General features: G+C 54.2%; 92 protein-coding genes, 3 tRNA genes and 1 pseudogene (1 of these 96 running past the window's edge). 48 read left to right on the top strand and 48 right to left on the bottom strand.

The genetic code is table 11. The features are described from left to right. Positions 1 to 150, bottom strand: partial view of a helix-turn-helix domain-containing protein gene (locus tag ACPXSQ_RS16345; RefSeq protein WP_013024337.1) — the 5' portion only. It extends 132 nt beyond the left edge of the window; 150 of the gene's 282 nt are visible here — the first part of the coding sequence; the start codon lies at positions 148 to 150; the stop codon falls past the left edge of the window. 233 nt (positions 151 to 383) lie between these two features. Continuing rightward, positions 384 to 1355 (bottom strand): octaprenyl diphosphate synthase, encoded by a 972-nt coding sequence (ispB, locus tag ACPXSQ_RS16340; protein ID WP_013024338.1) that lies wholly within the window; start codon positions 1353 to 1355, stop codon positions 384 to 386. 255 nt (positions 1356 to 1610) lie between these two features. Here ispB and rplU point away from each other — a divergent pair, with 255 nt between their 5' ends. The 3 genes from rplU to cgtA all read left to right on the top strand — a co-directional run bounded on the left by rplU (position 1611) and on the right by cgtA (position 3609). Then, the gene (gene rplU / locus ACPXSQ_RS16335) at positions 1611 to 1922 is read left to right on the top strand and encodes a 50S ribosomal protein L21 (protein ID WP_013024339.1); all 312 of its coding nucleotides are present in this window, start codon (positions 1611 to 1613) and stop codon (positions 1920 to 1922) included. A 15-nt stretch (positions 1923 to 1937) separates the two neighbouring features. Then, the gene (gene rpmA, locus ACPXSQ_RS16330; protein ID WP_009092448.1) at positions 1938 to 2195 is read left to right on the top strand and encodes a 50S ribosomal protein L27; all 258 of its coding nucleotides are present in this window, start codon (positions 1938 to 1940) and stop codon (positions 2193 to 2195) included. A gap of 241 nt (positions 2196 to 2436) precedes the next feature. Continuing rightward, entirely contained in the window at positions 2437 to 3609 is a 1173-nt protein-coding gene (gene cgtA, locus ACPXSQ_RS16325; RefSeq protein ID WP_013024341.1) for an Obg family GTPase CgtA, read from the top strand. 47 nt (positions 3610 to 3656) lie between these two features. On the opposite strand, the gene ACPXSQ_RS16320 is transcribed toward cgtA, so the two are convergent. After that, positions 3657 to 4082 (bottom strand): hotdog fold thioesterase, encoded by a 426-nt coding sequence (locus ACPXSQ_RS16320; protein WP_426144159.1) that lies wholly within the window; start codon positions 4080 to 4082, stop codon positions 3657 to 3659. A 474-nt stretch (positions 4083 to 4556) separates the two neighbouring features. Beyond that, the gene (gene dacB / locus ACPXSQ_RS16315) at positions 4557 to 5990 is read right to left on the bottom strand and encodes a serine-type D-Ala-D-Ala carboxypeptidase (protein WP_014595158.1); all 1434 of its coding nucleotides are present in this window, start codon (positions 5988 to 5990) and stop codon (positions 4557 to 4559) included. Positions 5991 to 6236: 246 nt separating this feature from the next. Here dacB and greA point away from each other — a divergent pair, with 246 nt between their 5' ends. Continuing rightward, a complete protein-coding gene (gene greA, locus ACPXSQ_RS16310) occupies positions 6237 to 6713 on the top strand; it encodes a transcription elongation factor GreA (protein ID WP_006121754.1) in 477 nt (158 codons plus the stop codon). A 106-nt stretch (positions 6714 to 6819) separates the two neighbouring features. Here greA and yhbY read toward each other — a convergent pair whose 3' ends face one another. Further along, complete coding sequence (yhbY, locus tag ACPXSQ_RS16305) at positions 6820 to 7113, bottom strand: ribosome assembly RNA-binding protein YhbY (protein WP_013024345.1); 294 nt, start codon at positions 7111 to 7113, stop codon at positions 6820 to 6822. Between the two features lie 126 nt (positions 7114 to 7239). Here yhbY and rlmE point away from each other — a divergent pair, with 126 nt between their 5' ends. The 17 genes from rlmE (at position 7240) to ACPXSQ_RS16220 (ending at position 25210) form a co-directional block, all read left to right on the top strand. Beyond that, positions 7240 to 7869 (top strand): 23S rRNA (uridine(2552)-2'-O)-methyltransferase RlmE, encoded by a 630-nt coding sequence (gene rlmE, locus ACPXSQ_RS16300; RefSeq protein WP_014595159.1) that lies wholly within the window; start codon positions 7240 to 7242, stop codon positions 7867 to 7869. A 113-nt stretch (positions 7870 to 7982) separates the two neighbouring features. Continuing rightward, entirely contained in the window at positions 7983 to 9914 is a 1932-nt protein-coding gene (ftsH, locus tag ACPXSQ_RS16295) for an ATP-dependent zinc metalloprotease FtsH (RefSeq protein ID WP_015701098.1), read from the top strand. 80 nt (positions 9915 to 9994) lie between these two features. Continuing rightward, a complete protein-coding gene (folP, locus tag ACPXSQ_RS16290; RefSeq protein WP_105080435.1) occupies positions 9995 to 10828 on the top strand; it encodes a dihydropteroate synthase in 834 nt (277 codons plus the stop codon). A gap of 6 nt (positions 10829 to 10834) precedes the next feature. Further along, the gene (glmM, locus tag ACPXSQ_RS16285; RefSeq protein ID WP_014606750.1) at positions 10835 to 12169 is read left to right on the top strand and encodes a phosphoglucosamine mutase; all 1335 of its coding nucleotides are present in this window, start codon (positions 10835 to 10837) and stop codon (positions 12167 to 12169) included. A gap of 218 nt (positions 12170 to 12387) precedes the next feature. Continuing rightward, the gene (gene secG, locus ACPXSQ_RS16280; protein ID WP_014606749.1) at positions 12388 to 12723 is read left to right on the top strand and encodes a preprotein translocase subunit SecG; all 336 of its coding nucleotides are present in this window, start codon (positions 12388 to 12390) and stop codon (positions 12721 to 12723) included. 56 nt (positions 12724 to 12779) lie between these two features. Then, a tRNA-Leu gene (locus ACPXSQ_RS16275) sits at positions 12780 to 12866 on the top strand. A 59-nt stretch (positions 12867 to 12925) separates the two neighbouring features. Continuing rightward, positions 12926 to 13002: transfer RNA gene (locus ACPXSQ_RS16270), tRNA-Met, on the top strand. A gap of 211 nt (positions 13003 to 13213) precedes the next feature. Next, complete coding sequence (rimP, locus tag ACPXSQ_RS16265) at positions 13214 to 13666, top strand: ribosome maturation factor RimP (RefSeq protein WP_006121761.1); 453 nt, start codon at positions 13214 to 13216, stop codon at positions 13664 to 13666. A gap of 24 nt (positions 13667 to 13690) precedes the next feature. Next, positions 13691 to 15178: a transcription termination factor NusA gene (gene nusA, locus ACPXSQ_RS16260; protein WP_014595162.1), complete on the top strand. Its 1488-nt coding sequence runs from the start codon at positions 13691 to 13693 to the stop codon at positions 15176 to 15178. A 17-nt stretch (positions 15179 to 15195) separates the two neighbouring features. Next, the gene (infB, locus tag ACPXSQ_RS16255) at positions 15196 to 17880 is read left to right on the top strand and encodes a translation initiation factor IF-2 (RefSeq protein ID WP_013024353.1); all 2685 of its coding nucleotides are present in this window, start codon (positions 15196 to 15198) and stop codon (positions 17878 to 17880) included. Between the two features lie 65 nt (positions 17881 to 17945). Further along, entirely contained in the window at positions 17946 to 18353 is a 408-nt protein-coding gene (rbfA, locus tag ACPXSQ_RS16250) for a 30S ribosome-binding factor RbfA (protein ID WP_014606748.1), read from the top strand. Further along, positions 18353 to 19297, top strand: coding sequence for a tRNA pseudouridine(55) synthase TruB (gene truB, locus ACPXSQ_RS16245; protein WP_013024355.1), 945 nt, complete (start codon positions 18353 to 18355; stop codon positions 19295 to 19297). Before rbfA ends, truB begins: the two co-directional genes overlap by 1 nt. Positions 19298 to 19420: 123 nt before the next feature. After that, on the top strand, positions 19421 to 19690 hold the full coding sequence (gene rpsO / locus ACPXSQ_RS16240; RefSeq protein WP_006121766.1) for a 30S ribosomal protein S15: 270 nt from the start codon (positions 19421 to 19423) through the stop codon (positions 19688 to 19690). Positions 19691 to 19996: 306 nt separating this feature from the next. Then, positions 19997 to 22126: a polyribonucleotide nucleotidyltransferase gene (gene pnp, locus ACPXSQ_RS16235; protein WP_014606747.1), complete on the top strand. Its 2130-nt coding sequence runs from the start codon at positions 19997 to 19999 to the stop codon at positions 22124 to 22126. A 129-nt stretch (positions 22127 to 22255) separates the two neighbouring features. Beyond that, positions 22256 to 23140: a lipoprotein NlpI gene (gene nlpI, locus ACPXSQ_RS16230; RefSeq protein ID WP_013024357.1), complete on the top strand. Its 885-nt coding sequence runs from the start codon at positions 22256 to 22258 to the stop codon at positions 23138 to 23140. Positions 23141 to 23244: 104 nt separating this feature from the next. Then, complete coding sequence (gene yrbN, locus ACPXSQ_RS16225) at positions 23245 to 23325, top strand: protein YrbN (RefSeq protein WP_100208641.1); 81 nt, start codon at positions 23245 to 23247, stop codon at positions 23323 to 23325. Beyond that, positions 23318 to 25210, top strand: coding sequence for a DEAD/DEAH family ATP-dependent RNA helicase (locus tag ACPXSQ_RS16220; RefSeq protein ID WP_014595165.1), 1893 nt, complete (start codon positions 23318 to 23320; stop codon positions 25208 to 25210). Before yrbN ends, ACPXSQ_RS16220 begins: the two co-directional genes overlap by 8 nt. 91 nt (positions 25211 to 25301) lie before the next feature. On the opposite strand, the gene ACPXSQ_RS16215 is transcribed toward ACPXSQ_RS16220, so the two are convergent. The 3 genes from ACPXSQ_RS16215 to ubiU all read right to left on the bottom strand — a co-directional run bounded on the left by ACPXSQ_RS16215 (position 25302) and on the right by ubiU (position 28314). Next, positions 25302 to 26312, bottom strand: coding sequence for a luciferase-like monooxygenase (locus ACPXSQ_RS16215; RefSeq protein ID WP_426144158.1), 1011 nt, complete (start codon positions 26310 to 26312; stop codon positions 25302 to 25304). Positions 26313 to 26424: 112 nt separating this feature from the next. After that, on the bottom strand, positions 26425 to 27309 hold the full coding sequence (locus ACPXSQ_RS16210; protein WP_013024360.1) for a U32 family peptidase: 885 nt from the start codon (positions 27307 to 27309) through the stop codon (positions 26425 to 26427). Positions 27310 to 27318: 9 nt separating this feature from the next. Then, complete coding sequence (ubiU, locus tag ACPXSQ_RS16205) at positions 27319 to 28314, bottom strand: ubiquinone anaerobic biosynthesis protein UbiU (protein ID WP_014595166.1); 996 nt, start codon at positions 28312 to 28314, stop codon at positions 27319 to 27321. A gap of 205 nt (positions 28315 to 28519) precedes the next feature. On the opposite strand from ubiU, the gene ubiT reads away from it, so the two are divergent. After that, positions 28520 to 29044: a ubiquinone anaerobic biosynthesis accessory factor UbiT gene (gene ubiT, locus ACPXSQ_RS16200; protein WP_033770460.1), complete on the top strand. Its 525-nt coding sequence runs from the start codon at positions 28520 to 28522 to the stop codon at positions 29042 to 29044. Beyond that, positions 29038 to 29544, top strand: coding sequence for a GNAT family N-acetyltransferase (locus ACPXSQ_RS16195; protein WP_105082536.1), 507 nt, complete (start codon positions 29038 to 29040; stop codon positions 29542 to 29544). Before ubiT ends, ACPXSQ_RS16195 begins: the two co-directional genes overlap by 7 nt. On the opposite strand, the gene ACPXSQ_RS16190 is transcribed toward ACPXSQ_RS16195, so the two are convergent. Then, complete coding sequence (locus tag ACPXSQ_RS16190; RefSeq protein ID WP_014606742.1) at positions 29528 to 29815, bottom strand: GIY-YIG nuclease family protein; 288 nt, start codon at positions 29813 to 29815, stop codon at positions 29528 to 29530. The two genes, ACPXSQ_RS16195 and ACPXSQ_RS16190, sit on opposite strands and share 17 nt — an antisense overlap. Before the next feature lie 82 nt (positions 29816 to 29897). On the opposite strand from ACPXSQ_RS16190, the gene ACPXSQ_RS16185 reads away from it, so the two are divergent. After that, the gene (locus ACPXSQ_RS16185; protein ID WP_014606741.1) at positions 29898 to 30326 is read left to right on the top strand and encodes a YhbP family protein; all 429 of its coding nucleotides are present in this window, start codon (positions 29898 to 29900) and stop codon (positions 30324 to 30326) included. Between the two features lie 39 nt (positions 30327 to 30365). Here the strand turns inward: ACPXSQ_RS16185 and ACPXSQ_RS16180 are convergent, their stop codons facing one another. Further along, positions 30366 to 30887 (bottom strand): type 1 glutamine amidotransferase domain-containing protein, encoded by a 522-nt coding sequence (locus ACPXSQ_RS16180; RefSeq protein WP_426144157.1) that lies wholly within the window; start codon positions 30885 to 30887, stop codon positions 30366 to 30368. A 146-nt stretch (positions 30888 to 31033) separates the two neighbouring features. On the opposite strand from ACPXSQ_RS16180, the gene ACPXSQ_RS16175 reads away from it, so the two are divergent. Next, positions 31034 to 31669, top strand: coding sequence for an NAD(P)H-binding protein (locus ACPXSQ_RS16175; RefSeq protein WP_426144156.1), 636 nt, complete (start codon positions 31034 to 31036; stop codon positions 31667 to 31669). On the opposite strand, the gene nrdG is transcribed toward ACPXSQ_RS16175, so the two are convergent. After that, complete coding sequence (gene nrdG, locus ACPXSQ_RS16170) at positions 31661 to 32128, bottom strand: anaerobic ribonucleoside-triphosphate reductase-activating protein (RefSeq protein WP_014606739.1); 468 nt, start codon at positions 32126 to 32128, stop codon at positions 31661 to 31663. The genes ACPXSQ_RS16175 and nrdG overlap by 9 nt on opposite strands. Beyond that, positions 32125 to 34263 carry an anaerobic ribonucleoside-triphosphate reductase gene (gene nrdD / locus ACPXSQ_RS16165; RefSeq protein ID WP_426144155.1) on the bottom strand — a complete coding sequence of 713 codons (2139 nt, stop codon included), beginning with the start codon at positions 34261 to 34263 and terminating at the stop codon, positions 32125 to 32127. Before nrdD ends, nrdG begins: the two co-directional genes overlap by 4 nt. A 247-nt stretch (positions 34264 to 34510) precedes the next feature. Between nrdD and ACPXSQ_RS16160 the strand changes: the two genes are divergently transcribed. Next, the gene (locus ACPXSQ_RS16160) at positions 34511 to 36886 is read left to right on the top strand and encodes a beta-N-acetylhexosaminidase (protein ID WP_015701088.1); all 2376 of its coding nucleotides are present in this window, start codon (positions 34511 to 34513) and stop codon (positions 36884 to 36886) included. A gap of 818 nt (positions 36887 to 37704) precedes the next feature. Here ACPXSQ_RS16160 and galR read toward each other — a convergent pair. Then, on the bottom strand, positions 37705 to 38715 hold the full coding sequence (gene galR, locus ACPXSQ_RS16155; protein ID WP_013024371.1) for an HTH-type transcriptional regulator GalR: 1011 nt from the start codon (positions 38713 to 38715) through the stop codon (positions 37705 to 37707). A 187-nt stretch (positions 38716 to 38902) separates the two neighbouring features. On the opposite strand from galR, the gene ACPXSQ_RS16150 reads away from it, so the two are divergent. The 9 genes from ACPXSQ_RS16150 (at position 38903) to ACPXSQ_RS16110 (ending at position 57910) form a co-directional block, all read left to right on the top strand. Beyond that, a complete protein-coding gene (locus ACPXSQ_RS16150; protein ID WP_024472194.1) occupies positions 38903 to 41176 on the top strand; it encodes a molybdopterin guanine dinucleotide-containing S/N-oxide reductase in 2274 nt (757 codons plus the stop codon). A gap of 276 nt (positions 41177 to 41452) precedes the next feature. Next, entirely contained in the window at positions 41453 to 43192 is a 1740-nt protein-coding gene (locus ACPXSQ_RS16145; protein ID WP_014595174.1) for a penicillin-binding transpeptidase domain-containing protein, read from the top strand. Between the two features lie 405 nt (positions 43193 to 43597). Beyond that, positions 43598 to 44821 (top strand): MdtA/MuxA family multidrug efflux RND transporter periplasmic adaptor subunit, encoded by a 1224-nt coding sequence (locus ACPXSQ_RS16140; RefSeq protein ID WP_019106712.1) that lies wholly within the window; start codon positions 43598 to 43600, stop codon positions 44819 to 44821. Then, entirely contained in the window at positions 44818 to 48021 is a 3204-nt protein-coding gene (locus ACPXSQ_RS16135) for an efflux RND transporter permease subunit (RefSeq protein ID WP_013024375.1), read from the top strand. Before ACPXSQ_RS16140 ends, ACPXSQ_RS16135 begins: the two co-directional genes overlap by 4 nt. Continuing rightward, a complete protein-coding gene (locus tag ACPXSQ_RS16130; protein ID WP_110286545.1) occupies positions 48018 to 51119 on the top strand; it encodes an efflux RND transporter permease subunit in 3102 nt (1033 codons plus the stop codon). The genes ACPXSQ_RS16135 and ACPXSQ_RS16130 overlap by 4 nt, the downstream gene beginning before the upstream one ends. A gap of 3 nt (positions 51120 to 51122) precedes the next feature. Beyond that, entirely contained in the window at positions 51123 to 52508 is a 1386-nt protein-coding gene (locus ACPXSQ_RS16125) for an efflux transporter outer membrane subunit (RefSeq protein ID WP_014595177.1), read from the top strand. Positions 52509 to 52604: 96 nt separating this feature from the next. Continuing rightward, complete coding sequence (aas, locus tag ACPXSQ_RS16120) at positions 52605 to 54755, top strand: bifunctional acyl-ACP--phospholipid O-acyltransferase/long-chain-fatty-acid--ACP ligase (protein ID WP_426144154.1); 2151 nt, start codon at positions 52605 to 52607, stop codon at positions 54753 to 54755. Beyond that, positions 54752 to 55945, top strand: a complete 1194-nt coding sequence (gene lplT / locus ACPXSQ_RS16115; RefSeq protein WP_013024379.1) for a lysophospholipid transporter LplT — start codon at positions 54752 to 54754, stop codon at positions 55943 to 55945. The genes aas and lplT overlap by 4 nt, the downstream gene beginning before the upstream one ends. Positions 55946 to 56260: 315 nt before the next feature. Then, positions 56261 to 57910 carry a methyl-accepting chemotaxis protein gene (locus ACPXSQ_RS16110; protein ID WP_014595180.1) on the top strand — a complete coding sequence of 550 codons (1650 nt, stop codon included), beginning with the start codon at positions 56261 to 56263 and terminating at the stop codon, positions 57908 to 57910. A gap of 88 nt (positions 57911 to 57998) precedes the next feature. Here ACPXSQ_RS16110 and ridA read toward each other — a convergent pair whose 3' ends face one another. The 4 genes from ridA to argF form a co-directional block, all read right to left on the bottom strand. Further along, positions 57999 to 58385 carry a 2-iminobutanoate/2-iminopropanoate deaminase gene (gene ridA, locus ACPXSQ_RS16105; protein ID WP_014606727.1) on the bottom strand — a complete coding sequence of 129 codons (387 nt, stop codon included), beginning with the start codon at positions 58383 to 58385 and terminating at the stop codon, positions 57999 to 58001. 82 nt (positions 58386 to 58467) lie between these two features. Next, positions 58468 to 58932 carry an aspartate carbamoyltransferase regulatory subunit gene (gene pyrI / locus ACPXSQ_RS16100; RefSeq protein WP_013024382.1) on the bottom strand — a complete coding sequence of 155 codons (465 nt, stop codon included), beginning with the start codon at positions 58930 to 58932 and terminating at the stop codon, positions 58468 to 58470. 11 nt (positions 58933 to 58943) lie between these two features. Then, on the bottom strand, positions 58944 to 59879 hold the full coding sequence (gene pyrB / locus ACPXSQ_RS16095; RefSeq protein ID WP_013024383.1) for an aspartate carbamoyltransferase: 936 nt from the start codon (positions 59877 to 59879) through the stop codon (positions 58944 to 58946). Positions 59880 to 60124: 245 nt separating this feature from the next. Continuing rightward, on the bottom strand, positions 60125 to 61132 hold the full coding sequence (gene argF, locus ACPXSQ_RS16090) for an ornithine carbamoyltransferase (RefSeq protein ID WP_013024384.1): 1008 nt from the start codon (positions 61130 to 61132) through the stop codon (positions 60125 to 60127). A gap of 163 nt (positions 61133 to 61295) precedes the next feature. Here argF and rraB point away from each other — a divergent pair, with 163 nt between their 5' ends. Together rraB and miaE are read left to right on the top strand one after the other, a co-directional pair. Further along, a complete protein-coding gene (rraB, locus tag ACPXSQ_RS16085; protein WP_013024385.1) occupies positions 61296 to 61718 on the top strand; it encodes a ribonuclease E inhibitor RraB in 423 nt (140 codons plus the stop codon). Positions 61719 to 61774: 56 nt separating this feature from the next. Then, a complete protein-coding gene (gene miaE / locus ACPXSQ_RS16080; RefSeq protein WP_015701078.1) occupies positions 61775 to 62536 on the top strand; it encodes a tRNA isopentenyl-2-thiomethyl-A-37 hydroxylase MiaE in 762 nt (253 codons plus the stop codon). 5 nt (positions 62537 to 62541) lie between these two features. Here miaE and ACPXSQ_RS16075 read toward each other — a convergent pair whose 3' ends face one another. Beyond that, positions 62542 to 63078 carry a GNAT family N-acetyltransferase gene (locus tag ACPXSQ_RS16075; RefSeq protein WP_024472190.1) on the bottom strand — a complete coding sequence of 179 codons (537 nt, stop codon included), beginning with the start codon at positions 63076 to 63078 and terminating at the stop codon, positions 62542 to 62544. Between the two features lie 602 nt (positions 63079 to 63680). Here ACPXSQ_RS16075 and ACPXSQ_RS16070 point away from each other — a divergent pair. Continuing rightward, on the top strand, positions 63681 to 64349 hold the full coding sequence (locus ACPXSQ_RS16070; RefSeq protein WP_227022885.1) for a hypothetical protein: 669 nt from the start codon (positions 63681 to 63683) through the stop codon (positions 64347 to 64349). Between the two features lie 48 nt (positions 64350 to 64397). On the opposite strand, the gene ACPXSQ_RS16065 is transcribed toward ACPXSQ_RS16070, so the two are convergent. The 3 genes from ACPXSQ_RS16065 to pepA form a co-directional block, all read right to left on the bottom strand. Then, complete coding sequence (locus ACPXSQ_RS16065; protein WP_210531445.1) at positions 64398 to 67253, bottom strand: valine--tRNA ligase; 2856 nt, start codon at positions 67251 to 67253, stop codon at positions 64398 to 64400. A gap of 5 nt (positions 67254 to 67258) precedes the next feature. Then, the gene (locus ACPXSQ_RS16060) at positions 67259 to 67717 is read right to left on the bottom strand and encodes a DNA polymerase III subunit chi (protein ID WP_013024391.1); all 459 of its coding nucleotides are present in this window, start codon (positions 67715 to 67717) and stop codon (positions 67259 to 67261) included. 69 nt (positions 67718 to 67786) lie between these two features. Then, positions 67787 to 69298, bottom strand: a complete 1512-nt coding sequence (gene pepA / locus ACPXSQ_RS16055) for a leucyl aminopeptidase (protein WP_013024392.1) — start codon at positions 69296 to 69298, stop codon at positions 67787 to 67789. Between the two features lie 267 nt (positions 69299 to 69565). Between pepA and lptF the strand changes: the two genes are divergently transcribed. Then, positions 69566 to 70666, top strand: a complete 1101-nt coding sequence (lptF, locus tag ACPXSQ_RS16050) for an LPS export ABC transporter permease LptF (RefSeq protein ID WP_105091692.1) — start codon at positions 69566 to 69568, stop codon at positions 70664 to 70666. Then, the gene (lptG, locus tag ACPXSQ_RS16045; protein ID WP_014595186.1) at positions 70666 to 71742 is read left to right on the top strand and encodes an LPS export ABC transporter permease LptG; all 1077 of its coding nucleotides are present in this window, start codon (positions 70666 to 70668) and stop codon (positions 71740 to 71742) included. The genes lptF and lptG overlap by 1 nt, the downstream gene beginning before the upstream one ends. Before the next feature lie 129 nt (positions 71743 to 71871). On the opposite strand, the gene ACPXSQ_RS16040 is transcribed toward lptG, so the two are convergent. Further along, complete coding sequence (locus ACPXSQ_RS16040) at positions 71872 to 72501, bottom strand: NADPH-dependent F420 reductase (protein ID WP_116584801.1); 630 nt, start codon at positions 72499 to 72501, stop codon at positions 71872 to 71874. Between the two features lie 103 nt (positions 72502 to 72604). Between ACPXSQ_RS16040 and ACPXSQ_RS16035 the strand changes: the two genes are divergently transcribed. Next, on the top strand, positions 72605 to 73513 hold the full coding sequence (locus ACPXSQ_RS16035; protein ID WP_042677143.1) for a LysR family transcriptional regulator: 909 nt from the start codon (positions 72605 to 72607) through the stop codon (positions 73511 to 73513). A gap of 9 nt (positions 73514 to 73522) precedes the next feature. On the opposite strand, the gene ACPXSQ_RS16030 is transcribed toward ACPXSQ_RS16035, so the two are convergent. The 7 genes from ACPXSQ_RS16030 to ACPXSQ_RS16000 form a co-directional block, all read right to left on the bottom strand. Continuing rightward, the gene (locus ACPXSQ_RS16030; RefSeq protein ID WP_426144153.1) at positions 73523 to 74158 is read right to left on the bottom strand and encodes a Vat family streptogramin A O-acetyltransferase; all 636 of its coding nucleotides are present in this window, start codon (positions 74156 to 74158) and stop codon (positions 73523 to 73525) included. Between the two features lie 120 nt (positions 74159 to 74278). After that, positions 74279 to 75394 carry a M20 family metallopeptidase gene (locus ACPXSQ_RS16025; RefSeq protein ID WP_426144152.1) on the bottom strand — a complete coding sequence of 372 codons (1116 nt, stop codon included), beginning with the start codon at positions 75392 to 75394 and terminating at the stop codon, positions 74279 to 74281. Further along, complete coding sequence (locus tag ACPXSQ_RS16020) at positions 75394 to 76149, bottom strand: glutamine amidotransferase (RefSeq protein ID WP_013024399.1); 756 nt, start codon at positions 76147 to 76149, stop codon at positions 75394 to 75396. Before ACPXSQ_RS16020 ends, ACPXSQ_RS16025 begins: the two co-directional genes overlap by 1 nt. Positions 76150 to 76161: 12 nt before the next feature. Next, positions 76162 to 77241, bottom strand: coding sequence for a phosphotriesterase family protein (locus tag ACPXSQ_RS16015; RefSeq protein ID WP_072138521.1), 1080 nt, complete (start codon positions 77239 to 77241; stop codon positions 76162 to 76164). A gap of 3 nt (positions 77242 to 77244) precedes the next feature. Then, positions 77245 to 78246, bottom strand: a complete 1002-nt coding sequence (locus tag ACPXSQ_RS16010; RefSeq protein ID WP_026021094.1) for an ABC transporter permease — start codon at positions 78244 to 78246, stop codon at positions 77245 to 77247. A 22-nt stretch (positions 78247 to 78268) separates the two neighbouring features. Continuing rightward, a complete protein-coding gene (locus tag ACPXSQ_RS16005; protein WP_020693768.1) occupies positions 78269 to 79015 on the bottom strand; it encodes an ATP-binding cassette domain-containing protein in 747 nt (248 codons plus the stop codon). Between the two features lie 375 nt (positions 79016 to 79390). Beyond that, a complete protein-coding gene (locus tag ACPXSQ_RS16000) occupies positions 79391 to 80413 on the bottom strand; it encodes a LacI family DNA-binding transcriptional regulator (RefSeq protein WP_019106724.1) in 1023 nt (340 codons plus the stop codon). Positions 80414 to 80738: 325 nt separating this feature from the next. On the opposite strand from ACPXSQ_RS16000, the gene ACPXSQ_RS15995 reads away from it, so the two are divergent. Further along, the gene (locus ACPXSQ_RS15995; protein WP_072137772.1) at positions 80739 to 81689 is read left to right on the top strand and encodes an ABC transporter substrate-binding protein; all 951 of its coding nucleotides are present in this window, start codon (positions 80739 to 80741) and stop codon (positions 81687 to 81689) included. Here ACPXSQ_RS15995 and ACPXSQ_RS15990 read toward each other — a convergent pair. Continuing rightward, entirely contained in the window at positions 81682 to 82563 is an 882-nt protein-coding gene (locus tag ACPXSQ_RS15990; protein ID WP_072136361.1) for a ribokinase, read from the bottom strand. The two genes, ACPXSQ_RS15995 and ACPXSQ_RS15990, sit on opposite strands and share 8 nt — an antisense overlap. A 29-nt stretch (positions 82564 to 82592) precedes the next feature. Here ACPXSQ_RS15990 and ACPXSQ_RS15985 point away from each other — a divergent pair, with 29 nt between their 5' ends. Then, a complete protein-coding gene (locus tag ACPXSQ_RS15985; protein ID WP_426144151.1) occupies positions 82593 to 83438 on the top strand; it encodes a BtpA/SgcQ family protein in 846 nt (281 codons plus the stop codon). A gap of 345 nt (positions 83439 to 83783) precedes the next feature. Here ACPXSQ_RS15985 and ACPXSQ_RS15980 read toward each other — a convergent pair whose 3' ends face one another. The 3 genes from ACPXSQ_RS15980 to ACPXSQ_RS15970 form a co-directional block, all read right to left on the bottom strand. Further along, complete coding sequence (locus ACPXSQ_RS15980; RefSeq protein WP_426144150.1) at positions 83784 to 85073, bottom strand: DUF445 domain-containing protein; 1290 nt, start codon at positions 85071 to 85073, stop codon at positions 83784 to 83786. A gap of 368 nt (positions 85074 to 85441) precedes the next feature. Further along, the gene (locus ACPXSQ_RS15975) at positions 85442 to 86692 is read right to left on the bottom strand and encodes a type II toxin-antitoxin system HipA family toxin (RefSeq protein ID WP_072404375.1); all 1251 of its coding nucleotides are present in this window, start codon (positions 86690 to 86692) and stop codon (positions 85442 to 85444) included. Next, positions 86689 to 86994: a helix-turn-helix domain-containing protein gene (locus ACPXSQ_RS15970; protein WP_014606711.1), complete on the bottom strand. Its 306-nt coding sequence runs from the start codon at positions 86992 to 86994 to the stop codon at positions 86689 to 86691. The genes ACPXSQ_RS15975 and ACPXSQ_RS15970 overlap by 4 nt, the downstream gene beginning before the upstream one ends. Before the next feature lie 604 nt (positions 86995 to 87598). Between ACPXSQ_RS15970 and ACPXSQ_RS15965 the strand changes: the two genes are divergently transcribed. Beyond that, positions 87599 to 88093: a hypothetical protein gene (locus ACPXSQ_RS15965; RefSeq protein ID WP_014606710.1), complete on the top strand. Its 495-nt coding sequence runs from the start codon at positions 87599 to 87601 to the stop codon at positions 88091 to 88093. 32 nt (positions 88094 to 88125) lie between these two features. Here ACPXSQ_RS15965 and ACPXSQ_RS15960 read toward each other — a convergent pair whose 3' ends face one another. From ACPXSQ_RS15960 to ACPXSQ_RS15940, 5 genes are all read right to left on the bottom strand, one after another. Beyond that, positions 88126 to 89628: a helicase HerA-like C-terminal domain-containing protein gene (locus ACPXSQ_RS15960; protein WP_426144149.1), complete on the bottom strand. Its 1503-nt coding sequence runs from the start codon at positions 89626 to 89628 to the stop codon at positions 88126 to 88128. Positions 89629 to 89719: 91 nt separating this feature from the next. Next, positions 89720 to 91288, bottom strand: a complete 1569-nt coding sequence (locus tag ACPXSQ_RS15955) for an ABC transporter substrate-binding protein (protein WP_042677150.1) — start codon at positions 91286 to 91288, stop codon at positions 89720 to 89722. 158 nt (positions 91289 to 91446) lie between these two features. Then, a complete protein-coding gene (locus tag ACPXSQ_RS15950; RefSeq protein WP_013024411.1) occupies positions 91447 to 92115 on the bottom strand; it encodes a MarC family NAAT transporter in 669 nt (222 codons plus the stop codon). 12 nt (positions 92116 to 92127) lie between these two features. Beyond that, complete coding sequence (locus ACPXSQ_RS15945) at positions 92128 to 92763, bottom strand: hypothetical protein (protein WP_006121820.1); 636 nt, start codon at positions 92761 to 92763, stop codon at positions 92128 to 92130. A gap of 182 nt (positions 92764 to 92945) precedes the next feature. After that, the gene (locus ACPXSQ_RS15940; RefSeq protein ID WP_006121821.1) at positions 92946 to 93437 is read right to left on the bottom strand and encodes a DUF2501 domain-containing protein; all 492 of its coding nucleotides are present in this window, start codon (positions 93435 to 93437) and stop codon (positions 92946 to 92948) included. Between the two features lie 231 nt (positions 93438 to 93668). Here ACPXSQ_RS15940 and ACPXSQ_RS15935 point away from each other — a divergent pair. From ACPXSQ_RS15935 to ACPXSQ_RS15925, 3 genes are all read left to right on the top strand, one after another. Beyond that, positions 93669 to 93753: transfer RNA gene (locus ACPXSQ_RS15935), tRNA-Leu, on the top strand. Positions 93754 to 94071: 318 nt separating this feature from the next. Then, positions 94072 to 94503 carry a tyrosine-type recombinase/integrase gene (locus tag ACPXSQ_RS15930; protein WP_426144176.1) on the top strand — a complete coding sequence of 144 codons (432 nt, stop codon included), beginning with the start codon at positions 94072 to 94074 and terminating at the stop codon, positions 94501 to 94503. Positions 94504 to 94595: 92 nt separating this feature from the next. Beyond that, positions 94596 to 95213: a tyrosine-type recombinase/integrase gene (locus ACPXSQ_RS15925; RefSeq protein ID WP_426144148.1), complete on the top strand. Its 618-nt coding sequence runs from the start codon at positions 94596 to 94598 to the stop codon at positions 95211 to 95213. Between the two features lie 106 nt (positions 95214 to 95319). Here ACPXSQ_RS15925 and brxL read toward each other — a convergent pair whose 3' ends face one another. The 10 genes from brxL to ACPXSQ_RS15875 all read right to left on the bottom strand — a co-directional run bounded on the left by brxL (position 95320) and on the right by ACPXSQ_RS15875 (position 114673). Next, a complete protein-coding gene (gene brxL / locus ACPXSQ_RS15920; protein WP_426144175.1) occupies positions 95320 to 97380 on the bottom strand; it encodes a protease Lon-related BREX system protein BrxL in 2061 nt (686 codons plus the stop codon). A gap of 257 nt (positions 97381 to 97637) precedes the next feature. After that, positions 97638 to 100241, bottom strand: coding sequence for a BREX-1 system phosphatase PglZ type A (gene pglZ, locus ACPXSQ_RS15915; RefSeq protein ID WP_097563838.1), 2604 nt, complete (start codon positions 100239 to 100241; stop codon positions 97638 to 97640). A 217-nt stretch (positions 100242 to 100458) separates the two neighbouring features. Continuing rightward, the gene (pglX, locus tag ACPXSQ_RS15910; RefSeq protein ID WP_114263053.1) at positions 100459 to 102255 is read right to left on the bottom strand and encodes a BREX-1 system adenine-specific DNA-methyltransferase PglX; all 1797 of its coding nucleotides are present in this window, start codon (positions 102253 to 102255) and stop codon (positions 100459 to 100461) included. Beyond that, positions 102255 to 105257 carry a reverse transcriptase domain-containing protein gene (locus tag ACPXSQ_RS15905; RefSeq protein ID WP_426144147.1) on the bottom strand — a complete coding sequence of 1001 codons (3003 nt, stop codon included), beginning with the start codon at positions 105255 to 105257 and terminating at the stop codon, positions 102255 to 102257. Before ACPXSQ_RS15905 ends, pglX (ACPXSQ_RS15910) begins: the two co-directional genes overlap by 1 nt. A gap of 140 nt (positions 105258 to 105397) precedes the next feature. Next, on the bottom strand, positions 105398 to 105739 hold the full coding sequence (locus ACPXSQ_RS15900; RefSeq protein ID WP_127779720.1) for a hypothetical protein: 342 nt from the start codon (positions 105737 to 105739) through the stop codon (positions 105398 to 105400). Positions 105740 to 105761: 22 nt separating this feature from the next. Beyond that, positions 105762 to 107696 (bottom strand): BREX-1 system adenine-specific DNA-methyltransferase PglX, encoded by a 1935-nt coding sequence (pglX, locus tag ACPXSQ_RS15895; protein ID WP_426144146.1) that lies wholly within the window; start codon positions 107694 to 107696, stop codon positions 105762 to 105764. 86 nt (positions 107697 to 107782) lie between these two features. Then, positions 107783 to 109537, bottom strand: a complete 1755-nt coding sequence (locus tag ACPXSQ_RS15890; protein WP_079805578.1) for a DUF262 domain-containing protein — start codon at positions 109535 to 109537, stop codon at positions 107783 to 107785. A 101-nt stretch (positions 109538 to 109638) separates the two neighbouring features. Further along, positions 109639 to 113340 carry a BREX system P-loop protein BrxC gene (gene brxC, locus ACPXSQ_RS15885; protein WP_426144145.1) on the bottom strand — a complete coding sequence of 1234 codons (3702 nt, stop codon included), beginning with the start codon at positions 113338 to 113340 and terminating at the stop codon, positions 109639 to 109641. Positions 113341 to 113462: 122 nt separating this feature from the next. Further along, on the bottom strand, positions 113463 to 114077 hold the full coding sequence (locus tag ACPXSQ_RS15880) for a DUF1788 domain-containing protein (protein WP_001201808.1): 615 nt from the start codon (positions 114075 to 114077) through the stop codon (positions 113463 to 113465). Continuing rightward, complete coding sequence (locus tag ACPXSQ_RS15875; RefSeq protein WP_062933985.1) at positions 114074 to 114673, bottom strand: DUF1819 family protein; 600 nt, start codon at positions 114671 to 114673, stop codon at positions 114074 to 114076. Before ACPXSQ_RS15875 ends, ACPXSQ_RS15880 begins: the two co-directional genes overlap by 4 nt. Before the next feature lie 335 nt (positions 114674 to 115008). Here ACPXSQ_RS15875 and ACPXSQ_RS15870 point away from each other — a divergent pair. Then, positions 115009 to 115227: pseudogene (locus tag ACPXSQ_RS15870) on the top strand (hypothetical protein); the annotation flags it as partial. Positions 115228 to 115343 lie beyond the last annotated feature (116 nt).

Genomic DNA, 115343 nt, shown 5'->3' with positions numbered 1-115343 from the left:
TTCGCCTTTGGGCCAGGGGCGCGAGAGCGCGTTGGCCAGGGTTGATGAACTTAATCCCGACTGACGTGAAAGCGCCGCCAGCGTGGTGCCACGTTTACGTAGTGCGGCAATGATATCGGCGGGATGCCAGTCCTCTGTCCTGCTCTGCATAACCTTTTCTCCTTGTCCTTGTCAGTGCGTAACGCGCGAGTGATGCTGACTTGTCTACATCCTATCTGGAAAGTTGTCGAATTTTATATCAGAAAATTTCCATAAGATTCCAGTAATATTTAGGTAAGCAGACAGAACTGAGCGGCCTGACTCAAAAGGAGTGTAACGCGTGAAAGAAGGAGGAGGAGTGGGAGAAGGTCACGGAGCCGTGGTGGCTCCGTCAGGAACAAAAATCAGAAATCGCGTTGGACTGACATATGCGCCAGCGCTTCCAGGGCGGAGCGCCACGGGGTTTCTGGCAGAATCTGCAAGGCTGCAATGGCTTTATCGGCCTCTTGCTCCGCACGCTGACGCGTCCATTCCAGTGAGCCACACTGGTTCATCGCTTCCAGAACGGGCGCCAGTAAATGGCGACCGTTGCCCTGTTCGATGGCATCGCGGATCATCTTCGCCTGCTCAGGCGAACCATGGTTCATGGCATGAAGCAGTGGCAGGGTGGGTTTACCTTCGCTGAGGTCGTCACCGGTATTTTTACCCAGGGTTTCCCCATCGGCACTGTAGTCAAGTAAATCGTCAATTAACTGGAAAGCGGTTCCCAGATAGCGCCCATAATCCTGTAGGGCTTTTTCCTGCGCTGGCGTTGCCTCCGCTAAAATCGCCGAGGCCTGAGAGGCGGCTTCGAATAAGCGAGCTGTTTTGCTGTAGATCACCCGCATATAGCTCTCTTCTGTGATGTCAGGATCGTTGACGTTCATCAGCTGAAGCACTTCCCCTTCCGCGATAACGTTCACCGCTTCAGACATCAGCGCCAGGATACGTAGCGATCCCATGCTGGTCATCATCTGGAAGGCGCGAGTATAAATAAAATCACCGACCAGCACGCTGGCTGCATTACCAAATGCAGCGTTCGCGGTGGCCTTGCCACGGCGCATATCGGATTCATCCACGACATCGTCATGCAATAGCGTGGCGGTGTGGATAAATTCGATCAGCGCCGCGTTGGTGACGTGGAGATCGCCCTGATAACCCATGGCGCGCGCCGACAGCACGGCAATCATGGGGCGAATGCGTTTACCGCCGCCACTGATGATGTAATAACCCAGCTGGTTGATGAGCGAGACATCTGAATTCAGCTGGTCGAGTATGGTCTGGTTAACGGCAGCCATGTCCTGTGCGGTTAATTCGTTAATCTGTTCTAAGTTCATTCGTCTTTTCAGCTATGACTCGTTTCTTTGCCATGGTAAGCGGTTTTACCCAGCCAGCGTTCAGTAATCTGTTACTGATTGTACTTGAATTTTCAGGTTGAGAAACGTTTGCATTGAGCCTGTGTTTTTTTTCTGCAAGAGTGTGCAAAGTGCTCTTGTCTTCTGTTTGAGTTTTGCGTAGAATTCGCGCCCTATTGTGAATATTTAGCGCGCCGCCTGATGAACTGAAAGGCAAGCGCAGAAGCGGAGTTTTATATGTACGCGGTTTTCCAAAGTGGTGGTAAACAACACCGAGTAAGCGAAGGTCAGACCGTTCGCCTGGAAAAGCTGGACATCGCAACCGGTGAAACCATCGAGTTTGACCAGGTTCTGATGATTGCAAATGGCGAAGACGTGAAAATCGGCGCGCCACTGGTTTCAGGCGGTGTGATCAAGGCAGAAGTTGTTGCTCATGGTCGTGGCGAGAAAATTAAGATCGTTAAGTTTCGTCGTCGTAAGCACTACCGTAAGCAAGCTGGCCATCGCCAGTGGTTCACTGATGTGAAAATCACTGGTATCACGGCGTAAGAGGAGATCTGACAAATGGCACATAAAAAGGCTGGTGGTTCGACTCGAAATGGTCGTGACTCCAATGCAAAACGTCTGGGCGTAAAACGTTTCGGTGGCGAATCTGTTCTGGCAGGTAGCATCATCGTTCGTCAGCGTGGCACCAAATTCCACGCAGGTAGCAACGTTGGTTGTGGTCGTGACCACACCCTGTTTGCTACTGCAGACGGCAAAGTAAAATTCGAAGTTAAAGGTCCGAACAACCGTAAATACATCAGCATCGTTGCTGAGTAAGGTTGTCGTGACGCAGACGGTTAACGTCTGAACGCACGAATTGAAGGCCCCGCAACTGTTGCGGGGCTTTTTACATTCTGCGACCCCTTGCCCGACAGGCGACATCGCCTGAATGTTTGCTGTACACTTTATGTACACGCTGGCGTCAGCCAGTTTTGATTTATCCGCCGCTGGTCGCGCAGAAGACCCTGGCGGACCCGTCTGCAGCGTATTGCAGACGATTGTGTGACGGAGAAAGAAAATGAAGTTTGTAGATGAAGCGACAATTTTGGTCGTCGCAGGTGATGGCGGTAATGGTTGTGTCAGTTTCCGCCGTGAAAAATATATCCCGAAAGGCGGCCCGGACGGCGGTGATGGCGGTGACGGCGGCGACGTATTCTTAGTGGCTGACGAAAACCTTAACACCCTGATCGATTATCGTTTCGAAAAGTCGTTCCGCGCCGAGCGGGGACAGAATGGTCAGAGTCGCGACTGTACCGGTAAGCGTGGTAAAGATATCACCGTTAAAGTGCCGGTAGGAACCCGTGTTATCGACCAGGGAACAGGCGAAACGCTGGGCGATATGACGCGTCACCAGCAGACCCTGATGGTGGCAAAAGGCGGCTGGCACGGTCTGGGAAATACCCGCTTTAAATCGTCGGTAAACCGCAGTCCGCGTCAAAAAACCATGGGTACGCCCGGTGAGAAACGCGACCTGCAGCTGGAGCTGATGCTGTTGGCTGACGTAGGCATGCTGGGTTTACCTAACGCCGGGAAATCGACCTTTATCCGTGCGGTTTCTGCTGCTAAACCAAAAGTGGCGGACTATCCCTTTACTACGCTGGTGCCAAGCCTGGGCGTGGTGCGTATGGATAGCGAGCAGAGCTTTGTGGTGGCCGACATCCCCGGCCTGATTGAAGGCGCAGCCGAGGGCGCAGGTTTAGGTATTCGCTTCCTGAAGCACCTGGAACGCTGCCGCGTGCTGCTGCACCTGATCGACATTGCGCCCATTGACGAGAGCGATCCGGTTGAGAACGCCCGTATTATTTTGGGTGAGCTGGAGAAATACAGCGATAAGCTGTTTAACAAGCCGCGCTGGCTGGTATTCAACAAAGTCGATCTGATTGATGAAGAAGAAGCTCAGGCGCGTGCAAAAGCCATTGCCGAGGCGCTGGGTTGGGAAGATAAATACTATCTTATCTCTGCCGCCAGCCGTCAGGGCGTTACGGACCTGTGCTGGGACGTGATGAGCTTTATCAACGCCAATCCGAAAGAAGCTGACGTTGAAGAAAAACAGCCGGAGAAAGTGGAGTTCATGTGGGACGATTACCACAAAGAAGCCATTGAAACCGCGGCGGTTGAAGAAGATGAAGAGTGGGATGACGACTGGGATGAAGATGACGACGAAGGCGTCGAAATCATCTACCAGCGCTAGACCGCTTATGACTGCCCCCTTTCCACCGGAACGGGGGCAGATTTCTTTCAGGGCTGCGCCAGCACCGCAACGGTAAGCCGTGCGCTACAGCATAATTTATCCTGCTCGTGACGAATCTCAATCTGCCACGTCTGATTCCGCTTCCCCACATGCAGCGGACGACAGATACCGCGCACCTGACCACCTGAAACGGCCCGATGATGGCTGGCATTCACTTCGATGCCCACCACGCGGCTGCCATCCTCTGATGCCAGATAACCCGCCACAGAACCCAGCGTTTCGGCTAACACCACTGAGGCGCCGCCGTGCAGCAGGCCAAAGGGCTGCTGCGTGCGGCTGTCTACTGGCATGGTGGCTTCAAGATAGTCATCACCCACTGCGGTGAAAATGATGCCCACATGCGCCACCAGCGTATGAGTGCTCTGCGCATTGAGCGCATCCAGACAAACTACGCGTTTCCAGATCGTTGCCATTGTCAGGCTCCCAGGGTTGCGCCATCGTCTTCCGCTGCGATATCACGTGACGTAACGCAGAGGCGAAAGAATTAGCGTAGTGATAACCGCCTGCGGCTGTCCAGTTTTACATCAGCATTGCATCTCAAGGGTAAAAGAAGGGCGTTTACTGGGCCGGGCGACAGGGCGGTGCAGCCTCTGCCTGCGATCCCCGTTACCGTCCCTGAACCCGGGTGGATTCGGTTAAGAAAATTTATGCGATTACCCAGGGTGCCAGCGTGAGGCGGGGCGCAGATAACCCGCTAAACAGGTACCGATTCTGTAAGACCCGGGCATAAAAAAAGCCATGCGGCAGGGAGTGATGCGGCCTGGCGCGCAGGCGAAGGTATCCTGAACAGGTTGTTGCGCGCCTGAAGCCGAGGCGTTATCCCTGACTTTTTGGCAATGATAAAAAAAACGCAGCAGGTGGTCGCCCGCTGCGTTTCCTAACATAAATCAGTAATTCTTATTGATATCGCGATAGAGCCGGCTTTCAAAGCGCACCAGCGGAATACGGCGTGTGCGCTGATCCTGCGGCGGAACCGCATAGCCAGAAAGGAACTGCACAAACGCCACGCGTGCCCCGCTGGAGGTGGTGATAAAGCCTGCAAGGTTATATACGCCTTGCAGTGAGCCGGTTTTAGCCGAGACCTTGCCATCCAGACCGGCTTCGTGCAGTCCGCCACGGTACTGCAGCGTGCCATCGTGTCCGGCCAGCGGTAGCATCGAAATATAATCCAGTTTGCTGTCGTTCTGCGCAATATATTGCAGCACCTGCATCATGGTGGCGGGGGAGATCAGATCGTGACGTGACAGGCCCGAACCATCCACCTGGATGCTGTTACCCAAATCAATATTGGCTTTTTCACGCAGGATGCGACGAACCGCATCTGATCCTGCGCGGAAGGTGCCCGGTACGTTGAAGTAATGATGGCCAATGGTGCGGAACACCGTGTCGGCAATCATATTGTCGGACTTCTTCAGCATCATATGCAGCAGCGTATGCAGCGGCGCTGACTGCGTTGATGCCAGCACGGTGCCCGGCTCGGTCACCTGCGTCTGACGTAGCAGATGGCCGCTGTAATCAATACCGGCGGAACGCAGTTCTGCTTTCAGGATTTCGCCTGCCCAGGCCGCGCCATCCTGAACCGCAAAGGCTAAAGGAAGCGGATCGCTACGCTGACGCATACAGCCGGTTAAGGTGTAGCGGTTCAGCTCGCCAGGCACCACGTCCAGCTCGCAGTATTGTCCGTCACCGCTGTTGCGCCCAATCGTCCGCACCTGGCTTAACATGTGAGCCGGGTAGTAGGACGCAATGCGGATAAAGGCATTTTCGCCCGGTTTGTCGGCACTGTAGAGTGAAACCGAGAAGCAGTTTTTATCCACAATAGCCGCCGCCGGCGGTGCGCTAAAGCACTGGGTCATGTCATTCCACGGCCAGCCAGGCGCCGCATCATGGCTGGCAAACACCGAGGTATCGATGACCAGATTACCTTTGATGTGTGTGATGCCTTGTTTTTTTAACGCCGCGACCATATTCCGCAGATCCTGACGACCCAACGTGGGATCGCCAGCAAACCGGGCTACTAAATCACCATTAAGCGTGCCATCGACCAGCGCGCCTTTGGTTTCAAAGGTGGTTTGAAAACGGTAATCACCGCCCAGTTCCAGCAATGCCGCCAGGGCGGTGATCACTTTCATGGTACTGGCGGGAAGTGCCATCTGTTTCCCGTGGTAATCGATAATTGGCGTGGATGCGCCCACTTTTTGCACCAGCAAAGCCAGATTGGCACCATCTGGCAGATATTGCATGTATTCATCAACTGGCGCTGCTTGTGCCTGCAGCATAAAAGCACAGGTTAATCCGGTAACAAGTCGTGAAAATCGCATAATCTCGCGGCAACTGACAGGTGAAGGCGACAATACTACGTCCCTGGACGGTGGAAAGTAAACGATGACCCGCAGGGAACTCTGGGTTAAAATACGTATCAAATTGCAAAACCTTTTCTGGCCTGGAACACTTTCCGGGTCAGTCTTCTTTTATTTGCAAAACGAGGTCTTGCGCCGCAGAACGCTTTTTTCTGCAGTCACCGGTCAGGATGCACCGTGAAACAGGAATGATGACGAGGAGCTAAAATGAACCAGATTCCGATGACGTTAAGAGGCGCTGAAAGGCTGCGCGAAGAGCTGCATGAGCTGAAAACGGTGAAGCGCCCGCGCATTATTGCCTCCATCGCGGAGGCCCGCGAGCACGGCGATTTGAAAGAGAACGCCGAATACCACGCCGCGCGTGAAGAACAGGGGTTCTGTGAGGGACGCATTCAGGAGATTGAAGCCAAACTCTCTAATGCGCAGGTCATTGACGTCACACAGATGCCGAAAACCGGCCGCGTGATTTTTGGCGCAACGGTAACCGTGTTGAACGTGGACACGGATGAAGAGTTTACCTATCGCATCGTGGGTGATGATGAGGCAGACTTTAAGCAGAATTTGATTTCTGTTAACTCGCCGATGGCCCGTGGCCTGGTGGGGAAAGAAGCTGATGACGTGGCGATTATCAAAACGCCAGGCGGCGATGTCGAGTACGAAATCCTGAAGGTGGAGTACATCTGACAGAGTGCAATTGTCTGAAAAGCATTGCCGTACAGTGTAAAGAAAGGAAAAAGGCCGCGCTGCGGCCTTTTATCCCATGTAAGAGCATGGCACTTTCTTTGCCCACCTAGCGTGGCAGAGAAATTTTGCTCTCTTTAGCGGGGCGATACAGCACCAGCGTTTTGCCAATGACCTGAACGTTGCTGGCACGGGTTTCACGTACGATAGCTTCAACGATCAGCTGCCTGGTTTCACGTTCTTCAGAGGCAATTTTCACCTTGATCAATTCGTGATGTTCCAGCGCGTGTTCAATCTCAGCCAGTACACCTTCGGTCAGGCCATTGCCTCCGAGCATGACGACTGGCTTGAGCGGATGGGCGAGGCCTTTGAGGTGCTGTTTTTGTTTGGTACTTAGATTCATCGTATTATTTACTTACTCGGGGATTGAAAACGGTTCATTCTACCGCCATCTCGGGTATATCGCCAAATCGACGCAGCCTATCGCGTGCAGATTTATCGCTACGATGACGATTTAGTTGGAAATTTTATGACCGGTAAAAAGCGTTCAGCCAGCTCCAGCCGCTGGCTACAGGAACACTTTAGCGATAAATACGTGCTCCAGGCACAGAAAAAAGGGTTGCGTTCGCGCGCCTGGTTTAAACTTGATGAAATCCAACAGGGTGACAAGCTTTTCAAACCCGGGATGACCGTGGTAGATCTGGGTGCTGCACCCGGTGGCTGGTCGCAATATGTGGTACAGCAAATTGGGTCCAAAGGTCGCGTTATCGCTTGTGATATTCTGCCGATGGATCCTATTGTTGGTGTCGATTTCCTTCAAGGTGATTTTCGTGAAGAATCGGTGATCAAAGCGTTACTTGAACGTGTGGGCGAGCAGAAGGTCCAGGTCGTCATGTCGGATATGGCACCGAATATGAGTGGTACACCTGCCGTAGATATTCCCCGGTCGATGTATTTGGTTGAGCTGGCGTTGGATATGTGCCGTGATATTTTGGCTCCAGGCGGCAGTTTTGTTGTGAAAGTGTTCCAGGGAGATGGCTTTGATGAATACCTGCGGGAAATTCGCTCCCTGTTTACGAAAGTGAAAATACGTAAGCCTGACGCTTCACGTTCACGTTCACGTGAAGTTTATATTGTGGCGACTGGGCGCAAACTGTAACCGACGTGATGGATAACCCGGCATTCCTGCTGCGATTCCATGTACGAAGGATCTATAGTACCCTACGCTATCTGTTAACACCGTTGTAATATGAGGTTAATCCCTTGAGTGACATGGCGAAAAACCTGATTCTCTGGCTAGTCATCGCGGTCGTGCTGATGTCGGTCTTCCAGAGCTTTGGGCCCAGCGAGTCGAATGGCCGTAGGGTTGATTATTCAACCTTCCTGTCGGAAGTGAACCAGGATCAGGTCCGCGAGGCACGTATTAACGGGCGTGAAATTAACGTTATCAAAAAAGACAGCAATAAATACACCACTTACATTCCTGTCAATGACCCCAAGTTACTCGATAACCTGTTGACCAAGAACGTCAAAGTGGTTGGTGAACCACCTGAAGAGCCGAGCCTGCTGGCATCTATCTTCATTTCATGGTTCCCAATGTTACTGCTGATTGGTGTGTGGATTTTCTTCATGCGTCAAATGCAGGGCGGCGGTGGCAAAGGCGCGATGTCCTTTGGTAAAAGCAAAGCCCGTATGTTGACGGAAGATCAGATTAAAACCACTTTTGCTGACGTTGCAGGCTGCGACGAAGCGAAAGAGGAAGTCGGTGAGCTGGTTGAATACCTGCGTGAGCCGAGCCGCTTCCAGAAACTCGGAGGTAAAATTCCGAAAGGCGTGCTGATGGTTGGCCCGCCGGGTACCGGTAAAACCTTGCTGGCAAAAGCGATTGCCGGCGAAGCGAAAGTGCCTTTCTTTACCATTTCGGGCTCTGACTTTGTTGAAATGTTCGTCGGTGTCGGTGCATCTCGTGTGCGCGATATGTTTGAACAGGCCAAGAAGGCGGCACCGTGCATTATCTTTATCGATGAAATCGATGCGGTCGGTCGTCAGCGTGGTGCCGGTTTAGGTGGCGGTCACGATGAACGTGAACAAACCCTGAACCAGATGCTGGTTGAGATGGACGGTTTTGAAGGCAACGAAGGTATCATCGTGATTGCCGCAACCAACCGTCCAGACGTGCTTGACCCCGCGTTGCTGCGTCCGGGCCGCTTTGACCGTCAGGTTGTTGTTGGCTTGCCAGACGTGCGTGGCCGTGAGCAGATCCTGAAAGTGCACATGCGCCGCGTGCCATTAGCAACGGATATTGACGCGGCGATCATCGCGCGCGGTACGCCGGGCTTCTCAGGTGCCGATCTGGCTAACCTGGTAAACGAAGCCGCGCTGTTTGCTGCCCGCAGCAACAAGCGCGTTGTATCGATGGTGGAATTCGAAAAAGCCAAAGACAAGATCATGATGGGTGCAGAGCGCCGCTCCATGGTGATGACGGAAGCGCAGAAAGAGTCCACGGCTTATCACGAAGCCGGTCACGCCATTATTGGTCGCCTGGTGCCGGAACACGATCCGGTGCATAAAGTCACCATTATCCCGCGTGGTCGTGCATTAGGTGTGACCTTCTTCCTGCCTGAAGGCGATGCGATTAGCGCCAGCCGTCAGAAACTGGAAAGCCAGATTTCGACCCTGTACGGTGGTCGTCTGGCAGAAGAAATCATCTACGGTGTTGAGCATGTCTCAACCGGCGCATCAAACGACATCAAAGTGGCGACCAACCTGGCACGTAACATGGTGACCCAGTGGGGCTTCTCTGAAAAACTCGGTCCGTTACTGTACGCAGAAGAAGACGGTGAAGTGTTCCTCGGCCGTTCTGTGGCGAAAGCCAAGCATATGTCAGATGAAACCGCGCGTATTATCGATCAGGAAGTTAAACACCTGATTGATACGAACTACCAGCGTGCGCGTCAGATTCTGGGTGAAAACATGGACATCCTTCATGCGATGAAAGATGCGCTGATGAAGTATGAAACCATTGATGCACCGCAGATTGACGACCTGATGGCCCGCCGTGAAGTGCGTCCGCCTGCGGGCTGGGAAGATCCCGGCACCAGCAGCAATTCTGATAATAATGGCACGCCAAAGGCACCGCGTCCGGTCGATGAGCCGCGTACGCCAAATCCAGGCAACACCATGTCAGAACAGTTCGACAAATAAGACTTCACGTCTTTTAATAAAACCCCGGCTGGTCCGGGGTTTTTTACATCTATACATTGCGCTATAAGGAGTACATCACCATGAAATTGTTCGCCCGTGATTCCCATCTTGATTTGTCGTTTCCACATGTGATGGGCATTCTTAACGTCACGCCGGACTCTTTTTCGGATGGTGGTAAACACAATGCGTTGGTGGATGCACTCACGCATACCAATGAAATGGTGAATGCCGGCGCAACCATCATCGACGTGGGCGGCGAGTCTACGCGTCCCGGCGCGGATGAGGTCAGCGTTGAGGAAGAACTTGAGCGGGTCATCCCCGTGGTGGCAGCAATCGCTCAGCGCTTTGAAGTCTGGATCTCCGTGGATACCTCTAAGGCTGAGGTCATCAGGGAAGCGGCGAGCGTGGGGGCGCACATCATCAATGACGTGCGCTCTCTGTCTGAACCAGGAGCGCTGGCCGCCGCCGCCGCGACTGGCCTGCCGGTATGCCTGATGCATATGAAGGGCGAGCCGCGCACCATGCAGCAGGCACCGGCCTATCAAGATATCTTCAGCGAAGTGGATGCTTACTTCGTTGAGCAACTGACCCGCTGCGAGGCGGCCGGAATAAAAAAAGAGAATCTGCTGCTCGACCCGGGCTTCGGTTTCGGTAAGAATCTCAGCCACAATTATGAACTGTTGGCTCGACTCGGCGAATTTCACCATTTTGGTCTGCCCCTGCTGGTTGGCATGTCACGAAAATCAATGATTGGTCAGTTGCTGAATGTCGGGCCTGGCCAGCGTCTGACCGGCAGCCTGGCCTGCGCGGTGATCGCCGCCATGCAGGGAGCACACATTATTCGCGTTCATGATGTAAAAGAAACGGTCGAGGCGATGCGGGTGGTCGAGGCGACACAAAGAGCTAAAGGATGATAGAGCATGAGTAATCGTAAATATTTTGGTACAGATGGTATTCGCGGCAAAGTGGGAGAGTCTCCGATTACCCCGGATTTTGTTTTAAAACTCGGCTGGGCTGCGGGTAAAGTGCTGGCGCGCCACGGTTCAAAAAAAATCATTATCGGCAAAGACACTCGCATTTCGGGCTATATGCTGGAATCTGCACTGGAGGCAGGACTGGCCGCCGCAGGGCTGTCAGCGGCGTTTACCGGTCCAATGCCGACGCCTGCCATTGCCTATCTGACCCGCACGTTTCGCGCTGAGGCCGGTATTGTTATTTCCGCCTCTCATAACCCGTTTGACGACAACGGTATTAAGTTCTTCTCAGCCGAAGGCACCAAGCTACCTGATGATGTAGAAGAAGCGATTGAACTGGAAATGGAAAAGCCGCTGACCTGTGTGGAATCATCCCTGCTGGGTCGCGCCAGCCGAATTGTGGATGCCGCCGGACGTTATATTGAGTTTTGTAAGGGCACCTTTCCCAGTGAGCTGAGTCTGAGTGGCCTGAAAATTGTGGTGGACTGTGCTAATGGTGCCACCTACCACATCGCGCCGAATGTCCTGCGTGAGCTGGGCGCAACGGTGATTGCCGTTGGTGTACAGCCTGATGGCATGAACATCAACAAAGAGTGTGGTGCGACCGATCTGAAAATGCTGCAGCAGCGCGTTCTGGCCGAGAAGGCGGACATCGGGCTGGCCTATGATGGCGATGGCGATCGCATCATGATGGTGGACCACTTGGGCGAGAAGGTCGATGGCGATCAGATTCTGTATATCATTGCCCGAGAAGGCCTGCGTCAGGGGCAACTGCGCGGCGGCGTTGTCGGCACGCTGATGAGTAATATGGGGCTGGAGCTGGCGCTGAAGCAGTTAGGCATTCCTTTTGTGCGGGCCAAAGTGGGTGACCGCTATGTGCTCGAAAAATTACAGGAAAAAGGCTGGCGGCTCGGCGCTGAAAACTCAGGCCACGTGATTCTGCTGGATAAAATCGCTACCGGTGATGGGATCGTAGCAAGTTTGCAAGTGCTTACTGCGATGGTGCGCAATCACATGAGCCTGCATGACCTGTGCACTGGGATGAAGATGCTGCCTCAGGTGCTGGTCAACGTGCGCTTTACGGGTGAACACGATCCTCTGGAAAGCGAAACGGTGAAAACCGTGGCGCAGGACGTGGAGAAAACCCTGGCCGGCCGTGGGCGCGTGTTGCTGCGTAAATCCGGTACGGAGCCGTTAATCCGCGTGATGGTAGAAGGCGAGGATGCAGCCCAGGTGACGGCGCTGGCTAACCAGATTGCGGATGCGGTGAAAGCGGTCTGACGCAGGTGACAGGCCGGGACAGCGTTCTGTTCCTGCCTGTAAAATCATCGCACTGGCGCTTTTTTCTGCAATCAGCCTGCGACAGCTAAATTGCACTTGCAGAGGTATGCGCCATTGGTTAGTATTCACACCCGCTTCTGATGGGTGATGAACATACTCCCCGTCATATTGGTTGAAGCTTTAACTGTGCGGATTACGCGCAAGGAAACAGGTTGATTATGTACGAAGCTCTGTTAGTTGTTTTCCTTATTGTAGCGATTGGCCTTGTGGGTCTTATTATGCTGCAGCAAGGCAAAGGCGCTGATATGGGAGCATCATTTGGTGCAGGCGCGTCTGGCACGCTGTTTGGTTCGAACGGGTCGGGTAACTTTATGACTCGCATGACCGCAGTGTTGGCTACGCTGTTTTTCGTGATCAGCCTGATTCTGGGTAACCTGAACAGTAACAAGACCTCCAAAGGAAGCGAGTGGGAAAACCTCACTGCGCCAGCTCAGTCTCAACAGCAGACTCAGCCAGCTAAACCGGCTACGCCGGGCAATGATATCCCGCACTAATAGCAGCAATATAGCGTCAGGAAAAAGCGGCAGAACAGCGTCGCAGTCAGTGCAGTACCGAGGTGGTGAAATTGGTAGACACGCTACCTTGAGGTGGTAGTGCTCGAAAGGGCTTACGGGTTCAAGTCCCGTCCTCGGTACCAAATCTTAGTATTACTTGCATTTTATGCATGTTCGGCGTAATATTCGCCACGTTTTCGGACGCGGGGTGGAGCAGCCTGGTAGCTCGTCGGGCTCATAACCCGAAGGTCGTCGGTTCAAATCCGGCCCCCGCAACCACTTTCCCTTAGAGTTCTTTTTCAAATATACTGTGTGCATCGACGGGCGCATAAGCAGCGAATTTTGAAAAAAATTCTTTTGGATGGGCGTCCGGGCCGCAGTGCGGCATACAGGGTCCAGTGATAAAAAGCCCCGAATATTCGGGGTTTTTTGTTATTAGCGAATCGTAATACTGGGCTATAGGCCCTTTTTTTATGTCTTGGGGGTGGGCTTGTCCACATTAGAGCAAAAATTGACAGAGTTGGTATCTGCTCCGGTAGAAGCGCTCGGCTACGAACTGGTCGGAATTGAATTCGTTCGTGGTCGCACATCAACCCTGCGCATCTATATTGATAGTGAAGATGGCATCAATGTTGACGATTGCGCGGACGTCAGCCACCAGGTGAGTGCGGTGATGGATGTGGAAGATCCCATCACGGTACCTTACCACCTTGAAGTGTCCTCACCGGGGCTCGATCGTCCTCTGTTCACTGCAGAACATTATGCACGCTTTACCGGCGATGAGGTGAGCCTGGTGCTGCGTATGGCCGTTCAAAACCGCCGTAAATGGCAGGGAATCATCAAGTCTGTTGAGGGCGAGATGATAACGGTAAACGTTGAGGGTAACGACGAGGTGTTCGCGCTGAGTAATATTCAGAAAGCGAACCTGGTCCCCCACTTTTAAAAGTCCGGATTGAGGCTAACCAGGATGAACAAAGAGATCTTAGCTGTTGTAGAAGCCGTTTCTAACGAAAAAGCCCTGCCGCGTGAGAAAATCTTCGAAGCGCTGGAGAGCGCGCTGGCGACTGCGACCAAGAAAAAGTACGAGCAGGAAATTGACGTACGCGTCAGCATCGACCGCAAGAGCGGCGATTTCGACACGTTCCGTCGTTGGGAAATCGTAGAGCAGGTTACGCAGCCTACGCGCGAAATTACGCTGGATGCGGCGCGCTACGAAGACGAGTCTCTCAATCTGGGCGAATACGTAGAAGACCAGATTGAATCTGTTACGTTTGACCGTATCACGACGCAGACGGCAAAACAGGTTATCGTACAAAAAGTGCGCGAAGCCGAACGTGCGATGGTGGTGGATCAGTTCCGCGAGCAGGAAGGCGAAATCATCACCGGTGTGGTGAAAAAAGTTAACCGCGACAACATCTCGCTGGACCTGGGCAACAATGCTGAAGCCGTGATCCTGCGTGAAGACATGCTGCCACGTGAAAACTTCCGCCCGGGCGATCGTATCCGCGGCGTTTTGTATGCCGTGCGTCCTGAAGCACGCGGCGCGCAGCTGTTTGTGACGCGTTCTAAACCTGAAATGCTGATCGAACTGTTCCGCATTGAGGTGCCAGAAATTGGCGAAGAAGTCCTTGAAATTAAAGCCGCTGCCCGCGATCCGGGTTCGCGTGCCAAAATTGCAGTAAAAACCAATGACAAACGTATCGATCCCGTTGGTGCCTGTGTGGGTATGCGCGGTGCGCGTGTTCAGGCAGTGTCTAGTGAGCTGGGCGGCGAGCGAATCGATATCGTGCTGTGGGACGACAACCCGGCACAGTTTGTGATTAACGCCATGGCTCCGGCCGATGTGGCGTCAATCGTGGTTGATGAAGATAACCACACGATGGATATCGCTGTTGAGGCTGGCAATCTGGCCCAGGCGATCGGCCGTAATGGCCAAAACGTGCGTCTGGCTTCACAGCTGAGTGGCTGGGAGCTGAACGTGATGACCGTCGATGATCTGCAGGCCAAGCATCAGGCTGAAGCACATGCGGCGATCGATATGTTCACTAAACATCTCGACATCGACGAAGAGTTCGCCACCATTCTGGTGGAAGAGGGCTTCTCAACGTTGGAAGAAATGGCCTATGTGCCAATCAACGAGCTGTTGGAAATTGACGGCCTCGACGAAGAGACCATTGAAGCCCTGCGTGAACGAGCAAAAAATGCGTTAACCACCCTGGCACTGGCAAAAGAAGAGAGCCTGGGTAATCAGGAACCTGCAGAAGACCTCCTGAATCTCGAAGGTCTGGATCGTGCACTGGCTTTCCGTCTGGCATCGAAAGGCGTTTGCACGCTGGAAGATCTCGCCGAGCAAGGTGTTGACGACCTGACGGATATTGAAGGGCTGACTGATGAGCAAGCTGGCGCGCTAATTATGGCCGCACGCAATATCTGCTGGTTCGGCGATGACGCGTAATAACAGGAAGGAACAGCATGACAGATGTAACCGTAAAATCGCTGGCAGCAGAAATTCAGACTTCGGTCGATCGCCTGGTACAGCAGTTTGCTGATGCGGGGATCCCAAAGTCTGAAAATGATGCGGTGACCCAGCACGAGAAAGAAACCTTACTGTCTCACCTGAAGCATGGTCAGGCCGGTTCAGGCAAACTGACATTGCAGCGCAAAACGCGTAGCACCTTGAATATTCCTGGCACCGGGGGTAAAAGTAAGTCGGTGCAAATCGAAGTCCGCAAAAAGCGTACGTACGTGAAAGGTGATGCAGAGTCTGAGCAAGCTCAGGCAGAAGCGGAAGCTGAGGCACAGCGTGAAGCGGAAGAGCAGGCGCAACGCGAGGCCGCTGAACAAGCGCGTCGTGAAGCGGAACAGAAAGCGCAACGTGAAGCCGAAGAGAAAGCCAGGCGCGAAGCCGCTGAAAAGGCCAAGCGTGCAGCAGCGGAAAATGAGAAAGTGACTAATCAACCTACCGACGAAGTGACCAAGGCCGCGCAGTCCGATAAAGCACGTCGTGAAGCGGAAGCCGCCGAACTGAAGCGTAAAGCGGAAGAAGAAGCGCGCCGTAAGCTGGAAGAGGCTGCCCGCCTCGCTGCGGAAGAAGCCCGCCGTTTAGCCGTAGAAAAAGCGGCTGAATGGGAAAAGCCTGAAGAAGAGGATAAGGGCGACTATCACGTCACCACCTCTACGCATGCCCGCCAGGCCGAAGACGAGAACGATCGTCAGGTTGAAGCAGGCCGTGCCCGTACCCGCAGTGCGAAAGCTGCGCGTCCGGTGAAAAAAGGCAACAAGCATTCAGAAGCCAAAACTGACCGCGAAGAAGCGCGTGCGCAGGTTCGTGGCGGTAAAGGCGGTAAGCATCGCAAACCAAGCGCACTGCAGCAGGGCTTTAACAAGCCAGCGCAGGCGGTTAACCGTGATGTCATCATTGGCGAAACCATTACCGTTGCCGAACTGGCTAACAAAATGGCCGTCAAAGGTTCACTGGTCATTAAAGCGATGATGAAAATGGGCGCCATGGCGACCATCAATCAGGTCATCGACCAGGAAACCGCACAGCTGGTTGCCGAAGAAATGGGCCACAAAGTGACCCTTCGTCGTGAGAACGAGCTGGAAGAAGCGGTAATGGACGATCGTGATACCGATGCCGCACAGGAATCCCGTGCGCCGGTCGTGACCATCATGGGCCACGTTGACCACGGTAAAACCTCCCTGCTGGACTATATCCGCTCGACCAAAATCGCCTCTGGCGAAGCGGGCGGTATTACGCAGCACATCGGTGCGTATCACGTCGAAACTGAAAACGGCATGGTAACCTTCCTGGATACCCCGGGCCACGCCGCGTTTACCGCGATGCGTGCACGTGGTGCGCAGGCAACGGATATCGTTATCCTGGTCGTCGCGGCGGATGATGGCGTGATGCCACAGACCGTTGAAGCTATCCAGCACGCCAAAGCGGCGAAAGTGCCGGTAGTGGTTGCGGTGAACAAGTGCGATAAGCCAGAAGCCGATCCGGATCGTGTTAAAAACGAGCTGACGCAGTACGGGATCATCCCCGAAGAGTGGGGCGGCGAAAACATGTTCGTTAACGTCTCTGCGAAAGCGGGTACCGGTATCGATGACCTGTTAAATGCTATCCTGCTGCAGGCTGAAGTCCTTGAGCTGACCGCTATCCGTGAAGGTATGGCGAGCGGCGTGGTGATTGAATCGTTCCTCGACAAAGGTCGTGGTCCGGTTGCCACCGTGCTGGTACGCGAAGGTACGCTGAACAAGGGCGACATCGTCCTGTGCGGCTTCGAATACGGCCGTGTCCGTGCGATGCGTGACGAGCTGGGCCGCGAAGTGATGGAAGCGGGTCCTTCAATCCCGGTTGAGATCCTCGGCCTGTCCGGTGTACCGGCAGCGGGTGATGAAGCGACCGTGGTTCGTGACGAGAAGAAAGCGCGTGAAGTGGCACTGTATCGTCAGGGCAAATTCCGCGAAGTGAAACTGGCGCGTCAGCAGAAATCTAAGCTGGAAAACATGTTTGCGAACATGACCGAAGGCGAAGTGTCCGAACTGAACATCGTGCTCAAAGCCGACGTACAGGGTTCTGTGGAAGCGATCTCCGACTCCTTGCTGAAACTCTCCACCGACGAAGTGAAGGTGAAGATTGTCGGTTCAGGCGTAGGTGGGATCACCGAAACCGACGCCACGCTGGCAGCGGCATCCAACGCTATCCTGCTGGGCTTCAACGTTCGTGCTGACGCGTCCGCGCGCCGCGTGATCGATGCTGAAAGCCTGGATCTGCGTTACTACTCCGTCATCTATAACCTGATTGACGAAGTGAAAGCCGCGATGAGCGGTATGCTGGCTCCAGAGTACAAACAGCAGATTATCGGTCTGGCTGAAGTGCGTGACGTGTTCAAATCACCGAAATTTGGTGCAGTGGCAGGTTGTATGGTGACGGAAGGCAATATCAAACGTCACAACCCAATCCGCGTACTGCGCGATAACGTGGTGATCTACGAAGGCGAACTGGAATCACTGCGTCGCTTTAAAGATGACGTGAACGAAGTGCGTAACGGCATGGAGTGCGGTATCGGCGTGAAGAACTATAATGACGTTCGTGTCGGCGATATGATCGAAGTCTTCGAAGTGATTGAAGTTAAACGCACTATCGCTTAAGTCTTAGCGTTAATGATGCAATTTGGGAGGCCGCTGGCCTCCCGAATTATTTGGGAGAAATAAAAATGGCGAAAGAATTTGGCCGTCCGCAGCGTGTTTCGCAGGAGCTGCAAAAAGAGATAGCCATGATCCTGCAGCGTGAAATTAAAGATCCGCGCCTGGGCATGATGGTGACCGTTTCTGGCGTTGAGGTATCCCGTGACCTCGCTTACGCCAAAGTGTTTGTTACCTTCCTCAATGATAAAGATGAAGAAGCCGTACAAAATGGCCTGAAAGCGTTAAAAGAAGCCTCGGGTTATATTCGCACGCTGCTGGGTAAAGCCATGCGCCTGCGTATCGTGCCGGAACTGACCTTCTTCTACGACAACTCGTTGATCGAAGGGATGCGCATGTCTAACCTCGTCACCAACGTGGTGAAAAAAGACGTTGAGCGTCGTGGTCCTGAAGCCACGGACGATGACGAGGAGGCGTAATGAGTCGTCCTCGTCGTCGCGGTCGCGACGTCCATGGCGTCTTATTGCTGGATAAACCACAAGGGATGTCATCCAACGATGTCCTGCAAAAGGTCAAGCGTATTTTCAACGCTAACCGTGCAGGACATACCGGCGCGCTCGATCCTCTGGCCACCGGCATGTTGCCGATTTGCCTGGGTGAAGCCACCAAGTTTTCTCAGTATCTGCTGGACTCCGATAAGCGCTATCGTGTGATTGCCCGCCTGGGTGAACGCACCGATACCTCTGATGCGGACGGCAATCTGGTGCAGACCCGTCCTGTGACCTTCACTCAGTCAGAACTCGACACGGCGCTGGACAGTTTTCGTGGCGATATCATGCAGGTGCCTTCCATGTTTTCTGCACTGAAACATCAGGGCAGAAAACTGTATGAGTATGCACGTGAAGGCATCACCATCGAACGTGAACCCCGCCCGATTACCGTTTATGCGCTGCAGTTTATTCGCTGGCAGGGCAATGAGCTGGAGCTGGACGTCCACTGTTCCAAAGGCACCTACATTCGCACCATTATTGACGATCTGGGCGAGAAGCTTGGCTGCGGTGCGCACGTCATCATGCTGCGCCGGGTACAGGTTGCCCGTTATCCGTTTGAGAAGATGGTCACACTGGAGCAGCTCCAGGCACTGCAGCATCGCGCCAGTGAGGCAGGTGAAGATCTGGCGCAGCACCTTGATCCGCTGCTTCTGCCAATGGACAGCCCGGCGTCCGATTATCCGGCGGTTAACGTTTCATCCGATGTCGCCGCGTACTTTAAGCAGGGTCAGCCGGTTCACGCCAGTCAGGCGCCAGCCCAGGGCTTAGTACGCGTCACCGAAGGTGAAGAGGGCAAATTTATCGGCATGGCTGAAATTGCCGAGGATGGCCGAATTGCTCCCCGCCGTTTAGTGGTGGAGTATCAGAATTAAGTTGTGCGCTTTCCGCGTTGGGCATTTGCGTTGCCCTCTGGCGAAGAGTAGAATGGCGCGGCTTTAAAGCGGGATGCTGAATTAGAGATCGGCGCCCATACATTCATTTAACTGGAGTTTATTATGTCTCTAAGCGTAGAAGCTAAAGCAGAGATCGTTGCTAAATATGGTCGTGGTGCTAACGACAGCGGTTCAACCGAAGTTCAGGTTGCACTGTTGACCGCGCAGATCAGCCATCTGCAGGGCCACTTCTCTGAGCACAAGAAAGACCACCACAGCCGCCGCGGTCTGCTGCGCATGGTATCTCAGCGTCGTAAGCTGCTGGACTACCTGAAGCGTAAAGACGTTGCACGCTACAGCAGCCTGATCGAAAGTCTCGGTCTGCGTCGCTAAGTCTTAAAATCGGGTCGTCAGGGATGCCACTTAAGTGCGCTAAAACCCGACTGGCGATCTGATTTGTGCGAGTTTCATGAAAAGGGGGCCTTTATGGCCCCTTTTTTCGAGCAATGCGCAGCAATCCTGAGCAAACTCATGTATTGTTGTTGGGTGTGATCTTTGTTTGCAGAGGTTCGCGCGGCTAATGAGAGGCTTTTACCGCAGGGGCGGTTAAGGGTTGTCATTAGTCGCGAGGATGCAACGAGGATCGGTAATCAATGGCAGGCTCAATATAGCACTGCCCCGATGTTAAGGACTTTGATTTTGCTTAATCCGATCGTACGCAAATTCCAATATGGTCAACATACCGTCACGCTGGAAACCGGCATGATGGCTCGCCAGGCGACCGCCGCCGTGATGGTGAGCATGGACGATACCGCAGTATTTGTCACCGTTGTTGGTCAGAAAAAAACCAAGCCAGGTCAGGACTTTTTCCCACTGACCGTTAACTATCAGGAGCGTACTTACGCTGCTGGTCGTATCCCAGGTAGCTTCTTCCGTCGTGAAGGTCGCCCAAGCGAAGGCGAAACCCTGATTTCACGTCTGATTGACCGTCCGGTGCGTCCGCTGTTCCCGGAAGGTTTCGTCAACGAAGTGCAGGTTATTGCGACCGTTGTTTCAGTTAACCCACAGGTTCACCCGGACATCGTTGCCATGATCGGTGCTTCTGCAGCCCTGGCGCTGTCAGGTCTGCCTTTCAACGGCCCTATCGGTGCGGCACGCGTAGGTTATATCAATGACCAGTATGTACTGAACCCAACGGCTGATGAGCTGAAAACATCCCGTCTGGACCTGGTGGTTGCCGGTACACAGAACGCCGTTCTGATGGTGGAATCTGAAGCGGAAATCCTGTCTGAAGAGCAGATGCTGGGTGCGGTGGTGTTTGGCCACGATCAGCAGCAGATCGTGATTGAAAACATCAACTCACTGGTTGCCGAAGCGGGCAAACCGCGTTGGGACTGGCAGCCAGAGCAGGCAAATACTGCACTGATTTCACGCGTTGCGGCGCTGGCCGAAACCCGTATCAGCGATGCATACCGCATTACCGATAAGCAAGAGCGTTACACCCAGGTTGGCGTCATTAAAGACGAAACCATTGCTGCGCTTCTGGCAGAAGATGAATCACTCGATGCGGCCGAAATCGGCGATATCGTTCACAGCCTGGAAAAGAATGTGGTTCGTACCCGCATCCTGAACGGCGAGCCACGTATTGATGGCCGTGAAAAAGACATGATCCGTGGTCTGGACGTGCGCACGGGCGTTCTGCCACGTACACACGGTTCCGCACTGTTCACCCGTGGTGAAACACAGGCGCTGGTGACCGCGACGCTGGGCACCACCCGCGATGCGCAGAACCTGGATGAGCTGATGGGCGAACGCACCGACAGCTTCCTGTTCCACTATAACTTCCCTCCGTACTCCGTTGGTGAGACTGGTATGGTGGGCTCGCCTAAGCGTCGTGAAATCGGTCACGGTCGTCTGGCGAAGCGCGGCGTGCTGGCCGTTATGCCTAAAGCTGAAGATTTCCCGTATACCGTGCGTGTGGTTTCTGAAATCACCGAATCTAATGGTTCCTCTTCTATGGCCTCGGTCTGTGGTGCCTCTCTGGCACTGATGGATGCCGGTGTGCCAATCAAGGCCTCTGTTGCGGGTATCGCAATGGGCCTGGTGAAAGAAGACGACAAGTTTGTTGTCCTGTCCGACATCCTGGGTGATGAAGATCATCTGGGCGATATGGACTTTAAAGTCGCCGGTAGCCGTGAAGGTATCACTGCGCTGCAGATGGACATTAAAATCGAAGGCATCACCCGCGAGATCATGCAGGTTGCGCTGAACCAGGCCAAAGGTGCGCGTCTGCACATTCTGGGCGTAATGGAACAGGCTATCAGCACGCCGCGTCAGGAAATCTCTGAGTTCGCACCGCGCATTTACACCATCAAGATCAATTCAGACAAGATCAAAGATGTGATTGGTAAAGGCGGTTCTGTGATCCGTGCGCTGACCGAAGAAACCGGTACAACCATCGAAATCGAAGATGACGGTACCGTGAAAATCGCAGCAACCGATGGTCTGAAAGCGAAAGAAGCGATTCGTCGTATCGAAGAGATCACCGCAGAAATCGAAGTGGGCCGTATCTACAGCGGTAAAGTCACACGTATCGTAGACTTTGGTGCCTTCGTCGCTATCGGCGGTGGTAAAGAAGGTCTGGTGCATATTTCTCAAATCGCCGATAAGCGCGTTGAGAAAGTGACTGACTATCTGCAGATGGGTCAGGAAGTCCCGGTGAAGGTGATGGAAGTCGATCGCCAGGGCCGCGTACGTCTGAGCATCAAAGAAGCGACAGAAACCAAGCCTGAAGCTGTTGCAGCTGAGAGCGCACCTGACGCTGAATAAGTCTTTCCTGATTTGCCTCTCCTTGCCTGGCAGGGAGAGGCTTTTGTGTCATCGCGAGGGCGGGAATCCTTGTGCACAGCAGGCGGATAACAGGATGGTTGTCCCAATGTTTGTATTCGGGAGTGGGAAATGAAGCCTTTTTTGCGCTGGTGTTTTGTTGCGACAGCTTTGACGCTGGCAGGATGCAGCAACTCCAATTGGCGTAAGAACGAAGTTCTTGCAGTACCTTTACAGCCCACACTGCAACAGGAAGTGATTCTGGCTCGCATGGAACAAATTCTTGCCAGTCGAGCCCTTACCGATGATGAACGCGCACAGCTGTTATATGAGCGCGGAGTGTTGTATGATAGTTTGGGTCTGAGGGCATTAGCGCGGAACGATTTTTCGCAAGCGCTGTCTATAAGACCAGATATGCCAGAAGTGTTTAACTATCTTGGTATATACTTAACGCAGGCGGGCAACTTTGATGCCGCCTATGAAGCGTTTGATTCTGTACTTGAGCTTGATCCAACTTACAACTATGCGCATTTAAATCGTGGTATCGCCCTCTATTACGGCGGTCGATACAAGTTAGCGCAAGATGATCTGCTGGCGTTTTATCAAGACGATCCTAACGATCCTTTCCGCAGCTTGTGGCTCTACCTGGTTGAAAGCAGGATGGATGCCGACAAAGCAAAAGTGGCGCTTAAGCAGCGTTACGACAAAGCGGTCAAGGACCAATGGGGATGGAATATTGTCGAGTTCTACCTGGGCGACATCAGCGAAGCAACACTGATGGAACGTCTCAAGGCGGACGCAACGGATAACACCTCGCTCGCTGAACATCTCAGTGAAACCAACTTCTATTTAGGTAAGTATTACCTAAGTCTGGGGGAGAAGGACAACGCAGAAGCGTTGTTCAAACTGGCGGTTGCCAACAACGTGAATAACTTTGTTGAACACCGATACGCATTGTTGGAACTGGCGCAACTCGGCCAGGCACAAGACGATTTATCAGAATCTGACCAGCAATAGCTGACGAACTTTTTTGCCTGTAAAACCTGTCAAGTCATCATCTTCAGGGATGAGGGCTTTTCTGTTCGTCAAAACTTCTAATTTGAGCCGGTTCACACTTTTTGATGAAAATGACTGAAAGTTTTCACGACGAGTTATGTAGACTGGCCGCCGCAATCAACGAGGCACGTGTACTACATGACTGATATTCAAACCACTTTTGCAGAACTTGGCCTGAACGCCGAACTCCTTGAATCACTGAACGGCATGGGCTATGTCAAGCCATCCCCAATCCAGGCTGAGTGTATTCCTCACCTGCTGGCGGGCCGTGACGTATTAGGTATGGCGCAGACCGGGAGTGGTAAAACTGCAGCGTTCTCGCTGCCGCTGTTACACAACATCGATCCAACTGTTAAAGCACCGCAAATTTTGGTGCTGGCACCGACCCGCGAACTGGCGGTGCAGGTAGCTGAAGCTGTTACCGAATTCTCTAAACATATGCGCGGTCTGAACGTGGTTGCCCTTTACGGCGGCCAGCGTTATGACGTGCAGCTGCGCGCCCTGCGCCAGGGACCACAGGTTGTCGTAGGTACTCCAGGCCGTCTGCTGGATCACCTGAAACGTGGCACGTTAGATCTGTCTAACCTGCGTGGTCTGGTGCTGGACGAAGCCGATGAAATGTTACGCATGGGCTTCATCGAAGACGTTGAAACCATCATGGCGCAGATCCCAGAAGGTCATCAGACCGCACTGTTCTCTGCCACCATGCCAGAAGCGATTCGTCGTATTACCAAGCGTTTTATGAAAGATCCGCAGGAAGTGCGCATTCAGTCAAGCATGACTACGCGCCCAGACATCAGCCAGAGTTACTGGACGGCTTACGGCCGTAAAACTGACGCGCTGGTTCGCTTCCTTGAAGCAGAAGACTTCGATGCTGCGATCATTTTCGTGCGGACTAAAAACGCAACGCTGGAAGTGGCTGAAGCGCTGGAGCGCAGCGGTTACAACAGTGCGGCACTGAACGGCGATATGAACCAGGCACTGCGTGAGCAGACGCTGGAGCGCCTGAAAGATGGTCGTCTGGATATCCTGATTGCTACCGACGTTGCGGCCCGTGGCCTGGACGTTGAGCGTATCAGCCTGGTTGTTAACTACGATATTCCGATGGACGCAGAATCTTACGTTCACCGTATTGGCCGTACCGGTCGTGCTGGTCGTGCTGGTCGCGCACTGCTGTTCGTAGAGAACCGCGAGCGTCGTCTGCTGCGTAACATCGAACGCACCATGAAACTGACCATTCCAGAAGTTGAGCTGCCAAATGCAGAACTGCTGGGTCAGCGTCGTCTGGCTAAGTTCGCGGCAAAAGTTCAGCAGCAGCTGGAAAGCAGCGATCTGGAACAGTACCGTGCGCTGCTGGCGAAGATGCAGCCTGAAGAAGAGCTGGATATCGAAACGCTGGCTGCTGCGCTGCTGAAAATGGCACAGGGTGAGCGTCCGCTGATCGTTCCTGCTGATGCACCACGTCCAGCGCGTCGTGAATTCCGTGAGCGTGACGATCGTCGTGAGAGCCGTGATGCACGTGGTCCACGCGAAAGCCGTGATGGCGACCGTCCACGTCGCGAACGTCGTGACGTTGGCGATATGCAACTGTACCGCATTGAAGTGGGCCGTGACGACGGTGTTGAAGTGCGTCATATCGTGGGCGCAATTGCCAACGAAGGCGATATCAGCAGCCGTTACATCGGTAACATCAAACTGTTTGGTACGCACTCCACCATCGAGCTGCCGAAAGGCATGCCAGGTGATGTGCTGCAGCACTTTACCCGTACGCGTATTCTGAACAAGCCAATGAATATGCAGCTGCTGGGTGATGCTCAGCCGCACGAAGGTGGCCGTGGCGAGCGTCGTCCTGGCGCCGGTGCTGGTGAACGTCGTGGCGGCGGTGCACGTCCTGAAGGTCAGGGCCCGCGTCGTTTCTCTTCTGAGCGCCGTGAAGGTGGTCGTGAAGGCGGACGCAGCTTCAACCGCGAAGGCGGTCGTGGTCCACGTCGTGAAGACGGTGCGGCTGCACCACGTCGTCGTGACGCGTAAGCGAGCTAAATCGTCGTAATAAAAAGGGAAGCCTGCGGGCTTCCCTTTTTTTGTCCTGCTTCTGGCTTATCCCAGAAGGGCTGCTGCTGATTTACAGGCTGCGTGCAGCGTCCATCGCCAGCTTAAACGAGTGCAGACGGGCTTGCGTATCGTAAATCTGACCGTTAACCATTATCTCATCCGCCTGGGTTTCACGCAGCAGTGAAGCCAGTCCGTGACGCACTTTCTCGACATCCCCTACCAGCGACATGCTCAGCGCCTGCTGAACGCCATACTGTTCTGAAGGCGACCACAGGCTGTCCATGTTCTGGACCGGGGCAGGCAGCGGGCCCGGCTTGCCGCGGCGCAGATTAATAAACTGCTGCTGCATTGAAGTGAACAGGAAACGCGCGTCGCTTTCGCTGTCAGCGGCAACCACGTTAATGCACACCGTAGCGTATGGCTCGGCGAGACGGCCTGAAGGCGTAAAGTTCTCGCGATAGACATGCAGAGCCTGGAACAGCTGGTCCGGCGCAAAGTGCGAGGCGAAGGCAAACGGCAGTCCCATTTTGGCCGACAGCTGTGCGCTGTAAAGGCTGGAACCCAGCAACCACACCGGAATTTTCAGGCCTAAACCGGGCACCGGCTGAACAGGTGGCTGCGCGCCGGCTTCCGCATCAAACCAGTCGATCAACTCAGCGACATCGTCCGGGAAGGTATCGGCCTGAATGCCCGACAGGTTGCGGCGCAGGGCCAGCATGGTGCGCTGATCCGAGCCGGGGGCGCGGCCTAATCCCAGATCGATACGGTCGGGATAAAGCGAGGCCAGAGTGCCGAACTGTTCTGCAATCACCAGCGGCGCGTGATTCGGCAACATAATGCCGCCCGAACCCAGACGCAGCGTTGTGGTGTTCGCGGCCAGATAGCCAATCAGCACAGACGTGGCGGCACTGGCAATGCCGGTCATATTATGGTGTTCAGCCAGCCAGTAACGTTCGAATCCCAGGGCTTCAGCCTGACGCGCCAGCGCGAGTGAATGGTGAAACGCATCACGAGGCGTGGCACCCTGAGGAACAGGGGCAAGATCGAGTACGGAGAGGCGAACGCTTTTTTTCTCAGACATGAGTACTCCAGAGTGTATAGCGCAGGTGTCATACCCTGCGCCATCAAGTATTGCGTAACATCCGCCATATTAAAACTTTTTACACTCGCCGTATGTTGCCTGTATGTGCCTTTCAGTCGCCAGCCTGCAAAACCATGCCCGGCAGCTTGCGCCAGTAGCCATTACAGTCCCGATTTTTCGCCAGATCCAGGGGGGCCTGCCCCTCTTCATTTGCGCGGAAACGGTCAATAAGGCTTAAGGTTTCCTCATCCTGAGGTGACAACCGCACGATATCTACATAGTTGTGCATACCAACCAGATCGTTCCCCAGGTTATAGCAGTAACCGCTCAGAGTCTGGATACCGTTCAGGACGAAAACCTGTTGCGATTCCTGTGAGAGGACCCGGCGTCCATGGGGATAATGAATACAGCAGGTTTCGCAGGCATCTTTGGCGCGATTCTCCGAACGTGCTGTAAAGCAGCGGGCTGACAGGGCCAGCGGCAAATGACCATAACCCAGCACCTCCACCTCGAACTGCTGGCGGATGCCCCTTGTCTCACACTGCTGGAGCAGCTCCACTAGCCAGTCGCGCGGCATTTCAACGGGCAAGCACCAGCGCGTCATGCCCTCTTTGACTAAAAGCTGCAGCGTATCGGCGTTATAAACATTGAGCGTGGGCCCCGCAACGAAGGGCAGCTTGCGCTCTGCCGCCATATTCACGGTGCCCAGGTCGTTGGCCTCAATAATAAACTCGCCGTTCTCTACATAGCGCTGTAGCTCTTTGAGCTCAGAAGGGGATTGCAGCAAAGCCAGCGTGCTAATGACCACCTGCTTCCCACGGGCTGACAGCATTCGTGCTAAATCCATCCAGGCGGCAAAAGGCGTGGCGCGTCGCTTGCTGCAGACGGCTTCCCCAAGACAAACAATGTCAGCGCTGCTGTCAGCAGTGAGGTGATAAAAATGTTCCAGCGTGGCGGTGGGCCAGTACCAGAGCACGGGGCCGAGAGAGTATTTCATGGTTTTTCCTCACTGCCAGTCACGATGATAGGCGCCTAAGGTGGTCTGCGTGCCTTCTGACAGGGCCCCCAGCGTTTTCGTCCACTGTTGTGCCACTTCAAAGTTATCCGGCTGAGCTTGACAGCGATCGATAGCCTGACGCCAGACGCGGGCGACATCGGATACGTAGGCAGGGCTGCGCTGACGGCCTTCGATTTTTACGGAGGCAATGCCTGCCCGCATCAGCTCTGGCAACAGTTCAAGCGTATTCAGGCTGGTGGGCTCTTCCAGCACGTGATAGCGCTGGTCGTCAACCTGATAACGGCCTTTGCACAGCGTGGGATAGCCGGCGCTTTCCTCTGCGCGATAGCGATCGATCAGCACGTCATTAAGGCGCACTTCCATGCCGGCCGGTGTTTGTTGCCAGCGAACAAACTTCGCGGGGGAGCAGGCGCCTTTACTGTTTGGCGATTCACCGGTTAGCCAGGAAGAGAGGTAGCAGCGGCCCTCGGCCATGATGCACAGGCTGCCAAAGGCAAAGACCTCCAGCGGAACAGGTGTACTGCGCGCCAGCTGTTTTACCTGATGAATCGACAGTACGCGCGGCAGTACCACTCGGTGCAAATTGAAATGGCGATGATAAAAACGAATGGCCTCAAGGTTGGTGGCGGAAGCCTGCACTGACAGATGACGTTCGATGTGAGGATAGCGCGCGGTGGCATATTCCAGCGTTGCAATATCCGCCAGGATCAGCGCATCAGCACCGCTGTCTGCCGCCACATCGATAGCCCGCTGCCAGCGCTGCATGCCGTCAGGATGTGCAAAGGTATTGATCGCCACGTGCAGCTTACGGCGATGCTGATGAAGGTAGTACGCCGCTTCGTGCAGTTTCTTATCTGTAAAATTCAATCCTGCAAAGTGACGCGCGTTGGTGTCATCTTTCAGTCCGACATAAACCGCATCGGCACCATTTTCGACCGCACTTCGTATCGCAGGCAGGTTTCCGGCCGGACACAGCAGCTCCATACTCAATCCTCTCGTGATGCAGATGGGGCACGAGTCTAGTCATGGCGCTTTGGGCAAATGTTGATTTAGGGCAGTGAAACGGTCATTGATGAGATAGCCTGGCTTTTTTTTAACCCGCTTACGATAGGTTTTATTGATCTCAAAGGAGGCGGGAATGGCACTCTATGGCAATATAGCTAAAATTTTTGTGACAGGAGTGCAAAACGTGTTCCAGCGGTTATCTGCCAGTTTAGTCAAAAACGGCCCTAAAATCCTTAGCTTACCTGCAACACTTGCTCCCTTCATATTGAAGAAGCAGCTCTTGCAACAACTCTTAAACTGGCAATTTCGTCATGTTTTAGCCGAAGGTGAGTTAGACTTTCTTCAGGGACGCTTTTTGGGGATTGAGATTAGCGATATTAATCTCACGTGGATCACCACGCTGGAAGGCGGCCAACTGAGGGTGTTGCAGCATGCCGAAGCAGATGTCTGGTTCCGGGGCAACGCCAATGATTTGTTGCTGGTAGCAGCACGCAAAGCGGATCCTGATATGCTTTTCTTTCAGCGCCGACTGCTGATCGAAGGGGATACGGAACTGGGACTGGAGGTTAAGAACGTAATGGATGCAATTGAACTCAACACCATGCCCAAGGGGTTACGTACCGCCATTCAACAGATGGCCGCAATCGTGGAGACAACAATGCAACAGGACGCGAAAGCCGCACAGGCACGCGCGGGTGTCTCATGTTAATACGCACAGAAATTGGCGTGGATGCCGCCGGTATCGATGCATTACTGCGACGCTGTTTTCCCACCTCAGCCGAAGCCGAGCTGACTCAGGCCCTGCGTGAAGACGGGCTGCTAACGCTGGGCGTCGTCGCCACAGACGATGAAGGGCAGGTGCTGGGCTATGCCGCCTTCAGCCCGGTTACCCTACAGGGGGAAGATCGCAACTGGGTCGGACTGGCTCCGCTGGCCGTGGATGAAAGCCTGCGTGGTCAGGGCATAGCGAAACAGTTGGTCTACGAAGGTCTGGATACGCTGAATGAGTTTGGCTACAGCGCCGTTGTGGTAAGGGGCGATCCCGCATTGTATAGCCACCTGGGTTTCGAGCCCGCAGCACGGCATGGATTGCACTGCCGCTGGCCGGATAGCGAAGCCTCTTTCCTGGTGTACCCTCTGGCAGACAACGCGTTTGACGGGGCCGAAGGGCGCATTGAGTATTCCGCGCCTTTTAATCCACTGCCGTGAGCCAGGCGGCAAGGCTTACGGGTTGCTCGGCAACCAACTGTAGTTTTCGTTGACGGGTCAGTTGCTTAACCTGGTACTCCAGCGCGGAAGCCTGCGACCGGTCGCCCGCCGCGCAGGTATAGACCAGCGCCAACGGGCCCTTACCGCGCAGGGCACGGGCCCCGCGCCCACAGGCATGTTGTCCAAGGCGGCGCGCAACGTCGGTTGTGATGCCGGTATACAGCATGCCTGCGGCCGTTTGTATCAGGTAAAGTTGCCAGTGCTGACTCATAATGTGTTCCAGAAATGCCCGCCCGGCAGTGTAGCGCGCTTCTTTGCGCCGTGCTATCCGTCGCCCTTACCCGGAGTTGATTGTGTCTGACCTTGCCCATCTTGTTCGCTACCTGAAAAAGCAGCATGTGCTGTCCCTGTGCTGCTGTGCTGACGATGATCTGTGGTGTGCAAACTGCTACTACGTGTTTGATGAATTACGCATGGCTTTCTGGCTCATGACGGAGTCGGATACGCGTCATGGCCTGTTAGCAATGAAAAATAACCGCGTGGCGGGGACAATCAATGGACAGCCGAAGACGGTACTGCTGATAAAAGGCGTGCAGTATCGGGGTCATATCCGGCCGCTCAGCGAAGAAGACGCGTCTGAGGCGCGCACCGCATACCAACGTCGCTTCCCGGTTTCGCGCAAGGTTTCTGCACCCCTGTGGGAAATTACGCTTGATGAGCTGAAAATGACCGACAATGCGCTGGGTTTCGGCAAAAAAATTGTCTGGCAACGCGAGGCGTAAATAAAGCGCCCCCTTCCTGGCGGAAAAGGGCGTGGGCCGTTACAGTGCCTGCAGAATACGCAGGGACTCACGGTTAAAGGCAGGCAGATCCGCCGGCGTACGGCTGGTGACCAGCTTGTCACCGTCAACCACCACTTCCTCATCACGGAAGTCGGCACCCGCATTGATCAGGTCGATCGCAATGGCCTTCACGCTGGTCATTTTACGACCGCGAACGCCGTTGGCGCTGATCAGCAGTTGTGGACCGTGGCAGATAGCAAAGATGGGTTTGCCGCCGGCCACAAAGTCTTTGGTAAAAGCAACAAAGCGGTCGTCACCGCGCAGCGCATCCGGCGAGTGTCCACCCGGTAGCAGCAGTGCGTCAAATTCCGCCGGGCTAACGTCGTCGATGCTGCGATCGATGGTGACTTCAGCATAGCCCTGTTTGCCCTTCACGGTTTTACCTGCCTGCTCCTCAATGGTAACCACCTCATAGCCCGCACGTTTGTAGACTTCGGCTGGCGAGGTAAACTCAGAGTCTTCAAATTCATCGGTGATCAGAACCGCAATTCTGGTGCTCATCTATACTCTCCTTTAGGCATGTCAGGCGCATACTGCGCTATCCTGATGACCTGTTAAGCCTGGTTGTCGATTCTGAGAACGCAAGCCAGGCGGCTCACATTGGCCAGATTTTGCACGGCTGGCAGCGAAACAGGGAATATTCTGAGATGAATCGTGTATTACTGACGGGCGCAACCGGCTTAGTGGGATCCTGTCTGCTGCGTTTACTGATCGACGATCCGCGCGTGGATGAAATTATTGCGCCCAGCCGTCGTGCGCTTCCCGCAATGAACAAGGTCGTCAACCCTGTTGAAGCCGATCTCACGGATGTCCTGCGCCCGCTGGAGGCACCGCTGACGACGGTATTTTGCTGTCTTGGCACCACGCGTAAGCAGGCGGGCAGTAAAGCGGCCTTTATTCACGTGGATTACACGCTGGTGGTGGACACCGCCCTGAACGCGTTACGTCTGGGGGCCAGAAAGATGCTGGTGGTCAGTGCGCACGGTGCTAACCGTCACTCCCCCTTTTTATACAATCGCGTGAAAGGTGAGATGGAAAATACGCTGCGCCATCAGGCGTGGCCGAGCCTGACGGTTGTCCGGCCTTCGCTGTTGCTGGGTGAACGAAAAGATAAACGTCGGGGAGAAAGCCTGATGGCTCCGCTGTTCGCCTGGTTGCCAGGCAACTGGCGTGCCGTGTCGGCTCAGGACGTAGCTCGCTGCCTGCATCACCAGGCGTTTGCCGAAGAAAATACGGGGTTCACGCTGATCGAGTCCGGCGCGATCCCCCGTGTTTCAGCGTAGATACCAGATTTTCTGATTTCGGCTGCCGCGCCACAGGAGCGTGGCATCGCGTTCTGCCTCTTCAAACCGCCCGTCAATCACCACGTCTATCCAGGGCAGGATCGCGCGCTGTGCTGGGCTGAGTGCCTGCATGTCATAGCCGGTCCACAACCAGATATCTTTGCCTGCGCACGTCTGTTTTACCCGTTTCACTAACCGACGAACATGCGGCACGTTATGAGGATGCAGCGGATCGCCGCCGCTCAGCGATAAACCCTGACGCGGGATACGCGTATCCTGTAAATCCGCTAACAGCTGCTCCTCCATTTCCAGCGTAAACGGCACGCCGGAATCCAGCCGCCAGGTGCTCTGGTTGTAACAGCCGCGACACTGGTGCTCGCAGCCTGAGACAAACAGCGTACAGCGCGTGCCGGGCCCGTTCACGATATCCACATCGTAGTAACGATGGATGCGCATCATCCCAGCTGTCCGCTATCCAGGTGCTTCACCCGACGCTGCACTTCCTGCTGTTTACCGGCGTTAAACGGACGCGCATCCGGGCTGCCGAGATAGCCACATACGCGGCGCGTAACCGAAACCCGGGCAGGATCGTGATTGCCGCAGTTGGGGCAGGTAAAGCCGCGACTGGTGCAGGTGAATTCCCCGTTGAACCCGCATTCGTAGCACTCGTCAATCGGCGTGTTGGTGCCGTAGTAGGGCACGCGGTCATAGCTGTAATCCCACACGTCTTCCAGCGCCTTGAGGTTGTGCTGCACGTTGGGATATTCGCCGTAACAGATAAACCCGCCGTTAGCCAACGACGGATAGGGCGCTTCAAAATCGATCTTATCGTAGGGATTCACCTTCTTCTCAACGTCCAGATGGAAGCTGTTGGTGTAGTAGCCTTTATCGGTTACCCCCTTTACCACGCCAAACTGCGCGGCATCCAGACGACAGAAGCGGTCGCACAGGTTCTCACTGGGCGTGCTGTAGAGACTAAAGCCGTAGCCGGTTTCGTCTTTCCAGGCATCGGTAGCCGCACGCATATGGGCCACGATGGCAACGCCTTTAGCGCGCAGCGCCGCATCATCGAAAGGATGGTGTTGCGCGCCACTCAGGGCATTCAGGGTTTCATGCAGACCGATATAGCCCAGTGACAGCGAGGCGCGGCCATTGCGGAAAATGGGGCCAATCTCATCATCGGCATTAAGCCGCACGCCGCAGGCGCCTTCCATGTACAGGATAGGCGCAACGCGGGCTTTGGTTTTTTCGAGTCGGGCAACGCGCGTCATGAGCGCCCGCTTCGCCAGCGCCAGCCGCGCATCCAGCAAGGTCCAGAAACGGGTTTCGTCTCCGTCTGCTTCCAGCGCAATGCGCGGTAAATTAAGGCTGATGACGCCGATATTATTCCGGCCTTCATGAATCTGCTCACCGTTTTCCTCGTAAACGCCCAGAAAACTGCGGCAGCCCATGGGAGTTTTAAAGGAGCCAGTGACCTGGACCACCTGATCATAATTCAGAATGTCGGGATACATCCGCTTACTGGCACAGGTCAGCGCCAGTTGCTTAATGTCGTAGTTAACCTCTCCCGCACGGCGGTTCACGCCTTCCCGAATCGTAAAGACCAGCTTTGGGAACACGGCGGTTTTGTGATTTTTACCCAGCCCCGCCAGGCGGTTACGCAAAATGGAGGTCTGAACCAGCCGTGCCGCCCAACTCGTGCCCAGGCCAAAACCAAAGGTCACGAACGGGGTTTGCCCGTTTGCCGTGTGTAACGTATTTACCTCGTATTCCAGCGACTGGAAGGCGTCATAGCACTCTTTTTCGGTACGTTCGCGAGCATAGGCGTCCGCCTGAGGAATGTGCCAGTCCTGCGCCACGGCAAGGTGTTTTGCGAAGCTCTTTTCCACATAGGGTGCCAGCACTTCATCAATGCGGTTCAGCGTGGTTCCACCGTAAATATGGCTGGCGACCTGCGCAATGATCTGCGCCGTGACGGCCGTTGCGGTGGCGATGGATTTTGGCGGCTCGATCTCGGCATTACCCATCTTGAAGCCGTTGGTCAGCATCCCTTTCAGGTCGATCAGCATGCAGTTGAACATGGGGAAGAAGGGGGAATAATCGAGATCGTGATAGTGGATCTCGCCGCGTTCATGCGCCTGAACGACGTCCCGGGGGAGGATCTGCTGCTGCGCATAGTGCTTCGCGACGATCCCGGCCAGCAGATCGCGCTGGGTGGGGATCACTTTGCTGTCTTTATTGGCATTTTCATGCAGCAGGGCGGCGTTGGTCTGATCCACCAGACCACGAATGGCGTGATGCAGATGGCTGCGGCGCTCGCGCTCCACGTCGCTATCGTGACGATACTCAATATAGGTGCGTGCCAGCTGCGGGTAAGGCCCGGCCATGAGCGTTTCTTCCACCGCATACTGGATGTCACCGATATCCACTTCCTGACGATGGGCCAGTTGAGTGCTGACCCGATCGGCCACCGTGTCGCACCACCGTGCATCTTCCACGTTTGCCGCCCGTGCCGCAGCCTTCACTGCTGCGGCGATACGCTGTGAATCAAAGCCTACGCGGCATCCGTCGCGCTTCACCACCACCGTTGCCATTTTTTCTCCGTTAACTACATATGGGTGTGTTTTTGGATTTTAGACTCAACATGTAGTAATTGCAGTGAATTAATCGGCTTGTTTTTGACCTGAAGCAAAGAAGCCTTGAACAAGAAGATAAAATCGACACTGAAAAAAAACAGACCCGAGATCGCCTTTTCCGGCGGGCGAATTTGCTTAGCGGAGCAAAATGACTTAACTCTGTTTATCGTTCTTTTTAGCCATTGACCCGCAGGGAGCCGTGCCAATGCCGTTACGTCGAAATGTGCTGATCTGTTGTTGTGCGCTGACCTTTTCCGCCGCCGCCGATACGCTGCCGCTCATGCCGTGGCCACAGCAGGTTGAGCAACCTGCCCACGCAGGCTGGCTGACGCTCACCCCACAGCTGACGCTACAGATTGTCGGGGACACGCTGCCCGGCGCCGAAACACGCTGGCTGTCGCGCATCGCTCGCCAAACCGGCTGGCCGCTGTTACCCGCCGATCAGCCGGTTGAGCATCCCACAATTCGTATTGCCATCGCGCAGGCGGTCAACCCTGTCCCTCAGCCTGACAGCGATGAAAGTTACCAACTGGACGTCAACCGCGACGGCGTGCTGCTGAAAGCCAACAGCCGCTTTGGCGCGATGCGCGGCATGGAAACGTTACTGCAGCTGATAGAAAACAGTGCCGAAGGCACCCGCATTCCCTGGATAACGATTCACGATAAACCGCGCTTTGCCTGGCGCGGCATCCTTATCGACAGCGCCCGCCACTTTATGCCGGTCAGAACGCTGAAACGCCAGATCGATGGGATCGCGGCGGCGCGAATGAACGTGCTGCACTGGCATCTCACCGACGATCAGGGCTGGCGCTTTGCCTCCCTCCGCTATCCGCAACTGCAGCAGAAAGCCAGCGACGGGCTTTTCTATACTCAGGCGGAGATGCGTGAGGTGGTGCAGTATGCGGCTGAGCGTGGCGTGCGCGTGGTGCCGGAGCTGGATATACCCGGCCATGCCTCCGCGCTGGCGGTGGCGATGCCGGAACTGATCAGCGCGCCGGGGCCGTATCAGATGGAGCGCGGGTGGGGCGTTTTCAAACCCTTGCTGGATCCCAGCAACGAACAGGTTTATCAGGTTATTGACGCGCTGGTGGGGGAGATGGCAGCGATCTTCCCCGATCCCTACCTGCATATCGGTGGCGATGAGGTGGATCCCAGCCAGTGGCAGGCATCCGCCGCTGTTCAGCAGTTTATGCGCGATCGTGGATTAGCCGATCCCCATGCGCTGCAGGCCTGGTTCAATCAGCGCGTTGAGAAAATCCTCGAAAAACACCAGCGGCGCATGGTGGGCTGGGATGAAATTGCCCATCCCGATCTGCCGCACAGCATTCTGATTCAGTCCTGGCAGGGACAGGATGCACTGGGCACGGTAGCGAAAAACGGCTATCGCGGCATTCTGTCCACGGGTTTTTATCTCGATCAGCCTCAGCCGGCCAGCTATCACTATCGCAACGAAATCTATCCTCAGGGCCTTAACGGCCAGGATGTGGTGCAGTCGGGCGAACAGGCTCAGAGCTGGTCCTTTACCATGCCACGGTTAAAAGGCAGCCCGGTAACGGGGAGTTTCACCCTGATTAAAGGCCGCGACGGCTGGCGCGGTTTTATCGACTTTGCCGGAAAATCGCGTCGTCTGGTGAACGCCATCGACTGGCTTTCGGCGAACCGGCTGACGTTCACGGTGGATACCTGGATGGGACCGTTCAAACCGGTCGTCACCCTGGCGAACAATCAACTGAGCGGATACATGCTGGTGGGTAACGTCCGTTACGCGGCCGAAGGGCAGCGGCTCGACGCGGTGCCCAGGGGGATTCAGCCTGTGCTGCCGGATGCGCGCCAGATGCAGCAAAACCTGCTGGGCGGTGAGGCCGCGCTGTGGGCCGAAAACGTCAACAGCGCGATTATTGATACCAAACTCTGGCCGCGTGCGTTTGTGGTGGCGGAGCGGTTATGGTCAGCCCAGGATGTCACCGATCCCGACAGCATGTACCAGCGGCTGGCGGCAATGGACCGCTGGACGACCGTATCGGTGGGGCTGCAGCAGCATTATCAGGCAGACCGACAGATGACGCGGCTTGCAAACAGCACGGATATTCAGCCGCTGCGCGTGCTGGCTCAGGCGCTGGAACCGGCCCAGTATTACACTCGACAGCATCTCAAGTTTCAGGCCGGGCATTACAACTACTTTGAGCCGCTGAACCGGCTGGCCGATGTTTTACCGGCAGAAAGCGACGCCGTCAGAACACTGGATAAGCAGGTGGTCGCGCTGGTTGAAGACAGAAGCAACGTGGCGGCTGCCGCAGCTATTCGCTCTCAACTCCAACGCTGGCACGATAACGCTGCTCAGGTTGCGCCATTACTCAACGGCAGCGCGCCACTTAAGGCGCTGGAAAGCAGCGCGAAACAGGTGGATGAGCTGAGCGTCATGGGCATCAACATGGTGAATGCCTATGTCCGTAACCAGGCGTTTGGGGCCAGCGAAATGGCGCAGATGCATGCGAAGCTGGATGCGGCGGCACAGGTGCAGGACGAAACCGTCATCGCCCTTGTCAGGCCTCTTGAGGCCCTCCTCCGCGCCTTCAAATGAATAAGCGGGTGTCCTTCGCGCCGCAGGTGTCCTTGGCCGCGGCTCATCACCCCAGCCAATAAGCTGGCGTCCTTCGCGCCGCAGGTGCGTTGGCCGCGGCTCATCACCCCGGTCACTTACTGCAGTAAGCTCCCGGGGATGACTCACCTTGCCGCCTTCCTGCAACACGAATGCCACCGGCTTATTCCGCAGAAGATGAGTGATGGAAAAGACATACGGAACAATGGCTTGGGGATGATTTGGCGGATGGGTTTCCAGGGGGCGGTTATGCCGCGCTGAGCGTCGCGGCAAGGTAAAGATGAACTCAGGATGAGGTCGCTGGTCCGCCGACTGAATGACGGCGGACCAGCGTGGGACTGAACATATTGGTCACTTACTGCAGTAAGCTCCCGGGGATGACTCACCTTGCCGCCTTCCCGCAACACGAATGCCACCGGCTTATTCCCTTGAAGGTTAGGAATGGAAAAGACATTTTGAACAATGGTTTGGGGATGATTTGGCGGATGGGTTTCCAGGATGAGGTTATGCCGCGCTGAGCGTCGCGGCAAGGTAAAGATGAACTCAGGATGAGGTCGCCGGGCCGCCGACTGAATGACGGCGGACCAGCGTGGGACTGAACATAGTGGTCACTTACTGCAGTAAGCTCCCGGGGATGACTTACCTTGCCGCCTTCCTGCAACACGAATGCCACCGGCTTATTCCGCAGAAGATGAGGGATGGAAAAGAGATACGGAACAATGGCCTGAAGCTGATTCGGCGGATGGGTTTCCAGGAGGAGATTATGCCGCGCTGAGCGTCGCGGCAAGACAAGGATCAACTCAGGATGAGGTCGCCGGGCCGCCGACTGAATGACGGCGGACCAGCGTGGGACTGAACATATTGGTCACTTCCGGCAGCGGCTGTTGATGTGCCAGCGCCAGAGCCAGTTCAGCGGCCTGCTGCGCCATGGTGACAATCGGGTAACGCACCGTGGTTAAGCGAGGCCGAACGTAGCGGGAAACCAGCACGTCATCGAAGCCGATGAGTGACATCTCTTCCGGCACCTGCACGCCGTTGTCGCTCAGCACCGCCAGGGCACCGGCGGCCATGGAGTCGTTGTAGCAGGCCACGGCGCTGAAGTTTTTACCGCGCCCCAGCAACTCCGTCATCGCCTGCTCGCCGCCGACTTCGTCCGGCTCGCCCCAGGCGACCAGCCGATCGTTGCAGGGCAGGCCGTGCTCCTGCAGCGCGTCGTAATAACCCTGCAGGCGATCCTCCGCATCGGAAATCGTGTGAGTGGAGCAGATAAACGCAATATTCTGATGGCCCAGTTGAATCAGATGGCGCGTCGCCAGCCAGGCGCCGTAGCGGTCGTCCAGCGCGATGCAGCGCTTTTCAAAACCCTTCAGCAGACGGTTCAGTAAGACCATGCCCGGCATCTGCTTCATCAACACTTCCAGCTCGCTGTCGGGGATTTTCTTGGCGTGCACCACCAGCGCCGCGCAGCGATGGCGCATCAGCTGCTCAATAGCCTGCCGCTCTTTTTGCTCATTATGGTAACCGTTACCAATCAGCAGAAAGTTGCCTGTCTGGCCCGCTACTTCATCAACGGCTTTCACCATCGCGCCAAAAAACGGGTCGGAAACATCCCCGACCACCAGCCCCAGCGTTTCAGTGGACTGCTGCGCCAGCGCCCGTGCATTGGCGTTTGGATGATACTGCAGCGACTCCATCGCCTGGCTGACCGCCTGACGTGAACTGTCACTGGCTTTAGGCGAATTGTTGATGACGCGGGAAACCGTGGCGACGGAAACTCCCGCCAACCGGGCAACATCCTTAATGGTGGCCATGCGATTACCTGATTTTGGGGAAACGTTTACACATCGCACCAGTGTTACGGAAAAGCGGGCGCACATCAAGACAACAGAATGCCAGCGCTGTCGCAAACAGGGTAAAATCAGACGGTTGGTGATGCCTTCTGTTCAGGTTGCGGCCCATGCTATGCTGCTGATCCCAACACCTGCCATAGCGATGACCATGAAAACTAAAGTGCCACATCTGGCGCACTGGGGCGCCTTTACCGCGGTAAGCGAAAACGATCGTCTTATCGGCTGCGAACCTTTTTTTGCCGACGCCGATCCCTCGCCGATGCTCAACACCATCCCGGAACTGGTTTACTCAGACAAACGTATTCGCCAGCCCATGGTGCGCCGCTCATGGCTGAAATCGCGCGAAAACAGTGACCGCACGCTGCGCGGACGCGAAGATTTTGTTGCCGTTGACTGGGAGACGGCGCTGGATCTGGTGGCAGAGGAAAATCGCCGTATTCGCGAACGCTACGGTGCATCCGGCATTTTTAATGGCTCTTACGGCTGGTCATCGGCAGGGCGCGTCAATCATGCGCGTACCCTGGTGCGCCGCTTCTATTTCCAGGGCGGCGGGGGCGTCGATCAGCAAGGCAACTACAGCTGGGGCGCCGCGCAGTTTTTCCTGCCTTACGTGATGGGCACCTACATGCCGCTGACCGGGCGCGTCACCGACTGGCCGCAGGTGGTGGAACATGCGGAGGTGTTTGTCGCCTTCGGTGGGCTGGCGTTAAAAAATGCCCAGGTGGCATCCGGCGGCGCAGGCCAGCACAGCCTGAAACCGGCGCTGGAGCAGCTGGCGGCAAAAGGCACGCCGGTGATTAACATCAGCCCGATGCGCGATGACTGCCCAGAGTTTGTTAACGCGGAGTGGATCCCGATCCGGCCGAATACCGACGTGGCGCTGATGCTGGCACTCGGTTACGAAATTTGTCAGCGTGGTGCGACAGACGAGGCGTTTCTGGCCCGTCACTGCACCGGTTGGCCACAGCTACGTGCCTATCTGCTGGGTGAAAGCGACGGCATCGCCAAAACGCCCGGCTGGGCCAGCAAGATCACCGATATCCCGGCGGATCGCATTGTACATCTGGCCCGACAGCTGATCGGCAAACGCAGTTTTATCACCTGCTCCTATTCGGTTCAGCGCGCCCACCGTGGCGAACAGCCTTACTGGATGATGATCGCGCTCTCTTCCATGCTCGGGCAGCCGGGCTTGCCGGGCGCGGGCTTCTCGTTTGGACACGGCTCGATGAACAGCGTGGGCAATCCGCGTCAGGAAGGCCCCGCGCCGATGATGAGCACCGGACCGAACCCTTCAGGCCTGTCCATTCCGGTTGCCCGCATCAGTGACATGCTGCTCAATCCCGGCCAGCCTTATGGTTTCCAGGGCGAAACTCTGCACTATCCGGACATTCATATGGTGCACTGGGCGGGCGGCAATCCGTTTCACCATCATCAGCAGCTTAACCGGCTGGTGGAAGGCTGGCAGAAGCCGGATACCGTAGTGGTCCAGGATATCGTCTGGACACCTGCGGCGCAGATGGCCGATATCGTGCTGCCCGCCACCACCACGCTGGAGCGTAATGACATCGGCGGTTCATCACGTGACCGGTTTGTACTGGCAATGCACCAGGCGATTAAGCCGCAACATCAGGCACGGAACGATTTTGATATTTTTGCCGATCTCGCCGAGCGCTTAGGCTATCGCGATACCTTCACCGAAGGGCGCAACGAGATGCAGTGGATAGAACATCTCTACCAGCAATGTGCGGTGGCGCACGGCCGTCGTGGCATTCCTTTCCCTGAGTTCGGTGAGTTCTGGCAGCGTGGCTTTGTGGAGATCCCCGAAGGCGGTAAGCCTTATATCTTTATGGAAGACTTCCGCGCCGATCCCGAGGCCAACCCGATACAGACTGCCAGCGGTAAGATTGAGCTGTTCTGCCAGACCATCGCTGACTACCACCTGGAGGATATGGCCGGGCATCCGGAATGGCGTGAGCCTCAGGAATGGCTGGGCGCGGCAGCCAGCCGTGATTATCCGCTACACATGATCTCCATTCAGCCATCGGACCGGTTACACAGCCAGTTAGATGCGACGGCTACCGTTCAGAGTAACAAAACCGCCGGGCATGAAACCCTGTATATGCATCCGCAGGATGCGGCGGTGCGGGATATCGGAGACGGTGACGAAATAGAGGTCAGCAATGCGCGCGGCAGAATACTGGCCGGCGTGCGTCTGACTGAGGGGCTGAAGCAGGGCGTGGTGATCATTTCCACCGGCGCCTGGTTTGATCCCGGTTTTGGCAAAGCGTGGCAGCCGTTTGACCGGGCGGGCAACCCCAATGTGTTAACCCTGGATATCGGCACGTCATCCCTGACGCAGGGACCCAACGCCATGAGTTGCCTGGTTGACATTAAAAAACATGCCGTTTGCACAAAAGCCTAAGGTTCACACGGCTGGTTACATTTTGCAGGCATCTGTTGCGTTTCAGTCGTGGCGAAAAAGCCGTTTCGCTTGCTACATTCAGGATCCCAGAGGTATTGATGGGTGAACATCAACTGATTTTTTCTTGATTACACCGACCTGCGTAGATACGCAGGTTTTTTTTGCCCGAAATAAACTGAACGATAACGAACTGATACACAGTTTTCCTGTGTTTTTACCCGTGCTTTGATTATAACTGCGGGATTGACCTCTTTTTTTTAAGCGCAGCGGATTGCCATGCCCCGGATTAAAAAATTACTGGGTAAAGACCAGATAAAAGCCCCGTTTAACCCTTTCCGTTTTCGCCTGATCTGCCTGGGCGTATTTACCTGCATGGCTGTTCTGCTGGTGCGCGTCGCCGATTTGCAGTTTCTTAATCAGCCCATGCTGGAACACGAGGCCGATCAGCGCTCGCTGCGTACCGTTACGCTTCCGACCAGCCGTGGCACCTTACTGGATCGCAACGGCGAAGCTCTGGCGCTCAGCGTACCGTCGCGGGATGTCATCGCCGATCCGCAGCGCGTGCTGGAGAGCAACCCTGATTTTACCAGCGCCAAGTGGGCCTATCTGGCGGCGGCATTAAGTATGCGACCAGAAGAGGTCGCGGCGCAGATCACCGCTAACCCCAAACGTCGTTTTCTCTATCTCGGGCGCAAAGTCGAACTGGGGATCGCCAAAGATATTAAAGATCTGAAGCTTAAAGGCATCAGTGAAGTCTACGACGACAGTCGCTTTTATCCGATGAGCGAAGCCTCCGCGCCGCTGATTGGTATTGTGGGGGCCGATAACACCGGCCTCAACGGACTGGAAAAGGGCTTTGATAAAGTCCTGCAGGGCCAGCCGGGTAAAGAAGTCTACCGGCAGGATGCGGCGGGGAATATTATCGCGATGATTAGCTACCAGCCGCCCACTCAGCCGCCGACGGTGCAGCTCAGCATTGATAAATTCAGCCAGTACACGCTCTACAGTAAGCTGCGCGATGGCGTGCTGCTAAACAAGGCGGATTCGGGCGCGGCGGTGCTGGTTAAAATTGATACGGGCGAGATTCTGGCGATGGCCTCTTATCCCTCGTTCAACCCCAACAACTATCAGGGGGCAACCCCAGCGCAGATGCGCAATACCGCCATTAATGACAGCTACGAGCCGGGTTCAACGGTAAAACCCCTTGTGGTGATGGAAGGGCTGGAACGTCACCTCGTCCGGCCGGATTCCGTGCTGGATACCACGCCTTACCGGGTTAACGGCCACCTGATCCGCGACGTCGGTCACTGGCCGCGCCTGACCATGACCGGCATTTTGCAAAAATCGAGCGACATCGGCGTTTCTCATATCGCCCTGGCGATGCCGGCGGAAGCCCTGGTGAACACCTACTATGCATTTGGCCTGGGTAAACCCACCGGGCTGGGGCTGACCGGCGAAAGCGTAGGGTATTTCCCGCTGCACCGCACGCGCTGGGCCGATATCGAACGCGCGACCTTTTCCTTCGGCTACGGTTTGCGCGTCACGCCGCTGCAAATTGCCCGTGAATACGCCACGCTGGGTTCCTATGGCGTTTATCGTCCGCTGTCGATCACCAAAGTGACGCCGCCGGTGCTGGGCAAGCAGGTCGCTAATCCGGAAACGGTCAAGGAAGTGGTGCACATGCTGGAAAGTGACGTCCTGCCGGGCGGTACCGGACTGAAAGCGGCGGTACCGGGCTATCGACTGGCCACCAAAACCGGTACGGCTGAAAAGATGGGCAGCAGCGGGAAGTATGATGGCGGTTATGTGAACTACACCGCAGGTATTGCCCCGGCCAGCCATCCTGAGGTGGCGCTGGTGGTAATGATTAACCATCCTACCGCGGGCGATCACTTCGGTGGCTCCGTAGCCGCGCCGGTGTTCGGTAACATCATGGGGCCGGTGCTCAAGCACATGAATATTGCCCCGGATGCCATCTACAGCAAGCCTGTGGATAGCGGTTCAGATAAATCCTAACCAAATCAAACTGTAAGTGAGGTGTGGATGTTTTTACACCTCGTTTCATTTCGCCGAATTCATTTTCCTTTTTCACCTGTCACTGACTCCTGCAGGGTGAGAGTATGGACATCCCAGAGGTATTGATGGGTGTGAAAACGGGCACTGCTCCGGCAAGGCCAATCGTTATTACACCAACCCACGCAGATGCGTGGGTTTTTTTTGCCCACTATTCCGGCCGCCAGCCCCTGTTATTCGTGCGGGTCCACCCCGTGGGCAGGGGACTGGTAAGGTTTCTTAACGCAACCCTTACGGTTTGGCGATGGAAAGTCGTAACACAAGTAGCCGATAATCTTTGCAGATGCCGTTTCGACGATGCCTCCCATCCGGAGGATTTCTTTTATCCCTGTTTACCTGAAGAGTTCGATGACTACTCACGCTCCCCGTACCCGTGGTTCCCGCTGGCTGAAATGGCTGCTTCTGCTCATTGCGCTGTTAATCGTTGCCGCCGTGGCATGGCGACTGATGGGCCATAAAGGCGCAGGCGGCACCCTGCCCGCGCGCGGTCATGCCGGACGCCATGGCGGCCCTGGTATGCTGAAAGGCGGCACGACGCTGGTTCACAGCGGCACCGCCAGCACCGCCGATGTGCCGGTCTATCTCTACTCGCTGGGTACGGTGATCCCCAATGCCAGCGTAACGGTCACCAGCCGGGTAGACGGTCAACTGGAGAAGGTTTACTTCACCGAAGGGCAGAAGGTTGAAGCGGGCCAGCTGCTGGCGCAGATCGATCCCCGCAGCTACGAGGCCACGCTGAATCAGTATCAGGGGGAGCTCAGCGAAAATATGGCGTTGCTGAAAAGTGCCGAACTGACGCTGGCACGCTACCGTAAACTGGCGGCCCAGGACTCGCTGTCCCGCCAGGATTTAGATACGCAAATCGCGACCGTGGGACAGTATCGCGGCGCAGTGGCTGCCGATCAGGCCCAGATTGCCAGCGCCAGGCTGAATATTGGCTATGCGCGCATCACCGCACCCGTCAGTGGTCGGGTAGGGCTGCGTCAGGTCGATCCGGGCAATATGATTCAGAGTGCCTCCACGACCGGGCTGGTGACCATTACCCAGATGCAGCCTGCCGCCGTTACTTTTAGCGTGCCCCAAAGTCATATCCCGACGCTGGTAAAAGCCCTTCATCACGATCGGACACTGCCCGCCACCGCCTTCGATCAGGATAACCAGCATGCCCTGAGTCAGGGGCAGGTGAAATTTATCAGCAACGAGATCGACACGGCGACCGGCACCATTACGCTGAAAGCCATGTTCGCTAACGACGACGAGGCGCTGTACGCCAACCAGTTTGTGAACCTACGCCTGCAAACCAGCGTGCTGAAAGGCGCCACCATTATTCCGGCGCAGGCGTTACAGTTGAGCAGCGACGGCAGCTTTGTTTTTATCATCAATAAAGACAACACCGTGACGCGCCAGCCGGTTACGGCAGGTCCGGCTTACGGTGAGACGTGGCAGGCTATTCTGCAGGGCGTGAAGCCTGGCGACCGTCTGGTCACGGAAGGGATCGATCGCCTGACCAACGGCAGTAAAGTTTCGGTCGCGGACAGCACCCAACCGACCCCACCGGCTGAGGCACAATGAACCCGTCACGCCTCTTTATTCTGCGTCCGGTCGCCACCATCCTGCTGATGGCGGGCGTGCTGATCGCTGGCCTGTTTGCTTACCGGTTTCTTTCAACGTCGGCGCTGCCGCAGGTCGATTACCCAACTATTCAGGTGACAACGCTCTATCCCGGTGCCAGCCCGGACGTAATGGCATCGACGATCACTTCACCGCTGGAGCGCCAGCTGGGACAGATGTCAGGCCTGAGCCAGATGAGCTCGACCAGCTCAGGCGGATCGTCGATCATCACCCTGACGTTCAGCCTGGATCTGTCGCTGGATGTGGCCGAGCAGGAGGTGCAGGCCGCCATCAACGCCGCCAATAATTTGCTGCCGACCGATCTGCCCACGCCGCCCACCTATAAAAAGGTCAATCCGGCCGACAGTGCGGTCATCACCTTAGCTGCCAGCTCGGATACTCTGCCGCTGACGCAGGTTCAGGACCTGGTGAATACCCGCGTTGCGCTCAAGCTCTCGCAAATTTCCGGCGTGGGCATGGTAACGCTCGCGGGCGGTCACCAACCGGCAATTCGCGTGCAGATGAACCCTCAGGCGCTGGCGGCCCATGGCCTGACGCTGGAAGACGTGAATACGCTTATCGGCAACAGCAACGTCAAAGGCTCCAAGGGCGGATTTGACGGCCGCTATCACTCCGTCACCATTGACGCCAACGACCAGCTGCGCACCGCCGCCGAATACGGCAACCTGATTCTGACCTACCAGAACGGCGCCGCCCTGAGGCTGAAGGACATCGCCCATATTGAGCAGGGACCGGAGAACAGCTTTCAGTCTGCCTGGGCCAACAACCACCCGGCCATCGTGATCGGCGTGCAGCGCCAGCCGGGGGCGAATGTCATCCAGGTGGTGGACAGCATCAAGGCGCAGTTGCCCACGCTGCAGGCCGCGCTGCCCGACGGCGTGAAAATGACCATCCTGTCCGATCGTACCCAAACCATTCGCGCCTCCATCAGCGATGTCCAGTTTGAGCTGATGCTTTCCATTGCGCTGGTGGTGATGGTGACCTTTCTGTTCCTGCGTAACGTGGCGGCCACGCTGATCCCCAGCGTGGCGGTACCGCTTTCGCTGGTGGGAACCTTTGGCGTGATGTATCTCGCCGGCTTCAGCCTCAATAACCTGTCGTTGATGGCGCTGACGATTGCCACCGGTTTTGTGATCGACGACGCGATCGTGGTGGTCGAGAATATTTCCCGGCGGCTGGAAGCAGGGGAGCCACCGCTGGAGGCGGCGTTAAAGGGATCGCAGCAGATTGGCTTTACCATCATCTCTCTGACCTTTTCCCTGATTGCGGTGCTGATTCCGCTGTTGTTTATGGGCGATGTGGTGGGGCGCCTGTTTCGCGAGTTTGCCATCACGCTGGCGGTATCCATTCTGGTTTCAATGCTGGTCTCGCTGACCTTAACGCCGATGCTATGTGCTTACCTGCTGCACTTTGTTCCGCCCGAGAAGCAGTCCCGTTTCGCGCGCAAAGGCGGCGAGGTTTTTGATTGGCTGATTCGCGGATACGATCGCCTGCTGACCCGGGTGCTGGATCATCAGAAACTGACGCTGCTGGCGGCGCTGGCAACCTTTGCTCTCACCGCGCTGCTGTATATCCTTGTCCCCAAAGGCTTCTTCCCAACTCAGGATACCGGGTTGATTCAGGGCGTGACCGTGGCCACGCAGGACGTCTCTTTTACCGAGATGGCGAAGCGCCAGCAGGCGCTGTCTGCGGTGATCATGCAGAATCCGGCGGTTGAGAGCGTCTCTTCGACCATCGGTATTGACGGCAACAACACCAGCCTGAACAGCGGTCGGTTGCAGATCAACCTGAAGCCCTTTGGTCAACGCGACGACAAAGCCGGTGCAATCATCAAACAGCTGCAGCAGGCGGCAACGCGCGTGGTCGGCATTCAGCTCTATCTGCAACCGGCACAGGATCTGACGGTTAACGATCAGGTCACGCCGAGCCAGTATCAGTTCACCCTTGACGATGCCAACAGCGAAGACCTGGTGACCTGGTCGCCGAAACTGGTGGCGGCCTTGCAGAAACGGCCAGAGTTCAACGGCGTGGTAAGTAACCTACAGGATCAGGGCCAGGTGGCTTATGTCGAGCTGAACCGGGACAAAGCCGCGCGGTTGGGCGTGACCGCAGCGGACGTTGATACCGCGCTCTACAGCGCGTTTGGACAGCGGCTGGTCTCGACGATCTTTACCCAGTCGAATCAGTATCGCGTGGTGCTGGAAGTCGCTCCGCAATACCAGCAAAGCCCGGCCGCTTTCGACGATGTGTATCTGAAACCCTCTGCCAGCACGTCCAGCACCGCATCAGACAGCACCTCTGCCAGCAGCAGCCCGGATACCTCATCAGCCTCAACCGCCACCAGCACGGCCACAACCACCAGCAGCGGCATGGTCAGGCTGACCGCCATCGCCACGATCCACCAGCGGACCGGGTCGCTGATGCACATGCGGCTGAATCAGTTTCCGGCGGTGATGATCTCCTTCAATCTCAATGACGGCTATTCGCTGGAAGATGCGCAGAACGCCATTACCAAAGTGACTGCGCAGCTGCAGCTGCCCTCGGCGATTACGCTGCGCTATCAGGGAGAAACCTCGGCGTTTCAGAGCGCCACAGGTAACACGCTGTGGCTGATACTGGCGGCCCTGCTGACGATGTATGTGGTATTGGGCATTCTGTATGAAAGCTTTATCCATCCGGTGACGATCCTCTCGACACTGCCCTCCGCGGCGGTCGGGGCGCTGTTAACCCTGTTGCTGGCGAATACGGCGTTCAGCCTGATTGCGCTGATCGGGGTGATTCTGCTCATCGGCATCGTGAAGAAGAACGCCATCATGATGATCGATTTTGCGCTGGAGGCCGAAAACAAGCAGCATCTCTCCCCCCGGGAAGCCATTCATCAGGCCTGTCTGCTGCGTTTCCGCCCGATACTGATGACCACCATGGCGGCGCTGCTGGGCGCACTGCCGCTGATGCTCGCGTCCGGATCGGGTGCCGAGTTGCGGCAGCCGCTGGGGCTGGTGATTGTCGGCGGATTGATCGTCAGCCAGGTACTGACGCTGTTCTCCACGCCGGTGATCTATCTGTGGTTTGATGGGATTGCCCAGCGCGGCAATGCCTGGGTGAAACGCCGTCAGCAACAGGCGCGGAGCGGGCAATGAACCTGACCCGGCTGTTTATCTTCCGCCCGGTCGCCACGCTGCTGCTGACGATGGCGATTCTGCTGCTTGGCGTGCTGGGCTACCGCCTGTTGCCGGTGGCCCCGCTGCCGCAGGTGGATTTCCCGACTATTATGGTTAATGCCAGCCTGGCCGGTGCCAGCCCGGAAACCATGGCGGCAACGGTTGCCACGCCGCTGGAACGCTCGCTGGGGCAGATTGCCGGTATCACCGAGATGACCTCAAACAGCTCGCAGGGCTCCAGCACCATCATTTTACAATTCGAACTTAACCGGGATATCAACGGCGCGGCACGCGACGTGCAGGCGGCGATCAACGCGGCACGCAGCCTGCTGCCAAGCGCGATGGCATCGCTGCCGACCTACCACAAAGCCAACCCCTCGGATGCACCGATTGTCATGCTGGCGCTGACCTCCGCCACCCGCTCGCCGGGTGAGCTCTACGATCTGGCCGAAAGTAAAATCGAACAGGCGATGGGGCAGATCAAGGGCGTGGGCGACGTGTCATTAATGGGAAGCGCGCTGCCTGCGGTCCGCATCGATCTGCAGCCGCTTAAGCTCATCCATGCGGGTATTTCGCTGGATACGGTGCGCAGCGCGGTGGCCAACAGCACCACCACGCTGCCTAAAGGCTCGCTGCAGGGCAGCAGCCAGTCGTGGATGGTGGACGGCAATGGCCAACTGGACAAAGCCGCCAGCTATCGCAACCTGATTATCAGCAACAAAGACGGCAATGTCGTGCGCCTGGGCGACGTCGCCAGCGTGTACGATTCAGTGGAGGATCGCTATCAGGCCGGCTTCCTCAATGCCCAACCGGCGGTCATGGTGGGCATCAAGCGCCAGGCGGGCGCCAACATGCTGGACACGATCGATGCCATCAAAGCCCGCCTGCCTGCCCTGGAAAAAGATCTGCCTGCCGATACTCAGCTTAAGGTGGTGGTGGACCGTTCGCCCGGCGTGCGCGCCTCGCTATACGATACCGAAGAAACGCTGCTGATTGCGGTGCTGCTGGTGATTGCGGTGGTGTTTGTCTTTTTACGCAACCTGCAGGCGGTGATTATTCCGGCCCTGGCGCTACCGGTCTCGCTGATCGGAACCTGTGCGGTGATGTACCTGCTGGGTTACAGCCTGGATAACCTGTCGCTGATGGCGCTGATCATCGCCACGGGATTCGTGGTCGATGACGCCATCGTGGTGCTGGAAAATATCACCCGCCATATTGAAGCCGGCCAGCGCCCGCTGCGTGCGGCCATCCGCGGTGCGCGGGAGGTCAGCTTTACCGTGCTGTCGATGACGGTCTCACTGATTGCCGTGTTTATTCCCATCCTGCTGATGGGCAGCCTGCTGGGGCGGCTGTTTCGCGAGTTTGCGATCACGCTAACCGTTTCACTGGTGATTTCGATGTTTGTCTCGCTGAGCCTGACGCCGATGCTCTGCGCGCGGCTGCTGAAACCGAAACCCAACGTGAGCAAGCGCCCGCATCCGCTCTATCAGTGGATTGAAAATCAGTTAAACCACGCGCTTGCGGCCTACTCGCGCGGTCTCAACTGGGTCATGCGCCATCAGAAACTGACCCTGCTTAGCCTGCTGCTCACCGTGCTGCTTAACCTGTTTCTCTATACGGTGGTGCAGAAAGGCTTTTTCCCCGAACAGGATACGGGCCTGCTGATGGGTGCCTTACGGGCGGATCAGAATATTTCGTTTCAGGCGATGAAGCCGAAGATGCTGCAGTTCACCAACATCATTCGGTCCGATCCTGCCGTTGAAAGCGTGATGTCATCCATGGGCAGCGGGATGTTTGGCTCGCGCAATAACGCCGACTTTTTTGTCCGGCTTAAAGCTTTTGACAAGCGTGATGCCACGGCCAGCCAGGTGGCTAACCGCTTAAGCCAGAAAACCAGTAAGATCCCCGGCGCGCAGCTGTTTCTGATGGCGGCGCAGGATCTGCACATCGGCGGGCGCAGTGCCAATGCCACCTATCAGTACAGCCTGCAGGCGGACGATCTGGCCCTGCTGCGCGAGTGGACGCCTAAAGTCCAGGCGGCACTGGCGGCGATTCCGCAGCTCAACAGCGTTGATTCCGATGCGCAAACCGGCGGTCAGGAAGTGATGCTGACGATCGACCGCGACCAGGCCACCCGGCTGGGGGTGAATGTGAAGATGCTGGACACGATGCTGGATAACGCGTTCAGCCAGCGCCAGATTGCCACGCTGTACCATACGCTCAATCAGTATCACGTGGTGATGTCGCTGCAGGACAGCGATACCCGCGATCCGGCGATATTGCAGCAGCTGTACGTCATTAACGACAGCGGCGACCGCATTCCGCTGTCGGCCTTTGTCAGCTTCACGGGCGGCAATGCCCCGCTGACGGTGACGCATCAGGGGCAGTCAGCTACCAGCACCGTGGCCTTTAACCTGAATGACGGCGTCTCGCTGGAGCAGGCGGAGGCGCTGATCAAACAGGCGATGGCCCAGATTGGCTTGCCCTCAACCATTCAGGCGGGCTATGCCGGCACAGCGGCCGAATTTAATCAACTGACCGCCACGATGCCGTGGCTGATTGTGGCGGCGCTGGTGGCGGTCTATATCGTTCTTGGCGTGCTGTATGAGAGCTATATTCATCCGCTGACGATTCTGTCGACATTGCCCTCGGCGGGCGTGGGCGCGCTGCTGCTGCTGTTACTGACTAATACGCAGCTCACGGTGATCGCGCTGATCGGCATTATCCTGTTGATCGGTATCGTAAAAAAGAACGCGATTATGATGATCGACTTTGCCATTGATGCCGAGCGGCGGCTTGGCCTGTCACCGCAGCAGGCGATTACCCAGGCCTGCCTGATGCGTTTTCGCCCCATTATGATGACCACGCTGGCCGCGTTCTTCGGGGCGCTGCCGCTGGCGTTGGGCAGCGGCGGTGATGCCGACTTACGCAGCCCGCTCGGCATTGCCATCGCCGGGGGGTTAGCGCTGAGCCAGCTGCTGACGCTGTTTACCACACCGGTTATTTATCTGTGGCTCGATCGCCTGAGCCGTGCCACCCAACGTCAATGGCGTCGTCTGCGCCATGCGGGAACCTGAATCATGAAATCACGTCTTCCGGCCGTGCTGGTGCTGCTGTTGAGCGGCTGTACTGTTGGCCCCGATTACCAACGCCCTTTGATGGCGATGCCGGTTCACTACAAAGAGGCCAGAGGCTGGCAGCAGGCAGCGCCCCAGGACGATCGGCACAAGGGCGAATGGTGGTCGGTGTACCAGGATGCCACGCTAAACAGCCTGCTCAGTCAGGTCAGCCTCTCTAACCAGAATGTGGCTGAATACGCGGCGCAGTACCGCCAGGCGCAGGCGCTGGTGGCGCAGTCCCGGGCGGCGCTGTTTCCCACCCTGGATTATGACGCCAGTACGACGCGGAGCGGCAGCCACACTGACAGCACGCGCACCACCAGCAGCAGCCATCAGGCGGCGCTGAATGCCAGTTGGGAGCTGGATTTATGGGGCAAACTGCGTCGGACACGGGAAGAGGATCAGGCCAGCGCGCAGGCCAGCGCAGCGGAACTCGCCAATATCACCCTGAGCGCCCAGACCGAGCTGGCGGAAGACTACTTCCAGTTGCGCATCATGGACGAAAAAATTGGTTTGTATCAGCAGAGCATCGCCGCCTATCAGCGTTATCTGAGCGTGATACAGAACCAGTATCAGGCGGGAACGGAATCCCGCGCCACGGTGGCTCAGGCGCAGCAACAGCTGGAGAGCGCCAGCGCCTCGGCCCAGGATTATCAGTGGCAGCGTGCCCAGATGGAACATGCGATCGCCCTGCTGGTGGGCAAAGCGCCTGCGGATTTCAGCCTGCCTGCCGCAACCCTGACGGCAACCTTACCGGCGATCCCCGGCGGCTTACCGGCCGAACTGCTGCAGCGCCGTCCCGATATCGCCATGGCCGAGCGTAAAATGGCGGCAGCCAACGCGGCGATCGGGGTTGCCACCGCCGGGTACTATCCCGATCTCACCCTCAGCGCCAGCGGCGGCGTGAGCGCCTCTGCGCTGCATAACCTGTTCGCGTTACCTAACCGCGTCTGGTCGCTGGGACCCGAGCTGAGCGGCTCGCTGCTGGACTTTGGCGCCACCTCGGCCAGTGTGGATCAGGCCCGCGCTGCCTACGATGCCAGCGTGGCGAACTATCGACAGACGGTGCTGACGGCGATGCAGGATGTCGAAGACCGCCTGGTGGAACTGAACACGCTGCAGGGCGAAATCGCCGCACAGCAGCGCGCCACCGCCGCCGCGCAGACTTCGGCGCAGGTCACACGCAATCAGTATGAGGCCGGGATGATTGACTATCTGGATGTGGCGACAACCGAAAACAGCAGCCTGAGCGCGCAACAAAGTTTACTGACGCTGAAAAGCACACAGTGGGTCAGTAGCGTGGCGCTGATCGCGGCGCTGGGCGGCGGCTGGCATACCGCACCATGAAGGCGGCATAGCGCTGAAATCTGCCAATAATCAGTTGTCGATTACGGCTAAATCCTGCATCGTGAGTGGCTATTTTTAAGATGCTAAGGAGCCGGCATGTTATTCACCTTTTTCCGCCTGGTATTCCGCCTGCTGTGGCGGGTTGAACTCCGGGGCGATCTCGCTGAACTGCATAAGCAGAAGGTGCTGATTACCCCGAATCACACCTCGTTTCTGGATGGGGCGCTGCTGGCGCTGTTTCTGCCCATCAAACCGGTTTTTGCGATTTACTCATCGATCAGCGAGCACTGGTTTTTACGTCTCATCAAGCCGTACGTGGATTTTGTTCCGCTCGATCCCACTAAACCTTTGGGGCTGAAGCAGCTGGTGCGGCTGATCGACAGCGGGCGTCCGGTGGTCATTTTCCCGGAAGGCCGGATTACCGTCACCGGATCGCTGATGAAAATTTACAGCGGGGCCGGATTTGTCGCGGCAAAATCTGGTGCCACCGTGGTGCCGATGCGCATTGAAGGCGCGGAGTTTACGCCGTTTGGTCGCCTGGCGGGCGTCTTTAAGCGTCGTTTGTTTCCGCGCATCACACTCAGCGTTTTACCCGGCACCCATATTCCGATGCCTGAAGCGAAACGCGCCCGTGATCGTCGCGTGCTGGCCGGTGAACACCTGCATCACATTATGATGGAAGCACGCATGGCCGTGCGCCCACGGGAAACCCTGTTTGAGGCATTTCTCAATGCCCGCCAGCGCTACGGCGCGTTTAAACGCTGCATTGAAGACGTGAATTTCAAACCGGACAGCTATACCGGTTTACTGAAAAAAGCGTTGGGCGTCGGACGGATTCTGGAGCGTTACAGTCAGCCCAACGAGTACGTAGGGCTGCTGCTGCCTAACGCCACGGTCACCGCGGCGGCTATCCTGGGCGCTTCCCTGCGTGGGCGCGTGCCTGCGATGCTGAACTATACCGCTGGCGTAAGCGGCATGCGCGCGGCGCTGACCGCATCAAAAGTGAAAACCGTGTTTACGTCCCGCCAGTTTCTGGACAAGGGCAACCTGTGGCACCTGCCGCAGGGCCTGACAGAGGTACAGTGGATCTACCTGGAAGATCTGAAGGATACCGTCACGCTCAAAGACAAGCTCTGGATACTGGCGCATCTGATCGCGCCGCGCCAGGCCCAGGTGGCGCAGCAGCCGGAAGAGGCGGCGATGGTGCTGTTTACGTCGGGATCGGAAGGCCATCCCAAAGGCGTGGTGCACTCGCACAAAAGCCTGCTGGCCAACGTTGAACAGATCCGTACTGTGGCAGACTTTACGCCGCGCGACCGTTTTATGTCGGCCCTGCCGCTGTTTCATGCTTTTGGCCTGACCGTGGGGCTGTTTACACCGCTGATGACCGGAGCGCAGGTCTTTCTCTATCCCAGCCCGCGGCACTACCGGATCGTGCCGGAGCTGGTTTACGACCGTAACTGCACCGTTCTGTTTGGGACCTCCACCTTCCTGGGTAACTATGCCCGCTTTGCCCAGCCCTATGACTTTGCGCGACTGCGCTACGTGGTGGCCGGGGCAGAGAAGTTGCAGGAAACCACGCGCCAGCTGTATATGGACAAGTACGGCATTCGTATTCTGGAAGGCTATGGCGTCACCGAATGCGCGCCGGTGGTGGCGATCAACGTGCCGATGGCCGCGAAAGCGCATACCGTGGGCCGTATCCTGCCGGGAATGGATTCTCGCCTGATGTCGGTGCCGGGCATCGAAAACGGCGGGCAGCTACAGCTGCGTGGCCCTAACATCATGAAGGGCTATCTGCGGGTCGAGAACCCCGGCGTGCTGGAAACCCCGGCAGCTGATAACGGCGAAGGCCAGAGTGAAGCGGGCTGGTACGATACCGGCGATATCGTCAGCTTTGATGAGGGCGGCTTCTGCCAGATTCAGGGGCGAGCCAAACGCTTTGCCAAAATAGCCGGTGAGATGGTGTCACTGGAGGTGGTCGAGCAGATTGCCCTGAAGGCCTCTTCGGATAAACAGCATGCGGCCTCGCTGCGCCCTGACGGTAATCGGGGTGAAGCATTGGTGCTGTTTACTACCGACAGCGAACTGGCACGCGAGAGCCTGCAAAAAGCCGCGCGTGAGCTGGGGGCTGCCGAGCTGGCCGTACCTCGCGACATTCGCGTGGTAAAAACGTTGCCCCTCCTGGGCAGTGGTAAACCTGACTATGTCACGCTGAAAAACATGGCGGAAGAGGAACAGGCATGATCGTAGAACGTGATGCGCCGTTATTGTCGCGCGGCATGATAGCGGTAATGGTGGCGCAGTTTTTCTCCGCGTTCGGCGATAATGCCCTGCTGTTTGCCACCCTGGCATTATTAAAAAACCAGTTCTATCCCGACTGGAGCCAGCCGATCCTGCAGATGCTGTTTGTGGCAACCTATATCCTGCTGGCCCCGTTTGTGGGGCAGATGGCGGATAGCTTTGCCAAAGGGCGGGTCATGATGTTCGCCAACAGCCTGAAGCTACTGGGTGCGATGATCATCTGCTTTGGCTTCAATCCCTTCCTGGGTTACACCCTGGTGGGGATCGGCGCGGCGGCGTATTCGCCCGCCAAATACGGCATTCTTGTGGAAATCGCCCATGACGAGAAGCTGGTCAAAGCCAACGGGCTGATGGAAGCTTCCACCATTGCGGCGATCTTACTGGGCTCGGTGGCGGGCGGCATCCTGGCTGACTGGAACCTGGTTGCCGCGCTGGCGGTCTGTGCCTTGACCTATGCCGTGGCGGTAACGGCGAACCTGTTTATCCCTAAACTGCACGCCGCGCGTCCCGGCCAGAGCTGGAACTTCGCGGCCATGCTGCGCAGCTTTATTGCCGCAACGCGCGTACTGTGGAACAACGCTGAAACGCGTTTCTCCCTGCTCGGGACCAGCATGTTCTGGGGCGCAGGCGTCACGCTGCGTTTTCTGCTGGTATTATGGGTGCCGGTGGCGTTGGGGATCCAGGATAACAAAACCCCGACCACGCTGAATGCCATGGTGGCGGTCGGTATCGTCGTGGGCGCGGCGCTGGCGGCAAGGCTGGTTACGCTGGAGACCGTGCGCCGCTGTATGCCTGCCGGTGTGCTGATTGGGATCGTGGTGGTGATTTTCTCGCTGCAACATACGCTGCTGAATGCTTACCTGCTGCTGTTAGTGATTGGCGTACTCGGCGGTTTCTTCGTGGTTCCGCTTAACGCGCTGCTGCAGGAGCGGGGCAAACAGAGCGTGGGATCCGGTAATGCCATCGCGGTACAGAACCTCGTTGAAAACACCGCCATGCTGGTGATGCTTGGGCTGTATACCTTAGCCATACGGGCTGGCGCGCCCGCGGTGGCGACCGGCATGGGCTTCGGCGCACTGTTTGCACTGGCGATTGCCGTGCTCTGGCTGTGGCGGCCGTCCTCCCGCCCTTGATGTCACCACGGCGGGGCGCGCTGGCCCCGCCGTTTGGCTTTTCCTTCCTGCCTCGAAATCAACGTCTCTCCCTCTGTCACAATCCTTTAATTACCGATACAGTATATTCAAAATAATATAGTTTGTTTGGTGATTGTTTTTGTTTGTTATTTTATTTTATTTTATTCACGATAATTTTTTACGATGCATAATTAATTTAAACTTGAAATCGAATTCAACGTTAAAAATTTTGAAATAAATATTTATTTAATATTGCCGATTAATTTCTGGCTTCCTTCGGGAATTAGCTCGGAGGAAAGAAAGGAGCTCGGTTTAATGAATATGACGCAAAGACTCTCTCTGGCTTTTTCGCTTTTAGCAGGTTCGTTAATTATTCTAGGGATCGTAACTATTTCACTTCTCGCGGGTTTTCAGGCGCGATTTGAATATGTGCAGGTCAACACGATTGATTCGCTCAAGGTGCTGAACCGGTTGGTGGACGAAAGTAATCGCCTCTCCGTGGCGTTATATCGTCATCAGACCGAAGACGAGAACGGTAAACTGGCCAGCCTTGAAGCTGTGATCCAAAAACGCATTGAGGATATTTCGACATTAACAAAATATTATGTCGATAATGATATTACTAATGACGAGGATCGGGCGATGACGGATAAGTCACTCCAGCTGATCGCGGCGGTAAAACAAAACCTTCCGGCGTTTCTTAACGCCTCCCGATCGCATCAGAACGCACTCAGCCTGGCGCTGTTAAGTGATGATGAAGGCATCGGCGGCGCCATCACCCAACTCAAAAGCAGTTATCGCAATCAGTTTGACTTTAACAGCAAAATTGGCGAAGCGTTGCGCCTGCAAAACCAACATATCTACCTGCAGACCAAATGGGGCATGGCCGCTGGTATTGCCCTGACGATTATCGGGCTGGGCATGCTGACGATCTTCACCATCCTGCGCGTCCGCCGCAGCCTGAAGGCCATCGGTGATGTGATGGAGCGCGCCAGCACCCGTCTTGATCTCTCCCTAAAGGCGGATGACAGTCGCCGCGATGAAGTCGGCATCATGGCGCGGTCGTATAATCGCCTGATGGAAAGCATCTCTTCTGCCCTGCACGCGGTCAGCAGCGCCTCACAGTCGGTCAGCAGTGCATCGGCACAGATTGCGGCAGGCAATGAAGATTTGTCGGCCCGCACGGAAGAGCAGGCGGCCTCGCTGGAGCAAACCGCGGCCAGCATGACCCAAATCAGCGAAACCGTCAGGCAGACCGCAGACAACACGCGCCAGGCAAGTCACCTTGCAGAAAACACGCGCAATCTCTCTGACACCAGTTCTGCGGCACTCAATACCATGCTGAATACCATGGCCTCGATTCGCGACAGTTCGGGCAAGGTGGGCGACATCATCACCCTGATTGAAGGCATTGCGTTTCAGACCAACATTCTGGCGCTCAATGCGGCGGTTGAAGCGGCACGTGCCGGCGAACATGGGCGCGGCTTTGCCGTCGTAGCAGGCGAAGTGCGCAACCTGTCGCAGCGTTCCACCACCGCTGCCCGTGAAATCAAAGGGCTGATTCAGTCGTCGAACGCGTTGATCGAATCGGGAACCTCCCAGGCGGATAACGTGAACCACAATATGGAGACGATGCGCGGTGCGGTCAGTCAGGTCACCGATCTGGTTAACGAAATCGCTGCGGCGGCCACCGAGCAGAGTCAGGGAATTTCGCAGGTCCATCAGGCGGTCAATCAGATGGACGATGTGACTCAGCAGAATGCGGCCCTGGTCGAAGAAGCCTCAGCCGCGTCGCTCTCTCTACAGGAACAGGCCGATACGCTTGCTGCGCTGGTGCGGAAGTTTACGCTTGCCGGTCCGTCGGCCTCAGGGGAGACGCCACAGCGCAACCCTGCAGCCGTCAGGGCACCTAAACCGGTGCTGGCACTGGCGACAAGTGGGCAGGATAACTGGCAGCGTTTTTAAGCGGACGGTTTGAAAATATAACGAAAGGTCGGCGGTCAGTTACGCCAGACTGAAAGCCGCGTGCGCACGCAGTGCGCACGCTTTTTTATCAGCGACGCAGCGCGATCGCTTCAATCTCAATCTTCACATCTTTGGGCAGACGGGCCACTTCCACGCAGGAGCGCGCCGGGAAGGGCGCATTGTGCTCGGTAAAGAAGGCTTCGTAGGTGGCGTTTACGGTCGCAAAGTCATTCAAATCTTTCACGAATACCGTGGTTTTCACGATATCGGCAACCTTCAGGCCCGCCGCTTCGACGATCGCCTTCACGTTTTCCAGCGACTGGCGCGCCTGTGCCGATACGTCTTCAGCAACGTCGCCCGTGGCCGGGTTCACCGGAATCTGACCCGAGGTGATGATCATGCTGCCGAGATCAACGCCCTGCACGTAGGGGCCGATAGCCGCTGGGGCTTTTTCCGTACTGATTTCACGAGACATCATTTCTCCTTAGAGTAAGGCCGGGGCAGCAAAGGCGCTGCCCGCCATAAAACGCGGTTCATTATAAGCGCGGCAGGGCCGATTAAAAGTGACCCAATACCACATGACGGGCGAACTCTTTCTCACAGTATTTACACTTGAGGTGTACCTCATCGGCGCGGTGCTTCACGGCGAAGCTGGAGAACACCGGTTCGCTGCGGCTGATGCAGTTGCTGTTCGGGCAGGTCAGCACCCGATCGATGCGATCCGGTAGCGCAGGGGCGATCTTGGCCACCACTTCATAGTCATCAATGCGGTTGACGGTAGCGTGCGGCGCATAAAACGCCAGCTGATTGATCTGATCTTCCGTGAGATAGGTGTTCTCGATCTTAATCAAATCTTTGCGGCCCATTTCCCCCGACGGCAGATTCAGGCCGATGGTGATGCGCTGGTCGGTTTCGGTCAGGCGAAACAGCGACAGGAGCTTAAAGCCTACCTGCGCAGGGATATGATCGATAACCGTGCCGTTTTTGATGGCTTCGACCTGCAGTTTGTTATCCTGGCTCATACTGTCACTCCTTACAGGGCGGTGTCGCTGTTTAAAACCAGTGCCAGTAAAGCCTGGCGTGCGTAGATGCCGTTACCGGCCTGCTGGAAGTACCAGGCGTACGGCGTGCTGTCCACGTCGGTGGTGATTTCATCGATGCGCGGCAGCGGGTGCAGCACCTTCATGTTGTCGCGCGCACCGTTCAGGTCTGCGGCGCGTAAAATAAACTGCGCTTTGACGTTGGCATATTCTGAAGGGTCAAGTCGCTCTTTTTGCACCCGGGTCATGTAGAGAATATCCAGATCCGGCATCACCTCTTCAAAGCTGTCGTGACGTGACCAGGTGATATTCTGCTCGTCCAGCATATCGGTAATATATGCCGGCATCGCCAGCGCATCCGGGGCGATAAAGAAGAAGCGGTTGCCGTCAAACTTCGCCAGCGCCTGGGTCAGAGAGTGCACGGTGCGCCCATATTTCAGGTCACCCACCATCGCCACGTTCAGGTTGCTGAGGCGCCCCTGGGTTTCACGAATGGTGAACAGGTCCAGCAGCGTTTGCGTTGGGTGCTGATTTGCGCCGTCTCCGGCATTCAGAATCGGGATGCCGTTGGAAAACTCAGTGGCCAGCCGCGCGGCGCCCTCCTGCGGATGACGCATCACGATGGCATCCACGTAGGTGCTGATAACCGAAATGGTATCGGCCAGGGTTTCCCCTTTTTTACCCAGTGACGTATTGCTGCCATCGGCGAAGCCCACCGCAGAGGCGCCCAGGCGATGGATGGCGGTTTCAAACGACAGCCGGGTGCGGGTCGAGGCCTCAAAGAAGCAACTGGCGATCACATTATGTTTCAGCAGTTCCGGCTGGGGATGTGCTTTAAGCTGCGCAGCGGTGTGCAGGACCAGCTCCAGCTCGTCGCGGCTGAGATCGTTAATTGAAATGATGTGCTTGCGATATAGCGGGTTAGCCATAGCTCTCTCCTCTGCGGCGCGGCCGGATTGCGGACAAAAAAAAGCCCCTTAGAAAGGGGCTTTTTTAAGATCGGTTCGATGACGGAAAGAAACAGCGGTGCCGCCTGCGTTGAGGCGAGGTAGCGCGTCACATTGTGCACGATGCTGTTGCATGTTTCCTCCGGCAAATTGTGGCGCATTATACGCCATCAGGCATGCGCATCAAGGAAAAATCGCGCCACAGGTAAACGTTTGCGGCAGCCCGATTAGCGCTGTCCCAGCGTGGCCACCATCACCGCTTTAATGGTGTGCATCCGGTTTTCCGCCTGATCGAATACGATGCTGTGCGCCGACTCAAAGACGTCATTGCTGACCTCCATGCCATCCTGCAGGCCGTACTGTTCCGCCATCTGACGGCCCAGCGTGGTCTGATCGTCATGGAAGGCCGGTAAGCAGTGCAGGAATTTCACCTGCGGATTGCCGGTCAGCGCGAGCATCGCGTGATTGACCTGATAGTCGCGCAGCAGGGCAATACGTTCTTCCCACACTGCTTTGGCTTCACCCATGGAAACCCAGACGTCGGTATAGATGAAATCGGCGCCTTTCACACCCTCGGCAATATCTGCCGTCAGGGTGATTTTGCCGCCGGTCTGTTCGGCAACCTGACGGCACTGGGCCACCAGGTCGGCTTCCGGCCAGCAGCTTTGCGGTGCGACCATACGCAGATCTAAGCCAACCTGTGCCGCCGCTTCCAGCATGCTGTTACCCATATTGTTGCGAGCATCGCCCACGTACACCAGGGTCATCTCACTGAGCGGCTTGCCTGGCAGATGCTCCTGCATGGTCAGCAGATCGGCCAGCAGCTGCGTTGGGTGGAACTCGGTGGTCAGGCCGTTCCACACCGGCACGCCAGCATGTTCCGCCAGGGTTTCGACCAGTGCCTGACCGTAACCCCGATACTGAATACCGTCATACATGCGGCCTAACACGCGCGCGGTGTCTTTCATCGACTCTTTATGGCCGATCTGGCTGCCGCTTGGGCCGAGGTAAGTGACGTTTGCCCCCTGATCGTAAGCGGCAACTTCGAAAGAGCATCGGGTACGGGTCGAGTCTTTTTCGAAGATGAGCGCGATGTTTTTGCCTTTCAGGTACTGGGTTTCACTGGCGGTTTTTTTTGCGCGTTTTAATTCGGCGGACAGGGTAAGCAAGTAGTCAATCTCAGCCGGGGTAAAATCCAGCAGCCTGAGGAAATGACGTTGATACAACTGACTCATACAGCACTCCGGTATGGGGTTTATAATGAATTAAAATTCAATTTAACCGTATGAATATGCATTTTCAACCCTGACGAGAATAATCTTTTCTGTTTTGTATAGTGGCGCGACAGGCAGTATGGGAAAATAATCACTTATTGCCGAACTCAGAGAGGATATCGCCATGGCATTTGAAGCATTGTTGGAAGAGCAGCGTGAAGAGACGCGGCTGATCATCGAAGAACTGTTAGAGGATGGCAGCGATCCCGATGCGCTCTATACCATTGAGCACCATCTCTCCTGTAACAACTTCGACTCGCTGGAAAAAGCGGCGGTGGACGCCTTTAAACTGGGCTATGAAGTCACCGAGCCAGAAGAGCTGGAGCTGGAAGACGGCACTACCGTGATGTGTGTGGACATCCTCAGTGAAGGCGCGCTGAAAGCGGAGCTGATTGATGCCCAGGTGGAGCAGCTGGTGAACCTGGTAGCTAAATACAACGTCGACTATGACGGCTGGGGTACCTACTTCGAAGACCCGAACGCCCAGGATGACGACGAAGACGACGGCGAGGCTATCGACGAAGACGACAACGGCATTCGCCACTAATCAACACCGGCGGAGCCTGCTCCGCCTTTCCTGTTCTCCGGCCCTGTCTGACATCCATGAATTACGCACCTTTACTTGAACCGATACATCAATTTTTGCTCTGCCGCACGCCTCAGGCCTGGATCCTTGAGGCGCGTAAACCGGAAAACCTGACCCTGCTGCTCACCGACCATCTGGTATGCGAACTGAAAGCGGCCCAGACCGCCGTGTGGCTGATCCGCAAATACGTTGCCGACAAACCCAGCGGTGACCGGATTCTGGCGTGGCTGAAGCCTTACGAGAATTTTATCTTCCGCGAGGACGGCGACAGCGATTTTATCAACGCCCATAAAAATCTGACCAAAGCCATTATTGTGCGTAACGAGCTTCCCTGGGCGGACGATCTGGTTGAGAAAATGGTGCTGCTGATCAAAGAAGAGCTGCATCACTTTTATCAGGTGTGGGAAATTATGCAGGCGCGCGGGCTGGTCTATCAGAAAATCACCTCAAGCCGTTACGCCAAAGGCCTGCTGCGTGAAGTGACCACCCACGAACCCGATACGCTGGTGGATAAGCTGATTTGCGGTGCCTATATTGAGGCGCGTTCCTGCGAACGCTTTGCCAGCCTGGCGCCTTATCTGGATAGCGAATTAGAGAAGTTTTATATCTCGCTACTGCGTTCAGAAGCCCGGCATTACCAGGATTACCTGGCGCTGGCCGCGCAGATCTCACCGAAAGACATTTCGGCGCGCGTGCGGGCGATTGGGGAAGCGGAGGCCAGGCTAATCAGTGAACCGGACACGGAGCTGCGCTTTCACAGCGGTGTTCCGGCGTTTTAAGCGCATTACAGCGTTTTCAGCATCCTGAACTCGCAGTCACCATGTCCGGTACAGCCCAGCGCATGGTCGATGCGGGCAAAACCCAGCGATTCATAGAGCTTAATGGCGCGGGTTAAGCTGCCGGTGGTTTCCAGATAGCAGCGACGAAAGCCGCGCTGGCGTGCGTGTTCCATGGCAAGCAGCGCCAGTTCACGCGCCACGCCGAGGCCACGGATGCCCGGCAGGAAATACATCTTTTGCAGCTCACAGATATCCGGCGCGCTGCAGGCTAGGGGGGCAATGCCGCCGCCGCCCATCACTTTTCCCTGATGTTCCACAATCCAGTAGGCGCTGTGCCCGGCGCTGTAAAGTTCATAAAGCTGGTCCAGATTGGGATCGGCCACGGTATAGCCTTTGTCCGCCGTCAGGCCAAATTCCGCAGAAACGTCGCGGATCACCCGGGCGATATGAGGATTGTCGTCGGCGACGATAGGACGCAGCAAGGGTTGCGGCTGAGTATCAGGGATCATAACGGGGCAGCGTGACGGAATCAGGTTAGACATGCGTCAGAAATAGCATTATCGTCGGGTAAAAGCAATATTGTTCACCGTGCATGGAGGCGTATAACGTGTTTTCCCGTTTCAGTTTTAAAACCATTAAAGACCTTTTCCCTTTCTTTATTATTGTCGGCTTTATCAACGTCTGGGCATATTTTCAATGGATTGGCAGGCCGGATGTTTTTCCGCTGATAATAAATAATGTGGCTGGCGTTATTGCTGTCCTTATCACCTCGATACTGTTTTTCAGCGTATTTTCGGTCACGTTACTTATTCCCTCCGGGCTCTGTTCATTATCCGCCTTGCAAAAGGGCAAAAAAGCTCGCCCGACGCGGCGCTATAACGAAGGCTGCTGCGCAATAACCGCCTTTAGCGCCTTTCTTACAGCCTTTACAGCGATCTATTTTGGAGAAAGTTCAGATGCCTGGCTGATATTATCCGCGGCAGGTGCCGTGGCCACAGGCGTACACAGTTTGGTTAATCACCGAGTTAATCGGCTTCGGCAGCAACATCACCGCCAGTTGCTTGCCAGGCTGAAGCGCATGCGGTCGGCGAATAACGACTTAAGCACCCGCCTTAAAAGAAAATTTTGTCTGGCGGAAATAAGCTTGAACGTGGTTGTCATCAATCTTCGTTACGTTATTTACGCCGTGTTTGTATCCCTGGTCTCTTTTCTACCGCTGTTGTTTTTACTGCAGGGCGATATTTATTTCTCAGCGAAAAATACCCTGCCGCAGTATTTTATTATTACCGGTTTATATCTGCTGCTCTTTATGCCGGCGCTGTTCTCACTCTTGACCAATAAAATAAAAGCGCATCATGGCTTCAAACCCATTTTGGCGTTTTCACCTGGTCTGGTCATCGGCGTGTTTACGCTGTTTTCTGTTCAGCTGGTGCAGATTAATCAGCGTGCGATTGAAATCGTCGGCATGGCGTCCTGGCACGAAAAGGTGTTTTCCGTGCCCTCGAAAGACTTCCCGGCCTATTACTTTCCCGCGTCGGTCTGGGGGCCCAGTAAAGCGATGGGCGATGCACGTTTGATTACAGGCATCGAGGCATTTACCAACGGCGAAACCCACCTGATCTGCCCGGCACGCTTAAAGGCGCTCAGGCAAAGGGCGCTGAAAAGGAATGCCTTACTGTGGCAGGCTGATGAGAAAGCCAAAACGGACCTGGTTGGCATGAGCCAGAACTGTCTCTTGATTAAGGGCGATAAGGTGACGACGGCGGCGGTACTGAAAACGCTCCTGCCCGATGAGGTCAATGTGAAGCCATAAAAAAGCCCACGCCAAAGCGTGGGCTGTAGCAAACACGAAGCTGTACGATTACAGCGCGGCGATGACGGCCTGCTGTTCAATCAGTTTTGCTTTTGACTGTTCCATCTCGGCGACGCGCTCGCGCTCTTTGGCAACGACCGCTTCCGGGGCACGGGACACAAAGCCTTCGTTAGCCAGCTTGGTCTGGATCTTCTCGATTTCCACATCCAGCTTCAGCAGCTCTTTGGCCAGGCGCTCCAGCTCGGCGGTTTTATCCACCAGATCCGCCATCGGGATCAGCAGCTCGGCGCCTTCCACGATTTTGGTCACCGACACCGGGCCTTTCTCGCCCGCAGGCAGAATGGTCAGGCTTTCCAGTCGCGCCAGGCGTGACAGGAAGTTACGGTTGGCCTCAACGCGGCGCTGGGCCGCCGGAGAGCAGTCACGCAGCAGCACATCCAGCAGCTTGCTGGGCGCGATGTTCATCTCCGCACGGATATTACGGACCGCGATGATCGCCTGCTTCATCCACTCGATGTCGGCTTTGGCTTCGGCATCTTCTTTCGCCGCATCAAACTGCGGGAACGGCTGCAGCATGATGGTGTCGTCGCTGATGTTTTTCAGGCCTTTCACGCGCTGCCAGATGGTTTCCGTGATAAACGGAATGATCGGGTGCGCCAGGCGCAGCAGCGCTTCCAGTATGTGAACCAGCGTATGGCGCGTGCCGCGCAGCTCGGATTCACTGCCGCTGTTCATCACCGGCTTAGTCAGCTCCAGGTACCAGTCGCAGAACTGGTTCCAGGTGAAGTCATACAGGATGTTGGCAGCGATATCGAAACGATAGCTGTCCAGCGCCTCACGGTAGGCTTTTACCGTGTGGTTGAACTCGGTCAGAATCCAGCGATCCGCCAGCGACAGCGTCATCTCGCCGCCGTTCTGACCGCAGTCCTGGTCTTCGGTGTTCATCAGCACAAAGCGGCTGGCGTTCCACAGCTTGTTACAGAAGTTGCGATAACCTTCCAGGCGTTTCATGTCCCAGTTGATATCACGGCCGGTTGAGGCCAGCGCCGCCAGCGTAAAGCGCAGGGCATCGGTACCTGATGGCTCAATGCCGTTCGGAAACTGCTTCTCGGTACGCTTGCGGATTTTTTCCGCCAACTGCGGCTGCATCATGTTGCCGGTGCGTTTTTCCAGCAGATCTTCCAGCGAAATGCCGTCAACCATATCCAGCGGGTCAATCACGTTACCCTTGGATTTCGACATCTTCTGGCCTTCTTCGTCGCGGATCAAACCGGTCATGTAGACGGTTTTAAACGGCACCTGCGGCTTGCCGTTTTCATCTTTGATGAAGTGCATGGTCAGCATGATCATGCGGGCAATCCAGAAGAAGATGATGTCGAAGCCACTCACCAGCACGCTGGTGGGGTGGAAGGTGCGCAGGGCTTCGGTATTTTCCGGCCAGCCCAGCGTCGAGAAGGTCCACAGGCCTGATGAGAACCAGGTGTCCAGCACGTCATCGTCCTGGCGCAGCGCCACATCGGCGGCCAGGTTGTTCTCGGCGCGAACCTCGTCTTCGGTACGACCCACATAAACGTTGCCGTCGTTGTCATACCAGGCCGGAATACGGTGGCCCCACCACAGCTGACGGGAAATACACCAGTCCTGAATATCACGCATCCAGGAGAAGTACATGTTCTCGTACTGCTTCGGTACAAACTGAATATCGCCATTCTCAACCGCTTCAACCGCGACTTTTGCCAGCGGTGCCGTACGCACGTACCACTGATCGGTCAGCATCGGCTCAATGACCACGCCGCCACGGTCGCCGTAAGGCACGGTGAGATCATGCGGTTTGATCTCTTCCAGCAGGCCCAGCGCGTCTACCGCAGCCACGATGGCCTTACGGGCGGCAAAACGCTCCATCTTCTGGAAAGCAGCAGGAATCGCGTCGCTGTAAGCGGTGCTGGCTTCGCCGTTGGTGTCATAAACCTGGGCGCTTTCACGGATATCGCCGTCGAAGGTCAGGATGTTGATCATCGGCAGCTTATGACGACGGCCCACTTCGTAGTCGTTAAAGTCATGCGCCGGGGTGATTTTCACGCAGCCGGTGCCTTTTTCCATGTCGGCGTGCTCATCGCCCACCACAGGAATCAGGCGGTTAACCAGCGGCAGCATGATAAATTTACCGATCAGATCTTTGTAACGCGGATCTTCCGGGTTTACCGCCACGCCGGTATCACCCAACAGGGTTTCCGGACGGGTGGTCGCGACGACCAGATAATCTTTACCGTCGGCAGTTTTCGCGCCATCGGCCAGCGGATAACGGATGTGCCACATCGAGCCTTTGCTCTCGCGGTTTTCCACTTCCAGGTCAGAGATTGCCGTACGCAGCTTCGGATCCCAGTTCACCAGGCGCTTGCCACGGTAGATCAGGTTTTCTTTGTACAGGCGCACAAACACTTCTTTCACCGCATTAGACAGGCCATCGTCCATGGTGAAACGCTCGCGCTCCCAGTCAACCGAGTTGCCCAGGCGGCGCATCTGGCGGGTAATGGTGCCGCCCGATTCAGCTTTCCACTGCCAGATTTTGTCGATGAACGCATCGCGACCGTAATCCTGACGGGTTTTGCCTTCTTCTGCGGCGATCTTGCGCTCAACCACCATCTGGGTGGCGATGCCTGCGTGATCGGTACCGGCCTGCCACAGGGTATTTTTGCCCTGCATGCGCTGGTAGCGGATCATGGTGTCCATGATGGTTTGCTGGAAGGCGTGACCCATGTGCAAGCTACCGGTGACGTTCGGCGGCGGGATCATGATGCAAAAGCTTTCCTGGCTGGTGTCGCCATTCGGTTTGAAGTAGCCCTGCTTTTCCCAATGCTCGTAAAGCGGCTGCTCGATATCTTGCGGGTTATATGTCTTATCCATTTCTGCTATGTCGTTTGCGGCTGTGGCGGCGTTGCCGTATTCAATTGGAAGCCAACGCTGCGATACGCTTTGTAGCGATCGCGCGCCAGCTGTTTGAGAGCGTCTTCGTAAGGAACGAAGTCTATCACTTCATGGAAAGCAGTAGCAAAATCTGCGAACTGCGGCAGCAGGCTGATCAGCAGGTCGCGTGGCGAATTGCCCCGACGCTGCGGCCATGCCAGCTCAACCGGTGCGCCGTAGCGCGGACCTTCCCCGGCGAGATTGTGCGGCACAAAGGCGTTGGCGGGGCGCTGCCACAGCGCCTCATCAAGCCGAATGGCTTGCTGCTCATCTTCACAGGCGATGAGCACCCGCTTACCGGCCCGCCAGCGTGTTTCCGCCAGATCGCACACCAGCGCTTCAACGGCGCTTAAGCCATCGCTGGATGCATCGGTTTCCAACACGTAGAAGGTTGCGTTTTTCATCGAATTGCCTGTTTAAAGAAAAGAAGGGCGGAGTAAGCTCCGCCCCGATGGGTTCGGTGGTCCGTACGATCAATCGTCGCCGTTCAGGCCAGCACGATTCAACAGGAACTGCGACAGCATCGGCACCGGACGACCGGTGGCGCCTTTGGCCTTGCCTGAACGCCAGGCGGTACCGGCGATGTCCAGATGCGCCCAGTTATATTTGCGCGCAAAACGGGCCAGGAAGCAAGCGGCGGTAATCGCCCCACCCGGACGGCCGCCAATGTTCGCCATATCGGCGAAATTGGATTCCAGCTGTTCCTGATACTCATCGGCCATCGGTAAACGCCAGGCGCGGTCGCCAGACTGCTCCGAGGCACCAATGAGTTCGTGCGCCAGCGGATTGTGGTTCGACAAGAGTCCGCTGACGTGATGACCCAGGGCAATGACGCAGGCGCCGGTCAGTGTGGCAACGTCAATCACCACTTCCGGATCGAACCGCTCCACGTAGGTCAGCGCATCACACAGCACCAGGCGGCCTTCAGCATCGGTATTTAACACTTCAACCGTCTGACCGGACATGGTGGTCAGCACGTCGCCCGGACGCATGGATTTGCCGTCCGGCATGTTCTCGCAGCCGACCAGCACGCCCACCACGTTCAGCGGCAGATTCAGTTCGGCGACCATGCGCATCACGCCATAAACCGAGGCCGCGCCGCACATGTCGTACTTCATCTCATCCATGCTGTCCGCAGGCTTGATGGAGATACCGCCGGAGTCAAACGTCAGCCCTTTGCCAACCAGCACAATCGGGCGCGCGTCGGTATCCGGGTTGCCTTTGTACTCAATGACCGACATCAGGGATTCATTATGCGATCCCGCGCCCACCGCGAGGTAGGCGTTCATGCCCAGCTCTTTCATCTGCTGCTCGCCAATCACGCGGGTCGTGATGTTTTTGCTGTAGGCATCCGCCAGCTGGCGCGCCTGAGATGCCAGGTACGCAGGATTACAAATGTTAGGCGGCATGTTGCCCAGATCTTTTGCCGCTTTCACACCGGCGGCCACCGCCAGCCCGTGCTGAATGGCGCGCTCACCGCTGGTAAGCTCACGGCGCGTCGGCACGTTAAACACCAGCTTACGCAGGGGACGACGTGGCTCCGCTTTGTTGCTCTTCAACTGGTCGAAGTTATACAGCGCCTCTTTCGAGGTTTCGACGGCCTGACGCACTTTCCAGTAGGTATTACGCCCTTTGACGTGCAGCTCGGTCAGGAAGCACACGGCCTCCATCGAGCCGGTGTCATTCAGCGTGTTGATGGTTTTTTGGATCACCTGCTTGTACTGGCGCTCGTCCAGCTCACGCTCTTTACCGCAGCCAATCAGCAGAATACGCTCTGACAGGATATTCGGCACATGATGCAGCAGCAGCGTCTGGCCCACTTTGCCTTCCAGTTCACCGCGGCGCAGCAGGGCGCTGATATAGCCGTCGCTGATCTTATCCAGTTGCTCGGCAATCGGTGACAGACGACGCGGTTCGAAAACACCAACTACAATGCATGCACTGCGCTGTTTTTCCGGACTACCGCTTTTTACACTGAACTCCATGCACTCTCCTGAATCTTAAAGACAACGGCCGCTGCTGCCGCTAGAATGTAGCGCATTCGTGACCCATTTATTAAGCGAAGCATTAAGACACATGCTGCTGGAGGTCATAATGGATCAGGGTGACAAGATGTTGTTTTTTCATCACCCAAACGCGATTACCATACATTTCTAGCGTCGACGACGGCCATTTATGAAGAAAAATGGCTAATAAGCGTTGAAATTAGCGATTTTCCTGCAAAAAGACAAGTTTTCACAGGCGTATTAAGCGTGATCATTATTAGATATCTGGTTCGGGAAACGCTCAAAAGCCAGCTGGCTATCCTGTTTATCCTGCTGTTGATCTTCTTCTGTCAGAAGTTGGTGAGGATTTTAGGGGCTGCGGTGGATGGCGAAGTGCCGACAAACCTTGTTCTGACGCTGTTAGGACTCGGCGTGCCTGAAATGGCACAACTTATTTTGCCCCTAAGCCTGTTTCTGGCGATTTTAATGACGCTCGGGCGGCTGTATACGGAAAGTGAAATTACCGTTATGCATGCCTGCGGCCTGAGTAAAGCGGTGCTGGTCAAAGCGGCGATGGTGCTGATGCTGTTCACCTCGGTGGTGGCGGCGGTTAACGTCATCTGGCTTGGTCCCTGGTCGTCGCGCTATCAGGAACAGGTTACCCAAAACGCCAAAGCGAACCCCAGTGCGGCTGCTCTTGCTGCGGGACAGTTCCAGACCTCCAGCGACGGTAGCGCCGTGCTGTTCCTTGAGAACGTCAAAGGCAATCAGTTTGGTCACGTCTTCCTGGCCCAGCTGCGGCCAAAAGGGAATGCGCGGCCTTCCGTGGTGCTGGCCGACAGCGGGCACATGGAACAGAAGAAAGACGGCTCACAGATTGTGACCCTGGATAAAGGGACCCGATTTGAGGGAACGGCGTTGCTGCGTGATTTCCGCATCACCGACTTCACTAACTACCAGGCTTACGTAGGTTATAAGCAGGCTACGCTGGATCCTAACGATGTAGACCAGGCCACGTTTGCTACGCTGTTATCGAACAAAACGCCTGAATTCAGGGCTGAGCTTCACTGGCGTATTACGCTGGTCTTTGCCGTGCTGGTCATGGCCTTGATGGTGGTGCCGCTCAGCGTGGTCAACCCGCGTCAGGGACGCGTGCTCTCGATGCTGCCCGCGATGCTGCTGTACCTGATTTTCTTCCTGCTGCAGAGTTCGCTGCGCTCAAGCGGGGCGAAAGGCCGCCTCGATCCGGCTATCTGGATGTGGGTGGTGAATATTAGTTATCTGGCGTTAGCGATCGTGCTTAACCTGTGGGATACCGTGCCGATGCGTCGAATTCGTGCGCGCTTTACACGCGGAGGATCGGTCTGATGTTTCGCGTTCTCGATCGTTATATCGGTAAAACGATATTTAATACCATCCTGATGACGCTGTTTATGCTGGTCTCGCTGTCCGGCATTATCAAGTTCGTCGATCAGCTGCGTAAAACCGGACAGGGTGCCTACAGCGCGCTGGATGCAGGTTATTACACCTTGCTGAGTGTGCCAAAAGACATCGAAATCTTCTTCCCAATGGCGGCCCTGTTAGGTGCATTGCTGGGGCTGGGAACGCTGGCGCAGCGTAGTGAACTGGTGGTCATGCAGGCGGCGGGCTTTACCCGCATGCAGGTGGCCCTGTCGGTGATGAAAACGGCGATTCCGCTGGTGCTGCTGACCATGGCTATCGGCGAGTTTGTCGCCCCTCAGGGCGAGCAGATGGCGCGTAACTTCCGTGCGCAGCAGCTCTATGGTGGCGCGCTGGTGTCGACGCAGAGCGGTTTGTGGGCCAAAGACGGCAACAATTTCATCTACATTGAACGTGTTAAAGGCGACGATGAAATTGACGGCGTCAGCATTTACAACTTCACTGACGATCGCCGTTTACAGAGCGTCCGCTATGCTGCAACGGCGAAATGGAATAAAGACAAGAAGTTGTGGGTGCTGTCTCAGGTGGACGAATCGAATCTGACCGATCCGAAACAAATCACCGGCTCACAAAGCCTGACTGGCGAGTGGAAAACCAGCCTGACCCCAGACAAACTGGGCGTTGTGGCGCTGGATCCGGATGCGTTGTCGATTACCGGCCTCTACGATTACAGCAAATACCTGAAGCAGAGTGGTCAGGAGTCTGGCCGTTACCGGCTGAACATGTGGAGCAAAATCTTCCAGCCGCTGTCCGTAGCGGTCATGATGCTGATGGCGCTGTCGTTTATCTTTGGTCCGCTGCGTAGCGTATCCATGGGCGTGCGCGTGGTCACCGGGATCAGCTTCGGCTTCCTGTTCTACGTACTGGATCAGATTTTTGGCCCGCTCAGCCTGGTTTATGGTCTGCCGCCGATTTTCGGCGCAATACTGCCCAGCTTTGCCTTCTTTGCCATCAGTCTGTTTATGCTGATAAAACGGCGATAAACGCTGACAGTCAGAAAGGCCGCGCGATGCGGCCTTTTTTTATGGGCGGGCAGACAATAAAACGTTATTTCAGGCTAAGGATGTCTGTCACAGACATAAGGTGCGGTGCCCTGTCGCCCTCAACCTGTTTTAGCGACGGGAAGTGCCTGCCAGCGCGGCCTTCAGTTGAGCGCGTGTCATGCGTACGCAATATACTGGCGTCCCGCGTTCGAAACGCCAGCCTTCAGCTAACGGCCCCACATCGACCGGATCGAAGCCAAACGTGTCGTATAATGTAGCGACACGCTTTTTAGCCTGCTCATCATCCCCTGCCAACGGCAGTGCACGTCGGTTCGAATCGCCTGCAGGCAGCCCCTGAACCTCCAGGTCGGTCATCTGAATGGCATTAAACGCTTTTACGACGATCGCGTCAGGGAACTGCTGGGCCAGTCTTTCGCTAGTGGTTAGCGTACCGTTATCCAGTTCTGCAATCTGTCCATCGCGCTCGGGATAGTAGTTTACCGCATCAATTATTAGCTTATTTTTTAGTCGTGATGATGGAAGCTGTGCCACAGCGTTAAGTGGCACGGCAATCACCACCATGTCGCTAAAGTCCGCCGCTTCCTCTACGGTGCCAGCTTCGCAGCCAATCATAGGTTTCAGGCTAAATAACGTCTGCGGTCCGCGAGAGTTACTTAACATTACCTGATGGCCCGCCTGGGTTGCCAGTCTGGCGACCGCTCGTCCAACAAACCCTGCACCAATAATGCCGATTTTCATTATGTCGTCCTCCAGTATTGTCGATAACAATCACGTTAATTAAAAATATTTGGTTGATAAATACGCAGTTAAGAGCAAGATAAACAACAAAAAGGAGGGAATGATGGACAGGCTTACCAGCATGAATGTTTTTGTCAAAGCCGCAGAGGTTGGCTCCTTTGCTGCGGCAGCCGAGCAGCTTCGACTCTCACCTCAAATGGTGGCAAAACATATCGCCAGCCTGGAAACGCGACTGGGCACGGTGCTGCTGAACCGCACGACGCGGCGGCAAAGTCTGACGGATGTTGGCCGTAATTATTACGAACGCTGCAAGGTTGTTCTGGCAGAGGCGGAAGAGGCCGACGCGATTGCCATGGAGATGAAAAGCACACCTTCAGGCATACTAAAGGTGAGCGCGCCCCTGACCTTCGGTGCGTTCACTCTGGCACCTTTTATTACCCGTTATCTGGCACGCTATACGGAAATTCAGGTTGACCTGGAACTTAGCGACCGCTTAGTTGAGCCGTTTGAAGAAGGGTACGAAGTAGTGATTCGTATTGGTGAATTAACGGACAGTTCATTAGTTGCGTATCCGCTTAAGCCTTATCGGTTGATTGCCTGCGCTTCGCCCACCTATCTGGCACGAATGGGCATGCCCGCAACGCCCGCAGACCTGATGGATCACGTGTGTTTGGTGTATGGCATCTGGTCACCGTCCATGCCTTGTCGTTGGCATTTTCAACGCGCTGGCAGGGTTGAGGAAGTAAAACCACAGGGCCGCTTCCGTTCTAATGACTGGAAGGCGCTGTTGCACGCAGCACTGGAAGGACATGGTGTGACGCTCGGCCCGGCCGATGTGCTGAATGAAGAGATCGAAAAAGGCCGGCTTATACAGATTTTGCCGGAATACGATGGACCTGCGCGGCCAATGAATATGTTAATCCCCGCAGGTCGACGTCAGACGGTGAAAATTCGCAGTTTTGTTGATGCCATTAATCAGACATTTGGTCTGCACCGCAGCACAACGGACTGATTCCCGAGGCTACTTTTGGCACGCCAGCAGCGCCTCCACGTCTCCCGACACAATCTGCCCAAGGTGCGCAGTAATCCATGCCGGTGATTGGTCCCACCACGCCAGCGACTCCAGTTGGGCCACGACCTCTGGGGCAAAGCGGGCACGGACGGGCTTCGCGGGATTACCGCCGACGACCGTGTAGGCTGGCACGTCCGAGGTGACGACGGAACGTGAAGCGATAATCGCGCCGTTGCCGACGTGAACGCCGGGCATGATTAGCGCCTCATAGCCTATCCACACATCGTTGCCGATCACCGTGTCGCCCTTGTAGGGCAGATCGCCTTCGCCCGGCATCACCTTTTCCCAGCCATTGCCAAAGATTTGAAACGGGTAGGTCGAGATGCCGGACATTTTGTGATTGGCGCCGTTCATTATGAATTGCGCACCTTTGGCAATGGCGCAAAACTTGCCAATAATCAGCTTATCGCCGATGAAGGGATAATGGTAAAGCACGTTACGCTCGAAGTTTTCCGCGTCCAGCGGGTCATCATAATAGGTGTAATCACCCACGATAATATTGGGATTGCGGACGGTGTTCTTGATAAAACATACCTGCGGAAAGCCAGCCAGAGGATGGGGATCGGTGGGAGCGGGTCCGTTCATAATGGCGCCTTTTATCTGATATCAGGATGGGCGGCAGTGCGAGGCCACGCCGATGCGCTTACCTCTGCCGCAGCGGCGCAATGAGCATACCATCCTTTCAGAAGAGCATCCGATCGTAGATCATCGCACCCCGTCACAAATCAACGCGCCATACAGCGCCTCGGCTTCCGCTAACCTGCTCAGCAGGCAATATTCGTCGGTCTGATGCGCCATCGACGGCTCGCCAGGGCCCAGAATTATGCAGGGCGGATTGCCCAGCGCGGGCAACAGCAGTGAAGCATCGGTAAAGTAGGGCACAATGCGCGGCACCAGGGGCGCATCATGCAATGGCTGGCATCGTTGATAAACCGCCTGAATCCATGCGTGATCGCCTTCACTGAGTACCGCGGGCAGGTCCACCAGCGTAGATATCGTCACACTTTCGCCCAGTAAGGTGCTGAGCTGCTGACGGATGGTGGCGTGCTGAAGATTGGGCGCGCTACGAATATCCACGTCAAACTGCGTGCGGTCAGGCACGGAGTTAATGTTCAGGCCGCCTGTGATGCGCCCGACGTTGATCGTGGGCTGTTTCATCAACGGATGCGGCGCGCCGGGGGAGAAATGCTGAATTTTACCCAGCGCATCGGCGGCCAGGTAGATCGCATTGATGCCCAGCTCCGGCATCGCGCCGTGCGCGGTTTTACCGCGTGTTTCACAGCGCAGCCACAGTGCGCCTTTGTGGCCGATAACCGGATAGTTCGCGGTGGGTTCGCCAACGATCAGCGCGCCCACCTCGGGCAGATCAGCGGTATCGATCAGCGCCCGCGCGCCGTCGCAGCCGGTTTCCTCACCGCCGGTAATCAGCAGCACCACGCCCGGCCCCTGGCGAATGGCCTGCTGGTGCGTAACGCAGGCCACGGCAAAGGCGGCAACGGCCGCTTTCATATCGCTCGATCCCCGGCCATAGAGCCGATCGTCCACGATATCGCCAAAGGGATCGTGTTGCCAGTCGGCGTTACCGAGCGGCACCGTATCCAGATGGCCGGTAAAGGCCAGCGCAGGTCCGGCCTGCTCGCCGCGCAGGCGGGCTATCAGGTTATGGCGTCCCTCGCCGAAGGATGACAGCGTGACCTCGAAGCCGTTTTCCTCCAGCCAGCCGGCAAAAAACATCATGCAGGCGGCTTCGTTACCCGGTGGATTGAGGGTATCAAAGCGGATCAGCTGTAACGCCAGATCCGCCGTGCGGGTGAGGGCCATCAGTGACGAACCGTTAACCAGTCAAGACAGTTGATCCACAGCTGGCGATAACCCTGCCACTGGGCAAATTCCTGCGGCAACCAGTGGGCAGACATATCGCTGGTCCACACCAGCGAGCGGCCCTGCTGATATTCGCGCACCGCCAGCAACGGATGCGCGGTGCCGGCAATGGTTGCCAGCAGTTTGCCTTCAGGGTGCATTTCCACTTCGTTATAGCCCAGTAACCACGGCCATTCGTCGGGCATGTCGGTAAACAGCGTGTGGGATTCGGTGACGCTCGGATAAGAACCTTCGGGCGTTTCGATGCGGTCGTCCCAGGCCAGGCAGCGTACCGGCAGCACTTTCTCGACCGCCGTGTTGCGATAGCGCGCGCCGCCGTTGATGCCCTGAAAACTGAAGTAGCCGCCGATCATCATCAAGGCACCGCCCGCCGCCACATAGTCGTGGATCAGCGTCAGACGGTTCGCCGTGCGCTGGCTCTTCAGCCAGGTATCCGGATGCAGCAGCAACGTGTTCGCGCCGATATCCGACAGAATGATCGCGTCCCACGCTTGCAGCCCGGCCAGCGTCAGCGGAAATTCGGTCGCCGCCGCGTGCGCGGGCATATAGGTGATGGCATAGTCGCTGTCGGCCAGCGCCGCCATAAAGTCGGTTGCACCATTGTGCCAGGTGGCGGTGGCAAACTGATCGAAGCCTTTAACGTGAACGGACGTGCTGGTCCAGGATTCCCCGACCAGTAAAATTTTCTTCTGCATTACGGTTCTCCCTTACCCACCAAAAACGCGCTGTGGGTTAGCAATCAGTAAGGTTTCAAGTTGTTCGCCGCTGACGCCGTGGCGTTTCAGGCGCGGAACAAAATGTTTAAGGATGTAGCCATAGCCGTGGCCGCCGTAGCGGGTCAGCATGGTTTTCAGGAACACGTCCTGGGACAGCAAAATCTGCTCAATAAAGCCGTCATCGATCAGTTCGCGGATGGCGCGAGCGTTCTCTTCGTCGGACGGTGACTGCGCGGACTCGTCGGCGTAGTAATAGCTCATGCCGATCATGTCGTATTCCAGAAACGCACCGCGCTGGGCCAGCTCACGCTGATAGCGCTTGTCGGCAAAGCTGGGATTCATGTGGCACAGCACCACGTGGCGCAGATCGGCCCCTTCGTGTTCAAGAATATCCAGCACCTTGTGCCCCAGCCGCTCCCAGCCGGGCAGATGCACCTCAATCGGCACCCGGGTTGCTGCACTGGCCCGGCCCGCCGCCCGCAGGGATTTTTCCTCGCTGGCGGTAAAGCGGCTGGACACGCCGATCTCACCGATCAACCCGGCGAGTACTTCGGGTTTTTCTTCCCGGCCGCCAAGGTCGTAAATCAGCTTGTCAGCTAACGCCTCGACGCTAATCGTTTTCACCCATTCCGGATGCGAAGGCTCCAGGTACAGGCCGGTGCTCATGATGATGTTCAGCCCGGTCAGGCGGGCGATGCGCTGCAATGCTTTGGGATCCCGACCGATGCCGATATTGGTAGGATCGACAACCGTGTCACCGCCGAGAGCACGGAACTTCATCAGCTCCTCAACCGCCAGATCCACATCGAACAGCTGGCAATTATCGCGGCTGATTAACGGGTTAAGCGATAGTTCGCCCAGGTTTTCCATACTCACCGGCATTTCCGCTAAATGGCGATCGCCACAGCAGCAGGGCGGCACCCACTTGCCGGACGCATCCAGCAGAATGTGTTCATGCATCAGCGTCACGCCCATCTCACTGACCGGCAGCGGCCCCAGCACCGTCATGACATAGCCGCTGTTGATGCCGAGCGGTAGGGGATCCGGATGCCGAAAAATAGAGTGTTTCATTGGCTATCCTTTTGCCGCCGCGCGGGTCGGGTTGAGAATGCGGGTATTCAGCCAGATCGCCAGCAAAATAATCGTACCTGTCGCGATCTGCGTGTAAAAAGGAGAGATGTGCGACAAAATCAGGCCGTTCTGAATAATGGCAATCGACAGCGCGCCCAGCAATGTGCCGATGATGGTGCCGAAGCCGCCAAACAGGCTGGTACTGCCCAGCACCACCGCCGCAATCACCTGTAACTCAAAGCCTTCGCCCTGGTTAGAGGAGCCGCTGCCAAGACGGGCGGTGATAATCATGCCCGCCAGCGCGGCAGCCATGCCGCTGATGATATAGACCTTCATGGTCACGGCTTTGGTGTTAATCCCGCTGCGGCGCGCGCCTTCGGCATTCGCGCCAATCGCGGTGACATAGCGACCAAAACGCATATGATTAAGCACGATATGGCCGACAATCAGCACCACAATGCCGATCAGCGCCGGCATCGGCACGCCCAGCACTTTCGCGCGCCCCATAAAGGCAAACAGGCTGTCGGCAGGAATGGGAATGGAATAACCCTGGGTAATCAGCAGCGCGACCCCGCGCACCACGGCTAAGGTGGCAAGCGTGACGATAAAGGCCGGAATGCCCTCATAGGCGATAAAGAAGCCGTTGATAGCGCCCACCAGCGCGCCCAGCAGCAGGCCGCCCAGCAACACCACCGGCCAGGGCAGCCCCCAGTTGTTCAGCGCAATAGCCGACAGCGCACCGACCAGCGCCAGCGTCGATCCCACCGAAAGATCGATCCCGCCCGTGGTGATCACCAGGGTCATAGCCGTAGCGACGATCAGCAGAGGCGCGCTCTGGCGAATGATATTGAGCCAGTTAGCACTGCTGAGAAAGTTGCCGGTGATCAACGAAAACACCACGCAACAGAACACAAAGAACAGCGCGATGCTGACCACGCCAGAGTGATTGTGCAGCAGGCGACGCGGCAACGAGTGTTGGGCCATACGGGAACCGCTCAGATTCATAATAGTCATCCTGTTACCTCGCTCAGTGCGTCGCCGCAGAGCGGGCGACAAATTTTTCGCCCACGATCAAATTCACAATTTCGCCCAGATCGGTGTCCGCCACCCGGCGGTCTGCCACGTTGGTGCCTTCGTACATCACCATGATGCGATCGCAGACCAGGAACAGATCCTGCAGGCGATGGGTAATCAGGATCACGCTGACGCCGCGCGCCGATACCCGACGAATCAGCTCCAGCACCGCTTCCACCTCAGCCACGGCCAGCGCGGCGGTGGGCTCATCCATGATCAGCACTTTGGGATCGAAGGCGGCCGCGCGCGCAATGGCAATCGCCTGACGCTGTCCGCCGGACAGATTGCGCACCAGCAAACGCGTATCAGGAATGGAAATGCCCAGGCCTTTCAGCATCTCGCGCGCATCAGCGTGCATTTTCTCTTCATCAAGAAACGGAATGCCGAGGATCGATTTCATCGGCTCGCGTCCCATAAACAGGTTGCCCGCCACATCCACGGTGTCGCACAGCGACAGGTCCTGGTAAACCATTTCGATATGGCAGCGGCGAGAATCCGCCGGATTGCTGAACTGCTGCTCTTCACCGTCAATGCGGATCGTGCCGCTGGTGGGCACCACCGCGCCAGACAGCACTTTGGTCAGCGTGGACTTGCCTGCGCCGTTATCGCCCACCAGCCCCAGCACTTCGCCGGGCGCCAGCTGTAAGTTCACGCCGCGCAGGGAACGTATCGCGCCGTAGGTTTTGGTTATATTCACCATCTCTACCCGTGCCGGGGCAGTTTGTGATTGCTGCATTCGATAACTCCCATCACCACTAACGGGAAAAGCTGAACAGAGATAAAAAACTTTATCGTGCACGGTTTACGCCCTTGTAAACCGGTTTACCTGCCAGATAAAGCCTTCATACATAATCTCTGAACAACCGCTGTAACGATATTTGCTTGCCAGATACGTCATTGCAGCATCCGTGCCAGCCTGCAACACAGGCATTACACATCCGGTTTAACACGTTGTTTTTAAAAACGTTTAAATGTTAACTTTTGGTAAACCGGTTTACTAACTATAACGCGCAGAAATTAAAAAGCGCGTTATTTGCGCTAAAGTTGTGCGCTTTTGCGCCATTTTGGGACGCTGTTAACACATTCGTATCGAATCGCGCGCCACCCATTCCACCGCAAGGCGGGTTTCGGGAGGAATATCGGGCTCGTCATTCAGGATGCGCAGCATAATGTGAACCGCCGTGCGGCCCAGTTCCCGGGCGGGCTGGCGGATGGTGGAAATGCGGGGTTGGGTAAAATCGGCATAGGTGGCGTCGTCAAATCCCACCAGAGACAGCGCCTCGGGAGCCTGTAACCCGCGTGCGCGCAGGCCATCCAGCAAGCCCAGCACCAGATAGTCACTGGCGGCAAACACGGCGGTTGGGCGGTGCGGCCGGCTGAACAGGTGTTGAAGCGCCTGTTCGCCAAACTCACGCTGGTATTCGCCGTACATCACCCATTCGGGCGGCACGGTCAGGCCCGCCTGCGCCATGGCGGTGCAGAAGCCCTGATAGCGTTCGCGCACGCTCATCAGTTCATCCGGCCCGCCAACAAACGCGATGTGACGATGACCGGCGGCGATCAGCTTTTCGGTAGCAATGCGCCCGCCCTGCACGTTATCGGCGAACACCTTTGGCACTCTGCTGCCGGGAATATCTTCATCCAGCAGCACAATACGCTGGTGACGGTTAATTTCCTTACGCAGCAGCCCGTTATCCGGGTGGTTGGTGGTAAACAGCAGACCATCCACCTGGCAGGTATCCAGCCAGCGGATAAACTGGCTTTCTTTGCCGGGATGGTTGCGGGTGATGCAGAGCACAAGGCTGTAGCCACAGGCCGAAGCGGCTTCTTCCGCCGCGTCCGCCAGTTCGGCGAAGAAAGGGTTAGTAATATCGGGCAGGACCAGCCCTAAGGTTTCACTGCCGCCTTTGCTCAGGCGGCGCGCCAGGCTGTTGCCGCGATAATCCAGCTGGCGAATGGCGGCTTCAATGCGGTCAATGGTGTCCTGCGGCAGCATAATGCTTTGATTCATATAGCGGGATACGGTCGCTTTTGACAGCCCGGCCAGCGTCGCTACGTCGGATAACAGCACCCGTTTTTTAATCATATCCACAGCCATCTTGCCCAGAATCGGCTATCTGTAACACAGTTACGCGCGCCGGATACAGTATTTTTGCGCCGCCCCTGGCGATAAAATAATCGCTTGACAAAATCTGAGCGGAAGAGAATGGTAGAGACAGTTTACCGCATTACCCGGGAGTCACTCCCACACCGGCTTAGCCCGTTTCAGGTGTTCACCATAATGGACAGTGAGCAGAAACGCGGTTATTCAGGTTCAGGCTGAATAAGCCATTCACACGATATTTGCCCGCCAACAATAATCCCTCTGCATTTCGATGCGGAGATCGACTGGTTATCGCACATTCCCGACGAGGAATTTTAAGATGATGGCATTTAACACCAGAAAACTGCGTTCTGTTGCGCTGGCAACGGGCTTACTGGCAGCGGGTTCGTTTTTTACTTTGGCTCATGCAGCACCGACTTATGCGCTGGTACAGATCAACCAGCAGGCCCTGTTCTTTAATCAGATGAATCAGGGTGCACAGGAGGCAGCGAAAGCCAGCGGTAAAAATTTAGTGATCTTCAACGCCAACGATAATCCCGTATCGCAAAACGACGCGATCGAAAATTATATTCAGCAGGGCGTGAAGGGCATTATGGTGGACGCGATTGACGTCAACGGCATTATGCCTGCGATTAAAGAAGCGGCCGCCGCTAAAATACCGGTGATTGCGATTGATGCGGTATTACCGGCGGGCCCACAGGCGGCGCAGGTGGGCGTGGATAACCTGGAAGGCGGTAAGATTATCGGCAAATATTTTGTCGATTACGTGGCGAAAAATATGGGCGGCAAAGCGCGGTTGGGCATTGTGGGCGCGCTGAACTCAGCCGTGCAGAACCAGCGTCAGAAAGGCTTTGAAGACACCATTAAGAGCAATCCTGGCATTACCGTCGCGGACGTGGTGGATGGCCAGAACGTGCAGGACACCGCGATGACGGCAGCAGAGAACCTGATCACCGGCAACCCGGACCTGACGGCCATCTATGCCACTGGTGAACCGGCGTTACTGGGCGCGATTGCGGCCGTAGAGAACCAGGGGCGGCAGAAAGACATCAAGGTGTTCGGCTGGGATCTGACGTCAAAGGCGATCACCGGTATCGATAACGGTTATGTCACTGCCGTTCTGCAGCAGGACCCGAAAAAAATGGGTGAAGAGGCGGTCAGAGCCCTGAACGCGGTGACGTCCGGCAAAACCGTGTCGAAAACCATTCTGGTACCGGCGACGGTCGTCACCAAAGCCAACGTGGACAGCTACCGCGCGATGTTTAAGTAACGCCTGACTCGCCGCCTGCACTCAACAGTGCGGCGAGTTCGTTGACGGAGGGGAAGGCACTCAGCGTGCCGCGACGGCTCACCGTGATGGCGGCGGCCTGACTGGCGTGAGTGAGTGCTAACTTATCAATCTGAACCTGGCGCCTGAGTGCCGACGCCAGCATGACGGCAAGAAAGGTATCGCCCGCGCCGGTGGTATCCAGCGCCTCGACGGGCGTGGCAGGGCAAAACTCGCGGCGGTCGCCCTGAATCAGCCAGGCACCCGCGCTACCGTGAGTAACCACTAACGTTTTAACCGCTTCAGGATGCAACTGCCGGGCTTCGTGCTGATTCACTACGGCAATATCCACCAACGGCCAGCAGGCACTGAACCCGGCATGGACCGGCGAAGGGTTAAAGACGGTGATCAGGCCACGCGACTTCGCCAGCTGGAACAGCGCATGGGTTTTCTCCGGCGAGAAGTTGCCCTGCTGCACCAGGACATCGCCAGCGCGTGCCGCGGCCAGATGTGCACTGATGATATCAATGCTCAACGCATCGGCTGCCCCGGTGCTGGTAATAATGGCGTTGTCGCCGTCGGCGCTGTTGAGAATAAGCGAGGTATCGCTAAAGGGATGAACCGGTTCAGCGGGCATAAAATAAAGCGGCTCCTGAGTGAGCTGCTGGCGAAGAGTTATTCCATTGCTGTCTTTGCCCGTTGCGGCAATTAAATGGGTTTCTATGCCGCAGCGGGATAACAGAATCGCCTGATTCGCGCCTTTACCGCCGATATCCTGCGAAACTTTATTTCCATGAACCGATGCGCCTTTTAGCGGAATATCGGCAATGCTCCAGGTTTCATCGACAGTGATATTTCCGGCCACATAAACACGCATAGTGTTTCCCTGAACAGGATAAAGACAAGATGGTTGCTATATCAGCAGAAAAAAATGATGCAATACAAGCGATATTTTCCCGCCCCAAAGCGGTCATTGGCGTGATTCACTGTGACCCGTTTCCCGGCTCGCCTAAATACCGGGGGAAATCAGTCAGGGCGATAACAGAGCGTGCACTGCGCGATGCGGAAAATTATATTTGCGGCGGCGTTCATGGCCTGATTGTTGAAAACCACGGCGATATTCCGTTTTCAAAACCCGAGGATATTGGCCCGGAAACCTCAGCCCTGATGGCGGTTATCACGGAAAAAGTGCGCGAACGGTTTGGCGTGCCGCTGGGCATTAACGTGCTGGCGAACGCGGCGCTGCCGGCCTTCGCCACCGCGCTGGCGGGCGGGGCGGATTTTATCCGCGTCAACCAGTGGGCGAATGCTTACATCGCTAATGAAGGCTTTATCGAAGGGGCCGCCGCCAAAGCGTTGCGCTACCGCAGCCAGCTGCGTGCCGAACATATTCGGGTGTTTGCCGACAGCCATGTTAAACACGGCAGCCATGCGATAGTGGCCGACCGCTCCATTCAGGAACTGACGCGCGATGTGGACTTCTTTGACGCGGACGCCGTGATCGCCACCGGACAGCGCACCGGCGACAGCGCCACCCTGGACGAAATCGACGAGATCCGCGCCGCCACCGGCTTACCGCTGCTGGTGGGGTCGGGCGTCACGCCTGCCAATGTCTGCCAGATCCTGGGCCGCACCCAGGGCGTGATTGTCGCCAGCGCGCTCAAGGTGGACGGCGTCTGGTGGAACGATGTGGATCGGGAAAGGGTTAAACACTTTATGGCCGTGGCGCAGGCGGCGCTGGATAAGGCCTAGCCGCCGTTTAACGTCAGCCACAGGCAACAAAAAACCCCGCGGGTGAGGCGAGGTTTTTTGTTTACGTCAGCACGGTTACGTGCGGTGCACATCATGCATTATCAACCTAATCAGCCTGTTACAGGCAGCGGAAAGGGTCGCAGGCTGTAAGTGCTCCTGACCACAGGAGCCAGCGTATGAGATGGATAGAAATCGCTCGCGTATTTCTTAAGCTCATGGTTGCACTACTGCAACTGCTTGAAATTATCGTGAACTCCTTCAGGTAAATCACGTTCAGGCCGCACCTGAGGGAGGTGATATTCACCTCCCTTTAATCACAGGGTTCGAAAAAGCAGAACGGTTACGTCAGGCCAGCCAGCCTTTCACCACCGGCAGCACCGCCGGAATCTGCGACAGCAGGTAGAGAATCAGCCCGATGGTGCCGCCCACCAGCGTGCCGTTGATGCGGATAAACTGCAGGTCCTTACCGATATTCAGCTCGATCTGCTGCGACATATCGCGCGCATCCCAGCTTTTCACCGTGTCGCTGATATGGCGCGTCAGGAACGCCGCGAATTCTGGCGCGACGCTGCGGGCAGCGTCTTCCAGATGCTGATTCATTGAGCTGCGCAGCCCTTCATCGGCGGCCAGGGTTTCGCCCAGCCACAGCGCCGCCTGACGGACCTTGTCCTGCACTTTTGACGCCTCGCTGTTGAGATCCGTTTTCAGCCAGTCGCGCAGATCGCCCCACAGCTCGCCAATATAGCGGTTCAGCGTGGGATCGTCTTTCAGCCAGCCTTTGATCACCTCGGCGCGCTCGGCCATCTCGGGATCGTTTTTCAGCTTTTCGATCAGGCGATCCACCGCGCGATTAAAGCCCAGCCGCAGCTCGTGGCCCTGATCCAGCGCCACGTCATCCAGCAGGGAATCCACCGCGTTGGCCACCAGCTCTGCGCTGTGCTCTCCCAGCCATTCTGTCGGCAACATTTTGGCCTTGATGGGGTGCTCGCGCTTCAGCCAGCGCACCAGCTGGCTGGCGATAAATTCCCGGGTGCTGGGCTTATGCAGCAGCCGCAGCAACTGCTCGACCGCCGCATCCAGCAGTTCCTGATGCCGGTTATTTTTGGTCAGGCTTTCCAGCATCAGCGCGCCGCTCTGGCTGAGATCCACCTTGTCGATCGCCTTATGCACCGCGCGGCGCATGAAGTGCTGGATGCGCGCGTCATCGGTCAGATCGAGAAAGCCGCGCATGACCTGCAGCAGGTGGCGACCGATCCGATCGGCATTGCCGGGCGCGCTCAGCCAGGTGGCCAGCATCTGCGAGGGATCGTGACGGCGGATCAGATTCAGCAGCGAATCGGTATCCAGAAACTTTTCCTGCACAAAGCGGCCCAGATTCTCCCCAATGCGATCTTTATTGCGCGGGATGATCGCCGTATGACGGGCAATAAACGGCACCGGTACGCGGCGAAACAGCGCCACCACCGCAAACCAGTCAGCCAGCGCGCCGACCATTGCGGCTTCGGCGATGGCTTTGATGCCGCTGACGTAAAAGCTGGGCAGCAGAAACAGGGTAACCACAAAGGTCGCGGCAGCCAGCAGCAGCAGCGACAGCGCCAGACGTTTGGTCCGTTTTAGTTCACGTTGTTTATCCATGTCCTGATCTTAGCAGCTTGCCTGATGATTAAGTATAAAATGCCGGTTTGCGCCCGTGTTACCCCGATCAGAATGGGGCTTGTTTAACGCAGTAAATTTGCGACAAAGTAGATGAGTAGTGAGATGAATCACACCAAAATTTATCCCCAGGATAACGGCTTTCGTGAATCAGGTGCCCGGCATTAGAAACAGGATTCAATGCACGAAACGGATCAGGGTTAAATCACGGGTTAACCGGCGGCGGGCAGCCGAAACGAATCAGGTCTCCAGCAGCGCACTGACTCTGGGAAGTAAGGTACATTGCCGACAAAAAAAGGACTATAATCCCATTTATCGCTACCTAATGGGAATAAATTCCCATTATGATGTCAGGCGTTGAATGCCGATTCCTGTAGGGCTTGCTCGGCCCGGCCAATGCCTAAGCCCTTAGCAACATGTCGCCACGACTTCACCGCGCTCAGCACCTCATCATAGATTTTCGTTGCGTCACTCTGTGACAGCCTGAAGAAATCTTTTACCTCAAAAGCGAGTCGGTAATCGAGCGCGTTGTCTGAATCATTAATATTGAGATGAAGCCCTTGCTTGCCGACAATCGGGTTTACGTCATAAGCCGGTGATAACGTCCAACCCTGCCGTGTGAGCAAAAAACCGTGATTGCGCAGATGGTCGTCAGTATTCGATACGGCAATATTCAACACGATTCTGCGCCATAGCTGGGCTAAATCGGCTTTTGTTTGCGCGCCCTGGGTGGAGAGAAATTCGGCGATTTCTAAATAACTGGCCCCCTGCGACTGCTCACCATCATAGTAGTGAAGCTGTGTCATTGCCGATGAAAAATGAATCCGCTTTTCACCCTCGCGATCGAAGCGGCGAGTTAAAAAGGTATGGTGTGTTGATGAAAACCGCCTGATTTCGGCAGGAGACATATTAACGCCAGCCGCGATGGCCAACTGATGGCACACCATCTCCCATGCACCGATGTCACAGGTGTCTGTGGTATTGGGAAACTTGGCGATCCACAGCTGGTTATTCTCATCGGTCACACAGGCTTTTGGCCTTGCTCCGCCTAATGATGACCCCGGTGAAATCAGCATTTTCAACCAGGCGTAATATTCATCACTATCAATATTTTCATCTTTTTCAATTTGTAGGGCGGCATGCTCTAATTCTCGCAGCGCCGCGATTGGCGGGGCGGCAAAATCACTGTTGTTATCCAGAAAATCATCGCATCCTGATTTCCTGAATCGAATACCGCCCATTCGATAAGCATCATGTACGCCCAGAAGATAATCCAGCTCAGTCAGTCGACTATTCGCCCGCATGCCCTTACGCGCTTCAATCGCTGCGCGACGCTGCATCAAAATACGCCCCCAGCGATCGGGTGACGAATCGAGAAAAGCGCGGAAGTTTTTATTTGCTTCGTCGTTGTAGAGTTCCCCTGAGTGAAGCGTCAGCATAGGATCGATTTGCAAACGGTGGGGAGAGGTTAAAAATGCGTTGTCATATGAAAAGCTGAATACACCGCCACGACTGGAATCACTGTAAGAAAGGTGGCCCAGCAATAAAGGTTTCTCTATGGGTTGCCAGTTTGCATAGACCTCAATGCTTTCACGACTCATTTTGAACCTTCCAGCAGTTTAATGTTTTGCAGCTTGATACCGACCTCATCGTGAGCCGCCATTTCTGCAAAATTGTTTTCCATTCCCAGCACAGCCATGATTTTTAAATAGGTGCCAATGGCAACGCCCGGATCGCCTGCGAAGGCCTTGTTTATCGTCTTATGATCAAAACCGGTTCGCTCGCATAGCAATTTTTTGGTGAAGCCACGGCGTTTCATCGCCAATAGCAAATCCTCACCAAAGTGCATGAGGATTTTGCGTTGCCTGGGAAACAACACATTGTGCAAATCTCGTTTTGCCATCAACCTATCATCCGGGACTAAATTCCCAATTTTGGTTCAATGATGGGAATATAGTCCCTTTTTTGAAGTTGTACAATCAATCTTCGTTTTGACCCTTTCAACGCGAATTCGCATAATTTATGCCTCTGAGCGGGCAGCGAGAACATCACCCCAACCTGATTTCTGTACGTAAAAGCGCAGAACTGTCATAGAAATGTCAGTTCAGCGTATATCGTTAAGCTCATTATCAATGCGGAGCGCAGGGGGAAAAAGCGAGCGTGACAGTGGATAGCCTGGCCATTACCGTTTCATGATGGCGATAGCCACGGGGATGCATGTCAGACATGGTGAAAGTATGCGACATTTCTGATCGTTAACGCCCTGCAAAATTGCTATTGGTTATCCTCGCAGCAGCGCACCCATAGCACGCTTTATCCGGCGCTTGTCACTCAGATTTAGCGCACGACTGGCGCATGCCGTGGAAAATTTGTTAAGAAAGTGGATGTTCTTGAGTGGCTTATTTGCATTAATTGTTCAATTTACTCTGGGCTCAACCGCAATGCACTGTGCGGTATCTCAATTTGTTGACGCACCCTATCCATGGAACCAGACCAGGAGAATTCACGTGAAAGCAATCGCAACGGCAACCGCAAGTCTGTTGATGTTAATGAGTGGCGTATCCGCGCAGGCGGAAGGGCTGACAACCTCGCAGGATGGTAAAAACCTGACCGTCAGCTTCGGGCAGCCCACCATTAAGCAGGTGCTGCATTACCGCAAAATGTACGACAAAAAACCCTTCCCCGATGCCGAAATTTATTACTACGACAACGGCACCTATAAAATCATCTCGCAGGGCGAAAACCACTACGGCGTTTACGTGATGCAGGGTAAGTTTGATGATGAGACCTTCACGGTGCGCTTTATCTCGCTGCCTTCCACCGACTGGGGCAACAAAACCGCCTTCCATCAGCTGACCTTTGTGCGCGGCGACAAGCAGAACGTGTTTATTCAGAACGCGATTGTTGATACCGGCGAGGCGATTGCCCAGCAGAACGGCACTTACACCCAGGAAAAGAACACCGTCACCAATCCGGTGTCCACCAGCTGGAAACACAAGTAGCGTTGAGGTGGCAGCCCGGCTGCCACCGTATTTTACCGACGACGTCCGCCAAACAGGCTGCCCAGCACGCCGCGAACGATCTGGTTAGTAATCTGACGCCCCGCGCTTTTTGCCATGGTTTGCACCACGCCATCCCGCTTGCCGCCGCGCGGACCGGTGCTGCCAAACAGAATGTCTTTTAATCCCCCCAGAATGCCGTCATCCACTGCCACCGCATTGCCTTTGGCTTCGGGCGCATTGGCCTTGTCACTGGCGGCCTGCACGCCCTGTTGCAGACGTTCGTAAGCCGATTCCCGATCAACTTCTGTGTCGTACTTGCCCGACAGCGGAGAATGGTTGATCAGCCCGTTGCGCTCGTCCTTGTTCACCGGCCCCATGCGCGAGCCGGGTGCAATCACCATCGCCCGCTCCACTACCGACGGGCTGCCTTTGGCATCCAGAAAGGAGATCAGAGCTTCGCCGGTGCCCAGCGCCTGTATCGCCTCCACGGTCGTAAACGCCGGATTGGCGCGCAGGGTTTCGGCGGCGGTTTTCACCGCTTTTTGATCGCGCGGGGTAAAGGCGCGCAGCGCATGTTGCACCCGGTTGCCTAGCTGGCCCAGCACGCTGTCGGGAATGTCCGCCGGATTCTGCGTCACGAACCAGATCCCCACGCCTTTGGAGCGGATCAGGCGGATTACCTGCTCAATCTTCTCCAGCAGCACCGGCGGCGCCTCGTTAAACAGCAGGTGCGCCTCATCAAAGAAGAACACCAGCTTCGGTTTATCCAGATCGCCCGCTTCCGGCAGGTGCTCATACAGCTCTGACAGCATCCACAGCAGGCTGGTCGCGTAAAGTTTGGGCATCTGATACAGCTTCTCGGCCGACAGGATGTTAATAACGCCTTTGCCGTTGCTGTCAACGCGCATCCAGTCGCTAATCTCCAGCATCGGCTCGCCAAAGAAGTGCTCTGCGCCTTGCTCCTCCAGCGCCAGCAGCCCGCGCTGGATCGCGCCCACTGAGGCGCTGTTAATGTTGCCGTACTGCGTCTGAAAGCTTTTCGCGTTATCGCCGATGTACTGTGTCATGGCGCGCAGATCTTTAAAATCCAGCAGCAGCAGGCCCTGATCGTCGGCAATGCGGAAGATGATCTGCAGCACGCCGCTCTGCACCTCGTTCAGATTCAGCAGCCGCGCCAGCATCAGCGGCCCCAGATCCGACACCGTCGCGCGCACCGGATGGCCTTTTTCACCGAAAATATCCCACAGCACCACCGGGCTGCTGGTTGGCTGCCAGTCGGTCACACCGATGTTGGCCAGCCGCGCCTGCAGCTTTTCGCTGCTCTGGCCTGCCATCGCCACGCCGGTTAAATCGCCTTTCACATCCGCCATAAACACCGGCACGCCGATGGCAGAGAAGGATTCCGCCAGCTTTTGCAGCGTCACGGTTTTTCCTGTGCCGGTGGCGCCGGTGATCAGGCCGTGGCGGTTTGCCATCTGTGGCAGCAGGTGCAGTTGAACGTCAGGGGTTTGGGCGATAAGCAGGGGAGCGGTCATAGCGCGGCACTCATAAACAGTCAGTCATGCGTTAAGCATAGCCAGCGGGGCGGCAGACGTGAGTAAAGATTAAGTGCTGCCGCCCTGAAATTTACTTCTCCACCTCTTCAAAATTCAGCAGCGTGACGCCAATCCCCTGTTGTGCGTGCGTCACGTTCTTGCGCAGCGCCACCTGCACCTCGCCCTGCAGCATCACCACGTAAGGCGAGTTCTGCTGAAGCTGCTGTTGCAGCGAGACGTAATCGGCCCGGCGCTTCTCAGCATCGCTTTCTCCGGCGGCTTTGCGCGTCAGGGCGCTCAGTTCCGGAATATCCCAGCCTACGCGCCAGGCCAGGGTTTTGCTGCCGTTCGGCACGTTATAGGCGAAGGTGCTGGCGTTGGTATTGGGATCGATGTAGTCCGCGCCCCAGTAGGTAAAGATGGATTCGAAGTTGCGGCTACGCATCTTGCTCCACAGCTCGGATTCCGCCACCGGCTGGATATCCAGATTTACATCCGCCTTCGCAAAGCTCGACTGCAGCGCCTGGGCAATATCGATATAAGGCGGCTGATTCACCACCGACAGCGCGATATGCGCGCCGGGCTTAATGCCGCCTTTGGCTAATATCGCTTTGGCCTTCTCGACATCGTAGTGGAACGGTTTGGTCTCCAGCGCGCCGTCAAAGCCCTGGGGCAGGAAGCTCTGGTGTACGCGATATTGCCCCTTCAGCAGCTGATTCGCCAGGCTGTCGTAGTCCACCAGCCAGCGCGCGGCCTGCCATAAGGCCGGGTTGCCCAGCGCAGGCTGCTGCGTACTTTTGGTGTTAAAGCCGAGATAGTAGATCAGGCTGGAGGGAAAGGCGGCAATGTGCACGTTGGGATCGCTTTTCAGCGAGGCCAGCTGATCCGGCCCCAGCTGGTACGCCGCATCCACATCGCCCTGCTGGATCAGCAGCCGACGGGTGCCCGGATCGGCCACGCCTTTCAGCAACACCCGTTTCAGGTGCGCTTTCTGCGTGCTGTTGGGATTGGCCTCCAGCACCAGCGCCTGCAGGGGCACGAACTGCTTGATTGCGTAGGCCGCGCTGCCCGCCGAGTGGGTTTTCAGCCAGCCATTGCCGAAGTCGTTATTGGCGGCATGCGACTGCGCCAGCTTGCTGTCAACGATGGAGGAGACCGGCGCGGTCAACAGGCGCAGGGCCAGATCCTGCCCGATCTCTGCCGGCCAGCGCAGCTCAAGCTGATGATCGTTGATCACGGTGAACTGCTGATCGATGTTCTCCGGCGTCCAGCCAAATTCCCCGAGGATAAACGAGGGCGCTTTGTTCAGCTTCACCGCGCGGGTAAAGGAGAACACCACATCCTGCGCCGTTAACGGATTGCCGCTGGCAAAACGCGCCTGCGGATTCAGGTCAAACACCAGGCTGTGCGGGGTTTTGCCCGCCTGCCAGCGCAGGGCCGCCAGCGGGGCCAGCTTCTGCGGATCCTGATGGTCTGGCTCCAGTAACGTCTGATAGATATTACGCAGGCTGCTGTTGCTGACGGTTTCAAAGCTTTCCGCCGGATCGAAACTGATAATGCCGTCCAGCGGCACGGCGACCACAAATGTATCTTTCGGCGTTGCCGCGTGGGCGGCAGAGGAGAGAGCAAGGGCGGTAAGCAGGAGCAGCGGTTTGCGCATAGCGGTTATCCTTAATGATTGATAACCCTACTGTAACCCGCGCCAGAGCAGGTCAAAATGCCGGTTTGTTCTGAGCTATGCCAGTTTCGTCTTAGCCGATTTGTCTTAGCCGATTTGTCTTAGGTGACAGGCCGCCATGATGCGGGCGGCTCAGGCCGTCAGTGGAAGTTATGAATGACTTCCAGCACGCCGTTAATAATGAACTGGACGCCCATGCAGACCAGCAAAAAGCCCATCAGGCGGGAGATCGCCTCGATGCCGCCTTTGCCCACCAGGCGCATGATCGCCCCTGAACTGCGCAGGGAAATCCATAAAATCACGCTCACCACCAGGAACGTCAGCACCGGCGCGACGTTCAGTACCCAGGCAGGGAAATCCACCCCGCTGCGCACGGTAGAGGCCGAGGAGATGATCATCGCGATCGTCCCTGGCCCGGCCGTGCTCGGCATCGCCAGCGGCACAAAGGCGATGTTCACCGGTTCCTGCGCGGTTTCCAGCTCATCGTGCTTGTGCTTAGCTTCAACCGAATGGCCCACCGGCTTCGCCGGAAACAGCATCCGAAAACCAATAAACGCCACGATCAGCCCGCCCGCGATGCGCAGCCCCGGAATGGAGATGCCGAACGTGTGCAGCACCGCGCTGCCTGCGTACCAGGCCACCATCATGATGGCGAACACATAGATGCTCGCCTGCAGCGCCTGGCGGTTGCGCTCCTGAAAATTCATCTCACCGGCCAGGCCCAAAAACAGCGCCACGGTGGTGAGCGGGTTGGCGAGCGGCAGTATCACCACCAGCCCCAACCCAATTGCTTTGATTAACTCCAGCATGCCTTATCCTGCTTAGTGTTTGGGCCGTTCCAGCGCTTCCAGCAGCTCCGGGAAGAAGTCTTGCAGGATCTCCGGCGTCATCAGCTCCGGGTACTGCATCAGGTGCTCGCGTATACGTTCGTTTACGTCGGGGATCAGGCGCTGTGCCGCATCGCTGGCGCTGATTTTGTGCTTCTTCATGCTGCGCAGCAGGTCGGCGGGCAGGTTATCTTCGTCTTCGTTATCTTCCACCATCTCCAGCGCGTCCAGCTCGTCGAACATCTCCATCAACGCTTCGGTCTGCGGCGTGCGGGATTCATATTCGCGCGGATGCTCTTCTGCCATATAGCGCAGCATCAGGCGCATCGGCGTGCCATCGGGGGACTTGGGCGGTTCGGCGGCGAACCAGGTCAGCAGCTGGTGGATGGTCACCTGATGGACGTGATAACCGTTATCCACCAGCTCGTCGGCCAGCAGCTCGGCGCTTTCGTTTTCAATCAGACAGATATGCGTGCGGTTGGGATCGTACTCTTCGAGCCACTGGTAGATCTCTTCGATCACCCCATCGTCGTACTCGAACTTTTTGTTTACATAGCTCCCTTCTGACGCATTTACGCAGGCTGTGATCAGGTCTGGATCGAAGTAAATTGCGATGTTGATACCTTTCATGCGTGCTGTCCTGTTCAAATCCAAAACATCACTATAGCGCCCAACGCATTAGGAAGGAAAACTTATGACTTAACGTGTTGCGATACAAGGTGATGCAGACAGCGGGCGGGGGACTGACTGGCGGTAAAAAAGCGAGTAAGAAGGGGCGATAAACCTGCCAGCGCGGGGCTGGCAGGCGGCTGTCAGGAAATAAAGTTTTTACCCTGTTTCAGCACCACGTCACAGGCTTTGGTTTTGAGCTTCTCGCCCATCGGCGAGTTGCTGAGGCTTTGCAGGTTCAGTTGCTGGCCATTGCCGGTGTTCAGCAGCCCGGCCACGCCCTGGGTGTAATCCGGTTTCTGCTCCTGCGCCGCCGTGGTATTCAGGCCCAGCTTGCTCAGCACCTGGTCTTTTACCGACTGCACGTTGTTTTTCACCACGTTGTGCTCCACGCAATACTGCATCACGCCGGCGGCATTGGTCATGCTGTTGGCGCTCATGGCTTTGTCGTTGCTGTTCAGCAGGCTGGTAATGGAGGACATCGACAGCCCGCCGTTCTGCTGACCTGCTGCACCGTTGTTTTGCTGGCTCAGCTGGTTGGCGGCACTGCTCAGTTGATCCTGCCAGCTTGCGGCTGACGCATTGCCCGCCAGCAGCAGGGCTGCCAGGGCGCAGGCGATATGGCGCTTTTTCATTTCGACCTCGGTTGGGTTTTATGCTTCGTGCTGTTAAGAGGCGGTGCGGATGAGAAAGTTCCGACGGAAACATAAGTGGAAGGCGGTTTGGGAGGATTCTGGCAGTTGGAAAGCGCGGGTTTACTGGCTTCCGTGTGTTTTTTCGCCGCTTAGCGCACATCACAGCGGAATTGGGTTGCTTGCTGGGCACGTAACGGTATAATCCCCAACGTTTTCCGCATCCTCTTCAGTGCCGAAGTGGCGAAATCGGTAGACGCAGTTGATTCAAAATCAACCATCGAAAGATGTGCCGGTTCGAGTCCGGCCTTCGGCACCAAGTGAAGTGAGTTGTTGGACTAAGAAGCTGCCTGAGGGCGGCTTTTTTTGTGTCTGGAATCCAGTATCCGCAAGGTTTTTCTCGTTTTTTTCTCACCCTAAACCAACCTTATTCAATCTACATCAACTTACTGATGCGGGCACAACTGCGGGTATATCCCGGTTCGATAATGTTTCTACCCACACGAAACCTTGAAAGGATACTCATCATGGCTCTATGTGATGTGAAGGTTCGTTAGGCTGAGCCTGAAGACAAAGCCTTTAAGCTGACTGACGGTGAAGGCATGGTTTTGCTGGTTCACCCTCATGGCTCCTAGTACTGACGGCTTCGTTATCGCTTCGGTGGTATAGAGAAGATCTGGCGTTGTGGAAATATCCTGAAGTTTCGCTGGCAGATGCCAGGGCACACCGGGATGAAGCCCGTAGACTATTAGCTAATGGCGTCGATCCCAGTGAGAACAAGAAAGCCGTTAAGGTAGAGCTGGAGCAAGAGGAGATAACGTTTGAAGTAGTCGCCAGAGACTGGCATGCCAGTAATAAGAAATGGTCGGCATCGCATAGCGCTCGTGCATTGAAAAGCCTTGAAGATAATCTCTTTGCTGCCATTGGTAAGCGGAACATTACGGAGCTTAAAACTCGGGATCTTCTTGTACCCATCAAAGCCGTCGAGTCATCCGGCGACTTGAAGTCGCCGCCCGTTTACAGCAGCGTACTACCGCGATTATGCGCTTTGCTGTGCAGAGCGGTTTAATCGACTAGAACCCCGCGCAGGAGATTGCTGGTGCAGTTGCTACGGCGAAAAGACAGCATCGTGCGGCTCTGGAGCTTAATCGCATTCCTGAATTGCTTCACCGCATCGATCACTATTCTGGCAGGCCGTTAACCTGGCTGGCTGTCGAACTCACGTTGTTAGTTTTCATCCGTTCAAGCGAGCTGCGTTTTGCTCGCTGGTCTGAAGTGGATTTTGATACGGCCACGTGGACGATTCCGGGTGAGCGTGAACCGCTGGAAGGTGTTAAGCATTCTCAACGTGGTTCAAAGATGCGGACTCCTCATCTTGTTCCTTTGTCGCGGCAAGCCTTAACTATTCTGGAAAAGATTAAAAGCATGAATGGGAATCGAGAGCTGATTTTCGTAGGCGATCACGATCCCCGTAAACCCATGAGTGAGAACACGGTGAACAAGGCTTTGCGAGTTATGGGCTATGACACCAAAACGGAAGTCTGTGGGCATGGTTTCAGAACGATGGCGTGTAGTTCGTTGATTGAGTCGGGGCTGTGGTCGAGAGATGCGGTGGTAGAGCGGCAGATGAGTCACCAGGAGCGTAACTCAGTACGTGCAGCTTATATCCATAAGGCCGAGCACTTGGATGAACGCAGACTGATGTTGCAGTGGTGGGCGGATTATCTGGATGCTAATCGGGTGAAGGGGATAAGTCCGTTTGATTTTGCGAAAAAATAAAAAAAGTAACGCCATTGAGAATCAAGTAGTTCTATCTTAACTACCTATTTTTCAAACAAGTAATGGGCATTTTGCCCATTATTTGTTTCTGATGATGAGTTAGACGTTATTGAACACCTAATGCTTTATACACAGCATCCACCGGATCTGCATAGAAACTGATTTGGAATTTGGAGAAAATTTCAGCAGGCACAGTTGGGATATCAGAAGCTGATGCCATCGGCAGCAGCACACGTTTGCCCCCACTATCCATTGCCAGTTGCAAACTACCAGCCAGATCATCGACCGGATTCACCACACCACCAAGTGTCATATCTCCGAGTACGACCATCTGTTCTTGCAATGGCTTGCCCATCAAAATGGAACAGAAGGCTACCAAGGCGGCAAGGCTGGTTTTGGTACTAGGGCCTGAGTTATGTAACTCAACGGCATGTAGATGGTATTCATGCTCGGAAAATTTGGCGGTAGCACTGATGCGATTTAGGTTGCCTTTGAAATAATCAAAACCTATACGGATTGCTTCTTTTGCTGGTGTATTGGAGCCTAGGCCAGATGTCGTGTGTTTACCATTACCGGGGGTCATCTGAGTCTCGAAGCGATACAGGCCCAGTTGGCCTGTGACACCCTTGGTAACCATGTGCACAACTCCCGGTTTACTCAGACCTTCGGGGATCAACTGGCTCCCGCCTTGCTCAGGTACATTGACGAAAAACTCTTCAAGAGTTTCGTTGTCGAGATAACTGAAATGCACATCGAAAAACTCCATGCCGCCTAGTTTTTTCAATTGCTCTTTGATTCTACGACGTAACTCTAATGCGTAGGTGAGACAAGGACGTACCTCCTCTTTACCAAACACACCATGAGGATACAATAATTTGAGCAAACCTGAGACTGTGCGGCGTACTGCGATTACATCACGTTGGTTGAGGTTGTTCCCGAGTTTAAAGAAGCGGTCGATAGCATCAGAGAAGCTACGCTTGCGCATTTCTCGCATATATTCGGCCAGATAGTCGGTGATCAGACCGTAGTTATTGGTAAAAAATTCAGGCCGCATCTTAGGAATATCCCAGCCTGGGATATAGGCATGGAAACGGTCAAAGAAGGCTGTATCGATCATCGCTTCCGGGAAAGGTGCCAGCAAGTGACTGGTTTTGACTAACGTTTCTACGCTTTGGTTTATGTTGCCGACAAATACCATGGATGCTTTGGCTTCGATAGAATCACGGCCACGGGAAAAAGATCCCGATGCCATGTAATCCTTCATGATCTGGACACCATCTTTATCCTTGAAGGTAATACCAGCCACTTCGTCAAAAGCTACCACATCCCACATGCCTACCAGCCCAACCTGCCGGGAACTCATGTTGTAAAACAGATTGGCGACTGTCGTCTGGCCACCTGAGACTAGTAATGAATTAGGCGAGCACTCTTTATAGACGTGGCTTTTACCGGTACCACGTGGGCCGAGTTCGCAGACGTTATAGTTGTTCTCAACAAAGGGGATCATCCGCGTCAACAGGTGCCATTTCACCCGTTGCTTCAGATTGGTTGGCTCCATGCCTATAGAGCGGATCAGGGTATCCAGCCATTGGTCTGTTGAGAAATTAGCCCGGGCGGCAAAAAGCTCTTCCATATCCATGGAGGGCATCTGGATAGGCTTAAGGTTGAAAATTGAGAAGGGCGAAATTCTTTGCCCTTCTTCATAAAAATAGTTAAGAGTAACGATACACCAGATCCCCCCGGTGAGCAGCTTCTCGTTAGCTTTAACAATGTTGGCGGGGATCACGGCATCTTTGATACCTAGGTTCGAAAGCTGAGCCTCGTATACATCTTTCTTCTGGTTGAGCTTTACTCCGATCTTATCGATCACTTTAAAGCTACCACGCTCACGAATCAGAGATTTTACTTTCTCAGCCTCATCCGGGCGAACATAGTTCTCAGCGAGGATTTTTTTGACGTTTTCCAGACCTTCGCGTACCACTTCATCATCGTCTGAAGCACAGTACATACCGAGCAGATATTCCAGTACATAGACAGGGACATTAGCCCCTTCTTTTAGCTGTTTGGTCAAATCCTTACGGACAACTTTACCCTTAAAGTAACGATTCAGACGGGCATCAAGATCCATGCTGGCATGCTGAGATAACTCATCGTCAATGCTGAGCATAGAAGCCTCATCAACAGTAGTTCCGCTCGGCTGGGCAAGCTTCTCCGTGTAAACGTCCATCTGCTGGATTACTACATTGTTCGTGATATGTGTGACATTCACCGCTGGCTCTTGTGCGGTTTCCTTTCCTACAAACTCACCTTCAGTAGGATTTATCTCATCATGTGGCATCTGGTATTGCTCCCGGGTACTGATTAGCTGGCACCCAACATTAGAATTTACTTATCACATCCGCAGGATCGCTATTTTGCGAGCCATTAAAAACCGAATTCATCCTGGATTGCCAAATCAATAGTGACTGGATAGCGTGCCATTTCAATACCATCCTCATCATCAACGAGCAGCAATTGATACTGCGCCTTGCGGTCAAATTGAGCACCGGTCAGTTTTAAACGCACGTCTTGCTGGCGCTGATCGAGATTACTTGAAGTCGCTTCAAAGAGTAGCTTCTCAATAGCTGACACGGTTTGTTCTGAACTATCTACCACCGAGAAACGAACCATTCTTGATTTATGACGTTCATCGACGGCATCGGTCTGCAGGAAGCGGATTTTATCGATCACATTTACCAGCTTAATGGGTTGGTATGCCGGAACTATGTCGACTTTGGTTTTTTCATGTAGAGCTTGTTTCTTGCCACGCAGCTCTTGTACTTCAAGTATTGGAACACAGACCTCTTGCAACATTGCACCACCATGGACGAAGCGGGCTCCACCAACAAAATGGAAACGGCTTACTCCTTTCGGAAGCCAGAATTCCACATCAGAGTTACCACCAACAATATTACGTAATTGCCCATGCCAGACATCTTCGTTTGTTGGTAAATTGCGAGCAAGGAGATAGCGTTTTGAAGCTTCCAGAGTTCCAGATGGTTCGTGTTTCAGAGGCGATTTTACCCCGTTTTCAACTGAGGCCTGTTGGAATAAGAATCCATGATCGGCTGTGATAACTACGCGAGTAACGCCAAACCCATTGATAATTTTGTTGATGAGTCCATTCAGTTCGTCTATAGCCTGGCGGGCATGAATGAATGTCTTGAGCTCACTTTTCTGAGATTCACTCTGAGCATCGATGACATCGTGATAGACGTAGATTACCTTTGCGTCACCAACCGCCTCGTTAGCTTCTGCCCGGGTCCAGCTCAGCAGACTTTTGGCCGAAATCGCTATACCACCCACCTTACTGAGAATAGTGCTGCGATTTTCTAAACCCGAGCTGCTCTGTCCATCAACTAATACTGTTGAGCTGGTAGCGGCATAGTCAAGTTGCTCATGGGGGAGTAGGGCGGCCATGCCAAGTTGCGTATAGCTAGGTAGTACCCCAAGTTGGCTCTTGAGCTGTGCAGAGAAGCGTTTGGCTTCATTTATCTGTCCCTGGAGCTCATGAGCCACTTCATAGCGTAAGGCATCACTGATAATCACAAACTGGCGCTTGACCCCGCTCTGGGTAAAGCGTTGTTTGATGACAGTATCATAGAAGCGATGCTGCGAAGGGAGACCCAACTGCCAGTTATCAAGTAGCTGCTCTTTAGCTAACAAACCATCCCATGTTAGCCCAAGCTGATAGAGATACCAGTTTACATACAGATCTTCGATTTTACTGGCCAGTACAGCCAGCACTTCGACCGATTGTCCCTGTAGGTGCAATAGTGCTTCATTAAACAGGCGATAGGCTGCATCAAACTGGAACAATTCAGCTTCATAGGCCAGATACATTTCTTGCGCCGAGGAGTAATGAAAACCATCTGGTTTGGAACGACGTAGTTCCAGCAGCAATTCGGCTTGTTGCAGCGCGTGATAAATATAAGCATATTTAGGTACAGTTCTGGCCCAGAACCCATGTCGACGGCGAGATATCAGTTGGGTAAACTCTACTCTATTCAGGCTCAGATCGCCGTTGTTTAATCCAGATATCAGCTCACGGATCAAACCTTGCTCGACCGCTTCAAAACCTTCGACCTCTCCCCAGAGCCAGATATCTTGCGTTGTCAGGCGTGAAGCAAGTTCGAGCTGCTCTGCTACCTGTGCAGAGATTTCGGCAAAATGGCTACTGTACTGATTAGAATCACGCCAGCCAGATAGCAGAGCCATGGCATTCGCGCGCCCGGTAGGCGTGGCTAATAGTTGTGACTGTAGCCAGACAGGACGTTCTTTGGAATCAAGCTGTTCGTAGCATTCGCTCACCAGTAACTTACGAATCAGTTCGCGTAGTGATGGTTCTGTCCCTTCAGCTATATGGTATCCATATTCACGGTTCATTAAATGCCAAAATGCAGGCAGTAATCCATGCTGTTCTAGCGGAACAAGAGCGGTTTCAGCATTCTCAAGTAACCGATCGCCAATGCTTTTCATTATTTCGGCAATCTGAGCATGACAGGCCAGCACGACACTTATCATCTTCATATCAAGTGATAGCGGATCTTCTATACCGCCACGGCCGTCCAGGCGACGTTTAAAGGCTGCAGTACGCTCTTTGTTGGCGAAAAAGCTTTTACGTGACGCGATGTGGTCGCGGAGCGCCATATTGGCGAGACCGAGGTCATTAAGCAGAATTGAGGCTGCATCAGCATAAAAAGTGGTGCTATAACGACGTATATCGAGCAACCAGTCTTTAGCTGGTGATGGTTCTGAACTGGGCCAGTAGAGAAGGAATCCCTGCATGGGTTCATCGATTTCAATGCGTTTGCGAGTTTGAAGCTGTGACTGCTCTGCCATATTGAGCACTGTTACTGGCAACCCGTTCCACAGTATGGCGAGCTCTGTAAGCTGTGCAGTAAAGCTCTGTTCTGGATCGTGCCAGAAAACAATCCGATCTGCGGTGAATTTGTTGTTTAGCCCGGTTTGAAGCTGAGTGATATCCATCAGTACGTCTCGGAATAATTAAGCCATCAGCACCATGGCTGTGAATCGGCGGTAGTGTGTAATGTTGAAGATGATTATACCAACTCTGAACGTTGATTAGTGACTGAATCCCACATGCTAAAGATTCGATAGCTAATCTAACTAATTTGTACAAGTGGATAGTGAGAACAAAGTGATAAAGCGGAGACATAAATGTCCCCGCTTTATCTTTTTGAACTTACTCGGCTTTATCGCCAGTGATAGCTTTCACTTCAGCTAATAAAGTACCGAACTTGCCGTAGTTGACCTTAACACCATCGTCGAGATCGAGCTGGATCTTCATATCAGCATAGTGTTTGAGTTGGTCGTCAAAAGAACGCAGCTCGGTAAGCTGTTTGGTCAGGCTATCGATCTCTTTACCGATGCGTTTGGCTTCGGCTGTTTCTGCTTCATTCTGCTGCAGGCGCAGGCGCTCAATACGGCTGTCCATTTGGCCGAGCAGAGGCGTGACATACTCGGTACGCATGCGCGGGAGGGTGGTTTCATTATAGCGATGCAAGTAGACCAGACATTCAAAGGCTTTCTCTTTACCTGAACTGAATAGCCAGTAGATCGGGCGTTTTTTGTAGGTCTTCAAGTGATCTTTAAAGAATTGGGTCGATAGATAGCGGCGAATAGTCTCACGGGAAGTTTCACCACCTTTTTTCACCGGTTTGATTGCGGCAAGGCATAGGCTATCTGCAATAAAACGAAGGTTTTCTTCCAGATGTTCAGTCCCCCAAACTGTGCGAACAAATTCTTCAACCCGAGCAGCAATATCATCTTCAAACCAGGCTTGAGAGGTCAGCGGCAGTATACCATCGCCGTCGGCAGGGAAACGGTTATAAGCACCTTCCTCTACTAGCGTTTTGAAACCTTCGTTACCGGCATGAGCATAAATTAACCCTTCACGATCAAGGGAATAACGGCCCATCATGCAGCCAATGGTATAGGAAATCAGCTCTGCGACGGTATCCGATTGCAGTTTGGCTTCCCGCTCTTCATCGGTCAAAATTCCGCCATAACGATAATGTGGGTTACAGGCGAGAGTTATTTCACTAAGTGGTACGTCCGGCATCAGCTCATTCTGCAATCCATAAGCATCGATAAAGAGCTGGTTATTTTCCTCTTCGAGACGCTGCATTTTCTGGGTGGATTCAAACCATTGGGAGCGGAGATTTTCTAGTGAATTTTTAAGATATTTTTGGTCAGAATCCACACTAAGGAGTGCCGAACGGGAAAAGCCCCAAGAAATTTCATTATTGTTCCAATCGATGCGAGCAATAGATATTAACTCTTCAACATTTGGTATGACATCAACACCCCAAGCTTTTTTTGCATATGGGAGTTTGTTAAAATACCCTATATGAAAATGGATTGTTGGGTTAAGAATCGCAGCCATTTCGTTAACATACTTGTTATTACAGTAAGCTATCAATCCCATTTTCCAGTGATAGTCTCCACCGAATGCAGAATGTCCTGTAGCATCATTTATAAATCCTTGAGGGAAATATCGAAATGCATTGACTGAACTAGACACATCACTCCAGCTGATAGCCTCTTTAAAGTAATAATCCATATTTTGAGGTCTTGAAAGCACGCGCCCATCAGAATCTCTGTAATTTCTGATAGCCTCACCATCATTCTCCCAGTTAACAACGTAGAAGTGATTACCGTACCATTTTCTAAATTCTCCACCTTTGTTGCATGGGAACCACTTTAAACCGGAATCTTGGGCTTCAATCCTATTAGCTGAGTTGAATGAAATATCGCTAACTTTAACTTCATACCAATATCTTAAAAAAAGATCATTATTACTTGTCTGTAACCCTACTCTGGCATCCGCACATGTACCAATTTCAGGATTATTACCAAAAATATCAAGTGAACGACTGCTCAGCCAATAAGAAATTGGGCTTCCTGGAATCTTATTAAAATCCGCAGCTGACGCACGATAAAAGTATTTATCCATATTGTTATTTTCTTGCTGGCTCATTATGAGTCTCCTTTCGGTAATTCTTTTCTGCTATATGCCATATCCTGAGCAAATCCATCCGGAACAGGCTTAAAGGGTTTTCCTGGTGAACGGTGGCTGGACTGGAACCGGCGCAATGCGGTTATGTCAATTTCACCGGTGATACAGTAATCGTGATTACCACCTTTCACGCGCATTAAGTCGCGTTGGTAGCGTTCTTTGTATGGTGCACGAATACGGCTATCCCCATAAAGGCGATTATTACACTGGATGATGTAGGCATGGATATCAAGTGCAGCGGATTCTACCAATGCATTAAACGTGTCGGTATCAGGGTTCCATTCTGGTACAAATAACGCATCGATTTTACCGCGCAGATCTGCCCGATAACGAATATTGGTCAATTCGCTGCAGATCATCAATGCAAAACGAAAATCGCCATGTTGCACAATCGGGGGTTGTGTCCATTGTGTGGCAGGGCTTAATTCAAGACCTGCAAGGCGGAAGAGTTCCTGTTCTTCATGTAATGCAGGTCGCTGCTTATCTTGTCGGTAGAGCATCAGAGATGGGAAGCCCAGACCATCATGACTCAGCGAGGCCCAAACCTGATTTCGTACGCGCTTTTTCGGAGCATGCAGATATTCCACACCACTGATAAATGAAATACCACGCCCCTTAAGTTTGTGGGCTATGCGGATAAACCACTGCGGTGGTAAAGCCAGCTCCGGTAAAATGAGATATCCACTATTATCAGGTCTGGAGATCAGTTCATTGATTAGACGACTGAGTCGCTGATAACGGCGACGACTATCAGGATCGGGTTTGTTCATCACCGCTGCGACAAAACTCGGCCCACTAGTTTCCCAGCTAGATACCGCGATTGTATGCTTGGACTTAGGTTCGCCATCAGGGATCTGAAGTATTTTCTTACCGTTATTCCAATGCGGCATTTTGTGCTTGGTCAGCTCAAAACCACGTAAAGCCTGCATCACCTGGCTCAGCTTAGCGCAGTGAAGTGAATTAAACGGATCTGGTGCTATCAAATACAACTCATTGAGGCTAAAAGGGCGAGTAGCGAAAATTAGACCTGCCGGGATCCCTCTTTTAAATTTGAGCCAATCCACGAGTATACGGATACCTTCCGTTATATTGCAAGGAAGTAACTCATGTGCATCTGAGGTGATTAATTTATTGCGTGCAATGATGCCTCGCTGGCTCACCATCTCTTTGGGCAGGCCGATGAAGCGAAGTGGAATATGCGCTAGATCGTAACTGAATAGCCGAGCATGAGCTCCCTGTAAGACATTGCGGCCGAGAAGTTTAAACAGACTAGACTCTAAGTGCTTTTTAAACTGTAAGGTATTACGGAATTCCTCCCAGGCAACCTTTCCTTCACCACATAGCTTGTGTGGAAAAGACGAAATAATGCTTTCAGCAACAGCATCGTAAAGTGTGTTCCACCAATCATGTTGTTGATATTGCAAGGAAGACTGCAGAGCCTTAATCGATATAGTGCAATGATCTTTGACCTTTTCCGTTAGCTTATTAAGAGCCTTAATCATTTTATCAAGATAGCTAAAATCTTCACAAGCGACTGCCATTCGAATGATACGTGGTAGGTATTGAGCCAGTTCGAAAAACTTTATTGGCGTAAGCAAATGACCTGTTACCGCATCGAAAAAAGCATGGCGGTATTCTTTCCAAGCATCAGGCAGAAGGTCGCGTTCATAAGCTTCATAGTCACGCAGATTGAGAGCGAAGCTAGCGCGATGCAGGGTTAAAGCATCAGTTTTACGCAGATTATCGGCTTGTTCACCAATATGACTGGTTGCTTTAAGCAGATCGGTTGCCACTGATTCAGCTGAATCAGGAAGGTTTGGTAAAGAGCGCCATTCGCTTGCACGTTGATTAATCTGCTCAGAGATAGCATTGACCAAAGCAATACCAGCCGCGCCAGACAGAACGAATAATTTATTTTTGTTGTTTGTAAACACGATACGGCTGGAACATGTTTCAAGGTAATCAGGCTTGAAAAGGATAGCCTGTTCTTTTGGGTTATCCTTATGTTCCCACTTAAATAACTCTTTGCCCCCATCCCGATTGAAGATCCAATCCCAGAACTGATACGTATTTTTTATCTTACTGGTATTTTCCATCACTAACAGGATGTCATCCACATAGCGACCATAGTAGAGTGGAACAACCTGCTGTTCGATAAACTGATCGAGCTTAAAGAGTGCTGCATTGGCAACAACAGCAGAGGCTGGCAAACCAACGGGTAAGCCTTTTCCGAGTGGTGTTAGTTTTGCCCAGGTTTCCAGTGCAGTAATAAACAATTGGTGCAGTCTCGTCTGACTCTGATCCAATTCGACGCCGATCAGTTTTATAAAGGCCGGATCTTGCATAAAACCAGGATTTAGTTCATGGAAAAAACTGCTCACATCAGCTGTAAGAGCTAAGACCTCTTTTTTATCTTGCAGTGCTGAACGCATAGCGTTAATGCCGCCATCACGCCAGTCGCGAAAAGGTTTGAGGTAAGGGGTAAATGATCCCAGTGCTAGTTCGTTAATTTGATCATGGCGATTACGGCGTAATCGGCTGCCATAGACATTGCTACTGAGTTTTTTATCAAAAAGCGAACCCACCTTGAGCATCCAAAGAGCTGAAAGGACATGGAAGTCCAAACTGCAGCAGGCCATCAAACGAAATTCTGCTGTGACTTCTTTTCCAGCTTCTATTATCTTCTGCCATTCATCATCAGGTGATGCGAAAATTAGTCCTGTGCTGTCATCTGTTTTCTCCGTTTTAATGGCTTTTGGGACCAGAGACCAACCCCCTAGAAAATCTGGGGTGTGTATCCAATCTTGAGCTTCTCCATTGATTCGTTCTTGCAAATCGGTGAGGTTAATCTGCAGCTTATCCTCGTAGTCAGCAATGGCAAATAGCGACGGAGTTGTCGAGTAATAGAGGTCTACTTTAGCCTTACGATAAGCGAGCCCTAAATCTTCTAATGTAAAACCCATATCGTGTCTCCTTTCCCTATTTTCGTTTTGCTACTGCTTTTTTTTTCAGATTTTTAGCTGTATCAACAAAGCGCCAGAAGTCAGTCTTTTTTCATTTGACAGAAGAGTTTTAGCTGGCCTTTATAACGATGTTCAATGTGCTACCAGATTGGATTTCCTGCAACTCGTTCAATATCGGCATGAGCAGCTGCATTTCGCAGATGGTAAAAAATACTCTTTAAAATGTTACTCTTCGCGTTATGGAACCAGATCAGATTTTGCTTGTTATCTGCAGTAGGTAGGGTTGATGTCGCCAGCTCTTTTTCAGTCGAGAAAGGCTGGATTTGTAGACTAAGTCCACTCTTTAACTTGCGATATCCTTTAACCTGGGTTGATAACAGTTCAGATGTTAGCCCCTGGTGCTGCTCGTAATAGAGCACCAATTTTTCATAGATGTCGGCTAACTCGGCGCGAGTCAATTTGTGGAGGTTAGAGTTTGACATTATCTGCTTAAGCCCTATTTCTTTAAGCAATCGCTGCTTTAAACATGGCTGCTTTTTCTGCTTCAGAGTTTCCATCCACTAAACGGAGATAAGTGCCCTGATAGCTTGAAAGGTGAAAATTTCCTAATACGAATGCAGTAGTTGAGACGACTTCTCCACCAATACTATCAAATCCTCTTGCCCCAAGATGGGTCATACTCAGGATAGTGTGTTGATTCAAAATTCGGGTACGCAATGACTCGTATGAAGAAAGGAACATCCAGCTTTGCATGGTGATCATCGCTACCACACCTGACTCTTTGGTTAAATCCAGATTTCGTTCGATAAAAATGGCAAACAGGTCTGACTTGCTATTAGGGAACTGCTTCTTAGCGAACTCTTTCAGATCCGCATTCATCCCCTTACTGCCCATGTACGGTGGATTTGCGATCACCGCATCATAGCGTTTAGCTAGTAGGCGAGCTTGTGCTAGCAGCGGTAATAGTTTTTTAGATTCAGGTCGTTGCATATTATCGCCATTTTTGCTGAGTTCCTGAATCGTGGAATAGAGCTCCTCAATAGCTGAGGCTTGTTCAGTAGATATACTAATTAAGGAACCCAGTGTTTTGGCATTAAGAAAACGCTGATGCAGGTCTTTTAGAAGCGTCAGACGGGGGGCATCTGTAGCTTGGGCTACTGTAAGTAGATCTTGAGTCTGGCCATGCTGCGCATCAGCATTGAGATTAAGTGCTTGCCAAAGTTGCTGAATGTTGAGGTGTCGACTTTCCTGTAGGGCGTAAATATTCAGGTCTATATCACAACCATTGTTACGAGAAAACAGACGACGATCATCCTGACGGGCACGCATTAGCAAAGCAAAACCCGCCAGCTGTGCAGCGCGGTCGTCGATATCGAGTCCAAAGAGGTTATTCTTAAGTATTAGCACTGGGATCTCGCGGCTCCGATAACCGCGTTCTTCATAAATTCGATAGAGCACATTATAGGCTTCCACCAGAATATGGCCGGACCCACAGGCTGGATCGAGTACGCGTATTGATTCAGGTTCGATGCTGGCGGTTGTAAGTTCAGCCAGTTGTGCCACTACCTCGGAAGCCTGCTCGCCTTGGTCGATATAGTAGGGCATCGTGCTTTTGAGTGTGGACTCAGGATAGGTTTGCAGCCAGTAACGTCCCACCGAGTTTTGCACCAGATATTGTACTATCCAGTTAGGCGTGAACAGCTGAGTAGCGGCAGGAATATCTGCGGATTTGACCACCTTACCAATGACCTGCTCTTTTTTCTCACTAATGTAAAATTGGTAAAGCCAGCCGATAACCTCTACTTGCTGCCAGTCAAGTTCTGGGATCTCATCTACCAGTTCGCGCCAGAAGGCATCAGTGCGGGTAAGGCCTGTAGGCAACAGGAGTTCTGTTTCATCATCAATGGCTTCAAACAAAAATGGCATTGCCTGATGCAGTCGGTGACATTGGCCGAGAAGTAGCTCACGGAAGAGAGTCTCCTGCTCATTACCTGCCAGTAACAAGTCCAACAGAGCGGGCTTATCCAAAGCCACACCTTCTGTTATCAGGGAATCGATCACCTCAGGGGCGCGATCCAACACTTCAAAACCCTGTGGCTGAGAAGGGTGTGATAGCAGACGTACACCGTGTTCTAAATATCCCTCTTCGCTTTTCAGCTCCATAAAGCGGATGGCACAGAAGCGGTTAAACCAAGTGTATGCGACATGCTCTATTAAAGTCTCATAACTATCGTTTGCAAGCTGTTGTTGCAGGCGCTTAAGGGCAGAGGCACAACTGGCTGGATGGGTAAATCCAGCAACTTGCAAAACTTCACCGCTAATTACCGGCTCAATATGGCCCTTGGCAGTGATTCCAAATTCAGCAGCGCGTGCTTTGATCGCTGTGATAAATGCTGTACGAGCCCGAGGGGCTATTTTTTTTAAATTGGCAGTGTTCATTAAGGCTCACAAATTGGTTTATCCGGGCGGTATCCCACCATTCAGAATACAATGCTGGATGAGTTGTAACTCACCTGAAAAAGAAATTATGCCGTAAGAGGTTCACTAAGAAGGTGACGTAAACGCGCCAATAATATTTCACGACGCTTATGATAGAACGCCTCAAATCCAGCCAAAGTCTCTGGAAGTGAGTCGATTGCCTGTAAGTGAAGATGATTGGCACGGGCAGCTGGCTCCGGCCACATCACTTCGTACCATTCATGCGGTAACTTCTCACGTTTTTCATTGTTCTGGCCCCCTTCTAACAACTGTAGGTTAGGTAGCCGGTTAGCCATGATCATCCACTCTTCAATCTGTGTTTCATCGGTCATCCCTATCTTTTTCAGTTGGCTTTTGGTAAAGCGGGCTCTAGGGAATATGTGATCAACATGGAAGTGATGGGAGAAGTCATGTCCCGGAAAGAGCAGAGATAGCAAGGCAAAAGTTCGACGGTTACCATAGTCGAGTTCAACCAACGACTGTAGCTCTTCTTCATCAAAGCGTAAGCTCTTGCCACGTTCTGTCATTGCAATCGATATTTCTATCAAAGGAAACTCTTGCTGACCATGTTCCTTGATCTTGCTTCGCAAGCTAGCCAGAAGCGTATCAAGACCACTTCCCCAAATACCGGATTGTTTAAGGATAGAGCGAATTAGCCAACCTCTGATCCCCTGCCTATCAGCAGCATACTCGCTACGGGATAGGTAGCGGTTATCCAGATCTCGATGGTAGAGGTAATAGGCTATGGGGAGTAGGGCACTGTCTGCTCCCAGATTGTAACTGTTGAAGCCGAAACTGCTGAGTAAATTGACTGCAAGAAGTAAAGCTTTACGGATGCATTCCCAATTATCTTCCAGCTTGCGCATGTTCTCTTTGCTAAAGTTCTCGACTTTAAACCCAACGCTGCCGATATCACTCAGCATCAGACCTGCTTTGAGCACCAGGTCCTTGCTAAAGGAAAAACCATTACCTATTTGGTTCATTTCATCTACTAGCTTGTGAATCTCATCACGCGCATCCAGCGTGCTCCATTGCGTTACGGCGATGGAGAGCAGTAGATCTGAATAGGAGAGTGTTGTTCCGCCACTATTCATACGGATAAAGATATTGAGAACCTTGGATAGCTCCTGACCTTCTTCCAGGTAGTAACTGATCAAAGGTTTATTGTGAATGATGTCATGAAAACGGGAAATCACTTTACCTGCTGCTGGTTTGCGTTCATCTGGCATTTTCATTTCCATGACTGACATCATTACGTCATAGGCATTCATACCGAGAATACGGGAGACTAAAAACCAATGGTGTTGTTCATCGTTGTGGCTTGCCTCATCCTCATTCAAGAACTCGAACTCATAACGAGTTCCGCTGTCAGGGTCTGTGCATTCAAAAAGATTGAGATAGAGGCGACGTTCGATAAAGGCGTCTGCACTGGACCACCATTTACCCTGAGTTTTCCAACTATAGGAACCGCGTAACCCGATGTTTAGTGCCGTCATTCGCTGCTGGCCATCTAGAACCGCGATGCGATCATTTTCACCGATGATATCTAGTTTTTTACAGTGGACTTGATCACGCTGGTGGTAGTCACGCATAAAATCATAAAATTGATACTGACGCAGATTCTCAGTTTTAATTTTCCAAAACAGGAAGGTACCAAACGGGTAGCCTTGTAGTAGAGAGTCAAACAGCTGGCAGATTTGATCTGGCCGCCAGACAAATTCTCTCTGGATTGCAGGCAAAATATATTCATGCTGTTCAACTTTGTTCAGCAGCGTTTCGATGGTGCCACCGGTTTGGTACATGTTTTATCTCTTCCCGTATGGTTGTGTTCGAAGCACTCTTTACGCCCCTTTTGATGAGAAAAGGGGCCGAGCGTTTTACATCCTTGCTTTTGGGGGCAACACTATTTGATCCGCACTCTTTTACCCTGACCTATTGCCTGTTGTAAACGGCTGCGAAGTGTCGCGAGATAGGTGTCGATATCCTGCTCCGTTTCTATAAAGATATGGCTGGCACAGAGTAATTCTGCGGGTGAAACCAGTTCGATAGGTTTAGGTATTGGTTTGTGGCTAACCACTGTCGCAGCAGAGTTATTCGCAATAGTAGTTGGCGAGCCTGATGGATCCGGTTCTCGCAAAGTACCCGCATCGCTATTAGGCGGTTCAGCCGCTTTTTTCCGTGCTGCGGCTTGCTCCGCTTCCAGACGAGCTTGAAGTTCGGCGCTGTAGCGGTTGATCAGTTCTAAGACCTTATCTTCTTCATCATCAGCCTCTTGTTGCAGGCTAACAATCTCATGTAAGGATAAGCTGTTACTGACCCGTTCTTTTAACAGATTAAAGGGACGCATTGCCTGGTTTTGTAACTCAGCTGGTAAGTCAGTAACCAGCGGTGCAACACCTTGCTGGGTTGCATTGATCGCTTCCAAAGCCGCGGCACGTTTCTGTTCTACCAGTTGCAGGTTAATGGCGATGAGTTGATCAATTAACGATCCCACCTGGCGCAGTTTGCTATACGGGGATTTATCATCGTAGATAGCCTGCAGTGCAGATAATGCTTTAGCCGCTTCTGGGTTTTGCTCCAGTGCATGGCGATTGGATTTGAATTGATCGTTGAGGGCTCGACGCAACTGTTGCCAGATATCAAACTGACGAGTGAAAAACTCCTCGACTTCTTCAAAATCTTCGGCAAAATCCTGCCATTCGTTGCTCTGCTGGCAGAGTCCATCGATTAGGGCATAACTGTTGTTGCCCAGCTCAAGCAGGCTGGCGATCAATCGACTGCCGGTAAGCAGGGTGCTTTTGCCAGGGCAATTCCCATCTTTAGCTTTAAAATCAAATTCTTTAATTAATCGCTGCCACTCGCCTAGTACGTCAAGAAGCTTATTCGCCAGCTCTTTTTCGCTGCTCTCGAAGGGTTTATTAAAAATATCTTTCGCCAGTTTAGCCGCTTTAGCTACTTGCTGTTCTGTATGCTGACGTACTCGACGAATACGCAGTGTGCTGTGGCTACGTACCGAGGTAAAATGTTCGTAGCTGCGTTTGAGGGGCAAATCACCATTCGGCGTAGATAGCGCAGCCTTACCAAGCAAGACCAGATGAGTCACCTGTAGCATTACTTCGTCACGGTTCCAGCCGAAGGGACGAGCACTGAATCGCTCTAACAATTCTTTAAGGTAGACCGGCTGATTTTTTTCATCTGCGACATTTAAAAAGAGTTCAATCTCCTTTTTTGCAGCAGCATTGGGGTCTTGTTCACCGAGATTTACATTTAGCTGTGCCATGTCATCGGCCATGATCACCGACTTCAGCTCTTGCACCGGGTTGTTACCACAGCTTTGTAGTAAAGAGAGCTTTTGGAATGAGTTTTCGATTACGTAGGCACAAGCTTCATCAAGCATATTGCTGACACTAGCCGATTTACTTTGCAGCTCATTACCGAGTGCGAATATCTGTGCTTGTTTCACCAGATCATCGAATAGTAATTTCAGACGGCTGCGACGCTGGGTGTTTTCGAGTGCTTTTTCTGCCAGCAATTTCTCTTGCTCAGGTCGTTTACCTCGTATCCCTGCCAGGAATTTCTCGGTTTTCAACCAAGTATCAAATTCAGCCCAGATCCGCTTCTCACTCGACAGGCGTACCAGAATACAACCATTCCCTTCTTGGCTCAGTGCCTTGTAGGATTGTTCGTTATAACTGTCAAAATTGGCATCCAGTGGGGAAATGACTTTGAGCACCAGATCTGTTTGTTGGCTGCCGTCTATAGAGTGGCCGTTACAAAAGCGAGTCAGAGGGTAATCCTGCTTGTTTACCGGATAGCGATACTGACGGCGATTGCCCATTACCTCTTCAAACACCAACCGGGCCAGTTGCCGGTTCTCTTCAGTTGCTTCAACCTGAGTGTGTTTGATCTCCTGCTCGACTTCTTTTTCTTCGTTAGTCAGGAATACGTATTCATCGCCATTTCTGACAATCAATAGCTGGTTTTCAAGACGCTGTAGACTGGCTTCGATTCGGCTTTTCAGTGCCACTTTATCGGTATCTATTTCTTCAATAGAGAGTGTGACCAGATTATCAATGGTGGATTTGACCAGATCGACATAGCGGATTAAAAACAGCGATTTAAGAATATTAATGTCGTAAGGATCGAGGCTTGCTTTCTCAGCCGCTTGTTCGAAGATGCGTTTAACGTTGGTATCGAGGAAAGATTCGATTGCCGGATAAAAGGCATGGAAAGGCACCAATACACCGATATCTTTGTTCATCTGCTGGCGTGCGGCATTCTGGAATGCATCCAGCAGAGAACGTTCACCACGGGAGAGATGTTTACCGGTAGCCCCCACTTTGCGGATTGCTTCGAAGACCTTTTGTACCAGCAGATACTGATAGGGAATGAAAGGGTAGTGATCAACAAACTCAACATTATCACTGTAGTTAGCAAGCTCAGCTGTAGTGCTGGTATCAAAGGTCAACTGGTTGCGAAGAATGTCGCCTTTTTGACTGAACAATTCTGCCAGGCAGTTTTTAGCGTCTTCACTTTTTTCGAGCAGACGTTTCTGTATTACCTCATTGGTATTGGACGAGGAGAGGGAAATCCTTGTGTGAAAACGCCCTTGGATCTTGGAGAAGTCCTGGCCTTTTTTAGCGCTAAGATCTCCTAGTACGGCATCGATATCTTCTTGTGAAGTGACGATTACCCAAGCTCTGCCTCCACAAGCGGTACCGATATTTTCTGTTATCGTCTGCAGTTTGAGCATCATCTGGGTGTTGTTGCCGATAAACTGTCCGACCTCATCTACCAGAAAGACCATGCGTTTACTGTCACCAGATGGATCGCTACGATCGAGATACTCCCGCACCCATTTACAGAAGTTGGCAATGTCGAGAGTAAACATGGATTCGAGATTTTCCATACTCTGCACCGATGAGGCATCTGACTGGCCGGTAGCATAGGCCCAGGCTTTTGCCATTTCATCACGACAGAAACCATAGGCATCACGCTGTTCTTCCCAGCTTGAGCCCGTGAGTTCAGCAAATTTTGCTTTGAATGGCTCGTATTGGCCACGGGAATCTAACTCACGTTCCAGGTGTGCGATATGAGGATGGTCAGCGCAATATCCCAGGCGCTCATTGAAGACGCGCAAGAAAACTTTGAGAATGGCATCTTCTTTGTCTTCAGTATCTGCGCGGCTGTCGATATTAAAGAGAATTACTTCAGTATTGCGGTTAACTGCAGCGTGGATATCACCGTAAAGAAGGGGATCGCTGATTTTCTCTTTGAAAAACTCGATGGCAGCTTTTGTTTGGCCATTGTTAACAGCTTTCTTGTTACCGAGCAGGTAAGAGAGGATCTTTATAAAGTGAGATTTACCGGAACCGAAATAACCCGATACCCAAATCCCAATTTTACCCGCCACACTAGGATCATCTGGATGGCTGACACCAGGCAGGTAGGTCTCAAAAAAGTGACGAAGGTGGCGGTCAAGTTCACGGGTCACCACATACTCGTCAAGCTCAGTCCAGATGATTTGCTCATCCAGCTGCTCGGCTTTCACCACACCATTGATTGGGCGATCCAGTTGTTTGGTAAACAGCTCTCTTATCTGCATTAAAAATTCCGTCTCTATCATTCAGCGAGACGCTTCTGCTCGCTATAACGTGATGACTCTTTCGCGGCCAAGTTAGTGGTTTGAATTCTCTCAAAAAACAAGCTTCGGCAGCAGTTTAAATTTCAGTACTTAGATGCGTGAGGCACCAGTTGGAAAGCTCGGTAGTAGTTGGCTGTTGCCACTTCTGCGCTGTCCAGATCAAAAGGATAAAGTTCGAGGCCGTTGTAACTGCCCGGATAAAACAATACCAATGGTATCGCCCCCATATGGGCATGTAATGCATTAAGCAAACTATGACCACGTAGTAATGGCCAGCATTGGCCAAGACCTGATAACAATACAAATTGAGGCGAGGCCGGAAGCACTTTATCTATCAGATGCTTAGCAATTCGACCTTGTTCAAGAGGTCCTTTAAGTGCTTTGGCTAGCTCATCGGTACCTTTTTTGCGTTCCAGATCAAAAGCTTTATCTAACAATTTACGCTCTTGCAAAATTGCCAGTACCTCTTCGAACAGATTGAGATGAGCGAAATTCAGCCCCTGCCGGGCCAGGCGAGGCAGAGTCAATCTCAGATATTCCCGTACGGTAAGTTCAAATTGAGGTGGGTAATCAAAGATATAAAAACCGATCTCACCACCGAGCTCTTGGTTCTTCAGGAAGCCTTCACTTTTAAGCCGGTCTTCGATTTGTTCCAGACGAGCTGACAATTGCGGCTTACTGTCCAGTTTCGCTCTCATCTGACTGACTCCATCACATCGTAGACTTTTTGGCAGTCGAGACTGTTTGCCCACTCTCTTATCTGGGGTAGTAGGAAGACATTTTTCAGCTTTTTACTGCGGCCTGATTCCAGATACCCGCTATCTGCGAGGATTTTAAATACATTGTTGCCCATTTTCTGGATTGAGCTTTCGGAATATTGATCCAAGCCGACAATGGCACGCTGGCGGGATAGAATAAATTCCTGCCAGTCTTCGCTGCGCAATGATTCACGAAACATCTGTCGGGCATCAGACAGTGTCGTTGCCATGAAATCGGTCAGCACTGGGGATTGGCACATTGTCGCCATTAGCAACATTTGTCTGGCTGCATCATCAGGGGCCTTTAGTAGCTCAGTCCAGAATGCCTCACCCATCGGTTGAATTCTTTTACGCAGGGTTGAAGCCATGCGTTTAACACTGTGCACTGAGGTCTTCTGCAGCACATTGTCATTTACAATAGCATTATGCCATTGATCATCATTTGGTGAGGATATCAGCAGCTCCGCGATGACTCTGCTCTCACGCAACATCAGGCTGCCACCAATGATGTCACCCAGATATTCTTTGGCGGTCATAATGGCTCCACGGTCAGGGTTTAAAAACTCCGTTATGATACGCGAAATTCAGGTAATTAGCCTTAAACTAAAGCAGATTTCAGTTCCCAGAGTTTCCGTTTGATTTCTTTAGAACATTGGGAATCGGGCACTACTAGCAGCTGTTTAACAGAAGGAAATGACGTAATGGATTGAATAACAAAAGTCGTCACCCTGAATTGATCATTACTCAGATTAATCCATCACCTTCATATACAACAAATTCTTGCGCTCGTCCTCGCATCGTGGACAATGTTTAACCATGAGGATTTTATATCAACGAAATCAATAGGTTAATTTAAGTCACGGGATGGGGAATGGACAGCAATACTCAAGGATTCACTTCATACTGGCGTAATACCTTAGCTGATGCTGAGTCTGGAAAAGGGGCATTTGAGCGCAAAGATGAAGATTCATTCACGCAATGGATGAACGTTGAACAAGGAAGGTTGGGTGAAGAGATCGTGCAATCGTTCTTCGAGGGCGAAGACGAGCAGGTTAAGACCGTTGAGGTACTACTACGGCCACAAGTATGGATCCATGACCTGCTCCCCATTGATTAATACACCGCGATGTTAGTAATGTCTTCATAAGCCACATGAGGACATCCCCATGAAGAAGCGATTTTCCGACGAACAGATCATCAGTATTC

The organism is Pantoea sp. EEL5 (assembly GCF_049892805.1).
Taxonomy (GTDB): domain Bacteria; phylum Pseudomonadota; class Gammaproteobacteria; order Enterobacterales; family Enterobacteriaceae; genus Pantoea; species Pantoea ananatis.
Note: the sequence above shows the minus strand (reverse complement) of the source record. Positions and strands in the feature narration are given on the sequence as shown.

What these genes read in the sequence shown, in the direction of transcription:
- ACPXSQ_RS15980 (WP_426144150.1), bottom strand. Translation starts at nt 85,073, where the DNA reads ATGGATAAACAACGTGAACTAAAACGGACCAAACGTCTGGCGCTGTCG.
- brxL (WP_426144175.1), bottom strand. Translation starts at nt 97,380, where the DNA reads ATGCTCAGCATTGACGATGAGTTATCTCAGCATGCCAGCATGGATCTT.
- pyrI (WP_013024382.1), bottom strand. Translation starts at nt 58,932, where the DNA reads ATGAGCCAGGATAACAAACTGCAGGTCGAAGCCATCAAAAACGGCACG.
- secG (WP_014606749.1), top strand. Translation starts at nt 12,388, where the DNA reads ATGTACGAAGCTCTGTTAGTTGTTTTCCTTATTGTAGCGATTGGCCTT.
- ACPXSQ_RS16135 (WP_013024375.1), top strand. Translation starts at nt 44,818, where the DNA reads ATGAACCCGTCACGCCTCTTTATTCTGCGTCCGGTCGCCACCATCCTG.
- ACPXSQ_RS16110 (WP_014595180.1), top strand. Translation starts at nt 56,261, where the DNA reads ATGAATATGACGCAAAGACTCTCTCTGGCTTTTTCGCTTTTAGCAGGT.
- ispB (WP_013024338.1), bottom strand. Translation starts at nt 1,355, where the DNA reads ATGAACTTAGAACAGATTAACGAATTAACCGCACAGGACATGGCTGCC.
- pglX (WP_114263053.1), bottom strand. Translation starts at nt 102,255, where the DNA reads ATGAGCCAGCAAGAAAATAACAATATGGATAAATACTTTTATCGTGCG.
- ACPXSQ_RS15985 (WP_426144151.1), top strand. Translation starts at nt 82,593, where the DNA reads ATGGTTGCTATATCAGCAGAAAAAAATGATGCAATACAAGCGATATTT.
- ACPXSQ_RS16125 (WP_014595177.1), top strand. Translation starts at nt 51,123, where the DNA reads ATGAAATCACGTCTTCCGGCCGTGCTGGTGCTGCTGTTGAGCGGCTGT.
- ACPXSQ_RS16215 (WP_426144158.1), bottom strand. Translation starts at nt 26,312, where the DNA reads ATGTCTGAGAAAAAAAGCGTTCGCCTCTCCGTACTCGATCTTGCCCCT.
- ACPXSQ_RS15950 (WP_013024411.1), bottom strand. Translation starts at nt 92,115, where the DNA reads ATGCTGGAGTTAATCAAAGCAATTGGGTTGGGGCTGGTGGTGATACTG.
- rplU (WP_013024339.1), top strand. Translation starts at nt 1,611, where the DNA reads ATGTACGCGGTTTTCCAAAGTGGTGGTAAACAACACCGAGTAAGCGAA.
- ACPXSQ_RS15945 (WP_006121820.1), bottom strand. Translation starts at nt 92,763, where the DNA reads ATGAAAGGTATCAACATCGCAATTTACTTCGATCCAGACCTGATCACA.
- dacB (WP_014595158.1), bottom strand. Translation starts at nt 5,990, where the DNA reads ATGCGATTTTCACGACTTGTTACCGGATTAACCTGTGCTTTTATGCTG.
- ACPXSQ_RS15995 (WP_072137772.1), top strand. Translation starts at nt 80,739, where the DNA reads ATGATGGCATTTAACACCAGAAAACTGCGTTCTGTTGCGCTGGCAACG.
- nrdD (WP_426144155.1), bottom strand. Translation starts at nt 34,263, where the DNA reads ATGGCAACGGTGGTGGTGAAGCGCGACGGATGCCGCGTAGGCTTTGAT.
- ACPXSQ_RS15970 (WP_014606711.1), bottom strand. Translation starts at nt 86,994, where the DNA reads ATGGCAAAACGAGATTTGCACAATGTGTTGTTTCCCAGGCAACGCAAA.
- brxC (WP_426144145.1), bottom strand. Translation starts at nt 113,340, where the DNA reads ATGCAGATAAGAGAGCTGTTTACCAAACAACTGGATCGCCCAATCAAT.
- rlmE (WP_014595159.1), top strand. Translation starts at nt 7,240, where the DNA reads ATGACCGGTAAAAAGCGTTCAGCCAGCTCCAGCCGCTGGCTACAGGAA.
- ACPXSQ_RS16220 (WP_014595165.1), top strand. Translation starts at nt 23,318, where the DNA reads ATGACTGATATTCAAACCACTTTTGCAGAACTTGGCCTGAACGCCGAA.
- rbfA (WP_014606748.1), top strand. Translation starts at nt 17,946, where the DNA reads ATGGCGAAAGAATTTGGCCGTCCGCAGCGTGTTTCGCAGGAGCTGCAA.
- ACPXSQ_RS16000 (WP_019106724.1), bottom strand. Translation starts at nt 80,413, where the DNA reads ATGGCTGTGGATATGATTAAAAAACGGGTGCTGTTATCCGACGTAGCG.
- ACPXSQ_RS16010 (WP_026021094.1), bottom strand. Translation starts at nt 78,246, where the DNA reads ATGAATCTGAGCGGTTCCCGTATGGCCCAACACTCGTTGCCGCGTCGC.
- ACPXSQ_RS16005 (WP_020693768.1), bottom strand. Translation starts at nt 79,015, where the DNA reads ATGGTGAATATAACCAAAACCTACGGCGCGATACGTTCCCTGCGCGGC.
- ACPXSQ_RS16060 (WP_013024391.1), bottom strand. Translation starts at nt 67,717, where the DNA reads ATGAAAAACGCAACCTTCTACGTGTTGGAAACCGATGCATCCAGCGAT.
- nlpI (WP_013024357.1), top strand. Translation starts at nt 22,256, where the DNA reads ATGAAGCCTTTTTTGCGCTGGTGTTTTGTTGCGACAGCTTTGACGCTG.
- glmM (WP_014606750.1), top strand. Translation starts at nt 10,835, where the DNA reads ATGAGTAATCGTAAATATTTTGGTACAGATGGTATTCGCGGCAAAGTG.
- infB (WP_013024353.1), top strand. Translation starts at nt 15,196, where the DNA reads ATGACAGATGTAACCGTAAAATCGCTGGCAGCAGAAATTCAGACTTCG.
- rraB (WP_013024385.1), top strand. Translation starts at nt 61,296, where the DNA reads ATGGCATTTGAAGCATTGTTGGAAGAGCAGCGTGAAGAGACGCGGCTG.
- ACPXSQ_RS16040 (WP_116584801.1), bottom strand. Translation starts at nt 72,501, where the DNA reads ATGAAAATCGGCATTATTGGTGCAGGGTTTGTTGGACGAGCGGTCGCC.
- ridA (WP_014606727.1), bottom strand. Translation starts at nt 58,385, where the DNA reads ATGTCTCGTGAAATCAGTACGGAAAAAGCCCCAGCGGCTATCGGCCCC.
- ACPXSQ_RS16150 (WP_024472194.1), top strand. Translation starts at nt 38,903, where the DNA reads ATGAAAACTAAAGTGCCACATCTGGCGCACTGGGGCGCCTTTACCGCG.
- rpsO (WP_006121766.1), top strand. Translation starts at nt 19,421, where the DNA reads ATGTCTCTAAGCGTAGAAGCTAAAGCAGAGATCGTTGCTAAATATGGT.
- miaE (WP_015701078.1), top strand. Translation starts at nt 61,775, where the DNA reads ATGAATTACGCACCTTTACTTGAACCGATACATCAATTTTTGCTCTGC.
- ACPXSQ_RS16015 (WP_072138521.1), bottom strand. Translation starts at nt 77,241, where the DNA reads ATGAAACACTCTATTTTTCGGCATCCGGATCCCCTACCGCTCGGCATC.
- ACPXSQ_RS16195 (WP_105082536.1), top strand. Translation starts at nt 29,038, where the DNA reads ATGTTAATACGCACAGAAATTGGCGTGGATGCCGCCGGTATCGATGCA.
- ACPXSQ_RS16160 (WP_015701088.1), top strand. Translation starts at nt 34,511, where the DNA reads ATGCCGTTACGTCGAAATGTGCTGATCTGTTGTTGTGCGCTGACCTTT.
- pepA (WP_013024392.1), bottom strand. Translation starts at nt 69,298, where the DNA reads ATGGAGTTCAGTGTAAAAAGCGGTAGTCCGGAAAAACAGCGCAGTGCA.
- ubiU (WP_014595166.1), bottom strand. Translation starts at nt 28,314, where the DNA reads ATGGAGCTGCTGTGTCCGGCCGGAAACCTGCCTGCGATACGAAGTGCG.
- pyrB (WP_013024383.1), bottom strand. Translation starts at nt 59,879, where the DNA reads ATGGCTAACCCGCTATATCGCAAGCACATCATTTCAATTAACGATCTC.
- pglZ (WP_097563838.1), bottom strand. Translation starts at nt 100,241, where the DNA reads ATGGATATCACTCAGCTTCAAACCGGGCTAAACAACAAATTCACCGCA.
- greA (WP_006121754.1), top strand. Translation starts at nt 6,237, where the DNA reads ATGAACCAGATTCCGATGACGTTAAGAGGCGCTGAAAGGCTGCGCGAA.
- ACPXSQ_RS15880 (WP_001201808.1), bottom strand. Translation starts at nt 114,077, where the DNA reads ATGAGAGCGAAACTGGACAGTAAGCCGCAATTGTCAGCTCGTCTGGAA.
- yrbN (WP_100208641.1), top strand. Translation starts at nt 23,245, where the DNA reads ATGAAAATGACTGAAAGTTTTCACGACGAGTTATGTAGACTGGCCGCC.
- argF (WP_013024384.1), bottom strand. Translation starts at nt 61,132, where the DNA reads ATGAGTCAGTTGTATCAACGTCATTTCCTCAGGCTGCTGGATTTTACC.
- ACPXSQ_RS16210 (WP_013024360.1), bottom strand. Translation starts at nt 27,309, where the DNA reads ATGAAATACTCTCTCGGCCCCGTGCTCTGGTACTGGCCCACCGCCACG.
- ACPXSQ_RS15905 (WP_426144147.1), bottom strand. Translation starts at nt 105,257, where the DNA reads ATGGGTTTTACATTAGAAGATTTAGGGCTCGCTTATCGTAAGGCTAAA.
- cgtA (WP_013024341.1), top strand. Translation starts at nt 2,437, where the DNA reads ATGAAGTTTGTAGATGAAGCGACAATTTTGGTCGTCGCAGGTGATGGC.
- ACPXSQ_RS15940 (WP_006121821.1), bottom strand. Translation starts at nt 93,437, where the DNA reads ATGAAAAAGCGCCATATCGCCTGCGCCCTGGCAGCCCTGCTGCTGGCG.
- ACPXSQ_RS15955 (WP_042677150.1), bottom strand. Translation starts at nt 91,288, where the DNA reads ATGCGCAAACCGCTGCTCCTGCTTACCGCCCTTGCTCTCTCCTCTGCC.
- ACPXSQ_RS15900 (WP_127779720.1), bottom strand. Translation starts at nt 105,739, where the DNA reads ATGTCAAACTCTAACCTCCACAAATTGACTCGCGCCGAGTTAGCCGAC.
- ACPXSQ_RS15890 (WP_079805578.1), bottom strand. Translation starts at nt 109,537, where the DNA reads ATGTACCAAACCGGTGGCACCATCGAAACGCTGCTGAACAAAGTTGAA.
- ACPXSQ_RS16030 (WP_426144153.1), bottom strand. Translation starts at nt 74,158, where the DNA reads ATGAACGGACCCGCTCCCACCGATCCCCATCCTCTGGCTGGCTTTCCG.
- folP (WP_105080435.1), top strand. Translation starts at nt 9,995, where the DNA reads ATGAAATTGTTCGCCCGTGATTCCCATCTTGATTTGTCGTTTCCACAT.
- yhbY (WP_013024345.1), bottom strand. Translation starts at nt 7,113, where the DNA reads ATGAATCTAAGTACCAAACAAAAACAGCACCTCAAAGGCCTCGCCCAT.
- ACPXSQ_RS15990 (WP_072136361.1), bottom strand. Translation starts at nt 82,563, where the DNA reads ATGCGTGTTTATGTGGCCGGAAATATCACTGTCGATGAAACCTGGAGC.
- galR (WP_013024371.1), bottom strand. Translation starts at nt 38,715, where the DNA reads ATGGCCACCATTAAGGATGTTGCCCGGTTGGCGGGAGTTTCCGTCGCC.
- lplT (WP_013024379.1), top strand. Translation starts at nt 54,752, where the DNA reads ATGATCGTAGAACGTGATGCGCCGTTATTGTCGCGCGGCATGATAGCG.
- rpmA (WP_009092448.1), top strand. Translation starts at nt 1,938, where the DNA reads ATGGCACATAAAAAGGCTGGTGGTTCGACTCGAAATGGTCGTGACTCC.
- ACPXSQ_RS16130 (WP_110286545.1), top strand. Translation starts at nt 48,018, where the DNA reads ATGAACCTGACCCGGCTGTTTATCTTCCGCCCGGTCGCCACGCTGCTG.
- ACPXSQ_RS16320 (WP_426144159.1), bottom strand. Translation starts at nt 4,082, where the DNA reads ATGGCAACGATCTGGAAACGCGTAGTTTGTCTGGATGCGCTCAATGCG.
- ACPXSQ_RS16025 (WP_426144152.1), bottom strand. Translation starts at nt 75,394, where the DNA reads ATGGCCCTCACCCGCACGGCGGATCTGGCGTTACAGCTGATCCGCTTT.
- ACPXSQ_RS16035 (WP_042677143.1), top strand. Translation starts at nt 72,605, where the DNA reads ATGGACAGGCTTACCAGCATGAATGTTTTTGTCAAAGCCGCAGAGGTT.
- nrdG (WP_014606739.1), bottom strand. Translation starts at nt 32,128, where the DNA reads ATGATGCGCATCCATCGTTACTACGATGTGGATATCGTGAACGGGCCC.
- ACPXSQ_RS16175 (WP_426144156.1), top strand. Translation starts at nt 31,034, where the DNA reads ATGAATCGTGTATTACTGACGGGCGCAACCGGCTTAGTGGGATCCTGT.
- ACPXSQ_RS15975 (WP_072404375.1), bottom strand. Translation starts at nt 86,692, where the DNA reads ATGAGTCGTGAAAGCATTGAGGTCTATGCAAACTGGCAACCCATAGAG.
- ACPXSQ_RS16190 (WP_014606742.1), bottom strand. Translation starts at nt 29,815, where the DNA reads ATGAGTCAGCACTGGCAACTTTACCTGATACAAACGGCCGCAGGCATG.
- ACPXSQ_RS16020 (WP_013024399.1), bottom strand. Translation starts at nt 76,149, where the DNA reads ATGCAGAAGAAAATTTTACTGGTCGGGGAATCCTGGACCAGCACGTCC.
- ftsH (WP_015701098.1), top strand. Translation starts at nt 7,983, where the DNA reads ATGGCGAAAAACCTGATTCTCTGGCTAGTCATCGCGGTCGTGCTGATG.
- ACPXSQ_RS16075 (WP_024472190.1), bottom strand. Translation starts at nt 63,078, where the DNA reads ATGTCTAACCTGATTCCGTCACGCTGCCCCGTTATGATCCCTGATACT.
- nusA (WP_014595162.1), top strand. Translation starts at nt 13,691, where the DNA reads ATGAACAAAGAGATCTTAGCTGTTGTAGAAGCCGTTTCTAACGAAAAA.
- pglX (WP_426144146.1), bottom strand. Translation starts at nt 107,696, where the DNA reads ATGAACACTGCCAATTTAAAAAAAATAGCCCCTCGGGCTCGTACAGCA.
- ACPXSQ_RS15875 (WP_062933985.1), bottom strand. Translation starts at nt 114,673, where the DNA reads ATGACCGCCAAAGAATATCTGGGTGACATCATTGGTGGCAGCCTGATG.
- ACPXSQ_RS16065 (WP_210531445.1), bottom strand. Translation starts at nt 67,253, where the DNA reads ATGGATAAGACATATAACCCGCAAGATATCGAGCAGCCGCTTTACGAG.
- ACPXSQ_RS15960 (WP_426144149.1), bottom strand. Translation starts at nt 89,628, where the DNA reads ATGACCGCTCCCCTGCTTATCGCCCAAACCCCTGACGTTCAACTGCAC.
- lptG (WP_014595186.1), top strand. Translation starts at nt 70,666, where the DNA reads ATGTTTCGCGTTCTCGATCGTTATATCGGTAAAACGATATTTAATACC.
- aas (WP_426144154.1), top strand. Translation starts at nt 52,605, where the DNA reads ATGTTATTCACCTTTTTCCGCCTGGTATTCCGCCTGCTGTGGCGGGTT.
- ACPXSQ_RS16140 (WP_019106712.1), top strand. Translation starts at nt 43,598, where the DNA reads ATGACTACTCACGCTCCCCGTACCCGTGGTTCCCGCTGGCTGAAATGG.
- ACPXSQ_RS16145 (WP_014595174.1), top strand. Translation starts at nt 41,453, where the DNA reads ATGCCCCGGATTAAAAAATTACTGGGTAAAGACCAGATAAAAGCCCCG.
- truB (WP_013024355.1), top strand. Translation starts at nt 18,353, where the DNA reads ATGAGTCGTCCTCGTCGTCGCGGTCGCGACGTCCATGGCGTCTTATTG.
- ACPXSQ_RS16180 (WP_426144157.1), bottom strand. Translation starts at nt 30,887, where the DNA reads ATGAGCACCAGAATTGCGGTTCTGATCACCGATGAATTTGAAGACTCT.